Origin of the sequence: Acinetobacter nectaris CIP 110549, from assembly GCF_000488215.1 — a bacterium.
Taxonomy (GTDB): Bacteria; Pseudomonadota; Gammaproteobacteria; order Pseudomonadales; family Moraxellaceae; genus Acinetobacter; species Acinetobacter nectaris.
The window spans coordinates 115,344-230,686 of record NZ_KI530712.1; the positions used below are offsets into that span (position 1 = coordinate 115,344).

111 protein-coding genes, 1 tRNA gene and 3 pseudogenes (3 of these 115 running past the window's edge) are annotated in these 115,343 nt (G+C 36.2%); 55 read left to right on the forward strand and 60 right to left on the reverse strand.

Features of this window, described 5'->3' with window-relative positions; genetic code table 11:
• Positions 1-816, reverse strand: partial view of a LysR family transcriptional regulator gene (locus tag P256_RS00650; RefSeq protein WP_023271739.1) — the 5' portion only. The gene continues 174 nt to the left of window position 1, outside the view; 816 of the gene's 990 nt are visible here — the first part of the coding sequence; it begins with the start codon at positions 814-816; the stop codon falls past the left edge of the window.
• A gap of 218 nt (positions 817-1,034) precedes the next feature.
• Between P256_RS00650 and P256_RS00655 the strand changes: the two genes are divergently transcribed.
• On the forward strand, positions 1,035-1,820 hold the full coding sequence (locus P256_RS00655; RefSeq protein WP_023271740.1) for a sulfite exporter TauE/SafE family protein: 786 nt from the start codon (positions 1,035-1,037) through the stop codon (positions 1,818-1,820).
• Positions 1,821-1,932: 112 nt separating this feature from the next.
• Positions 1,933-3,009 carry an acyltransferase family protein gene (locus P256_RS00660; protein WP_023271741.1) on the forward strand — a complete coding sequence of 359 codons (1,077 nt, stop codon included), beginning with the start codon at positions 1,933-1,935 and terminating at the stop codon, positions 3,007-3,009.
• A 36-nt stretch (positions 3,010-3,045) separates the two neighbouring features.
• Here the strand turns inward: P256_RS00660 and P256_RS12910 are convergent.
• Both P256_RS12910 and map read right to left on the reverse strand, forming a co-directional pair.
• Positions 3,046-3,450 (reverse strand): annotated as a pseudogene (locus P256_RS12910) (chorismate mutase); the annotation flags it as partial.
• Positions 3,451-3,695: 245 nt separating this feature from the next.
• A complete protein-coding gene (gene map, locus P256_RS00670) occupies positions 3,696-4,523 on the reverse strand; it encodes a type I methionyl aminopeptidase (RefSeq protein WP_023271743.1) in 828 nt (275 codons plus the stop codon).
• Between the two features lie 215 nt (positions 4,524-4,738).
• On the opposite strand from map, the gene rpsB reads away from it, so the two are divergent.
• From rpsB to P256_RS00685, 3 genes are all read left to right on the forward strand, one after another.
• Complete coding sequence (gene rpsB, locus P256_RS00675; protein WP_023271744.1) at positions 4,739-5,491, forward strand: 30S ribosomal protein S2; 753 nt, start codon at positions 4,739-4,741, stop codon at positions 5,489-5,491.
• A 138-nt stretch (positions 5,492-5,629) separates the two neighbouring features.
• On the forward strand, positions 5,630-6,505 hold the full coding sequence (tsf, locus tag P256_RS00680; protein WP_023271745.1) for a translation elongation factor Ts: 876 nt from the start codon (positions 5,630-5,632) through the stop codon (positions 6,503-6,505).
• A 69-nt stretch (positions 6,506-6,574) separates the two neighbouring features.
• Positions 6,575-7,051 carry a DUF3465 domain-containing protein gene (locus P256_RS00685; RefSeq protein WP_023271746.1) on the forward strand — a complete coding sequence of 159 codons (477 nt, stop codon included), beginning with the start codon at positions 6,575-6,577 and terminating at the stop codon, positions 7,049-7,051.
• An 85-nt stretch (positions 7,052-7,136) separates the two neighbouring features.
• Here the strand turns inward: P256_RS00685 and P256_RS00690 are convergent, their stop codons facing one another.
• The 7 genes from P256_RS00690 to P256_RS00720 all read right to left on the reverse strand — a co-directional run bounded on the left by P256_RS00690 (position 7,137) and on the right by P256_RS00720 (position 13,522).
• Complete coding sequence (locus P256_RS00690) at positions 7,137-7,736, reverse strand: septal ring lytic transglycosylase RlpA family protein (protein WP_023271747.1); 600 nt, start codon at positions 7,734-7,736, stop codon at positions 7,137-7,139.
• 242 nt (positions 7,737-7,978) lie between these two features.
• Complete coding sequence (mltB, locus tag P256_RS00695; RefSeq protein ID WP_023271748.1) at positions 7,979-8,977, reverse strand: lytic murein transglycosylase B; 999 nt, start codon at positions 8,975-8,977, stop codon at positions 7,979-7,981.
• A gap of 15 nt (positions 8,978-8,992) precedes the next feature.
• Positions 8,993-10,135 (reverse strand): rod shape-determining protein RodA, encoded by a 1,143-nt coding sequence (gene rodA / locus P256_RS00700; protein WP_023271749.1) that lies wholly within the window; start codon positions 10,133-10,135, stop codon positions 8,993-8,995.
• Positions 10,136-10,227: 92 nt separating this feature from the next.
• The gene (locus P256_RS00705; protein WP_023271750.1) at positions 10,228-10,881 is read right to left on the reverse strand and encodes a hypothetical protein; all 654 of its coding nucleotides are present in this window, start codon (positions 10,879-10,881) and stop codon (positions 10,228-10,230) included.
• A 120-nt stretch (positions 10,882-11,001) separates the two neighbouring features.
• Positions 11,002-11,820 carry an NADPH-dependent 7-cyano-7-deazaguanine reductase QueF gene (queF, locus tag P256_RS00710; RefSeq protein WP_023271751.1) on the reverse strand — a complete coding sequence of 273 codons (819 nt, stop codon included), beginning with the start codon at positions 11,818-11,820 and terminating at the stop codon, positions 11,002-11,004.
• A complete protein-coding gene (locus P256_RS00715) occupies positions 11,817-12,590 on the reverse strand; it encodes an ABC transporter permease (protein ID WP_023271752.1) in 774 nt (257 codons plus the stop codon). The genes queF and P256_RS00715 overlap by 4 nt, the downstream gene beginning before the upstream one ends.
• Complete coding sequence (locus P256_RS00720) at positions 12,587-13,522, reverse strand: ABC transporter ATP-binding protein (RefSeq protein WP_023271753.1); 936 nt, start codon at positions 13,520-13,522, stop codon at positions 12,587-12,589. Before P256_RS00720 ends, P256_RS00715 begins: the two co-directional genes overlap by 4 nt.
• Before the next feature lie 187 nt (positions 13,523-13,709).
• Here P256_RS00720 and P256_RS00725 point away from each other — a divergent pair.
• A tRNA-Arg gene (locus tag P256_RS00725) sits at positions 13,710-13,785 on the forward strand.
• Between the two features lie 224 nt (positions 13,786-14,009).
• On the opposite strand, the gene P256_RS00730 is transcribed toward P256_RS00725, so the two are convergent.
• A complete protein-coding gene (locus tag P256_RS00730) occupies positions 14,010-14,699 on the reverse strand; it encodes a putative quorum-sensing-regulated virulence factor (protein WP_023271754.1) in 690 nt (229 codons plus the stop codon).
• 346 nt (positions 14,700-15,045) lie between these two features.
• Between P256_RS00730 and glyA the strand changes: the two genes are divergently transcribed.
• A complete protein-coding gene (gene glyA, locus P256_RS00735) occupies positions 15,046-16,299 on the forward strand; it encodes a serine hydroxymethyltransferase (RefSeq protein WP_023271755.1) in 1,254 nt (417 codons plus the stop codon).
• Between the two features lie 62 nt (positions 16,300-16,361).
• Here the strand turns inward: glyA and P256_RS00740 are convergent, their stop codons facing one another.
• Positions 16,362-16,721, reverse strand: a complete 360-nt coding sequence (locus tag P256_RS00740) for a hypothetical protein (protein ID WP_023271756.1) — start codon at positions 16,719-16,721, stop codon at positions 16,362-16,364.
• Between the two features lie 249 nt (positions 16,722-16,970).
• Between P256_RS00740 and mnmG the strand changes: the two genes are divergently transcribed.
• A complete protein-coding gene (mnmG, locus tag P256_RS00745; RefSeq protein WP_023271757.1) occupies positions 16,971-18,851 on the forward strand; it encodes a tRNA uridine-5-carboxymethylaminomethyl(34) synthesis enzyme MnmG in 1,881 nt (626 codons plus the stop codon).
• A gap of 18 nt (positions 18,852-18,869) precedes the next feature.
• Here the strand turns inward: mnmG and P256_RS00750 are convergent, their stop codons facing one another.
• The 12 genes from P256_RS00750 to ppsA form a co-directional block, all read right to left on the reverse strand.
• A complete protein-coding gene (locus P256_RS00750; protein WP_023271758.1) occupies positions 18,870-19,883 on the reverse strand; it encodes a helix-turn-helix transcriptional regulator in 1,014 nt (337 codons plus the stop codon).
• A gap of 138 nt (positions 19,884-20,021) precedes the next feature.
• Positions 20,022-21,467 (reverse strand): replicative DNA helicase, encoded by a 1,446-nt coding sequence (gene dnaB, locus P256_RS00755; RefSeq protein ID WP_023271759.1) that lies wholly within the window; start codon positions 21,465-21,467, stop codon positions 20,022-20,024.
• A gap of 132 nt (positions 21,468-21,599) precedes the next feature.
• Positions 21,600-22,046: a 50S ribosomal protein L9 gene (rplI, locus tag P256_RS00760; protein ID WP_023271760.1), complete on the reverse strand. Its 447-nt coding sequence runs from the start codon at positions 22,044-22,046 to the stop codon at positions 21,600-21,602.
• An 8-nt stretch (positions 22,047-22,054) separates the two neighbouring features.
• Entirely contained in the window at positions 22,055-22,282 is a 228-nt protein-coding gene (gene rpsR, locus P256_RS00765; RefSeq protein WP_023271761.1) for a 30S ribosomal protein S18, read from the reverse strand.
• An 11-nt stretch (positions 22,283-22,293) separates the two neighbouring features.
• Positions 22,294-22,683, reverse strand: a complete 390-nt coding sequence (gene rpsF / locus P256_RS00770; RefSeq protein WP_023271762.1) for a 30S ribosomal protein S6 — start codon at positions 22,681-22,683, stop codon at positions 22,294-22,296.
• Between the two features lie 171 nt (positions 22,684-22,854).
• Positions 22,855-23,742 carry a heme o synthase gene (cyoE, locus tag P256_RS00775; protein ID WP_023271763.1) on the reverse strand — a complete coding sequence of 296 codons (888 nt, stop codon included), beginning with the start codon at positions 23,740-23,742 and terminating at the stop codon, positions 22,855-22,857.
• A 10-nt stretch (positions 23,743-23,752) separates the two neighbouring features.
• A complete protein-coding gene (gene cyoD / locus P256_RS00780; RefSeq protein ID WP_023271764.1) occupies positions 23,753-24,079 on the reverse strand; it encodes a cytochrome o ubiquinol oxidase subunit IV in 327 nt (108 codons plus the stop codon).
• Entirely contained in the window at positions 24,076-24,696 is a 621-nt protein-coding gene (gene cyoC, locus P256_RS00785) for a cytochrome o ubiquinol oxidase subunit III (protein WP_023271765.1), read from the reverse strand. Before cyoC ends, cyoD begins: the two co-directional genes overlap by 4 nt.
• Positions 24,697-24,700: 4 nt before the next feature.
• A complete protein-coding gene (gene cyoB / locus P256_RS00790; protein WP_023271766.1) occupies positions 24,701-26,692 on the reverse strand; it encodes a cytochrome o ubiquinol oxidase subunit I in 1,992 nt (663 codons plus the stop codon).
• Positions 26,693-26,695: 3 nt separating this feature from the next.
• Complete coding sequence (gene cyoA / locus P256_RS00795) at positions 26,696-27,742, reverse strand: ubiquinol oxidase subunit II (protein ID WP_023271767.1); 1,047 nt, start codon at positions 27,740-27,742, stop codon at positions 26,696-26,698.
• 266 nt (positions 27,743-28,008) lie between these two features.
• A complete protein-coding gene (locus tag P256_RS00800; RefSeq protein ID WP_023271768.1) occupies positions 28,009-28,755 on the reverse strand; it encodes an RDD family protein in 747 nt (248 codons plus the stop codon).
• A gap of 71 nt (positions 28,756-28,826) precedes the next feature.
• On the reverse strand, positions 28,827-31,199 hold the full coding sequence (ppsA, locus tag P256_RS00805; protein WP_023271769.1) for a phosphoenolpyruvate synthase: 2,373 nt from the start codon (positions 31,197-31,199) through the stop codon (positions 28,827-28,829).
• A gap of 157 nt (positions 31,200-31,356) precedes the next feature.
• Between ppsA and ppsR the strand changes: the two genes are divergently transcribed.
• Complete coding sequence (gene ppsR / locus P256_RS00810; protein WP_023271770.1) at positions 31,357-32,193, forward strand: posphoenolpyruvate synthetase regulatory kinase/phosphorylase PpsR; 837 nt, start codon at positions 31,357-31,359, stop codon at positions 32,191-32,193.
• 32 nt (positions 32,194-32,225) lie between these two features.
• Here ppsR and folE2 read toward each other — a convergent pair whose 3' ends face one another.
• On the reverse strand, positions 32,226-33,098 hold the full coding sequence (folE2, locus tag P256_RS00815; RefSeq protein WP_023271771.1) for a GTP cyclohydrolase FolE2: 873 nt from the start codon (positions 33,096-33,098) through the stop codon (positions 32,226-32,228).
• A gap of 61 nt (positions 33,099-33,159) precedes the next feature.
• Positions 33,160-33,930, reverse strand: a complete 771-nt coding sequence (locus P256_RS00820; RefSeq protein ID WP_023271772.1) for a YcbK family protein — start codon at positions 33,928-33,930, stop codon at positions 33,160-33,162.
• A 332-nt stretch (positions 33,931-34,262) separates the two neighbouring features.
• Here P256_RS00820 and P256_RS00825 point away from each other — a divergent pair, with 332 nt between their 5' ends.
• The 5 genes from P256_RS00825 to P256_RS00845 all read left to right on the forward strand — a co-directional run bounded on the left by P256_RS00825 (position 34,263) and on the right by P256_RS00845 (position 40,232).
• A complete protein-coding gene (locus tag P256_RS00825; protein ID WP_023271773.1) occupies positions 34,263-35,468 on the forward strand; it encodes an MFS transporter in 1,206 nt (401 codons plus the stop codon).
• 156 nt (positions 35,469-35,624) lie between these two features.
• Positions 35,625-36,713, forward strand: a complete 1,089-nt coding sequence (gene prfA, locus P256_RS00830; protein ID WP_023271774.1) for a peptide chain release factor 1 — start codon at positions 35,625-35,627, stop codon at positions 36,711-36,713.
• A gap of 6 nt (positions 36,714-36,719) precedes the next feature.
• Complete coding sequence (gene prmC, locus P256_RS00835; RefSeq protein WP_023271775.1) at positions 36,720-37,541, forward strand: peptide chain release factor N(5)-glutamine methyltransferase; 822 nt, start codon at positions 36,720-36,722, stop codon at positions 37,539-37,541.
• 302 nt (positions 37,542-37,843) lie between these two features.
• Entirely contained in the window at positions 37,844-39,166 is a 1,323-nt protein-coding gene (locus P256_RS00840) for an NCS2 family permease (protein ID WP_023271776.1), read from the forward strand.
• Positions 39,167-39,233: 67 nt separating this feature from the next.
• Positions 39,234-40,232, forward strand: coding sequence for an adenosine deaminase (locus tag P256_RS00845; RefSeq protein WP_023271777.1), 999 nt, complete (start codon positions 39,234-39,236; stop codon positions 40,230-40,232).
• A gap of 40 nt (positions 40,233-40,272) precedes the next feature.
• Here P256_RS00845 and P256_RS00850 read toward each other — a convergent pair whose 3' ends face one another.
• Positions 40,273-40,830 carry a cytochrome b gene (locus P256_RS00850; protein ID WP_023271778.1) on the reverse strand — a complete coding sequence of 186 codons (558 nt, stop codon included), beginning with the start codon at positions 40,828-40,830 and terminating at the stop codon, positions 40,273-40,275.
• A 213-nt stretch (positions 40,831-41,043) separates the two neighbouring features.
• Between P256_RS00850 and P256_RS00855 the strand changes: the two genes are divergently transcribed.
• Positions 41,044-41,439, forward strand: a complete 396-nt coding sequence (locus P256_RS00855) for a hypothetical protein (RefSeq protein ID WP_023271779.1) — start codon at positions 41,044-41,046, stop codon at positions 41,437-41,439.
• Positions 41,436-42,002: a ribonuclease HII gene (gene rnhB, locus P256_RS00860; protein ID WP_023271780.1), complete on the forward strand. Its 567-nt coding sequence runs from the start codon at positions 41,436-41,438 to the stop codon at positions 42,000-42,002. Before P256_RS00855 ends, rnhB begins: the two co-directional genes overlap by 4 nt.
• Before the next feature lie 76 nt (positions 42,003-42,078).
• On the opposite strand, the gene csrA is transcribed toward rnhB, so the two are convergent.
• The 3 genes from csrA to alaS all read right to left on the reverse strand — a co-directional run bounded on the left by csrA (position 42,079) and on the right by alaS (position 46,547).
• Positions 42,079-42,330 (reverse strand): carbon storage regulator CsrA, encoded by a 252-nt coding sequence (gene csrA, locus P256_RS00865; RefSeq protein ID WP_023271781.1) that lies wholly within the window; start codon positions 42,328-42,330, stop codon positions 42,079-42,081.
• Positions 42,331-42,572: 242 nt separating this feature from the next.
• Entirely contained in the window at positions 42,573-43,853 is a 1,281-nt protein-coding gene (locus P256_RS00870) for an aspartate kinase (RefSeq protein ID WP_023271782.1), read from the reverse strand.
• Between the two features lie 63 nt (positions 43,854-43,916).
• A complete protein-coding gene (gene alaS / locus P256_RS00875) occupies positions 43,917-46,547 on the reverse strand; it encodes an alanine--tRNA ligase (RefSeq protein WP_023271783.1) in 2,631 nt (876 codons plus the stop codon).
• A 254-nt stretch (positions 46,548-46,801) separates the two neighbouring features.
• On the opposite strand from alaS, the gene P256_RS00880 reads away from it, so the two are divergent.
• A complete protein-coding gene (locus P256_RS00880; RefSeq protein WP_023271784.1) occupies positions 46,802-47,830 on the forward strand; it encodes a type I glyceraldehyde-3-phosphate dehydrogenase in 1,029 nt (342 codons plus the stop codon).
• 27 nt (positions 47,831-47,857) lie between these two features.
• Here the strand turns inward: P256_RS00880 and P256_RS00885 are convergent, their stop codons facing one another.
• Both P256_RS00885 and P256_RS00890 read right to left on the reverse strand, forming a co-directional pair.
• Positions 47,858-48,157 carry an AzlD family protein gene (locus P256_RS00885; protein ID WP_023271785.1) on the reverse strand — a complete coding sequence of 100 codons (300 nt, stop codon included), beginning with the start codon at positions 48,155-48,157 and terminating at the stop codon, positions 47,858-47,860.
• Positions 48,154-48,897 (reverse strand): AzlC family ABC transporter permease, encoded by a 744-nt coding sequence (locus tag P256_RS00890; RefSeq protein ID WP_040331589.1) that lies wholly within the window; start codon positions 48,895-48,897, stop codon positions 48,154-48,156. Before P256_RS00890 ends, P256_RS00885 begins: the two co-directional genes overlap by 4 nt.
• Before the next feature lie 153 nt (positions 48,898-49,050).
• On the opposite strand from P256_RS00890, the gene P256_RS00895 reads away from it, so the two are divergent.
• From P256_RS00895 to P256_RS00905, 3 genes are all read left to right on the forward strand, one after another.
• A complete protein-coding gene (locus P256_RS00895) occupies positions 49,051-49,503 on the forward strand; it encodes an Lrp/AsnC family transcriptional regulator (RefSeq protein WP_023271787.1) in 453 nt (150 codons plus the stop codon).
• A 128-nt stretch (positions 49,504-49,631) separates the two neighbouring features.
• On the forward strand, positions 49,632-50,813 hold the full coding sequence (locus P256_RS00900) for an ATP phosphoribosyltransferase regulatory subunit (protein WP_023271788.1): 1,182 nt from the start codon (positions 49,632-49,634) through the stop codon (positions 50,811-50,813).
• 37 nt (positions 50,814-50,850) lie between these two features.
• A complete protein-coding gene (locus tag P256_RS00905) occupies positions 50,851-52,170 on the forward strand; it encodes an adenylosuccinate synthase (RefSeq protein ID WP_023271789.1) in 1,320 nt (439 codons plus the stop codon).
• A gap of 59 nt (positions 52,171-52,229) precedes the next feature.
• Here the strand turns inward: P256_RS00905 and P256_RS00910 are convergent, their stop codons facing one another.
• The 3 genes from P256_RS00910 to P256_RS00920 form a co-directional block, all read right to left on the reverse strand.
• Entirely contained in the window at positions 52,230-52,943 is a 714-nt protein-coding gene (locus tag P256_RS00910) for an MgtC/SapB family protein (RefSeq protein WP_023271790.1), read from the reverse strand.
• 6 nt (positions 52,944-52,949) lie between these two features.
• A complete protein-coding gene (mgtA, locus tag P256_RS00915) occupies positions 52,950-55,703 on the reverse strand; it encodes a magnesium-translocating P-type ATPase (protein WP_023271791.1) in 2,754 nt (917 codons plus the stop codon).
• Between the two features lie 90 nt (positions 55,704-55,793).
• Positions 55,794-56,453 carry a hypothetical protein gene (locus P256_RS00920; RefSeq protein WP_023271792.1) on the reverse strand — a complete coding sequence of 220 codons (660 nt, stop codon included), beginning with the start codon at positions 56,451-56,453 and terminating at the stop codon, positions 55,794-55,796.
• A gap of 748 nt (positions 56,454-57,201) precedes the next feature.
• Here P256_RS00920 and P256_RS00925 point away from each other — a divergent pair.
• Positions 57,202-57,984, forward strand: coding sequence for a M48 family metallopeptidase (locus P256_RS00925; RefSeq protein ID WP_023271793.1), 783 nt, complete (start codon positions 57,202-57,204; stop codon positions 57,982-57,984).
• Positions 57,985-58,027: 43 nt separating this feature from the next.
• Here P256_RS00925 and P256_RS00930 read toward each other — a convergent pair whose 3' ends face one another.
• Entirely contained in the window at positions 58,028-59,077 is a 1,050-nt protein-coding gene (locus tag P256_RS00930; protein ID WP_023271794.1) for an NADP(H)-dependent aldo-keto reductase, read from the reverse strand.
• Positions 59,078-59,140: 63 nt separating this feature from the next.
• Positions 59,141-59,836, reverse strand: a complete 696-nt coding sequence (crp, locus tag P256_RS00935) for a cAMP-activated global transcriptional regulator CRP (RefSeq protein ID WP_023271795.1) — start codon at positions 59,834-59,836, stop codon at positions 59,141-59,143.
• Between the two features lie 142 nt (positions 59,837-59,978).
• Here crp and P256_RS00940 point away from each other — a divergent pair, with 142 nt between their 5' ends.
• Positions 59,979-60,401, forward strand: a complete 423-nt coding sequence (locus tag P256_RS00940) for an OsmC family protein (RefSeq protein WP_023271796.1) — start codon at positions 59,979-59,981, stop codon at positions 60,399-60,401.
• Positions 60,402-60,430: 29 nt separating this feature from the next.
• Here P256_RS00940 and P256_RS00945 read toward each other — a convergent pair whose 3' ends face one another.
• The 3 genes from P256_RS00945 to P256_RS12920 form a co-directional block, all read right to left on the reverse strand.
• Complete coding sequence (locus tag P256_RS00945) at positions 60,431-61,237, reverse strand: peptidoglycan DD-metalloendopeptidase family protein (RefSeq protein ID WP_023271797.1); 807 nt, start codon at positions 61,235-61,237, stop codon at positions 60,431-60,433.
• A gap of 143 nt (positions 61,238-61,380) precedes the next feature.
• On the reverse strand, positions 61,381-63,570 hold the full coding sequence (locus tag P256_RS00950) for a TonB-dependent receptor (protein ID WP_023271798.1): 2,190 nt from the start codon (positions 63,568-63,570) through the stop codon (positions 61,381-61,383).
• A gap of 86 nt (positions 63,571-63,656) precedes the next feature.
• Positions 63,657-64,166, reverse strand: a complete 510-nt coding sequence (locus P256_RS12920) for a nucleotidyltransferase family protein (RefSeq protein ID WP_265596951.1) — start codon at positions 64,164-64,166, stop codon at positions 63,657-63,659.
• A gap of 428 nt (positions 64,167-64,594) precedes the next feature.
• On the opposite strand from P256_RS12920, the gene clpB reads away from it, so the two are divergent.
• The 3 genes from clpB (at position 64,595) to P256_RS00970 (ending at position 70,103) form a co-directional block, all read left to right on the forward strand.
• Positions 64,595-67,174 carry an ATP-dependent chaperone ClpB gene (clpB, locus tag P256_RS00960; RefSeq protein ID WP_023271800.1) on the forward strand — a complete coding sequence of 860 codons (2,580 nt, stop codon included), beginning with the start codon at positions 64,595-64,597 and terminating at the stop codon, positions 67,172-67,174.
• 134 nt (positions 67,175-67,308) lie between these two features.
• Positions 67,309-69,369, forward strand: a complete 2,061-nt coding sequence (locus P256_RS00965) for a hypothetical protein (protein WP_023271801.1) — start codon at positions 67,309-67,311, stop codon at positions 69,367-69,369.
• Positions 69,370-69,443: 74 nt separating this feature from the next.
• Positions 69,444-70,103 (forward strand): DUF421 domain-containing protein, encoded by a 660-nt coding sequence (locus P256_RS00970; protein ID WP_023271802.1) that lies wholly within the window; start codon positions 69,444-69,446, stop codon positions 70,101-70,103.
• Between the two features lie 29 nt (positions 70,104-70,132).
• On the opposite strand, the gene P256_RS00975 is transcribed toward P256_RS00970, so the two are convergent.
• Both P256_RS00975 and rlmKL read right to left on the reverse strand, forming a co-directional pair.
• A complete protein-coding gene (locus tag P256_RS00975) occupies positions 70,133-70,963 on the reverse strand; it encodes an alpha/beta fold hydrolase (RefSeq protein WP_023271803.1) in 831 nt (276 codons plus the stop codon).
• A gap of 149 nt (positions 70,964-71,112) precedes the next feature.
• Positions 71,113-73,317, reverse strand: coding sequence for a bifunctional 23S rRNA (guanine(2069)-N(7))-methyltransferase RlmK/23S rRNA (guanine(2445)-N(2))-methyltransferase RlmL (gene rlmKL / locus P256_RS00980; protein ID WP_023271804.1), 2,205 nt, complete (start codon positions 73,315-73,317; stop codon positions 71,113-71,115).
• 157 nt (positions 73,318-73,474) lie between these two features.
• On the opposite strand from rlmKL, the gene P256_RS00985 reads away from it, so the two are divergent.
• The gene (locus P256_RS00985) at positions 73,475-74,491 is read left to right on the forward strand and encodes an aspartate carbamoyltransferase catalytic subunit (RefSeq protein WP_023271805.1); all 1,017 of its coding nucleotides are present in this window, start codon (positions 73,475-73,477) and stop codon (positions 74,489-74,491) included.
• A 10-nt stretch (positions 74,492-74,501) separates the two neighbouring features.
• Positions 74,502-75,743, forward strand: a complete 1,242-nt coding sequence (locus P256_RS00990; protein ID WP_023271806.1) for a dihydroorotase — start codon at positions 74,502-74,504, stop codon at positions 75,741-75,743.
• Positions 75,744-75,782: 39 nt separating this feature from the next.
• Here the strand turns inward: P256_RS00990 and P256_RS00995 are convergent, their stop codons facing one another.
• Positions 75,783-76,406 (reverse strand): LysE family translocator, encoded by a 624-nt coding sequence (locus P256_RS00995; protein WP_023271807.1) that lies wholly within the window; start codon positions 76,404-76,406, stop codon positions 75,783-75,785.
• A gap of 57 nt (positions 76,407-76,463) precedes the next feature.
• Entirely contained in the window at positions 76,464-79,058 is a 2,595-nt protein-coding gene (locus P256_RS01000; protein WP_023271808.1) for a Lon protease family protein, read from the reverse strand.
• A 192-nt stretch (positions 79,059-79,250) separates the two neighbouring features.
• On the opposite strand from P256_RS01000, the gene P256_RS01005 reads away from it, so the two are divergent.
• The 3 genes from P256_RS01005 (at position 79,251) to rpmE (ending at position 82,265) form a co-directional block, all read left to right on the forward strand.
• The gene (locus P256_RS01005; protein ID WP_023271809.1) at positions 79,251-81,407 is read left to right on the forward strand and encodes an AmpG family muropeptide MFS transporter; all 2,157 of its coding nucleotides are present in this window, start codon (positions 79,251-79,253) and stop codon (positions 81,405-81,407) included.
• Between the two features lie 6 nt (positions 81,408-81,413).
• Positions 81,414-81,815 (forward strand): lactoylglutathione lyase, encoded by a 402-nt coding sequence (gene gloA, locus P256_RS01010; RefSeq protein WP_023271810.1) that lies wholly within the window; start codon positions 81,414-81,416, stop codon positions 81,813-81,815.
• Between the two features lie 225 nt (positions 81,816-82,040).
• Positions 82,041-82,265 carry a 50S ribosomal protein L31 gene (rpmE, locus tag P256_RS01015; RefSeq protein WP_023271811.1) on the forward strand — a complete coding sequence of 75 codons (225 nt, stop codon included), beginning with the start codon at positions 82,041-82,043 and terminating at the stop codon, positions 82,263-82,265.
• Between the two features lie 48 nt (positions 82,266-82,313).
• Here rpmE and P256_RS01020 read toward each other — a convergent pair whose 3' ends face one another.
• From P256_RS01020 to epmB, 3 genes are all read right to left on the reverse strand, one after another.
• The gene (locus tag P256_RS01020) at positions 82,314-84,395 is read right to left on the reverse strand and encodes an EAL domain-containing protein (protein WP_023271812.1); all 2,082 of its coding nucleotides are present in this window, start codon (positions 84,393-84,395) and stop codon (positions 82,314-82,316) included.
• The gene (locus tag P256_RS01025) at positions 84,392-86,128 is read right to left on the reverse strand and encodes a GTPase (protein ID WP_228130220.1); all 1,737 of its coding nucleotides are present in this window, start codon (positions 86,126-86,128) and stop codon (positions 84,392-84,394) included. The genes P256_RS01020 and P256_RS01025 overlap by 4 nt, the downstream gene beginning before the upstream one ends.
• 95 nt (positions 86,129-86,223) lie before the next feature.
• Positions 86,224-87,240, reverse strand: a complete 1,017-nt coding sequence (gene epmB, locus P256_RS01030; protein ID WP_023271814.1) for an EF-P beta-lysylation protein EpmB — start codon at positions 87,238-87,240, stop codon at positions 86,224-86,226.
• 70 nt (positions 87,241-87,310) lie between these two features.
• On the opposite strand from epmB, the gene efp reads away from it, so the two are divergent.
• The 3 genes from efp (at position 87,311) to P256_RS13440 (ending at position 89,331) form a co-directional block, all read left to right on the forward strand.
• Complete coding sequence (gene efp / locus P256_RS01035) at positions 87,311-87,880, forward strand: elongation factor P (protein WP_023271815.1); 570 nt, start codon at positions 87,311-87,313, stop codon at positions 87,878-87,880.
• A 123-nt stretch (positions 87,881-88,003) separates the two neighbouring features.
• Positions 88,004-88,897 carry an amino acid ABC transporter substrate-binding protein gene (locus P256_RS01040; protein ID WP_023271816.1) on the forward strand — a complete coding sequence of 298 codons (894 nt, stop codon included), beginning with the start codon at positions 88,004-88,006 and terminating at the stop codon, positions 88,895-88,897.
• A 311-nt stretch (positions 88,898-89,208) separates the two neighbouring features.
• On the forward strand, positions 89,209-89,331 hold the full coding sequence (locus P256_RS13440) for a hypothetical protein (RefSeq protein ID WP_023271817.1): 123 nt from the start codon (positions 89,209-89,211) through the stop codon (positions 89,329-89,331).
• A gap of 421 nt (positions 89,332-89,752) precedes the next feature.
• Here the strand turns inward: P256_RS13440 and P256_RS13335 are convergent, their stop codons facing one another.
• The 4 genes from P256_RS13335 to P256_RS01065 all read right to left on the reverse strand — a co-directional run bounded on the left by P256_RS13335 (position 89,753) and on the right by P256_RS01065 (position 92,367).
• On the reverse strand, positions 89,753-90,388 hold the full coding sequence (locus tag P256_RS13335) for a lecithin retinol acyltransferase family protein (protein ID WP_023271818.1): 636 nt from the start codon (positions 90,386-90,388) through the stop codon (positions 89,753-89,755).
• Between the two features lie 64 nt (positions 90,389-90,452).
• Positions 90,453-90,737, reverse strand: a complete 285-nt coding sequence (locus P256_RS01050) for an HTH domain-containing protein (protein WP_023271819.1) — start codon at positions 90,735-90,737, stop codon at positions 90,453-90,455.
• A gap of 254 nt (positions 90,738-90,991) precedes the next feature.
• Positions 90,992-92,113, reverse strand: a complete 1,122-nt coding sequence (locus P256_RS01060) for an ATP-binding protein (RefSeq protein WP_023271821.1) — start codon at positions 92,111-92,113, stop codon at positions 90,992-90,994.
• Between the two features lie 2 nt (positions 92,114-92,115).
• The gene (locus P256_RS01065; protein ID WP_023271822.1) at positions 92,116-92,367 is read right to left on the reverse strand and encodes a hypothetical protein; all 252 of its coding nucleotides are present in this window, start codon (positions 92,365-92,367) and stop codon (positions 92,116-92,118) included.
• A 214-nt stretch (positions 92,368-92,581) separates the two neighbouring features.
• On the opposite strand from P256_RS01065, the gene P256_RS01070 reads away from it, so the two are divergent.
• Positions 92,582-92,779, forward strand: a complete 198-nt coding sequence (locus P256_RS01070; protein ID WP_023271823.1) for a hypothetical protein — start codon at positions 92,582-92,584, stop codon at positions 92,777-92,779.
• 80 nt (positions 92,780-92,859) lie between these two features.
• Here the strand turns inward: P256_RS01070 and P256_RS01075 are convergent, their stop codons facing one another.
• The 4 genes from P256_RS01075 to P256_RS01090 form a co-directional block, all read right to left on the reverse strand.
• Entirely contained in the window at positions 92,860-93,174 is a 315-nt protein-coding gene (locus P256_RS01075) for a hypothetical protein (protein ID WP_023271824.1), read from the reverse strand.
• Positions 93,155-93,772: a type II toxin-antitoxin system MqsA family antitoxin gene (locus P256_RS12925; protein ID WP_023271825.1), complete on the reverse strand. Its 618-nt coding sequence runs from the start codon at positions 93,770-93,772 to the stop codon at positions 93,155-93,157. Before P256_RS12925 ends, P256_RS01075 begins: the two co-directional genes overlap by 20 nt.
• A gap of 15 nt (positions 93,773-93,787) precedes the next feature.
• Positions 93,788-94,201 carry a hypothetical protein gene (locus P256_RS12930; RefSeq protein ID WP_023271826.1) on the reverse strand — a complete coding sequence of 138 codons (414 nt, stop codon included), beginning with the start codon at positions 94,199-94,201 and terminating at the stop codon, positions 93,788-93,790.
• A 140-nt stretch (positions 94,202-94,341) separates the two neighbouring features.
• Complete coding sequence (locus P256_RS01090; RefSeq protein ID WP_023271828.1) at positions 94,342-95,025, reverse strand: LexA family protein; 684 nt, start codon at positions 95,023-95,025, stop codon at positions 94,342-94,344.
• Between the two features lie 106 nt (positions 95,026-95,131).
• On the opposite strand from P256_RS01090, the gene P256_RS01095 reads away from it, so the two are divergent.
• From P256_RS01095 to P256_RS01105, 3 genes and pseudogenes are all read left to right on the forward strand, one after another.
• Positions 95,132-95,320: a Cro/CI family transcriptional regulator gene (locus P256_RS01095; protein WP_040331592.1), complete on the forward strand. Its 189-nt coding sequence runs from the start codon at positions 95,132-95,134 to the stop codon at positions 95,318-95,320.
• A 4-nt stretch (positions 95,321-95,324) separates the two neighbouring features.
• Positions 95,325-95,699: a cyclic nucleotide-binding domain-containing protein gene (locus P256_RS01100; RefSeq protein ID WP_023271829.1), complete on the forward strand. Its 375-nt coding sequence runs from the start codon at positions 95,325-95,327 to the stop codon at positions 95,697-95,699.
• 127 nt (positions 95,700-95,826) lie between these two features.
• Positions 95,827-96,195: pseudogene (locus P256_RS01105) on the forward strand (helix-turn-helix domain-containing protein); the annotation flags it as partial.
• Between the two features lie 512 nt (positions 96,196-96,707).
• Here P256_RS01105 and P256_RS01110 read toward each other — a convergent pair.
• The 5 genes from P256_RS01110 to P256_RS01130 form a co-directional block, all read right to left on the reverse strand.
• Positions 96,708-97,622, reverse strand: a complete 915-nt coding sequence (locus P256_RS01110) for a GIY-YIG nuclease family protein (protein ID WP_023271831.1) — start codon at positions 97,620-97,622, stop codon at positions 96,708-96,710.
• A gap of 3 nt (positions 97,623-97,625) precedes the next feature.
• Positions 97,626-97,913: a hypothetical protein gene (locus P256_RS01115; protein WP_023271832.1), complete on the reverse strand. Its 288-nt coding sequence runs from the start codon at positions 97,911-97,913 to the stop codon at positions 97,626-97,628.
• Positions 97,914-97,916: 3 nt separating this feature from the next.
• Positions 97,917-99,851: a DEAD/DEAH box helicase gene (locus P256_RS01120; RefSeq protein WP_023271833.1), complete on the reverse strand. Its 1,935-nt coding sequence runs from the start codon at positions 99,849-99,851 to the stop codon at positions 97,917-97,919.
• 1 nt (position 99,852) lies between these two features.
• Positions 99,853-102,543: a DNA methyltransferase gene (locus tag P256_RS01125; protein ID WP_023271834.1), complete on the reverse strand. Its 2,691-nt coding sequence runs from the start codon at positions 102,541-102,543 to the stop codon at positions 99,853-99,855.
• Between the two features lie 99 nt (positions 102,544-102,642).
• Complete coding sequence (locus tag P256_RS01130) at positions 102,643-103,656, reverse strand: Arc family DNA-binding protein (RefSeq protein ID WP_023271835.1); 1,014 nt, start codon at positions 103,654-103,656, stop codon at positions 102,643-102,645.
• Between the two features lie 115 nt (positions 103,657-103,771).
• Here P256_RS01130 and P256_RS01135 point away from each other — a divergent pair, with 115 nt between their 5' ends.
• Positions 103,772-103,924: an Arc family DNA-binding protein gene (locus P256_RS01135; RefSeq protein ID WP_023271836.1), complete on the forward strand. Its 153-nt coding sequence runs from the start codon at positions 103,772-103,774 to the stop codon at positions 103,922-103,924.
• 179 nt (positions 103,925-104,103) lie between these two features.
• A complete protein-coding gene (gene istA / locus P256_RS01140) occupies positions 104,104-105,648 on the forward strand; it encodes an IS21 family transposase (protein ID WP_023271837.1) in 1,545 nt (514 codons plus the stop codon).
• Complete coding sequence (gene istB, locus P256_RS01145; RefSeq protein ID WP_023271838.1) at positions 105,645-106,391, forward strand: IS21-like element helper ATPase IstB; 747 nt, start codon at positions 105,645-105,647, stop codon at positions 106,389-106,391. The genes istA and istB overlap by 4 nt, the downstream gene beginning before the upstream one ends.
• Positions 106,392-106,529: 138 nt before the next feature.
• Positions 106,530-107,288, forward strand: a complete 759-nt coding sequence (locus tag P256_RS01150) for a hypothetical protein (protein WP_023271839.1) — start codon at positions 106,530-106,532, stop codon at positions 107,286-107,288.
• Complete coding sequence (locus P256_RS01155; RefSeq protein ID WP_023271840.1) at positions 107,285-107,752, forward strand: hypothetical protein; 468 nt, start codon at positions 107,285-107,287, stop codon at positions 107,750-107,752. Before P256_RS01150 ends, P256_RS01155 begins: the two co-directional genes overlap by 4 nt.
• Before the next feature lie 132 nt (positions 107,753-107,884).
• Positions 107,885-108,352, forward strand: coding sequence for a hypothetical protein (locus P256_RS01160; RefSeq protein WP_040331717.1), 468 nt, complete (start codon positions 107,885-107,887; stop codon positions 108,350-108,352).
• A gap of 200 nt (positions 108,353-108,552) precedes the next feature.
• Positions 108,553-108,990 (forward strand): hypothetical protein, encoded by a 438-nt coding sequence (locus P256_RS01165; protein ID WP_023271842.1) that lies wholly within the window; start codon positions 108,553-108,555, stop codon positions 108,988-108,990.
• Between the two features lie 256 nt (positions 108,991-109,246).
• On the forward strand, positions 109,247-109,825 hold the full coding sequence (locus P256_RS01170) for a hypothetical protein (RefSeq protein WP_171068495.1): 579 nt from the start codon (positions 109,247-109,249) through the stop codon (positions 109,823-109,825).
• 241 nt (positions 109,826-110,066) lie between these two features.
• Positions 110,067-110,540 (forward strand): hypothetical protein, encoded by a 474-nt coding sequence (locus tag P256_RS01175; protein ID WP_023271844.1) that lies wholly within the window; start codon positions 110,067-110,069, stop codon positions 110,538-110,540.
• A 47-nt stretch (positions 110,541-110,587) separates the two neighbouring features.
• A complete protein-coding gene (locus P256_RS01180) occupies positions 110,588-110,893 on the forward strand; it encodes a hypothetical protein (protein ID WP_023271845.1) in 306 nt (101 codons plus the stop codon).
• Positions 110,894-111,021: 128 nt separating this feature from the next.
• A complete protein-coding gene (locus tag P256_RS01185; protein WP_023271846.1) occupies positions 111,022-111,564 on the forward strand; it encodes a hypothetical protein in 543 nt (180 codons plus the stop codon).
• 87 nt (positions 111,565-111,651) lie between these two features.
• The gene (locus P256_RS01190) at positions 111,652-112,269 is read left to right on the forward strand and encodes a LysE family translocator (protein ID WP_023271847.1); all 618 of its coding nucleotides are present in this window, start codon (positions 111,652-111,654) and stop codon (positions 112,267-112,269) included.
• 90 nt (positions 112,270-112,359) lie between these two features.
• Positions 112,360-112,911: a lecithin retinol acyltransferase family protein gene (locus P256_RS01195; protein WP_023271848.1), complete on the forward strand. Its 552-nt coding sequence runs from the start codon at positions 112,360-112,362 to the stop codon at positions 112,909-112,911.
• A gap of 61 nt (positions 112,912-112,972) precedes the next feature.
• Positions 112,973-113,614 carry a putative metallopeptidase gene (locus P256_RS01200; protein WP_023271849.1) on the forward strand — a complete coding sequence of 214 codons (642 nt, stop codon included), beginning with the start codon at positions 112,973-112,975 and terminating at the stop codon, positions 113,612-113,614.
• A gap of 341 nt (positions 113,615-113,955) precedes the next feature.
• Positions 113,956-114,420 carry a DUF2280 domain-containing protein gene (locus tag P256_RS01210; protein ID WP_023271851.1) on the forward strand — a complete coding sequence of 155 codons (465 nt, stop codon included), beginning with the start codon at positions 113,956-113,958 and terminating at the stop codon, positions 114,418-114,420.
• Between the two features lie 2 nt (positions 114,421-114,422).
• A pseudogene (locus P256_RS13365) lies at positions 114,423-114,920 on the forward strand (DEAD/DEAH box helicase family protein); the annotation flags it as partial.
• Positions 114,900-115,343, forward strand: the 5' portion of a protein-coding gene (locus P256_RS13340) for a glycoside hydrolase family protein (protein ID WP_228130223.1). The gene runs 3 nt beyond the window's last position; only the first 444 of its 447 coding nucleotides appear in the window; the start codon lies at positions 114,900-114,902; its stop codon lies beyond the right edge, outside the window. The pseudogene P256_RS13365 and the gene P256_RS13340, both read left to right, overlap by 21 nt.
• On the forward strand, position 115,343 holds a 1-nt sliver of the coding sequence (locus P256_RS01225; RefSeq protein ID WP_023271853.1) for a hypothetical protein. 386 nt of this gene lie beyond the right edge of the window; a 1-nt sliver of its 387-nt coding sequence is all that appears in the window; only part of the start codon is in view: it crosses the right edge, with 1 base visible at position 115,343; its stop codon lies off the right edge, out of view. Before P256_RS13340 ends, P256_RS01225 begins: the two co-directional genes overlap by 4 nt.

Genomic DNA, 115,343 nt, shown 5'->3' on the forward strand with positions numbered 1-115,343 from the left:
TTTTAGAATTAATCCTTGATGTTTTGCCTGTTGTCTTGCAATGCGTGTTGGTAGTGTTGCGATTAGATCAACATTTTTTGTAAGCAGAGCAGGCATTTGATAGTGTCTTGTAAATATCGAAATTTTACGTTTTTGCCCAATCCGTTCTAAAGCTTGGTCAATCCAACCTAAGCCCGCTTGTTTATCTGGGTTTACACCGAAACCAATGCCCATTCCTGTTTTAGATACCCAGATATGATGTGCATCCAAATAATTTTTAAGGTTTAAATTATGGATGTTGGCATGATTTGGGTTAAGTAAACAAGAAAAGCTATCACGCCATACGAGCACTTGGTGGAAGCTTTGCGGTATTTCATTAAAGCGATTAATTGCAAGATCAACTTTACCTTGTTCCATGTCTCGATAAGAGACATCACTTGGCGTTAAAAAATCTAATACAACATTAGGCGCTTCTGACCGTAAAGCTTTAACGAGTCGAGGTACAAGCGTTGCTTCAGCATAATCAGAAGTCATAATTCTAAATACACGATTACTTTTGTACGGTCTAAACTCTGTACGTGGTTCTAAAATCATAGACAAATCTGAAAGTACATCTCGAACACGTGGTTGGAGTTCTAATGCTCTTTCAGTTGGCGTCATGCCTTCAGAGGAGCGAATGAGTAAAGGGTCATTAAACAATGTACGTAGACGACGAAGAATATTACTCATTGCAGGTTGGGTTACACCCAATTGTTCAGCGGCGCGAGTGACATTTTTCTCACGTAGTAATACGTCGAGATAAATAAGTAAATTTAAATCAACTCGCTCAAGATTCATAAAATAAATACCGCTGTTAAAGCCATAAAACGAATTGATATTATGCCATAAGAGAGGCTACTTGTGTGAAAAATAGAAAGTATGCAATCTAGTTAGAATGACTTATTGTATTTTATGGATTAGTAATTTTTATTTTAAATTAAACCTCAATTAATCATTGGTAACTATAGTGAACTATTAAAAGTTAAATATTTGAAAGTATATAATATTGGACAATTATGGATATAGTTATCATAGCCATTGCTGGTTTTTCTACCGGATTAACAACATACTTGTTTGGCTTCAGTGGAGGGTTTGTTGTAGTGCCATTTGTATATCAGGTATTATCTAATCAATTTCCATATGATCAAAATATAATGCACATTGCTGTTGCAACATCTACAGCTGTAATGGTGTTTAACGCTGCATTTGCAACATATAATAATCTAAAGAAAAAACTAATAGATAATAATGTAATATTTCCTTTAATTTACTATATTGCTATTGGATCTGTACTAGGGGCTTTATTATCTTATCAGGTCTCAGATCATTTAATAAAAAAATTATTTATTGTATATATGCTAGTAACAATAGCTGATTGTATTTTTAGGAAAGGTTTTTTCAATATAAAAAAGAGAAGCCCTCTTTTTTTGTTTGCGAAAAGATTTGGTGGAATACTTATTGGTAGTATAGCAACTTTACTTGGCGTTGGAGGTAGTGTTATGACTATTCCGCTGCTTAAAAGACATGGCTATGGTATGGCTAAAAGTGTTGCTGCAGCAAATCCACTGACATTACCTATTGCTATAATAGGTACATTTATCTATGCTTTTTTATCGCCAACGGTTTATAGTCAAGTTTATAATTATCAAGGTCTTATAAATATAAGTATTTTGGGGGTACTTGTGATTTTTGGAGCATTAGGTATTATTCTAGCTAGATTTTTACCTAAAATTAGAGATGATATTCACTCAAAAATATATGTATTTTTATTAATATTGGTGACTATATCTATAATATTATAGGTGGAGACTATACTTTACTATCTAGATATTTACAAGATATCTATATGCTTATTTCCTTTTAAATGTAATATGTTAATATTTTTTATATAACAAGAGACATATTAAATATAACATGAATAAAAATCATATATTTTCTGTAGATATTATTAGAGGTTTTTCAATTCTTCTTGTTCTTTTACATCATTTTAATATTCCATATAAATTACACCTAGCTTGGTTTAATATTTTATGCCGTAATGGAAATTATGGTGTAACAATGTTCTTTGTTGTTTCTGGATTTCTAATTACTCGCAATAGCCTCAATAGATATGGAAATATTTCAGGTATTGATTTTAAAGACTTTTATATTCGACGTGCAGCAAGAATTCTACCGTGTTTATTTTTATTGGTGGCATTAGTATCGTTACTTGTTTGGGCAAATTTCCCAGTTTTTGTAAATCATGAACCTAATGGCATGCATGTTTCTTATGCAGCTACTGTTTTAGCGGCTTTAACATTTTGTATGAATATTCTAGTTATTCATTATGGTTGGGTTAACTACGTATTGGGTGTTTTGTGGTCTTTATCTGTTGAAGAAGTATTTTATCTTGTATTTCCAATCTTATGTTTTTTTCTAAAGAAGCGTCGGTATATCGTTATATTATTAATTTTTACGACGTTGTACGCTATATATTATCGATCTAATTTTTATTTAAATGCTAACGAAGCATACTTGTATCACTATTTTTCAAGTTTTGATGCAATCGCAATAGGGTGCTTCTTAGGTTTATTTTTTGATAGAAGAAAATATAGCTATTTATTTTATAATTTTAGGTATCTTATTATTTTATTAATGATATTTTTGTACTGTTATGCACCAATAAAACTCGTGAGTACTTGGAGTATGACCGTCTTTGCTATTTTAACAGCCCTATTAATTTATGCATATCAAAATAAAATAAGCGAAGAAAAAATATTTTTCCCATTTATATGGCTAGGTCATCGGAGTTATGAAGTTTATCTATTTCACTTGGTTATACTTGGGCTAGTTAAAATGAATTATATTCCAAGTACAACTAATGATTTAACAAAATGGTTTATATGTATTATTTATTTGGGTTTAAGTATGATGTTGGGTTCTTTGATCGAAAAATATTATTCACGTCCAATGAATAAAAAAATTAGATCAAAATTTATAAAACTAGGTTGAGACCTTATAGAGGTATCAACCTTTATATTAAGAAAGTTAATTTTTTAATTTTATTTGCTGTAAGGTTGAAAGTAAGTACTTTTGATCAGATGGGGTTAAATGTTTGAATTTAACTTCATGCATGAAATCATTTTGGTTAAAAGTATAGCTAGGATTTCTTTTTAGTGTTGAAGCAATTTCTTTCATCATTTGTACTGTGAGGTCTGAAATGTGTGTTCTTATATGATCTAAGCTTTCAGGATGTAATTGAATATTTGGTTCTGAGAGCCAATCGGCAATATAACGATACTGGACTGCTTTTGCGACATTCATTTGAGCTACAATGAATGGTTTAACGCTTTCGGGATTTAATCCTTCTATATCTGCAATATTGAGTGTTTTTTCAAGAACCTTTTGTTCTTGATCTAAAACCTCTACAGGTTGATGTGTTTGATATTTATTTGCTGCTACATCTTGCTACATCTGGCATAAATGCTAAACGTTGGTTTATCAAATTGAATAAAGGTGAGGATGTTTGTGCAAAAGTATGTACTGAAAATAAAATAGAGCAGAGAAAAATAACTGATTTATACATAACAAAATACTGAAAGGTAAAATCTGAATATAGCAAAATTTATACTGTGCTGAAGTTCTTTTATTTATTAAAATAAAGGGGTCGAAATAATGATTTCGACCCCTAGCATCAATTACTGACCAAAACGGCTAAGGTCTTCTTCAGGGCGAGGTGTTAGAATTTCAACACCCGTATCTGTAACTAAAAGCGTATGTTCATATTGTGCAGATAACTTATGATCTTTTGTTACAACTGTCCATTTATCACCTAATGTTTTTGTTTGCCAAACACCTACATTTACCATTGGTTCGATGGTGAAAGTCATACCAGTTTCAAGACGCATACCCGTATCTTTCTGGCCGTAATGAAGAATCTGTGGTTCATCATGGAATGTTAGACCAATACCGTGACCACAATATTCACGAACGACACTAAATCTTTCAGATTCAACATACTTTTGAATGACTGCGCCAATATCGCCAACATAAGCGCCAGGTTTTACAGTTGCAATTCCACGATAAAGGGCTTCTTGTGCCACTTTACAAAGGCGATTTGCCAAAATTGAAGTTTCACCACCAACAACATACATCATGTTTGTATCCCCATGATATCCGTCTTTAATTACAGTGACATCAATGTTGAGAATATCTCCATTTTTTAATTTTTTATTTTCAGAGGGAATACCATGGCAAACAACATGGTTAACAGAGGTGCAAATAGAATGCTGGAATGCAGCACGACCCGGTGCGGCACCATAGCCTAAACATGCTGGAATTGCATTTTGAACATTCACAATATAATCGTGACAGATTTGATCTAATTCAAGCGTGCTTACCCCAGCCTTGATATGAGGTTTAATCATATCAAGCACCTCTGCTGCTAAACGTCCCGCCACACGCATTTTTTCAATTTCATCTGGTGTTTTGATTAGTCGACGCGGAGCTTCGTAAGTACTATTCATGATCTCTAAAAACTTTTGGTAATTTGTGTGTGACTATGGTATAAATACGCACCCGTTTTATCAAATGCTTTTCGTGAATAAATTGATATTCTCGTAAGTAAATGACAAGGCGTTAAGAAAAAATCCGCACATATGTCGACACATTGCTCTGGGTGCCCAAAGTTGGGTGGAGAATGAGGACATATGGAGGCCTAACCCAAATTAAAGGTATTAAAATGGCAGATTATAACGTAGGTATGCGCGACCTTCTTCAAGCAGGCGCACACTTCGGTCACCAAACACGTTTCTGGAACCCAAAAATGCGTCAATACATTTTTGGTGCACGTAATAAAATTCACATCATTAACCTTGAGCACACTGTTCCAGCGTTAAATGATGCTTTGAACTATGCAAACCAATTGGCTAGCAAAAAGAACAAAGTTTTATTCGTGGGTACAAAACGCGCTGCTGCAAGCATCATCCGTGAACAAGCTCAACGCGCTGGTCAACCATATGTAGATCACCGTTGGTTAGGTGGTATGTTGACGAACTGGAAAACACTTCGCCAATCTATCAACCGTTTAAAAGACCTTCAAGTTCAATCACAAGACGGTACTTTTGCTAAACTTACTAAACGTGAAGCATTAGAACGTACTCGTGAAATGGAAAAACTTGAGCGTGCTTTAGGCGGCGTTAAAAACATGGGTGGTTTACCTGACGCATTATTTGTAATCGACGTTGATCACGAAGCGATTGCAATTAAAGAAGCTAAGAACCTTGGTATTCCTGTAATTGGTATCGTTGATACAAACTCTAACCCAGACAATGTTGATTACATCATTCCTGGTAATGATGATGCGATCCGTGCAGTAACACTTTATGCTTCTGCAATGGCTGATGCGATTCTTGCTGGTAAAGAATACGCTCAAACTCAAGCGAATGCTCAAGCTAAAACTGAAGAAGCAAAAGAAGCTGCTTCTGAGGCTTAATGCGTTTTGACGCAAGCTTGTCATTTTTGCGACATGTAATGGTGGCAAATTAAGCGTCGAGAGAAAGCAAACGGCCCATATCTTTTTTGGGCCGTTTTTCTTAAAAGATTTACTTTCTACCTTATTTAGGAGAATAACATGACTGCAATTACTGCAAGCATGGTAAAAGAATTACGTGACCGTACTGGTCTTGCAATGATGGAATGCAAAAAAGCTTTAACAGAAGCGAATGGTGATGTCGAAGTTGCGATTGATAACCTTCGTAAATCTGGTCAAGCAAAAGCTGCTAAAAAAGCAGGTAACATTGCTGCTGACGGTGCAATTACAATTGTTCAAAATGGTAATAAAGCTGTACTAGTAGAAGTTAACTGCCAAACTGACTTTGTTGCAAAAGACGAAAACTTTGCAAAATTCTCTAACCAAGTCGCTGAAATTATTTTAGCAACTGGTGAAACTGATGCTGCAAAACTTGCTGAAGTTAAGTTTGATGAAACTCAAACTATTGAAGAAGCACGTATTGCATTAGTTCAAAAAATTGGTGAAAACATCCAAATTCGTCGTGCAATAATCATTGAAGGCGAAAACCTAGCTGTTTATAAGCATGGTCTAAAAATTGGTGTTGTTGTATCTTACACTGGTGATGCAGATACTGGTAAAGGTCTAGCAATGCACATTGCTGCATTTAACCCTGTTGCAGTAAATGCAGAATCTGTTCCTGCTGAGCTTGTTGCAAAAGAAAAAGAAATTGCTGAAGCAAAAGCAATTGAATCTGGTAAGCCTGCAAACATCGTTGAAAAAATGGTTACTGGTTCAGTTGAAAAATACTTGAATGAAGTTACGCTTGAGCGTCAAATGTATGTAATCGACAACGATAAGAAAGTTGCTGATATACTTAAGTCTACAGGTACAACTGTAGCACAATTCGTTCGCTTTGAAGTAGGTGAAGGAATTGAGAAAAAAGCAGAATTAAGCTTCGCTGAAGAAGTTGCTGCTGCACAAGCTGGCGCTAAATAATTTAGCCTAGTGAAAAAGCCCCTTTATTGGGGCTTTTTTTATACATCGGTGTATTTAGAGGTAATTGGAATGAATAAGAATAAAAATATTATTATATTTATTGTGGCAATTCTTATAGGTGTTTTCGCATATAAATCTTTTCAAAAGATACATCAACCACAGCCTAAAACAAATATTGTCTATCAGCAGCCACAAAATAAGCAGAATGTTTCTGAAAATCAAACAATTCAGCAAGCTTACAAAAATCATCAAAGTAATGTTATTGTTGAAGGTGAGGGTGTTGTTAAGAAAGTATTACGTACAGATAATGAAGGTTCTCGCCATCAAAAATTTATTCTAGATGTTGGGAATAAACTTACTATTCTTGTTGCACATAATATCGACCTTGCATCTGAAATTCCTAAATTAGCAGTTGGTGAGACCGTTAAGTTTAAGGGAGAGTATGAGTATAATGAAAAGGGTGGAGTTCTACACTGGACACATAAAGACCCTCGTCAGAAGCATGAAGATGGATGGCTAAATGTTGCTGGTACGATATATCAGTAATTTAGATAAAATTAAAGCCACAATTTTTGTGGCTTAAGTCAAATATATAGAAGAGATTATTATAAAGCTTCAGTGTAAAATATAATTATGAGTTTGGTCCATCTACGCGTTCGATACTTACTTTTGCTGTACCTTCATTTGTTAGACCAATACGTTTGGCTGCACCATAAGAAAGGTCTAAGACACGATTGCCATGGAATGGGCCTCTGTCATTAACTTTAACTACAACGCTACGACCATTATCTTTATTTGTCACACGGATATAACAGTTAAGAGGGAGGCTTCTATGGGCAGCAGTGAGTGCATTCATATCGAATGTTTCACCATTGGCAGTTTTGCGACCATGGAATTGGCGACCATACCAAGATGCAATACCTGTTTGTGTAAAGCGACGTACAGTATTTGATGCAACTGTATTTAAGCGATCAATCATTGATGGCTCATCTTTTGGTACAGTTACTTTTGATGCAAGTGTCTGATTACGGATACGGTCTTCTGAATTTGAAAAGTGATTAAAAGACGGAATATATCGGTTTGAATCATTGTCACGATTAACAACACGTGCGGCTAAGTTTTCACTTTCGTTATCAACATTGTTGAAAGATGATTGAACTAAGTCGGCTTGGGTTTGTGACAGTACTAACCCGAAGGTTACTGCCACAAGGGCTTTCACGGGGAAGCGCATGAATAATCTCCTAGAAGAGTTTTATTTTTCAATGTAAACTATTGAAAAATAATAACATCTGTCTATAAATAGACTTCGGCTACTGTATTTGACGTAGCATGAATAATATGCGTCAAATACAAGTAGTGTCTACCTTACCATATGGTATAGTTACAAAAAGTCCGCATTCAAAAGCTTTTTTGATTACTAATTAATCAAATATGTAATGAAATATTTCAAAAATGAAGTTTTAGATATTTTTTTTAATTTTCTATTTCATTACCGAGTTGCCATACTGCTGTTGCATACATACGGCTGCGGTTATAGGTGGTAATCACTTGAAAATTAGGATAGGTAATATAATAAATAGGTCCATATTCGCCTTGTAATTGTATTAAATTAACAAGCTCAAGATCATCTATGTTGACTAGAGGGTTGAGTGGTTGAACACCTTGTTGTCTTAATAATCCATAGGGTAAAGGGTTGCTTAAATTTTGTGAGATAACAGCATCTGGATTATTACCTTTATATTGTGCAGGAAATCCAATAGGCTGATCTTTCTGCCAACCTTGCTGTGCTAAATAGTTTGCAATTGAAGCAATTGCATCGGGTGCAGAGTTTCTTAAGTCAACATGACCATTCCCATCATAATCAACACCATATTTCGCAATGTTACTTGGCATAAATTGAGGGTAGCCAACTGCACCTGCATATGAGCCTGTGATGGAAGAAATTGGATCTCCATCTTTATATGCCCATGCGATGAGCGCACCGAGTTCATCACTAAAGTAATCTGCACGCTTAGGGTAGCCAAATGCAAGTGTAGCAAGTGCATCACGGGTAATAATAGAACCTTTATTGCTACCAAAGCCTGTTTCAACACCAAGTATTCCTAGGATAATAGACTGAGGTACACCAAACTGTTGCTCTGCACGTTGTAGAGCATCGGCATATTGGCTTTTAAATTGAATGCCTTTTTGAATTGTTCCTGAAGTTAGAAACATACTTTGGTATTGATACCACGGTTTACTTTCCCCCGGACGTTGCATAATGCTTAAAATATTCGGCCGTGCTTTTGCATCAGCCATGGCTTGGTCAATTTGGTCTGAACTCAAACCATATTTTTGCATTGCATTTTGTTTGAATGCATCATAATTGGGTGCATTTATAAAGTCATTTGCCTGACAAAAAGAGGTACATAAAAAAGCAGTACTTAAGATAGTAATGTGCTGACCAATCTTATTTAGTTTTTTTAGCCACATAGTTTTTCCAATATATTATCGATGTGTATGTATTGACATCACAATTCCAAACGTTGTCATGAGTGTAATAATTGCTGTCCCACCATAACTCATAAATGGTAGAGGTACACCTACAACTGGTAAAATACCACTGACCATTCCTGCATTGACAAATACATATACAAAAAATGACAAACCATAGGTACTTGCGAGTAAGCGTCCATAGTTGTGAAAAGAGTTCATCCCAATTTGAAAAGTTCGGCAAATAATTGCGAAATATAGAAGAATAAGTAAAGTGACTCCAATAAGTCCAAACTCTTCTGAATATGCAGCAATCACAAAGTCGGTATGTCCTTCAGGTAGGAAGTGCAAATGTGACTGTGTTCCATGTAAAAACCCTTTGCCTGAAAATCCACCTGATCCAATTGCTGTTTTAGATTGAATAATATTCCAACCTGTACCTAGTGCATCAGCTTCTGGATTTAAAAGAGTAAGTACGCGCTGTTTTTGGTAATCATGTAATAAAAACTCCCAAGCGATAGGAATAATAAGACCTGCTGCTGCAATTGCTGCTGCAATGAGTTTCCAAGATAAGCCACTTAAGAAAAGTACAAAAATACCACTTGCTAAAACAAGAAGAGATGTACCTAAGTCGGGTTGTTCTGCAATAAGAATAAAAGGAACAAAAATGAGAATAAGCGTAATAAAAACACTTTTAAAACTAGGTGGAAGAGGGTATCTGGTTAGAAACCATGCTGCCATCATTGGCATACCAATTTTCATAAATTCACTAGGCTGAACACTTCCTATACCAGGGACATCAAGCCATCGCTGCGCACCTAATCTAATTTCACCAACAGCTTTGACCGCGGCTAAACAAACAATGCCAAATATATAAAAATAGGGTGAAAATGTTTGGAATACTTTTGGTGGAATTTGTGCAATCACAACCATGACAATAAAGCCAATACCAAAGCTAATCGCTTGCTTGGTTACAAGTCCTGTATCTTGTGCCGATGCACTATAAAGGACAACAAGCCCTAAACATGCACAAAGAAGTAAGAATAAGAAGAGCCATGGATCAACATGAATTTTTTGCCAACGTGATGGTCGCATTGCTGTACTCAGACCATCACGAGGTGCTTGTCGTAAGAATTTATATTGTGAGCTTGGTGGCATGGTATTGTCTAAATTGGTGATGATCAGCAGAGCTGAATGCTAACATAATCAAGATATTTTCTTATCTGATGAATACAAAAAAATAGCACAAATTAGGGTGTATTAAAGAATAGTTGGTCATGATGGTGTGCAATGATTTTTAACTCTTCTTTATTTAAACGAGGAATAATTTTGTCTATTGCAATATGAACAGCTTTTGTAATGCCTGTACAGCCAATATCAGCCGCTTTTCTTTTAATCATGCCTAAATCAAGTGTTTGATAAAAGTCGTGCATATAATAACGAATGGTTTCATCTGCAAAGAGTTTGTAGTGTTCAGCCAATAGGAATAAGTCGACTTTTTCTCCTTTTTTAAGCTGAGAAAAGTTTTCTTTTAGGTTGATGGTAATATGGGACTCGAGTTGCTCACCAACATAGTCTTGTTCATCTACTTTAAATATACTTTTTTTTGAAAATTGGATAGATTGCTGAACTGTTTTATTAGAGGCTTTACCAAGCAATTGTTTAAGCAAGGCAGATACACTTGATTCGATAAATCGAGCTAGTTTTTCGGCAATGTCTCGTTTTTCATTTTTAGGGAAGTCTTCAACGACATTAATAAGAAGTGCCTGAATAATTTCTTTATTAATGAGTAAAGCAATATCATTTCTTAATGGGTAGAGTTCTTCTGAGTCATTTTTTTTTTGAATAATTTCTTGAATTTTTGTGAGTAAAGTCGGAGATGGAATAAAACCAAAATGTGCCATGAATTTTTCACTCTGTTGGTGGCATGAAACGAGTTGTATTATAAGAAGAAATTAGTAATGAAGTATATAAATATTAAGAGATATACCTTATATTTAAAGTATATCTCTATTAAGTTTGGGTTATTGTCTAGATAGGCGTAGGGGAGTTTGAGGAAGCCAAGATAGATGGGAAACACGACAAGGATTAATATCTAAACCACCTCTACGTGTATAAGCGGCATAAACCATTAATTTGTTTGGTTGAAGATTTTGCCAAATTTCTGCAAACATTTGCTCTACACATTGCTCGTGAAAGCCATTATGTTGTCTAAAAGAAATGATATAAGCTAAAAGGCTTTCATGAGAGATCTTTTTACCTTCATATCTAATAAAAACTGTTCCCCAATCGGGCTGTCCCGTAACAGGGCAGTTGCTACGCAATAAATTTGAATATAAATATTCTTCTGTTTCTTGACTTGATGTTGAATCTAATTCAAGTAAAGATGCATCTGGGTGCTGTGATAGTTTTTGCGGTGATAAGTGATCTAAACAAGAACCTTCAGGTTGATTGACTAATAAATCATTTGGATGAGTAAGTTCTAAAGTAATAGGTGCTTGTGCAGCTTGAGAAAGATCTTTTTCAACAGTTTGAACGAGTTCAGAGTGGTTTGCAAAGCAAGTGAAATTTAAGCTGTTGAAATAAAGTTTTAAAGACTTAGACTCAATTAAATATTTTGAGTTGGCAGGAATGTTTAAGCGTCCAATCGCAACCTGTGGAATGTGCTGTGAATTGAGCCATGACAATTCAAAAACATGCCACCAATCATTGCCCTGTTGCACCTCTGATATAGAAGCATATGCCTCGCGAGATGGCTCACGAGGAATTGGAAATAAAATATCAGGCTGATATTGGGTAGGGTATTGGGTTTCTTTACCTAATAAAGACTGTTCGACACTCATTCACGTATTCCTGAACCACGAGATAATAAATAGTAAGCAAATGCATAGAAAACTGCGCAAAATAGTGTAATCACAAGTAGTGATGTTGTCACGTTTACATCACTATGACCTAAAATGCCATAACGAAATGCATTGACCATGTATACGATAGGATTGATGAGAGAAAGCTTTTGCCAAAAAGGGCTAAGTGTACTAATTGCATAAAATACACCGCCAAGATAGGTGAGCGGTGTAAGTACAAATGTTGGTACGATTGAAATGTCATCAAAAGAGCGTGCATACACAGCGTTAATAAAGCCAGCAATAGAGAAAAGAAGGCTTGTAATAATGACAGTATAAACAGTGATGAAAATATTATGTATTTCAAGATGGGTGAAGAATAGACTGACTATAGTGACAATAAAACCAACCAGTACACCGCGACAAATTCCACCAATGACGTAGCCCCAAAGTACTAATGAGAGTGGTACTGGGCTTGTGATAAGTTCTTCAATGCTTTTTTGAAACTTGGCACTATAAAAACTTGAACATACATTCGAATAACTGTTGGTAATGACAGACATCATAATTAAGCCAGGTACAATGAACTGCATGTAACTAAAGCCACCCATTTCTCCAATGCGCGAACCGACTAAGTTGCCGAAAATGACAAAATATAAGCTCATTGTAATTGCAGGTGGTAGAAGTGTTTGTGGCCAAATACGCATAAAACGTCTGACTTCTTTTGTTACAAGTGTCCAAAGCGCAGTCCAGAGCTGATTCATATTCATGAAGATGCTCCTTGTAAGTTTTTCTCTACCATTTTAACAAATAGCTCTTCTAATCGGTTCGATTTATTGCGCATACTGCGGACTTTTATACCTAAAGCTTCAAAAAGTTGGAAAAGCTCATTGAGAGCATGTGCCTTGTCCATTGTCACTTCTAAAGTCATGCTATCTACTAAATTGAACTGAATACCAATAATTTCGATAGATACGGGTTCAATTGCTTCCTCTAAGTCAAAAATAAAAGTTTCTTCATTCAGTTGACTTAAAAAGCTTTTCATTGAGGTATCTTCTTTAATGACACCATGATCGATAATGGCAATGCGTCTGCACAGCATTTCTGCTTCTTCTAAATAGTGCGTGGTAAGAATAATCGCAGTACCATTTTCATTCATTTCACTTAGAAACTCCCACATAGAGCGTCTAAGCTCAATATCTACGCCTGCGGTTGGTTCATCTAAAATAAGTAATTTGGGTTCATGCATCATTGCACGTGCAATCATTAAGCGGCGTTTCATGCCACCAGAAAGCATCCTTGCTTGCATATTTCTTTTAGACCATAAACCTAGTTTTTCTAGGTAATGTTCTGCACGTTTCTCTGCGATTTTTTTGGGAATACCGTAATAGCCTGCTTGAGTCACTAGAATATCAAAGGTCTTTTCGAAGTGACCAAAGTTAAATTCTTGAGGGACGACACCTAAACATTGTTTTGCTTCTGATGGGTGTGTATCTAAGTCATGACCAAATATTTCTATATTGCCAGCAGTTTTTTTGGTTAATGAACTAATGATGCCTATTGTTGTCGATTTTCCTGCGCCGTTAGGACCAAGTAGCGCATAAAATTCACCCTCAGGTACATTTAAATTGACACCTTTGAGTGCCTCAAAACCATTTTTATAGGTTTTTGACAACTCGTGAAGCATTAAAGCATCAGTCATGAATTTCTCACGTATAATTAGATACGATATATTGTGATTGATTATTTTCAATAAACCAAGTGGTCATGTTGTAATTCAGTCTTTCTAAAAAAGAATGATTAAATGATAGACATAAGGATTCACTGGGAATTGAAGGGACTGTATTTTATATTTTTTTTTGTTATGATGTCGCTGCAATTATTATAATGCGCCTATAGCTTAACTGGATAGAGTACAGGTTTCCGAAGCCTGTGGAGTGGGTTCGAGTCCCGCTGGGCGTACCAATTGATCATGTCATATCTTCTCAACTCCTCTCAAAACCATTGAAATATAAAGAATCCAGCATATATTTGTTATCATGACCTCTCATCACTTTTCGTGGATTCTTGCAATTTTTGCGGTAAGTGGCTAATCATGAAAAACGGTTACCGTAAAAGAAAAAACATTAAGACTGTACTTTTAGAATTTTTTATAACTCACATCCATGTAAGTCTTAAATATCTAACAATTATAAGTGGCTAGCTTCTAAAGCTTGTCTTAAATATGGATCTAATTCGGTTTGCTTTAATAGCCATTGAACATAGTCTTTAGGTAAGTCTGAAATAGCTGTACCTTTATGTTTTCCAAAGTTAAGCATTTTAGGAATACGTGCATCTTCAGAGGCTTTATAAAGCTCTTCGATATTATTTACACCTGTATGTGCAATAATATGCATTAAAATATTTGCAGTTAAAATGATATCTGCATCTGCTCTATGTGCACCTTTTAATAGTTCTCTTGCTTTTGAACTGCCTTTACTAATTTGGTAAATCAGAGCTGAAATATTATGTGCCTCTGCATCTGGCCATACAGCACGTGCAAGAGCTAGAGTACAAATAGGCTTAATATTTTTGGTGTCTATTCCACAGTAAGAAATTGCTTTAATGTCATAATCGATATTATGCCCAATAATATATGTTGTTTCTTTGGGTAGCTGAAACTCAGTATAAAAAGGCTGTTGTTCAAGATCAGACTCTAAAATATGGTGAACAGCCATCGAAGCATATGAAATCGGTTCGCCAACTTGATAAAATTGATCAAAAATCTGGTCTTTATGTAGCGTTAGCTTTCCCGCATTGAGCTCAATAGGTGCATAAGCAATTTCTATTGGGAGGCCGTTTAAGTTGTGTGTTTCAGTATCTAATATAATGCTTTGCATACGTTTTAAAGGTCTAAAATTTTATCTTCTATATTAGCATTTTTATAATATTGAGACATGAGAGAAATATTTTGTATCGCTGTAAAAAAAATTTAAGCCAAAAGTGTTTATGTTATTTAATACAAAAAATTAAGAGTATTGATAGATTTATTTTAAATAATCATGTATTTAAACATACAATTAGAATTTATAAAATAAATAATTGAAAAAATTAATTAATGTATAAAGATGAGGTTTTTTTATTGCATCTTGATGAAACTTCATGCAAAAAATAATAAAAGTTCGTGTTAGAATAAACTTCGATTTTAGCACGGCTTAAAAGCCCTAATTAATAGGACCCTCGCTAATGTTTGACAACATCTCAATTTCTGAATTTGATCCAGAATTAGCAAAAGCAATTTCTTCTGAAGATGCTCGTCAAGAAGCTCATATTGAACTTATTGCATCTGAAAACTACTGTTCTCCTGCTGTTATGGAAGCACAAGGCAGTAAATTAACAAATAAATATGCAGAAGGTTATCCTGGCAAGCGTTATTACGGTGGTTGCGAATACGTAGATGTAATCGAACAAATGGCGATTGACCGTGCAAAAGAACTTTTTGGTGCTGATTATGCAAACGTTCAGCCACATGCAGGTTCACAAGCCAATGCAGCAGTATATTTAGCATTACTTAATCCAGGTGATACTGTACTTGGTATGAGTCTTGCGCATGGTGGGCATTTAACGCACGGTTCTAAAGTAAACTTTTCGGGTAAGACATATAACGCTGTTCAATATGGTTTAAACCCAGAAACTGGCGAAATTGATTATGAAGAAGTAGAGCGTTTAGCTTTAGAGCATAAGCCTCGTATGATTCTTGCAGGTTTTTCTGCATATAGCCGTATTGTAGATTGGCAACGTTTCCGTGATATTGCAGATAAAGTAGGTGCGTACTTATTTGTAGATATGGCTCATGTTGCTGGTTTAGTTGCTGCTGGTGTTTATCCAAACCCTGTGCAAATTGCAGATGTAACAACAACAACAACACATAAAACACTACGTGGCCCGCGTTCAGGTCTTATTCTTGCGAAAGCAAATGAAGAAATTGAAAAGAAACTACAGTCAGCAGTATTCCCTGGTAATCAAGGTGGTCCATTGGTTCACGCGATTGCAGGTAAAGCAGTTTGCTTTAAAGAAGCAATGACGCCTGAATATAAAGTTTACCAACAACAAGTTGTTAAAAATGCGAAGGCAATGGGCGAAGTTCTAATGGAACGTGGTTATGAAGTTGTATCTGGTGGTACAGATAACCATTTATTACTTGTTTCTTTAATTAAACAAGATATTACAGGTAAAGAAGCAGATGCATGGTTAGGTTCTGCACATATTACTGTAAATAAAAACTCTGTTCCAAATGACCCACGTTCTCCGTTTGTAACTTCAGGTATTCGTGTTGGTACGCCTGCTGTGACTACACGCGGTTTTGGTGAAGGCGAAGTAAGAGACCTTGCTCATTGGATTGCTGATATCCTTGATAGTAAAGGTGATGACGCTGTAATTGCTGCGGTAAAAGATAAAGTGTCAGAAGTATGTGCTAAATTTCCTGTATATGCTCAGTAATTATTAGTATAGATGCAAATAAAAAAACGGTCATTTTGACCGTTTTTTATTTTAATAGTGAATTATGGGTGTTGAGGGCTAGGAGGTGTAAATGCAAGGGCACATTTACCAGTAAAGTTTTGGCCAGCAATATTTACGCTTTTAGATGAAGGGTTTGTGCTACATACGCTTGATAATTCAGGTTCATCGCCTTTAAGTGCTTTACTTGGTTTTGCAGGGATAAATTGCGCTTGGCAAGTACCATTCCAAAGAATACCATTTGCTGCAAAAGAAACAGGTGCGCCAACAGTTTTGCCTCGACAAACTTGTGCAAAGCGCTGTGGATTATAGTTATTTTCATCATGTTCTCGTGCTTGAGCCATTGTTGCTAGACCAAGCCCAAGGCTTGCACATAATGCAGCGGTTAAAAATTTATTTTTCATTGCTCTTATTCCTTATGTGATCTGTTTGTAGTTGGATTTTAATGCGTACATTTAGTATAAAAAAACAGCATAGTTATGTCATGCCTTTTTAGTAAAATAAATATGCTCCTTTGTGAGTAAATGATATTAAATGCAAATACATGTTGTTTTGTGTGATTTGTATAAAATGTAAATGTATCTCTAAAAAGCATCTTTAAAATAATATTTCTGCTATAATATTGGGTCTTTTTTATTTCTGACGCTAATATTATGCATTATCCTAAAGTTTACGATGTTATCGTTATTGGTGGTGGTCACGCTGGTACGGAGGCCGCACTTGCAGCAGCTCGTATGGGCCGACAGACGTTGCTACTGACTCATAATATTGAGACTTTAGGGCAGATGAGCTGTAACCCTGCAATTGGTGGTATTGGAAAATCTCACTTAGTCCGTGAAATTGATGCACTAGGCGGGGCAATGGGGCTTGCAGCCGATAAGGCAGGTATCCAATTTCGTATTTTAAACTCTAGAAAGGGTGCGGCAGTAAGAGCAACACGTGCTCAAGCTGACAGAGTGTTGTATAAAGCTGCGATTAGAGATACCTTAGAAAACCAAAAAAACTTAGATATTTTTCAGCAAGCTGCAGACGACATTATTGTTGAAGGTGATACTGTTAAAGGTGTTGTCACTCAAATGGGAATCCATTTCGAGACTAAAACGGTTGTATTAACAACAGGCACATTCTTGGGCGGTGTTATCCATATTGGTTTACAAAAATCGAGTGGTGGCCGTGCGGGAGATCCTCCTTCAATCGCGTTAGCAGATCGCCTTAGAGAGTTACAGTTACCTGTCGGTCGTTTAAAAACAGGTACACCACCACGTATTGATGCGCGTTCTGTTGATTTTTCTGTAATGACAGCACAACCTGGAGATTTTCCATCACCAACAATGTCATTTATGGGTGATGCATCTATGCATCCAGAACAAGTGAATTGTTATATTACACATACTAATGAACAAACTCATGACATTATTCGCAGTGGCTTAGATCGTTCACCAATGTATACAGGTGTAATTGAAGGTGTAGGTCCTCGTTATTGTCCTTCTATTGAAGATAAGATTCATCGTTTTGCAGATAAAGATTCTCATCAGGTATTTATCGAACCTGAAGGTCTAACTACGCATGAGTTATATCCAAATGGTATTTCTACTTCGCTTCCATTTGATGTTCAGTTTAAATTGGTTCGTTCAATCCGTGGTATGGAAAATGCACATATTTTGCGTCCAGGTTATGCAATTGAATATGACTACTTTAACCCGCAAGCATTAAAATTTACGTTAGAAACGAAAGCCATTAATAGCTTATATTTTGCTGGTCAAATTAACGGTACAACGGGTTATGAAGAGGCTGGTGCTCAAGGTCTTCTTGCAGGATTAAATGCAGCACGCCGTGCTTGGGAACAAGAGGAATGGACACCAAAACGTGATGAAGCTTATATGGGTGTTCTCGTTGATGATTTAATTACGCTTGGTACAAAAGAACCGTATCGTATGTTCACTTCACGTGCTGAATATCGTTTAATGCTTCGTGAAGATAATGCGGATCAGCGTTTAACAGCCATCGGGCGTGAAATGGGGCTTGTAGATGATGCAAGATGGGCAACGTACTGCGAGAAAATGGAAGCAGTTGAAACCGAGACTGCAAGGTTACAGCACTTATGGGCAGCGCCAAATAACCCAATGGGTAAAAAATTCGTAGAGATGACTGGTGCAGACTTAAGCAAAGAATGTAGTGCAATTGATCTATTAAAGCGTCCTAAAGTGAGCTTTAAGCAAATTGCAGAACTTACAGGCTCTGAAGTAACAGAACAAGTGGGTGAGCAAATTGAGATTGCTGTAAAATATGCAGGATATATCAATCGTCAACAAGATGATGTTGCACAGTTAAAACGTTTGGAAGAAACAAAAATTCCTATTGATTTCGATTATGATATTGTTTCGGGTCTATCAAGAGAGATTACCCAGAAGTTAAAAGCTGTGCGACCAGAAACTTTAGCACAAGCAAATCGTATTCCTGGTGTAACGCCAGCAGCAGTACAATTAATTATGATTACGATTCGTAAAAATAATAGTTCGCGTAAAATTGCATAAAATTTTAAAAAACCTGCATTATTGTGCAGGTTTTTTTTCTTCTACTTCATATACTTGCTGTGCCACTATATATGGTTCTATATGAAGAATTTTTTTGCCAAAGCTTCTGAGCCACCATACCAGTTGAGAGGTGAAAGGTACTGTTGCAGAAACTTCAACAATATTTTCATCTATAGGCTCAATTTCTTGGTCTAGGCTTAATTTACTTTCGTAAAAAGTCTGAGCCGTATTTTCAGTCATTTTTAGTTTAAGCTGAATATTTTTTGTAGGTTGATCATAGTTAACTCTAAAACCAAGTGCACCCGATTCTATATATTCATCAATGTTAAAATTAGCAGGGTGTAATGCACGATGATCTAAGACGGTAGCAGATTTAAATCGATGGAGTGCAAAAGTGCGAACATCTGATTTATCATGCCGAGTACAAATAAGATAAATAATTGCTCCTTTTTGCACGAGAGCCAAAGGGTTGAGTATATAAGTTTTATTTTCCCCCTGATTTGTCCGTGCCTGATAAATACACTCTAGTTGTTTATCTTGCAGTAATCCCTCATAAATTACTTGTTGAGCAACCTTATTGACAATAGGTGGGATGAGCGGTTGTGATGCAGGCACTATGCGTACGCGGTTAATCCACTGTCTCACATTATTTTGTGTAGATAAGCTATGCCTTGCTAAATCAAACCAAGGGTTCATTTCTTCAATTAAGCTTTGTGGTAGTAGATGTCTTAGGTGTTCCTCAACCATCATAAAAGTAACAGCTTGGGAGCTTGTCATCTGTGGTAGGCTTTGAATAGGTGCATTTGCTTGCCAACGCCATCCTTGCGGTGTTTCTCCATTGTTTTCGATAGGGAATCGTTGAGCAAGTTGATTCAGATCACGTTGAATAGTACGTAAACTGATAGCAACACCTTCTCGCTCTAATATTTCTTGTAGTGTTCTAGTACCCGTCCATGTACCTGCTGTGAGCCGAGACAAAATCTGCCATTGTCGGTATAAGCTGTTGGAGGTGTCTTTTTCTTGTATAGACATAATTGATGAATAATTAAGTGAAAATGTTAGATTGTATTTTGAAATATTACGCTAAAAAGATGAGATGAGGCTAGTAGATTTTAATATGATATTTAAAGGAGAGGGTGACTTTATCAAATAATAAAGCCACCTAGCTAGTTATTCATCATCATCAAATTGATTGTAGTACTCAGGTGATAAATTGCTAAAACGAGTATATTGACCCTCAAAAGCAAGTCTAACGGTACCAATAGGGCCGTTACGTTGCTTACCAATAATAATTTCAGCAGTACCAGCTTCTTTCGATTCTTTATTATAGACTTCATCTCTATAAATAAACATAATCAAATCGGCATCTTGTTCGATCGCACCGGATTCACGTAAATCTGACATCACAGGACGCTTATTTGGTCGGTTTTCCAAACTACGGTTGAGCTGAGATAGTGCGACAACAGGGCAGTTCATTTCTTTTGCCAATGCTTTTAGACTTCGAGAAATTTCTGAAATTTCACCTACACGGTTGTCACCCATACCAGGTACTTTCATGAGCTGTAAGTAATCGACCATAATACAGCCAAGTTTTCCACCATGTTGTTTTGCAATTCTACGCGCACGGGCTCTTAGCTCTGTCGGTGGAAGAGCAGAAGAGTCATCTATATAGAGTGATTTTTCTTGCAGTTGTAAAATTGTTCCTGTTACTTTTGACCATTCATCACTGTCTAGTTTCCCTGAGCGAAGATGGCCTTGATGCACTTTGCCATAAGAAGAAATTAAACGCATTGCAATTGAGTCAGCTGGCATTTCCATAGAGTAGACCAATGCAGGCAAATCTGAGTTAAATAAAACACTTTCAATGAGGTTCATTGCAAATGTTGTTTTACCCATAGATGGACGTGCAGCAACAATAATGAGGTCTCCTGCCTGCATACCAGACGTTTTGTTATCTAGTTCTAAAAAACCTGTAGAAAGCCCTGTGATATTGCCTTCCATTTGAGAGAGTTCACTCAGTTTGTTAAATACGTCTGAAACAACAGAAGTAATTGGTTTTGGGCCTGCACTCTTTTTATTGTTGTTATGCTGTTCAGCAATTGAGAAAATATTTGTTTCAGCAAGGTCGAGTAAGTCTGAAACAGTACGACCTTTTGTATCATAAGCATTGAGTAAAATTTCATTACTTGCTTTGATCATGCTACGTAATGTCGCAAATTCTTTAATTTTATGGGCGTATGTTTCTAAGTTATAGAAGCTAGAAGGTGAGTCTGACATCAGTTGCATTAAATAGTCTTCTCCACCTATAGTATCAAGTAGGCTTTGCTTGGTTAGCCAGTCATGAACCAATACAGCATCATATGGAGAGTTATCTTTCGCAAGTCGATCTATTGCACGAAAGATATATTTATGGCGTGTTGCATAGAAATCTTCTTCAGTGAGTGTATCACCAACTTGCTCAAATGATTCGGCAACAGTCATTAATGCTGCAAGTACAGCCTGCTCAATAGCCAAATTATGTGGTGGTGTACGAAACTCTTTGAGTTGATTTGACTCAGATGAGTTTTTGTTATCATTTTTTAATGATGGTGCAAGTGGGGCATTCGCCTGAGACATAAATAACCTTAGCGTTCATATAGAAAAGCAGAGAGTTGGATGAGTTATTTTAACGAGAAATGATACAAAATTATAGAACTATAAAAACAAAAAAAGAGCATGCAAAGGCATGCTCTTTTTTATGCAGAGAAATTACTCAGAAACGATAGTAACGAGAACTTCTGCAACAACATCATGATGCAATTGGATTGCGATGTTGAATTCACCAGTGTGGCGAAGTGCACCATTTGGTAAACGAACTTCTGCACGGTCAACATTTAGACCAGCATTTGTTAAAGCATCAGCGATATCGCGAGTACCGATAGAACCGAATAGTTTACCTTCATCACCAGCTTTTGCAGTGATAACGATGTTTACTTCGTTTAATTGGTCAGCACGTGCTTGAGCAGCAGATAAAACTGCAGCTTCTTCTTTTTCAAGTTCAGCACGACGAGCTTCGAAAGCAGCTGTGTTTGCTTCAGTAGCAGCAACTGCTTTACCTTGAGGAATCAAGAAGTTACGACCATAACCAGCTTTAACAGCTACTTTGTCGCCTAATTTACCAAGGTTTTTAATGCGTTGTAATAAGATAACGTCCACAGCTCACCTCACTTATGGTTGTCAGTGTACGGAATCAAAGCCAAGAAACGAGCTTGTTTAACAGCAAGCGCTAATTGACGTTGATAACGTGCTTTTGTACCAGTGATACGGCTAGGAACGATCTTGCCGTTTTCAGTGATATACTGTTTTAAAGTATCGATATCTTTATAGTCGATGTATGCAACATTCTCAGCTGTAAAGCGGCAGAACTTGCGACGACGGTAAAAACGTGCCATTGATGTTCTCCTTAAGCTTCAGCAGATTCTTGAGTTGCTTGTTGTGCTTCTTCACGTTGAGCTTTACGCGCACGCTTTTCTTCAGCACTTTTAGCAAGCAAAGATTCTTCTGTAATTGCATTATCACGACGGATAACTAAATTACGAATAATTGCATCGTTGTAACGGAATAATTCGTTTAATTCGTCAAGCGTAGTTTGACCACATTCAACGTTCATTAGAATGTAGTGTGCTTTATGAATTTTGTTGATTGGGTAAGCCAATTGGCGACGGCCCCAATCTTCTAAACGGTGAATTTGACCTTCAGCTTCTTTGATGTGAGAGATATAGCGTTCAACCATACCTACCACTTGATCGCTTTGGTCTGGGTGTACCAGAATTACGATTTCGTAGTGACGCATTGTCAGCTCCTTACGGTTTATGCAGCTTTTAAAAAAATATTAATTAAAAGCAAGGAGTCATACTGTGATTACAGTATGTCGCAAAAGCGAGTTGAGGATTTTATATAGTTTTTTATGAAAATTCAAGATTAATTTGCTTTAAGATAGAGTGAAGCAGCACTCTATCTTAAATTAGAAAATAGGTAGGAATGGTGCAGGAGATTGGTAGCTAAAGCTAAAACTAATACTTAATGCTGTAATTAAAATGACAGAATAAAGAAAATAGCGTTTTGCCCAATTTTTCTCACACTCTTTATCCATTTTCTTGAAACCGATGATGGATAAATATAACCAATAAGCACAAAGTGCGTTAAAAGTAATTAAGAAAAAAATATTTGTATAGTGAAAACAATATAAGCCATTTAATACAGCTGTAAATAGGATCACATATATTAAACATTCTAACTTTGTTCGAGCAATCGAACGTGCAACAGGCAAAATAGGAATGCCTGCGCGCTTATAGTCATCGAAACGATAAATTGCAATTCCCCAAGAATGAGGCATTTGCCATAAACCATAGGCAAGGAATACAAGTAAAGCTGCGATATCAAATTGATGTGCAACTGCTGTATAGCCTATAACAGGTGGGCAAGCACCTGAAATACTGCCAATTACAGTCTGGTGAATTGAAGTTCGTTTAGACCATAAACTATAAAAGAATACATAAACAACAAAACCAAGTACGGCAAAACCAAAAGCATATATGTTCGTAAAGTACCATAAGATAGCTAAACCAAGACTACCTAGAACAAAAGCAAAACATAATGCGATAGATGGTTGAATGACTTTAGTGACCAATGCACGATTTTTTGTTCGTTGCATTTTAGGGTCAATATCTTGGTCAATAAAATTGTTTACAACACACCCAGATGCAACAACAAGTGTTGTACCTATGAGAGTGAGTAGAAGTAACAGGATATTCACAGAGCCTTGGGCGGCTAAGAAGAAGCCACCCAAAGTGGTAACGAAGTTACCAAATAGAATCCCTGGCTTTGTCAGGAATATATATTGTTTCAGCATGACAACCAGTTTAGATCATCATGTTGTAATGTAAGTAATTCATTACCCAAACAGAACCAATAAGCAAAATTGCAATAGTCAAGATGGTGTAAATAAAGGCAATTACATTCCAGCGCTGTTCTTCAGATGAGTTCATGTGTAAGAAGAAAATCAACTGTACAAGAACTTGAACAATACCTGTAATACCTACTACTGAAAGCAATAATGTATGGCTAAATCCACCTGTCATTACCATACCAAAAGGAATAATGGTAAGAATAATAGATAGAATAAAACCAATAGTGTATTGCTTTAAGCTACCGTGAGCGCTGTTTTCTGTGTGGTGATCATGACTCATGAGATAGCTCCCATCAAGTAAACAACACTGAATACGCAAATCCAAACGATATCAAGGAAGTGCCAGAATAAACTTAAGCATGCTAAACGACGCGTATTTGGTAATGTCAAACCATTCTTTTTAATTTGAAAAATTAATACGATCATCCATACAAGGCCAGATGTTACATGGATACCATGTGTTCCAACCAATGTAAAGAAAGCTGATAAGAATGCACTATGTGTTGGACCATGACCTGCCATAACTAAATGGTGGAATTCATTGAGTTCCATACCAATAAAGGTTGCACCAAATAGAAAGGTAATAATTAGCCAAGTAATTACACCATTTGCATTGTTTTTATGTCGAGCAAGAACCGCAAAACCAAAAGTTACAGAGGAAATCAGAAGGGCAAATGTTTCAATTAAAACATAGCTTAATGATTCGCCAAATAATTCGCTTGGACTTGGTGTTCCTGCAGGAACATGTGTATGTAAAACAATATAGGCAATGAAGAGTGTCCCGAATAATACGAGGTCACTCATTAAATATGTCCAAAAACCAAAGACAGTGATATCTGTATCATCGTGGTGATGATCATCATGCCCATGGCCTTGTTGATGAAGTACTTCAGCCATCCTTTTAGTCCTTCTTCAAGTGTTTTTCTAAAATGGCATAACGTTCATTCTCAATGCGCTCAACTTCTGCAGCAGGAACGTAGTAGTCAACTTTCTTGGTGTAAGAACTTCTAATCAAAGTAATAATAGTTGCAGCAAAGCTTACAAATACTAACCACCAAATATGCCAAATAAGTGCAAAGCCTAACACTGTAATGAGTATAGCCATCACAAAACCAGCCGAACGATTTGTTGGCATATGAATATCTTCATATTTTTCTGGTTTAATATAAGCAACGCCATCTTCTTTGTCTAACCAAAAACGATCGATATGTTCGCCATTTGGAATATAAGCAAAGTTATAAAATGGTGCAGGAGATGATGTAGACCATTCAAATGTACGGCCATCCCATGCATCGCCAGTGTAGTCGATGTTGTCGTTGCGTTGTAAATAACCAACAACGATTTGCATGATAAAGCAAAGGATACCAATTGCGACAAGAACTGCACCAACCATAGCAATTGCTAAATATGGTGTCCATTCTGGGTTGTCATATGTATTTAAGCGACGAGTCATACCCATGAAACCAAGGATATAAAGTGGCATAAATGCAAAGTAGAAACCAAAGAACCAGAACCAGAAAGATGCTTTACCCCATGCTTCATTTAACTTCCAGCCAAACATTTTTGGCCACCAGAAGACAATTGCAGCAAATAGACCGAATACAACACCACCAATAATTACGTTATGGAAGTGAGCGATAAGGAATAGTGAGTTATGTACCAAGAAGTCAGCTGGTGGAACAGCCATAAGTACACCTGTTAAACCGCCGATACCAAAAGTCACAAGGAAGCCAAGTGTCCAAAGCATTGGAGATGTAAAGGTAATACGACCTTTATACATGGTAAATAACCATGAGAAGATTTTAACACCTGTTGGGATTGCAATAACCATTGTCATAATACCGAAGAAGGCATTGACGTTTGCTCCTGCACCCATAGTGAAGAAGTGGTGTAACCATACAACTAATGAAAGTACAGCAATTGCAATTGTGGCATATACCATAGTTTTATAGCCAAAGAGTGCTTTACGTGAGAAAGTAGGAACAATCTCAGAGTAAACACCAAATGCTGGTAATACTAGGATATAAACTTCAGGGTGACCCCATGTCCAAATCAAGTTTACGTAGAGCATTGGACTACCGCCAAGGTCATTCGTAAAGAAGTGGAAATCAAAGTAGCGGTCAAGTGTAAGCATTGCAACAGTAGCAGTAAGCACTGGGAATGTTGCGACAATCAGCACACAAGTACATAAAGCAGTCCATGTGAAGATTGGCATATCCATAAGCTTCATGCCTGGTGCACGCATTTTAATAATCGTGACGAGGAAGTTAACACCAGTAAGCAGTGTACCTAAGCCCGATATTTGCAGTGCCCAAATCCAATAATCGACCCCGACACCAGGAGAATATTGAATACCAGAAAGAGGAGGGTATGCTAACCAACCTGTCGCAGCAAACTCACCAAGTACAAGTGATACCATGATGAGACCAGCAGCACCAGCAAAAGCCCAGAAGCTAAATTGGTTAAGTAAAGGGAAAGCAACGTCGCGTGCACCAATTTGTAATGGCACAATAACGTTCATTAAACCAACAACAAGACCCATTGCTACGAAGAAGATCATAATTACACCATGTGCGGTGAAGATCTGGTCATAGTGGTCAGGGTGTAAGTAACCAGGGTTACCATTACTTGCAAGGAATAACTGAAGTCGCATCATAAATGCATCTGCAAAGCCACGCAGTAGCATGATTACAGAGACAAGAATATACATGATACCAATTTTTTTATGGTCTACTGATGTTGCCCATTCTTTCCAAAGGTATCCCCACTTTTTGAAGTAGGTAATGCCTGAAAGAACGGCAATAGCACCAAGTGCCATAATAATTGCTGTAACAATGACAATTGGTTCTTTAGGGATGGCACCCCATCCAATTTTACCTAATAACATGTCCATATCTTATTCTCCTGCAGAAGCCATATGTTGCATGTTAGCGTGAGAAGAATCTGCTTGCTCTGCACCATGGTAATTGCTCATATACTGGTCAATGACTTTTCTGAACAATTGTGGTTCAACTGAAGAGTAATAAGTTACTGGATTCGGTTTTGTAGGGTATGGACCCATACGTTCAGCTTCTTCAGCAATTGCTTTTTCTTTAGGTGTTTTCGCATCAGCAAGCATACCTTCGATTTGGTGTGTAGAACGCTCACCATCACGTAGGCCTTGTAATGTTGCAAAGTCTAAAGAGCTTTTCTGAATCGCAGTAGTGTTATCTTCAGTGCCTTTACCAGCTTTCACATTGCTTACCCATTTATCAAAGTCTGATTGAGTAACACTATGTGCTTTAAAATGCATTTGAGAGAAGCCATAACCACTATAGTTTGCAGAGAAACCACGGAAAATACCTGTTTCACTTGCAAGAACATGTAGGTGGGTTTGCATACCTGCCATTGCATAAATCTGACCCGCTAACTGAGGAATGAAGAATGAGTTCATTGTAAAGTCAGAGGTAATGTGGAAGTGCACCGGAGTCTGTTCAGGGAAACGTATTTCATTAACAGTAGCAATTTGCTGCTCTGGATACACAAATACCCATTTATATGGTTCCGCGATCACTTGAATGTCTAAAGTCTTTTTATCTGACTCAGCACTTAGTGGGCGGTATGGGTCATATTGGTGAGAACCCCACCAAGCAATCCATGCTAAAATAGCGATAATAATGATAGGAACGCCCCAAACAACAATTTCAATTGCTGTTGAGTGAGCCCATGTAGGCTTATAGTCTGCATCTTTATTTGACGCGCGATATTTCCAACCAAACCAAAGTGCCATAATGATAGAGGGAATTACTACCAATAGCATAAGGTACATTGCTGTCATCATCAGGCCACTAAGACCTGCTGCAACTGGACCCTTTGAGTTTAGAAGTACTAAATCACCACCACACCCTGTAAGAAGTGTAGAAATCGCAGATAAAGACAATACAGCTAATATTGTTTGTCTCATTTTACAACCTCGGTGAAGAGTCCCATTTATGTTTTATAAGAATGGGATAGCGATTATAGTGACGGATGTCCTTAAAAGTCAGTGACACCGCTACTTTATAAGGCATTATGCCCTATATTCGGGAGGGGCGCTACATTTACAAGGCGTAAAAAAAGGCAATTTAAATCCAACATAAAAAGTTGGATTTAAATAGGTTTTGTTGAAAATTTTATAAAAAATAATATGTTATTGTATGTTTTTGTGTATTAGGGTCAGTTTCTTGTTGTTTATTTTTTATTCATTTTTATGACTTTTGTTTTTGCCAAACGGTCATGTAAGGTCTGTCTTTTATTACCAAAGCCTAGAACGTAATCTAAAATGGTAATAATAGGCATTGCAAATAGATTTAAGATAATAAAAACAATGCTTCGAATTAAAAAAATTCGAGTTAAATTCACACGTTGTTCTGTTTCTGCATCAACAATTTTAATTTTGGTAATGAGCTTGCCAATACTTTGTCCTTTACTGTTTAACAAAATCGCTTGAATAATCAGCATTGCAATAATATATATTCCCATTGCTTGCCAGCCTTGGGTTGGAATTGCATTTAGAAGCTGCTGCTGTAGTTCAGGGCTAAAACTACTTCCTTGGAATTTTTCGAGTTGACCTGCTGTTTCTTTAGTTAAAAAGAACGATGGCAACATAAATGCGGGTAACCATAGTAATAAATCTATAATTTTTGCCAATGCGCGACTATTAATTGTTGCAAGGGTTGTGCTTTGAACAATGCTTTGCTTAGCAAAAGTATGATTTTGGCTACTATTTGTAGTCTGGTGAATATCTATTGGTGTATAGCCTTCAGGCTCATATTTGAGCTTGCCACGGGTGAGTTCGCCCAAAGGATGCCATTCACTCATTCCACTATGCCATGCTAAGTCGGTAAGTAGTACTTGCTGTGTTGCTAGCATTTGATTGACTTGTTCTAATGTATAAGGTCCAGCTTGTTGATTGTTACGAGCTAAATAAATTTGCATAAAATGACCATCTCAAAATAAAAAAGACCCTATAAAGGGTCTTTTTAACATGTTTTTAAGCTAACTAAAAGTTATTTAACTTCTTCATTCGCTAGGAAGAACCATGTATCAAGTACAGAATCTGGGTTTAGAGATACAGACTCGATTCCTTGCTCCATTAACCAGCGCGCAAGGTCAGGGTGATCTGAAGGCCCTTGTCCACAGATACCAACATATTTTCCTGCTTTACGGCATGCTTGAATTGCCATTGAAAGAAGAGTTTTAACGGCTTCATCTCGTTCATCAAATAGTTGAGATACGATACCTGAATCACGATCTAGACCAAGTGTTAATTGTGTTAAGTCGTTAGATCCAATAGAGAAGCCATCAAAATGTTCTAAGAATTGGTCAGCCAATAATGCATTTGTTGGTAACTCACACATCATAATAACTTTTAGGCCATTTTCACCACGTTTTAGACCATTTTCTGCAAGTAATTCAATAACACGTGCAGCTTCTTTTACTGTACGTACAAATGGGATCATAATTTGAACATTAGTTAGACCCATTTCGTCACGAACTTTCTTCAGTGCACGGCATTCAAGCTCAAAGCAGTCACGGAAGTTATCAGAAACATAACGACTCGCACCACGGAAACCGAGCATTGGGTTTTCTTCTTCAGGCTCGTAAAGCTTACCACCAATAAGGTTGGCATATTCGTTTGACTTAAAGTCAGACATACGAACAATAACAGGTTTGTCACCAAATGCTGCTGCAAGTGTAGATACACCTTCTACAATTTTTTCCACGTAGAATTCTACAGGTGAGTTATATCCTGCTGTACGTGCAGCAACTGCGGCACGTGTTTCGCGAGGTAGACTGTCAATATTTAGCAGTGCTTTAGGGTGAACGCCAATCATACGGTTAATGATGAATTCAAGACGTGCTAGACCAATACCTTCATTTGGAATTTGAGCAAAGTCAAATGCACGATCAGGGTTACCAACATTCATCATAATCTTGAATGGAAGTTTCGGCATAGACTCAATTGAATTACGTTGAATCTCAAAGTCTAATAGACCTTCGTAAATGAAGCCTGTATCGCCTTCAGCACAAGAAACAGTAACAGCTTGACCATCTTTGAGAAGTTCAGTTGCATTACCACAACCTACAATTGCAGGAACGCCAAGTTCACGTGCAATAATCGCTGCGTGACATGTACGACCACCGCGGTTTGTAACGATTGCCGCAGCACGTTTCATTACAGGTTCCCAGTCAGGGTCTGTCATGTCTGAAACAAGAACATCACCTGGTTGTACTTTATCCATTTCATCAATTGATGTCACGATACGTACTTTACCTGAACCAATACGTTGTCCGATTGAGCGACCTTCTGCAATGACATTACCTTTTTGTTTGAGTAGGTAACGTTCCATTGTACTTGCATTTTGACGGCTTTTTACTGTTTCAGGACGTGCTTGTACGATGTATAAACGACTATCATCGCCATCTTTTGCCCACTCAATATCCATTGGTGAACCATAGTGCGCTTCGATAATCATTGCTTGTTTTGCAAGTTCGTGTAGTTCTTGATCTGTTAAAGAGAACTCTTGGCGGTCTTGTTTTTCAACATCTACAATAGAAACAGATTTACCAGCAGAGGCATCTGTACTATAAATCATTTTTTGGTGTTTAGAGCCAAGGTTACGACGAACAACCGCATGTTTTTCGTTTTGTAGTAATGGTTTAGATAAGTAGAACTCATCTGGGTTTACAGCACCTTGTACCACCATTTCGCCAAGACCGTATGATGATGTAATAAATACAACATCACGGAATCCAGATTCGGTATCTAATGTAAACATTACACCAGCCGCACCTGTTTCAGAGCGAACCATACGTTGAATACCTGCTGAAAGTGCAACAAGCTTATGGTCGAATCCTTGGTGTACACGATATGCGATTGCACGATCGTTAAATAAAGAAGCAAATACTTCTTTGATGGCAATTAAAATATTATCAATGCCACGAATATTTAGGAATGTTTCTTGTTGTCCTGCAAATGACGCATCAGGTAAATCTTCGGCAGTTGCAGAAGAGCGTACAGCAACAGCCATATCTGGGTTGCCACTAGAGAGTGTAGCAAATGCTTCGCGAACATCTTTTTCAAGTGACGCCGTTAATGGTGTGTCAATAATCCATTGACGGATTTTAGCGCCTGTTTCTGCAAGTGCGATAACATTGTCAACATCAAGTTGATCAAGTTCTGCTTGAATTTTTGCATTTAGGCCGCTTTGCTCAAGAAATTCACGATATGCTGCAGCAGTTGTGGCAAAACCACCTGGTACAGATACACCTGCATTAGAAAGGTGGCTGATCATTTCCCCTAAAGATGAGTTTTTCCCACCTACGAGTTCAACATCATGCTTTCCTAATTTTTCTAGACCAATTACGCGCGATTCCAAAGTAGTCTCTCCACTTCTGCAGTATGTGATTCGTTATCTGCTTATGTTAAAAACATAAAAGAGCTTAGCTTTTTGGTGTGAAGCAAGCCATTGTTATGTAAGATGGCTTACTATAAAGAATATAGCGGCTTAAAACAAATATTTGAGGAGTTTTTTGATGCCTGAAAGTAAACAAATCGAAAGAAGTGTATTTTTTATTTCCGATGGCACGGCAATTACAGCAGAAACTCTAGGACATTCTTTGTTAGCGCAGTTTCCAAATGTAAATTTTGATGTGCGTATTATTCCTTATATTTCTTCTGAAGAGGCTGCTTTAAGAGTCGTTGAAGAAATTAATGCTTGCCAGCAAGACGATGGTAAATTACCTCTCGTATTTGATACATTAATAGACCCTAATGTAAGGAATATTATTGGTACAGCAAATGCTGTCAATTTAGATGTCTTTGAGGGGTTGATTAGTAAGCTTGAGCAAGAGTTAGAGACATCACCAACAACATTGATTGGTCAAACCCATGCTGTCACTGATACTGAGTATTATAAAGCAAGGATAGATGCTGTTCACTTTGCACTTGATAATGATGATGGCGCACGTACAAGACATTATGACAAAGCAGATATTATTTTAATTGGTGTTTCTCGTTCGGGTAAAACGCCAACCTCAGTTTATTTGTCATTACAATTTGGTATTCGTGTTGCGAACTATCCGCTAACAGAAGAAGATTTGGATGATAATCGCTTGCCAAAAGTTTTAAGAGAGCATAAGCATAAGCTTTTTGGTTTAATGATAGATGCAGATCGTTTGGTTGCGATAAGAACAGAGCGTCGTGCAGGTAGTCGTTATGCGAGTTATAATCAGTGCCAAATGGAACTACGCGCTGTAGAAGGAATTTATATTTCTGAAGGTATTCCTTATTTGAATGTTTCAGAAATGTCTATTGAAGAAATATCGACGCGGATATTGCAAATTACAGGTTTGAAACGCCGTATTAGTTAATATGAAGAAAGGAGAGGAAACTCTCCTTTTCTTTAAGTGACTGTGGCATGGTCTAAGTAAGCAACAGCATTATGTGAATGTAAGCTTTCTTGATGAGTCACTTTAATGTGCCATGTCTTATAATGATTTTGCATGAGTACATTTCCAATACGTCGAGCAGCATCTTCTACAAACATTAAATTTCCCCCATTTCTTTTTGAAAAAGCTTGTTCGTCAGCCCGTTTTACAGCAGTTTGTGTGGCTGTTTGCAATGTGTTTTCAATGAGGTTAATGAAAGCCAAAAAATCGATATCTTGATGGCTTACAGTAATAGAGGCAATACTTCTTTGACTATGTGGTGTTGCAACGGAGGCATTTTTTTGTAGCCATATTGCGACTTGATCGAGTGAAACTTGAGGATGGCCTATAAAGTCTTGATGAAATTGGTCTGTAATAAGCTGCCGTGAAAGGGCTGCTGAACATGGACAAGTAGATGAGTAGTCGATATCTATAGTTGAATTGAATGAGATTTGATCTTTATTGAGCTGAATATCCATTTCAACTTTATAGTATTTCCATCCTGATATATTTCTAGTTATGAGTGCATTACGTTGAATAGGCAGATTAAATGTGAGCTTTAGGTGCACCTGTGTTGCATGACAGTCTTCATGTGTCTTGAGTATCTTTTCGAGTATTGTCTGAATTTTAGTATGCTGAATTTCTTTTAACTCTTGTAATTCTAAAAACAAACGCGACATATGAATACCTTTCGCATCTGCTTTAGGTAAGTTGATATGAATGTCAGCGAAGCATTCTACAGGGTAGCTCTTATAGGTGAGTGGTAGTGCAATTTTTTCCATACCTACCCATGTTAAGGGAAGAGTATGTTGAGCATGATTGTCTTTTGAGATATCAGGAAGAGGCATAAAATAAGAGACTGCTTAATGTTATGTTATAATATAACATTAAGCGAGTGATTTGAATATATTATTCGGGGATAATTTCTCCGCACAGCGAGCTGCGCCAAGAGTGACTATAGCCCCATGTACGATAGCCTAAAGTATCTATATGAATTTGCCCAGATTCATATACACCGAGCCCCATGTTAAATGCTTTACCATTTTGTTGCCAAAAACGACATAGTTTCATTTTAGTGTTATGAATGAGGATTTCATCTTCAGGCGTTGGCTGTTCAGGGCCTATTCTAAAGTCAATTGCAGCATTTTTTACATGGCTTGATGTTCGGGCACCACCTGCACATTTATTTAAGAAAGGAGATCTATAACTAGATGTCACTTCAACATTTGGAATAATTCCTTGTTGGCGTAAGTAATGCAATAGTTTGAGTGTTGGGACTGCATTTTGCCATACCTCTGCAGGAGGAACTTCATACTCTGTATAGTTACATTGCTGCCAATCTCTCGCAGAGCGGAGCATTTGATAATCAGGAACAATAAAATCAGCCTGATTTCGACTCAAGAAAGCTTTATATGAGTTTACAAGTTGTTGATGATCGACCTGACTTAGCCATGCAGTATATGTTTCAGGGGCAGGCTGTCGAATTGTTTTTTCTATTGTAAGTGTTGGTGGTTGTTCAATGATCTGAGGTGTTAATGGTGTAGCTGGTGTCGTCAGAGTAGATGTACTTTTAGGGATTGTTTTTGGTGTGGCAGGTTTGACCATCTGCTCTGAGGTACAACCATTGAGTGCTAAAAAGCTTAAAAAAATGCTAAAAGAGCCTAAGGATATAAATTTCATTGGACAATCGAGTCAATATATTCATCAATAATATAGTTGTTATACTATAACGAGTTAAAAAATGTCGTTTATTTATGTTTAATTAAGTGATTGTACGTTGCCTTTCAATAGATAATATCTGCAATATTTAGTTATTAAAGACCTTATTGAGTTAATCTGTTTGAATAAGTATTACCTTTTATAAAAGTGTTTATTAAGAATTTTAAAGTTTTACTGTTATCTAAATAATATAGTATAATCGTTAAAAACAAAAAAGATGTTCTAATTCATTGTCTTATTTAAAAGATATACCGTTTTTCTGCCAACTCGACTGCAAATAGGTTAATCAATTTATGCCATCATCTAAAACGTTGAATACTAAATTTTTATATAAAACCCATATACAGCGTCGAGCAACAAGACTTAGCTTCTTTAACCTTGGTTTTGCGATGGCATCGTGGGCACCACTTATTCCATTTGTGAAGCAACGTTTGGGACTTGACCATGAAGACTTAGGTATGCTCATTCTATGTATTGGTATTGGCTCTATGCTCGCAATGCCTTTGGCAGGAATGCTGATTCAGCGAGTTGGATGCCGCTTCATTATTTCGATTGCATCAATTATTTTTGTGTTGGCTTTGCCTTTAATTGGCGGTTTAAATAATACAATTGCTATGGCTGCTGTGCTCACGGTATTTGGTATGGCTTCTGGTGCAACTGGTGTAGCTATTAACTTACAAGCTGTACTTGTCGAAAAGAAAAGTGTTAAGCCTTTAATGTCGAACTTTCATGGCATGTGCAGTTTAGGCGGTTTAGTTTCTGCTTTAACGATGACAGGTCTACTCTCAATTCATTTGAGTGCTTTACATAGTGCTTATGTACTTAGTGCACTCGTTGCAATTATTGCCTTATGTTCTGCGCCTGCGGGCTTAACTCAAGTTGCAGATTCAAATACACAAACAGATGAAGCTACAGCCCCTAAGAAAAGAAAGGTGGGATTTCCACATCCTATTATTTTAGTGTTAGGTATGATGTGTTTTATCACCTTTTTAACGGAAGGTGCAGCACTCGATTGGAGTGGCGTGTATTTAACAACAAATTATCAAGTACCGCTTTCAATAGCAGGCTTAGCATATGGTTTCTTTGCTACAACAATGACTCTAGGGCGCTTCTCAGGTCATTATATGATGAGAGTTTTGGGTGAAAAAAATCTGATCTTATTTAGCTCAATTTGTGCTGCGTTGGGTATGGCAATAGTCGTTGTTGCTCCTGTGTGGCATTTAGTTTTACTTGGCTATGCTTTGGTTGGATTAGGGTCTTCAAATGTTGTACCTGTATTGTTTTCTCGAGTGGGTCGTCAAAACTTTACACCTAAAGCACAAGCCTTGTCGTACGTCTCTAGTATTGCCTATTCGGGGGTATTGTGTGGCCCTGCATTAATTGGTTTTGTGGGACAGCATGTTGGACTTACAGTAGTCTTTACGGGTATAGCTGTATGTTTATTGCTTATTGCCATTTGTAATAAGTTTACAATGGTGGGAGAAGGTGCATCTCATTAATTGTGAAATATTTCTTGAATTAAAGAGCGTAGTATTTTGTTTTTATTGCATAATCTGATAATTCTATGATTTTAGAGGAAGAATCGTTAAACTATGTGCAATAAATAATGTCTGTGCATGGTTTTCCATCACATTTTGATTTGAGATTGGTACACAATGAAAGAGTCGCTACGTCTACGATTAGAACAACTTTCTGATAGACACGAAGAGCTAACAGCACTATTGGCTGATGCTGAAGTGATTTCTGATAATAAACGCTTCCGTCAGTTATCACGTGAACACAGTGATTTAACAGAATTGACAGAAGTTTGGAATAGCTACTGTCAAGCTGAAGCAGATATTAAAACTGCTGAAGAGATGTTATCTGATCCTGATTTTAAGGAAATGGCACAAGAAGAGATCCGAGAAAATCAAGCGATTATTGCTGAATTAGAAGATCGTTTAAATATTCTTATGATTCCTAAAGACCCAAATGATGCCAATGCAGCTTATTTGGAAATTCGTGCAGGAACTGGTGGTGATGAAGCTGCTATTTTCTCAGGTGATTTGTACCGTATGTATAGCAAGTATGCCGAAACTCAGGGTTGGAGAGTAGAAGTACTTTCTGAAAATGAGGGTGAGCATGGTGGCTATAAAGAGGTAATTTGCCGTGTAAATGGTGAAGGTGTTTACGGTCGCTTGAAGTTTGAAAGTGGTGCGCACCGTGTTCAACGTGTTCCTGCGACTGAATCGCAAGGTCGTGTACATACTTCTGCGTGTACTGTTGCAATCTTACCTGAGGTAGATGTTGATACGACAGTAGACATTAACCCTTCAGATTTAAGAATTGATACATACCGTGCTTCAGGTGCAGGTGGGCAGCACATTAACAAAACTGACTCAGCAGTACGTATTACACATATTCCAACAGGCGTGGTTGTCGAATGTCAGGAAGAGCGTTCACAACATAAGAATAAGGCAAAGGCATTGGCTTTACTTGCATCTCGTTTAGAAAATGCAAAACGTCAAGAGCAAGAAAATGCAACTTCTGAAATGCGCCGTGATTTAGTTGGTTCAGGTGATCGTTCAGAGCGTATTCGTACTTATAATTATCCTCAAGGTCGTATGACAGATCATCGTATTAACTTGACGCTCTATAAATTAGAGGCAATTGTTGAGGGTGATTTAAATGAGCTACTTGATAGTTTGCATAGAGAGTATCAAGCAGATCAGCTTGCTTTACTTGCACAGCAAAATGGTGGCTAATTGATGATGAAGATTGCACAAGCACTGAACCTTTATGGAGAAGTAGATAGTTATGAGCGCCAAGAAGCAGTTTGGTTGCTTGAGCATATCTTAAAATTAAACGCATTTGAGTTAAAAATGCGCTTAGATAAATTTTTGACAGAATCTCAAATGCAAGAGTATCAAGCTGCATTAAAAAGATTATCTGAGGGTGAACCATTAGCTTATGTTATTGGTTCACAGCCTTTTTGGACACTTGATCTTAAAGTCACAAAAGATACTTTAGTTCCAAGACCTGATACCGAGATTGTTGTTGAAACAATTTTAAACGACTTAGTACTGCCAGATCACGCTTCGGTTATTGATTTGGGGACAGGGTCTGGGGCAATTGCACTGTCTTTAGCAAAAGAAAAGCCTGATTGGTCTGTATTGGCTACAGATATCTATATGCCTACACTTGAAGTTGCAAAAGAAAATGCGTACAAGCATGCACTTAAAAATGTGACATTTTTGTGCAGTGAGTGGTATACATCTATTCCAAAGCAGAAATTTGATTTAATTGTTTCAAACCCGCCTTATATTGCAGAAAGTGATAGCCATTTATTGGCGTTAGAAACAGAGCCATATCGTGCACTGGTCAGTGCTAATAATGGTCTAGCCGATTTAATAGAGCTTATTCATGGCGCTAAATCTTGGCTAAATCCTAATGGCTGGATTGTACTAGAGCATGGTTATGATCAAGCAGCCATCGTACAAACATATTGCAAAAATGCAAAACTTTCTCATGTGCATACTGTAAAAGATTATGGTGGTAATGATCGCGTAACGCTTGCTCAATATCTTGTTTAAGGCTGTTTGTAATTATATTTAAGCTTCTGTTTATAAATCAAATTACTTACAGGTTTTATTTTACAGATTTATGATATACTTACATAAGTAATACATTTGCCGTTGAATGACTATTGAGCATTATGTAGGAAGAATGAGCTGCGTTTTGCAGCTTTTTTTGATCTATGCCTCAATAATCATTTTGCCAAAACAGTGTTTATATTTTAGATGGCATCAATTTTGCTATGCAATAAGCAAATTCGTTTCGTAACTGAATGATATATTCACAGTGTGAAACAAGTAAAACTTAACAGAGGCTTTTTATGGCGACTCCTCAATCTTCCGCCGGTTTACTTGAACGTCTGTTTAAACTAACAGAGAACAATACTTCTGTAAAAACAGAAGCTGTTGCAGGTTTAACAACGTTCTTAACCATGTGTTATATCATTATTGTGAATCCTCTCATTCTTTCTGCAACGGGTATGGATCATGGTGCTGTATTTGTTGCAACGTGTATTGCAGCAGCAACGGGTTGTCTCGTTATGGGGTTACTTGCAAACTATCCAATTGCACTTGCACCGGGTATGGGATTGAATGCTTATTTTGCATATTCTGTTTGTCTAGGTATGCACATTCCATGGCAAACGGCTTTAGCAGCAGTATTTATGTCGGGTATTATATTTATTGCGATTAGCTTAGTTCGTGTTCGTGAAATTATTGTAAATGCAATTCCAATGTCATTAAAGTTTGCAATTGGTGGAGGAATAGGTTTATTTCTTGCACTTGTTGCACTTAAAAATGCAGGAATTATTGTTGCGAATCAAGCAACAACAGTCGGTTTAGGCGATGTAAAAGACCCTAAAGCATTGCTTGCAATGTTAGGGTTATTTTTAATTGTAGCTATGCACCATTTTCGCGTGCGTGGAGCAATTATTATTAGCATTCTTGTTGTGACTGCAATTTCAACATTTATGGGACTAAACCAATTTAAAGGTGTTGTTGGTGCAATACCATCTATTACACCAACCTTATTGCAAATGGATTTTTCAGGTTTATTCTCTGGAACATTGATTGGTGTTATCTTTGTCTTTTTCTTGGTTGATCTATTTGATTCGACAGGTACATTGGTTGGTGTAGCACATCGTGCAGGCATTATTAAAGACGATGGTAAGATTCCACGCTTGAAAAAAGTACTGATGGCAGACTCAACAGCAATTGTTGCGGGTGCTGCTTTGGGTACATCATCAACAACACCGTATATTGAGTCTGCATCAGGTGTTGCAGCAGGTGGCCGTACAGGATTAACTGCTGTTGTTGTGGCGATATTATTCTTAGGTTGTTTATTCCTTTCTCCGCTTGCTCAGTCTGTACCTAGTTTTGCTACAGCACCAGCATTACTGTTTGTTGCAGTGCTTATGGTGCAAGGTATTACTAAAATTGAGTGGAGTGATGTGACAGAGGCTGTACCTGCATTTCTAACAATAGTATTCATGCCTTTTGCATACTCAATTGCAGATGGTATTGCTGTTGGTTTTATTAGCTATGCAGTGATTAAGCTCTTGACAGGAAAAGCTGCGTCTGTACATTGGATGGCATGGATTATTGCTGGCTTATGGGTATTGAAGTTTGCACTTTTTGGCGGCTAATATATCTGTAAAATAGGTAGTAGGGTGTAATGATGATTACACCCTTTTTTTATTATGAGGGTTTTCAATGAATCAGCAAAATTTAATTCAAGCATTACCAAAAGCTGAGCTACATGTGCATATCGAAGGGACTTTTGAGCCTGAATTGATGTTCGAAATTGCACAAAGAAATGCGGTAGATATTCCTTATAAAACGGTCGATGAAGTTAAACAAGCATATAATTTTCATAACTTACAATCATTTTTAGATATTTATTATGCAGGTGCAAAAGCACTGATTCATGAAAAAGATTTTTATGATTTAACATGGGCTTATTTTAAAAAATGTAAAGAAGACCATGTGGTACATACAGAAATATTTTTTGACCCACAAACGCATACCGTGCGTGGAATTGCATTTGAAACAATTTTTAATGGTATTTTTAAAGCATGCCAAGATGCAAAAGAAAAATTAGATATTTCATCTGAGCTGATTATGTGTTTCTTGCGCCATTTAAGTGAGGAAGAAGCATTTGAGGTGCTAGAACAGGCATTGCCATTTAAAGCGCATATTATTGGTGTTGGTTTAGATTCTAGTGAGTTGGGACATCCACCTATAAAGTTTGAACTTGTATTTAGCAAAGCAAAAGAAGAAGGATTTCTCATTGTTGCACATGCAGGTGAGGAAGGGCCAGCCGAGTATATTTGGCAAGCTTTAGATTTGCTTCACGTCAACCGTATTGATCATGGTGTGCGTTCTGAGGAAGATCCAAAGTTACTTAAACGTCTTATTAAAGAAAGAATGCCTTTGACGGTGTGTCCACTAAGTAACTTGAAATTATGCGTTATTGAAGACATGAAAGAACATAATATCAAGCGATTACTTGATTTAGGTTTATGTGTCATGGTGAATTCAGATGATCCAGCATATTTTGGTGGGTATATGAATGAAAACTTTTATGCAATTGATCGTGCTTTAGATTTGGGCGAAGCTAGAATTAAACAATTAGCAATTAACTCTTTTGAAGCATCTTTCTTGCCTGAGCAAGAAAAGAAGAAATGGATTGAAAAAGTCCAAGCTATGTAATAAAAAAGGCACTTCTCGAAGTGCCTTTTTTATTTTAGTTTTAATCTTTTGCTTGGGAGGTCATACTTTTAAGCACGTTGTCACGATCAATAAAATGATGCTTTAATGCCGCAAAAACATGTCCGACAATGAGTAAACCTGCAAACCAAGAGAGGTATACATGAATTGGCTTTACGATAGCCATAATATGTGGATTAGGTGCGATTAGCGTAGGTAAGTTAAATAAGTAAAGTACAGGTGCAGGATGCCCAGCCGACCAACTAAAGAAACAGCCTGTAATTGGTAAAGCAACCAATATGATGTAAAGAACCCAATGGATAACATGTGCGATTTTTTTCATAGGTGCAGACATGCTTTCAGGGAGAGATGGCGCTGGATGTGTATAGCGCCAAAAAATGCGTATAACGATAAGAAAAAGAATAGGAGTGGCAATATTCTTATGTAGTGTAATAATATCTCCCTTAAAAGCACCATCTGTACCATAACTTAAAAAGTTACCACTATAAAAGCCAATGAGCCATGCGGTAATAAAAATTGCGGCCATAAGCCAATGTAAAATTTGCGCCGTACGTGTGTAATATTGCGGTCTGGCAGACATCTGAAATTCTCTAGAGAAAAAATAAATAATTGTTTTTATAAGATATAAACTGAAACATCGAATAGCAACATACAAATTTACAACGGTGTGTTGCAGAATTTGCAACGATAAAAGTAATCTATTTGGCTTAAATATGGACGGACTAAATTGAAACCTATATTTTATTGGGTTAGATTTCGTCAAAATATACAACTCAATTTAGGATAAGCAATAATGAAAAAGATATTATTATTTGTAGCGCCTATGGCATTACTGCTCAGTGCTTGTGTAACGGGTGGAGGAACATCTGTTGGAACGAATACAACAGCAGCAGAGGGAATGACGCAACAGCTAGGTATGACTGCATTAAAAATAGCAATTGATGCAAAATGTGTAAGTGAAATGAATAAAATGCCTGCTTGGCAAGTAGCAAGTAAAGTAATGAGTAGTTCACAACAGCAAAGTGTACAAAGTAGTACTTGTGGTTGTGTAAGTGATCAAGCACCTCAAAGTGTGACAGTAATGGATCTTGCAAATGCGGCTTTAGATCCAAATGCCCGTGTAACACTTGCACATCAAGTTATTCAAAAAACAGTAACCTCATGTATGGCACAAGCATTAAAATCATGAAAATTGCAGGTGTAGATGAAGCGGGAAGAGGGCCTTTGGTTGGATCAGTGGTTGCTGCTGCTGTGATATTAGATCCGAACAATCCGATTGTTGGTTTAAATGATTCTAAAAAGCTGAGTGAAAAGAAGAGAGAGAAACTCTTTATTGAAATTCAGGAAAAAGCACTTGCATGGTCAATTGCTGAAGCAACGTGTGATGAAATAGATCAGTTAAATATTTTACAAGCAACTTTTTTGGCAATGCGCCGTGCTGTAAATCACTTAAATACGATGCCAGACCAAGTGCTTGTAGATGGTAATCAGTGTATTAAAGGTTTAGATATTGAATGTCATGCTGTAGTTGGTGGCGATAGCCTACATGCTGAAATTAGTGCTGCAAGTATTCTTGCAAAAGTAACAAGAGATCGGCAAATGGTAGAGCTTGATGCTGAATATCCTCAATATGGGTTTGCAAAGCATAAAGGTTATCCGACGAAGGCACATTTATTAGCAATTGCTGAACACGGTATTATAGAGGGGCATCGAAAAAGCTATGGACCTATAAAAAGGATAATGGAACAGTAATAAATACAATATTAAAAGCGACTTTCTAAAGTCGCTTTTAATATTCACTCAACAATGAGTTTAAAAAAATTGAGCCTTAACGGTTAAATTTATCTTGATTATATTCGTCAAGATATGATGGTTGATAATCTTGATCTATGTGTTGCAGGTGTTCGTGCATTGCTCGTTCATGTTGAATTCGTTGATAGATTTCTTCACGATGAACTGACACTTCTTTTGGGGCATTTACACCTATACGTACTTGGTTTCCTTTTACACCAAGCACTGTCACACTGACTTGATCCCCAATCATTAAAGTTTCTCCGACACGTCGAGTCAGAATCAGCATGTTTATCTCCTTGCTAAGCGCTAAACCTGCAGCTATTTTTACCTACTTATGTTGATAGGAAAAGAAAACTACAACCTCTAGGACACATTTTGTCATTTAAATCTATAATGAAATATTATAATGTATGGCAAAATATTTCCGAAATATTTATCTAATATAACAGAGCCGCCCCACATAAAATAGAGCGGCTCTTAAGATTTATAAAAAATCTTATGATAAGAATATTGCTAAGTGTTTATAAATTATGCACGCGCGCTGCTTTCACCATGTTCACGGTCTAAACCAAAAGCAGTGTGTAAGCAACGAACAGCAAGTTCTAAGTAATTTTCTTCAATGAGAACAGATACTTTAATCTCTGATGTAGAAATCATGAGGATATTAATTTGCTCATCTGCAAGCGCTTTAAACATTTTACTTGCAACACCTGCATGCGAACGCATGCCTACACCAACGATAGAAACTTTTACGATATTATCACGACCAGAGACTTCACGTGCTTTAATATTTTTTGCAATAGTTTCTAAGATATTTTTTGCTTTAGCATAGTCAACACGGTTTACGGTGAAGGTAAAATCTGTTGTTCCATCTTCTTCGATGTTTTGAACAATCATATCTACTTCAATATTTGCATCACTAATTGGCGATAGAATTTTAGATGCAATACCCGGCTCATCAGGTACACCTAAAATTGTTAATTTTGCTTCATCACGATTAAATGCAATACCTGAAATAATAGGTTGTTCCATGTTGTCTTCTGCCTCAGTTGTTATTAATGTACCTACGTTTTGTTTGAACTCATCGTCAAAAGCACCATCATTGTCATTATCAAAGCTTGATAAAACACGTAAAGGAACTTGGTATTTTCCTGCAAATTCAACAGAGCGAATCTGTAAAACTTTTGAACCTAAAGATGCCATTTCAAGCATTTCTTCAAATGAAATGCGATCAATTTTTTTCGCTTTAGGTGCAACGCGTGGGTCTGTTGTATAAACACCATCTACATCGGTATAAATTTGACATTCATCTGCTTTTAAAGCAGCAGCAAGTGCAACACCTGTTGTATCTGAGCCACCACGACCAAGTGTTGTTGTATTACCTTCTGAGTCGATACCTTGGAAGCCAGCAACAACGATTACACGACCTAAATCTAAATCGGCAGCAGCAGCTTTTGTGTCGATAGATTCAATACGTGCCTTTGTAAAAGCATTATCTGTTTTAATGCCAACTTGGCGGCCTGTATATGATTTAGCTTCAACACCAATAGAGTTAAGTGCCATAGCTAACATGGAAATTGTCACCTGTTCACCGGTAGAGACCATCTGATCTATTTCACGCGGATCAGGTGTTTCGGTAATGGCTTTCGCGAGTGAGAGAAGGCGGTTTGTTTCACCACTCATTGCAGATACAACCACAACTACTTTGTGACCATGATCGTGCCAACGCTTCACACGACGAGCAACATTTAAAATGCGCTCGGGCGTACCCATCGAAGTTCCACCATATTTTTGAACGATTAATGCCATAATGATTCCATATAAGCCATGACCCTGATAGGCATTCAGGGTCAGTTACACAAAAGTAAAGTCTTAACGTTGGTCAAACCATGCAGGTAAATCTGCAACGACCTGATTAAACTTCTCGTTCAGTGGCGCGCCACCTTGTGCTAAGTCAGGTTTACCACCACCTTTACCACCAAGTTCTGATGCTAAATGTTTAATGATGTCACCTGCTTTTAAGTCAGCCGTATATTGTTTTGCAACAGATGCAAGTAAGCTTACTTTATCATCTTGTGTACCTGCTAAAACAATAACTGCATTGTCTAACTTAGATTTTACACTGTCATGTAAATGACGAAGTGATTTAGCATCTACATTATCAAGTGAGGCAATTAAAGTTGGGCGACCTTGAATTTCTTTCACTTGTTGTAGAAGCTCTACAGCTTGCAAGTTTGCAAGTTTTTGGTTGAGTTGTTCAATTTGTTTTTGCAAGCTTGTGGCATGCTCAACGGTTGTTTGAACTTTCTCAATAGTTTGATCTTTTTGTGCTTTGAGTAAGCCATTAATATGGTGAATGGTGCTATCGGCTTTTTGCATATTTACAATGGCTTTATTGCCTGTAACTGCTTCAATACGTCGAACGCCTGCTGCAACACCACCTTCAGACGTAATTTTGAATAGGCCAATTTGTCCTGTATAGCCAACGTGGATACCACCACATAGTTCAATAGAGAAAGGCTTTTCATCGTGTACTGTACCCATAGTAAGTACACGTACAGTTTCACCATATTTTTCACCGAAGAGCATCATTGCACCCTTCGTTTTAGCCGTTTCAATGTCTAAAACTTCAGTGACAACAGGAGTGTTGGCAATAATTTCTTGGTTTACAAGGCGTTCAATTTCTTGCAGTTGTTCAAATGTCACAGGTTGATCGTTTGAAAAGTCAAAACGTAAAACGTCAGATGCAACAAGAGAACCTTTTTGCTCTACATGTGTACCTAAAATTTTGCGTAGTGCTGCATGAAGTAGGTGTGTTGCAGAGTGGTTACGTGAAATTGCTTGACGTAGCTTTGCTTCTACATTTGCATTCACTTCTTGATTTACGCGTAAATGACCGACTGTAATCACACCTTGGTGTATGAAAGCTGTACCTGATTTTTGTGTATCTAAAATCTCAAAGATACCTGTATCATTTCTAAAGATCCCTGTATCACCAACCTGACCGCCACTTTCTGCATAAAATGGTGTGTGATCTAAAATGATAAGTGCTTCATCACCTTCTTGTACTTCATCAACTTGTTGGCCATCTTTATAAATTGCAAGAATTTTTCCTTGACCTTGCGTTGCTTGGTAGCCTTCAAACTGAGTAGGGGTGTCTACCTTAACGATGTTGTTATAGTCTACTTTGAATTTACCAGCATCACGTGCACGTTGGCGTTGTGCTGCCATCTCAGTTTCAAAGCCTGACTCATCAATCGTTAAGTCACGTTCACGTGCAATATCGGCAGTTAAGTCTGCTGGGAAGCCGTAAGTATCATAAAGTTTGAATACAACTTCACCCGGGATGATTGTTCCTTTTAATTGAGCAAGCTCACTTTCAAGAACTTTAAGACCTTGTTCGAGTGTTTTGGCAAATTGTTCTTCTTCTTTAATTAATGCATTTTGGATGCGGTCATGGTTTTCAACCAATTGAGGGTAGGCATCACCCATAACATCAATGAGAGGTTGCAGCATTTTATAGAAGAAAGTACCTGTTGCACCAAGTTTGTGACCATGGCGGATTGCACGACGTATAATACGACGCAATACATAGCCACGACCTTCATTGCCCGGTAAAACACCATCGGCAATTAGGAAGCTACAAGAGCGAGCATGATCTGCAATTACACGTAAAGATGGTTGTCCTTCATCTTTAATGCCAACAATTTCAGCAGCAGCTTGAAGTAGGTGTTGGAAAAGGTCAATTTCATAGTTTGAGTTAACATGCTGTAGTACAGCCGCAACACGCTCTAGTCCCATCCCTGTATCGACGGATGGAGCAGGAAGAGAGTGTAATTCGCCATCTGCAGTACGGTTGAACTGCATGAAAACGATGTTCCAAATTTCAATAAAACGGTCGCCATCTTCTTCAGGTGTGCCCGGTAGACCACCCCAGATATGGTCACCATGATCATAGAAAATTTCAGAACAAGGGCCGCATGGACCTGTATCACCCATTGTCCAAAAGTTATCAGATGCATATTTCGCACCTTTATTATCGCCAATGCGAATAATACGGCTGCTTTCTATGCCAACCTCTTTGTTCCAAATGTCAAATGCTTCATCATCTGTATGGTAGATGGTCACGTACAGTCGATCTTTTTCTAGTTTTAAAACTGACGTAAGGAATTCCCAAGCAAACTGAATGGCATCGCGCTTAAAGTAGTCGCCAAATGAGAAGTTTCCTAGCATTTCAAAGAATGTATGGTGACGTGCAGTATAACCGACATTGTCAAGGTCATTGTGCTTTCCGCCTGCGCGGACACATTTTTGTGCAGAAGTGGCGCGCGTGTAACCTCGATCTTCCAGCCCAAGTAAACAATCTTTAAATTGGTTCATTCCTGCATTATTAAACAGTAATGTTGGGTCATTGGCGGGAACGAGAGAGCTCGATGCGACACGTGTATGACCTTTGGTTTCAAAGAAATGCAAAAAGGCTTCACGAATTTCAGCTGACGTCATACGTGTACTCACAACAAGTCACTCCATTTAGTTCTGTAGTATGGCTATATAGTGCGAGCAGATGAGCGGGCTACTATATAGTCGTTAAATTTTTTAAAGGCTTAAAAGTATAACTAAAAATACTTATATGACCAATGATTTTGCGGTGAAAGGGTTATAAATATGACAATAAGTAAAATAACTTGATTCATTATTAGAAAAGTTGCATTAACATAGGCTTGTTTTTAGATGGCTGAGTAATAAAAGGGTAAATCATGCAACGAATCGCAATTAATGGGTTTGGACGAATTGGACGTAATGTTGTGAGAGCATGGTTTGAAAATCCCAAGCAATTTACATTTGATATTGTTGCGGTCAATGATATTGCTGATGTTGAAACATTGGCACATCTGTTTAAATACGATACGACGCATGGCACTTTCCAAGGCAGTATTACAGTTTTGCATGAGGCAGATGAAACCTTTTTAGAGTTAGCATATTTAGGGCAGTCACTTAAAATTCGCTGTTTAAATATGAAGAATCCACAAGATTTACCTTGGGATAGCCTAAGTATTGATGTTGTTTTGGAGTGCACAGGTTTATTCCGCTCACGAGAAGGGGCGGCAAAACATCTAAAAGCAGGGGCAAAACGTGTAATTATAGGTGCAGCACCGTTTGATCATGTCGATGCTGCAATTGTATATGGTATAAATCATCATGATGTAAAGTCCTCAGATCAGATTATTTCAAGTGTTTCATGTACGACGCAAGCACTTGTACCACTTGTGAAAATTTTAGATGATCAATTTGGTATAGAAAGTGCCCTGATGACAGAGATCCATGCCGTGACAACAGATCAGGCAGTATTAGATCAAGCTCATCGAGATTTACGCCGTGCGCGTGCATCAGGACATAATATTATTCCAACAACATCGAGTGCATTGGGTGCATTAAAAAGAGTTTTACCAAAAATGGAAGATAGAATTGAGGGTTATTCAATTCGTGTGCCGACCTTAAATGTTGCTGCCATTGATTTAACATTTATTGCTCAGTCAGCCATTTCTATTGAGTCTTTAAATAAAGCATTTAAAGATGCGGCATTAACGCAATATGCTGAAATTATGGCATGCACTGAAGAATATCTGGTATCTAGCGATTTTAATCATTTGCCTTATTCACTTGTTGTTGATTTAACACAAACGATGGTTGTGGGGCGACAAGCAAAAGTATATGCGTGGTATGACAATGAATGGGGTTATGCAAATCGGTTATTAGATTTATGTGATTCTTTTAATAAGCATTAAAGAAAGGGGGCAGGCTGCCCCTTTTCATTAAACGAGTAGTAGTCGAAGAAGTGCTGTTGAAACCATGCTAATAACTACTGTTGGTAGTAGTGAACAACGGGTTGCTGCAAATACTGTAATGACAATTGCAACCATATCTGAAACATGGCTACTTACAAAGTAAGGTGCAATGACAGAAATAAGAACACATCCGGGTACAATATCTAATACTTTTTTTTGCCTTGGCGATAACGTACGGTTTTTTAACAGTAAGTAACCGAGTACGCGTGTCGAATACGTCGTGAGTGCAATCAGGAGAATAGCAATAAGCGTTGTACTATGAATCACTTTTCATCCCCTGTCATGACGATCGCAGCAACAATGCCAGAAATTGCACCAACAGGCACGTACCAACCTTGTGGTAAGTAAAGATAGGCGATGATGGCACCAATTAAACTAACAAGCCATGGTATTGCATTTCGTACACCTGTCCACATGCCTCGAAGAAGGACTAAAAATACTGCTGGAAATGCCATATCGAAGCCCCACCGTGTAATGTCTCCAAGCACAGAGCCAATAACACCCCCTAAAGTCGTGAAAGCGACCCACATGATATATAGTGAAAAGCACAAGCCAGCATAAAAAGAAAAATTAAAAGCATCTTCAATAGAATGCCTGTGGTTTCTTTTTGCATCAGCGATGCCCATTGCCCAACTTTCATCACACATAAAAAATAATGCAGGTAAAACTTTCTTGTTCGGAAGATGCTTTAGATAAGGCACTAAGCTTGCACCCATTAAAAGATGGCGACTATTTACAAGAAATGTAATAAAAATGAGCATCATGATTTGAGGAGGGTTTGTCCATAATTCTAAAATGGCAAATTCTGAACCGCCTGCAAAGTTAAGACCAGTTAGTAGAGGAATTTCGAGCGTACTAAATCCTTTTTGAGTTGCTTGTGTGCCCAAAACAAGTGCAAATGGAATAATCCCCAATAGAACAGGGATAGACATTTTTATTCCTCGTTTAAAGGAAACAAAGTCAGAGGTTTCATAAAGCGTTTGACTTGTATTTCTAGATGTAAGCATGGTCTTTTAGCGTGCGTGAAAATGAGTTTTTAGCGCTCTATTCTATGTGGTCATTACAAGTATTTGTCGCTTAAATTAGCTTTTAAAAACCTTAAAATGGTATATTATTTTAAAATAAATATATTTTTTGGCATTTTATGCTTAGAGGTGGTTGTGGATAAGACGGACATAAGAATTTTACGTGTTTTGCAACAAGAAGGAAAACTACAAAATAATGAACTAGCGGTCAGAGTGGGGCTTTCTGCATCTCCTTGTTTACGCCGTGTAAAGCAGTTGGAAGATGATGGTGTAATACAACGTTATGTGGCATTGGTTGAGCCATTACGAGTGAATTTAGGTCTAACGGTATTTGCAAGAATTTGGTTGAAGGGGCAAGATGAGAAAACCGTAGATCAGTTTGTAGATGCAGTAAAAAATTTGCCTGAGGTGGTTGAGTGTCAGCTTATGTCTGGAGATTGTGATTTCTTTTTAAGAATTGTTGTTGCAGATTTAGATGCTTATCGTAAATTTCAGATTCAGCATTTGAATAAGATTTCAGGCATTCAAAATGTAAAAACTGAGATTCCATTACAAAAAATTAAGCATACAACTGCGCTACCACTTTAGTTTGGGTCAAATTTGTAAAATTCTCAGGTGCATGGTCAAAAGTATCATGTTACACTTGAAAAAATCGGGTGCGTCCCGGTTTTTTTATGTGGATTCGTTCCGCCCTGCACAGAATTTAGGTTTGAAGCATGTCAATTTCAGAGACTTGGTTGCTACCAGATGGGGTAGCAGATGTATTACCAGAACAAGCACAAGTAATTGAGTCACTTCGTCGACATTCATTAGATTTCCTCGCAAGTCGAGGTTATCAATTGGTTTATACGCCATTTATTGAATATATCGAGTCGCTTTCGTCTTTATCTGAAGCGAACCAAGACTTAGACCTTGTTAGTTTTAAAGTGATTGATCAACTCTCTGGACGCTTACTTGGTATACGTGCAGATATGACACCTCAAGTTGCACGAATAGATGCACATGTAAGACTTGTTGAAGGTATTGCTCGTTATTGCTATTCAGGAACAATTTTACATACAAAACCTCAGAATTTTAGTGCCTCACGTACACCGCTACAGCTTGGTGCAGAGCTCTATGGGCATCAAAGCATTGAAGCAGATGTCGAAATGATTGATGTGATGCTCGGTTTGTTAGAAACAACATGTGGCTTAGAAAAAAATCATTTAGATTTAGGGCATGTCGGGCTATTTAAAAGCTTAGTAAAATATGCCGAGCTTGATAAAAATAATGAACGTCTTTTACATGATTTGTATCAACGTAAGGCATTGCCTGAACTTGAGGAAGTCACACAAATATTACCATATGGTCAAGACTTTTATAACTTGGGTAGACACTCAGGAAATCTTACCTTACTTGAACAAAATTTAAGTAAAGATGTTTTGCAAGATGCTGATTTTAAAGAAGCATTTGAAGGACTAAAAACGACAGTTTTTGCAATACAACAGCGTTGGCCAAACCTATCTATTGGTTTAGATGTCGTTGAACTACGCAGTTACCATTATCATACGGGTTTAATGTACGCAGTATATGCACCTAACCATGCAGCGCCATTAGCACAAGGTGGTCGCTATGATGGGATTGGTGAGCATTTTGGTCGTGCTCGTCCTGCAACAGGATTTAGCTGTGACTTGTATGGACTCTGTGAAGGTCAATTTAAAGAAATAGAAACGATTGTTGCTCCAAAAGGGTTGCAACCAGATTTAGTAAGCGCAATTGCTCAAGCACGTCAACAAGGTTTATGTGTTGTGCAATTGTTAGGTAATGATGATCTAAGTTCTGTTCCATCTGCAACGCATCAATTTGTATTGCAAAATGGAGTATGGGCAATTGAAAAAATTGAGTCTATTTCAAAATAGATTTGTGATTTTAACAGCATGATGTAATGAGGCTATTATGGGCAAGAATGTTGTGGTACTTGGTACCCAATGGGGCGACGAAGGTAAAGGTAAAATCGTCGACCTGCTCACTGATCAGGCGGCTGCGGTTGTACGTTATCAAGGCGGTCACAACGCAGGACATACTCTTGTAGTAGGTGGTAAAAAAACTGTATTACATCTCATTCCATCAGGGATTTTACGTGAAAACGTGTTATGCCTTATTGGAAATGGTGTTGTACTTTCACCTGCAGCTTTAATTGAAGAAATGGCAATTTTAGAAAAAGAAGGGGTTCCTGTAAAAGAGCGTCTACGTGTTTCTCCAAATTGCCCATTAATTTTACCAAACCACATTGCATTAGATCAGGCGCGTGAACACAAGCGTGGTAATGCAAAAATTGGTACAACAGGTCGTGGTATCGGCCCTGCTTATGAAGACAAAGTTGCACGTCGTTCTGTACGTGTTGCTGATGTTGTTCGTGGTGGCGAAGCACTTGAGCAATTGCTTAAAGAGATGCTTGATTTACATAACTTTCAATTAACACAATACTACGGTGTAGAAGCTGTTAAATTTGAAGATGTATTGGCACTTTGCAACGAGTGGAAGAAAGTACTTGAACCACTTGTAATTGATGTTACTGAAACATTGCACCAATTCCGTAAAGCGGGCAAACCAATTATGTTTGAGGGTGCACAAGGTTCATTACTTGATATTGACCATGGTACATATCCGTATGTAACAAGCTCAAATACAACAGCAGGTGGTGTAAGTTCTGGTTCTGGTATGGGACCTTTACACTTAGACTACGTACTTGGTATTACAAAAGCATATACAACACGTGTAGGTAGTGGGCCATTCCCAACTGAACTTGTTTATGATGCTGCAAATGATACAGGTGATGCTGTAGGTAAACACCTTGGTGTTGTAGGGCATGAGTTTGGTGCTTCAACTGGTCGTCAACGTCGTTGTGGTTGGTTCGATGCAGAAATTTTACGTCGTTCAGTAGATGTAAACTCATTAACAGGTATTTGCCTAACTAAACTTGATGTTTTAGATGGTCTAAAAGAAATTAAGATTTGTGTAGGTTACGAAGCTGTTGATGGCGGTTGCATTGGCTCATCGGATGCGATTGCATTTGAACAACTTAAACCAATTTATGAAACTTTACATGGTTGGGAAGGTTCAACTGTTGGTTTAACAAGTGTAGATCAGTTACCAGAAAATGCGCTTGCTTATGTAAAACGTATTGAAGAGCTTGTAGGTTGTCCTGTTGATATTATCTCAACGGGTCCAGATCGTGATGAAACAATTATTTTACGTCATCCATTCTCTGCATAAATAGATTTATAAAAAAACCGTAGCATAAGCTACGGTTTTTTTTATATGTAGGACTCAAATTAGTTAATGGTATTTTTATCCCAATATGCATATCTGACTTGAGGCATATTGTTTAGTACCTCTAATATTTTAAACATATCTTGTTGTTCAATAGATGTAGAAATAAGTGTTGTTTCAATTTCAACATCTTGCTCACCAAAAGGTTCAATTTCTATATCTTTTGCAGGATAGTTATATTGTTTGAGCGCAACATTAATTTGCTCAATCACTTCTTTACTACGCAGTCGATCACAAACAACATAAATAACATTGAGCAGTTCAGTTTCAACATCAAGTGGACGTCGATCCATAAAGTGAACGATTGGTCTAAGTAATGTATTTGCTGCAAGAATAAATAAAGTCACAATAATTGACTCTAGAATAAGGTCTGAACCTGCTGCTGCACCAATTGCAGCAGAGCACCAGAGTGTTGCGGCAGTATTCAAACCTTGAATATTACCGCCTTCACGCATAATGACACCAGCACCTAAAAAACCAATTCCTGAAACAACATAAGAAATTACTCTTACAGCACCAGAACCATTATCTAATAGCATGGCGGTATCGACAAATGCCGCAGCACCAAGACAAACGAGTACGTTTGTTCTTAGTCCTGCTGTACGTTGACGATACTGTCGTTCAAATCCAATCAACCCACCTAACACAAATGCTGTTGTTAAACTAATAAGCGTACTAACTAAGTTTTCAGTGTGAAGGTAGTTTGAAGTCTGCATTTTAAATTACTGCCATCCATAACGTTTAACATATAGCTTTTTAAGAAGCTGAGTAAGTACCATGTATGCCAATAGAATTATTGGTAAATAGATAAAGTATGTTAAAGGTAAAGCTTGTAAAGAGAAGTAGCTTGCTAGAGGTCCCATTGGGAGGAAAATACCAATCATAACGATAACAGCTGTCATAGCAAGAAGGGGAAGAGCAGCACAACTTTCAATAAATGGTATTTTTTTCGTACGAATCATATGAACAATCAGTGTTTGAGTCAGCAATCCTTCAATAAACCAACCTGATTGGAATAAAGTTTGGTGATCAGGTGTATTGGCTTTAAACACGTACCACATGAGTAAGAAAGTTGCAACATCAAAAATAGAACTGATTGGTCCAAAGAAGATCATGAAACGACCAATACCATTTGCTTCCCAACGTTGAGGTTTTTCAAGAGACTCTTCATCAACATTATCGAAAGGCACAGCAATTTGTGATACATCATATAGTAAATTTTGTACTAATAGATGGATTGGTAACATTGGTAGGAATGGAATAAATGCACTTGCAATCATAACAGAGAAAACATTACCAAAGTTAGAGCTTGCTGTAATTTTGATATATTTTAGAATATTAGCAAATGTACGACGACCTTCAATCACACCTTGCTCAAGTACCATTAAGCTTTTTTCAAGTAAAATGAGATCGGCAGATTCTTTTGCAATATCTACGGCTGTATCTACTGAGATACCAATATCTGCCGTACGTAATGCAGCAGCATCATTAATACCATCACCTAAGAAGCCAACAACATGATCATTTTCTTTTAGCTGAGTAACAATACGCTCTTTATGCATAGGGTTTAACTTTGCAAAGATCTGATATTTTTCAACAGCTTCTTTGAAGTCAGCAGCTGACATACGATCAATATCTTCACCAAGTACAATGTGCTCACTTGGTAAACCAATTTCTTGGCAAACTTTTTGTGTAACAAACTCATTGTCACCTGTAAGCACTTTAACAGTCACACCATGCTTGTGTAATGCTTCAATTGCTTTGATAGAACTGTCTTTTGGTGGATCTAAGAAAGTAAGGAACCCAGATAAGATGAGGTCATGTTCATCTTTAATACTATAAGTTTTATCTTGCTCAACTTCACTATCACGATAACCAATTGCAATAACACGTAAACCATCTTTGTTATAGTTTTGGCTATTGGTAATAATTGTTTTTGAAAGTTCAGGCGTTAAAGGAACAATTTCATGGTTGATCTCAACATGGCTACAGATGTTGAGCATTTCTTCTACAGCACCTTTAGTAACAATACGTGCTTGTTTTTTTGGTGTTTTTACAACAACAGACATACGACGTCTATTAAAATCAAAAGGAATCTCATCAAGCTTGGTATAGCTGAGTTTATCCATTTTGATATCAGAACTTGCATGCTCTAAAATTGCAAGGTCGAGTAGGTTTTTAAGACCTGTTTGATGGTAGCTATTAATATATCCGAGCAAAAGAACAGGCTCAGATACTTTACCCATCACATCAGTATGTTTAGAAAGAATAATTTTATCTTGTGTTAATGTACCTGTTTTGTCTGTACATAAGACATCCATTGCGCCAAAGTTTTGAATTGCATCTAGACGTTTAACAATTACTTTTTTACGAGATAAAAATACAGCACCTTTCGCAAGTGTAGATGTTACGATCATTGGTAACATTTCTGGTGTTAAGCCAACTGCAATTGCAAGTGCAAATAGAAATGCATCGCTCCAGCTTCCTGCCATATAGCCATTTAGAAAAAATACAATAGGTGACATGATGAGCGTAAAGCGAATAAGCAACCAACTTACGCTATTTACACCTTTTTGAAATGATGTTGTAACTTGATCATTATCTGTGACACGTTTCGCTAAAGCACCAAAATAAGTCTGATTCCCTGTGGTAATTACAATCGCAGTTGCTGTACCAGAAATAACACTTGTACCCATGAAGGCAATATTATCAAGTGCCATGGTATCGTTGTTATTTTCAGATTGATGTGTCGCAAACTTTTCTACAGGCATCGATTCGCCAGTCATAGCAGATTGTGAAACAAATAAATCTTTTGTTTCGATCAATCTACAATCGGCTGGGATAAGATCACCTGCTGATAGTTTAATGATATCGCCAGGGACTAGATATTTTGTTGGGATATCAAATAAATTTTTACTTTGTTGAGAGGCATTAATTGCTTCTGCTTTTGTAAATTTTGAGCCAGTATTTCTTCTGAGAACAGAGGCGTCATTACTTACCATAGATTTAAGTGTATCGGCAGCTTTATTTGATTTTGCTTCTTGCCAAAATCTTAAGACAGTCGAAATTACAACCATTGATGAAATCACAATCGTGCCGCGAAGATCATCAGTAGATGCACAAATAATTGCTAAAAGGGTTAACAAGATATTGAATGGGTTTTTGTAGCAATACCAAAGGTGTTGCCACCATGCCAATGGTTTTTCAGATTGAAGCTCATTTAAACCATGTTGTTTTTGGCGTAGTTCAGCATCTTTTTCATCAAGACCATCAATATGAGAGTTTGTTTCATGAATAAGTTCTTCGACAGGTGCTTCTGATGCATGTCTCAAAGTCTTTGTAAGTTGTTCACTCACTTGTTGTGCGTAGCTAGATTGTTGCAACTCATCAAGTGAAGCAGATTTTGAGAAGTAACGTGTAAGGCGGTATTTTTTTAAAAAGCGTGAAAATAGCTGTTCCCAAAGATTACGAATCATGTGGGTTCTCCTTATTTTAGACAAAAACTGTCTGTAAGGCTTAGTTTTTACATTAAGCCCTAGGATAATGTGAAAAGTATTACGTCTTAATTAAATTGCGATGCTTAATCCTAAGCCAAACCAACGCGATGTTGATGATACAAGGCTTTGGCCATAGGATAGATATAAACTTGTTTTGTCAGGAATAATGTCAATGCCCCAAACAGCTTGCAGTTTAGCTTTTTCGGGAGGTTGCTTATAATATTCAAGCCCAATTTGCTGTCTTTCAGTGATAGGTTTGATTGCAGCAATAGCCCATGATAAATGACCTTGGTTATGTTCTTCTTGTACCCAACCAAGGTTTGCATTTACTTGCACATTGCCATAGAGGTTGTAAAAAGAGACTGGAAGATTTGCAACCCACTGACTATCTGCACCATTTTGAGATGGTTGATAAAGTCCACTTAAAGCAACACCAAATTTATCAGATGCATAAAAAGGATGTTTTAGCTGGGCTGCATACGTTGTTTGACCACTATCTTGTGTGATAGGTACAGTAAGTTCGAGATTTTTAAATGTACAGGCAGGACTTAAGTTGAGCTGCTGATCATCATTTGAAAAGGTTTGACCAATTTCTAATTGGCAAGATTTTTCGGGTGTAATTTGTGCATCATCAGTATTGTATAGAGGTGTGGCTTGCGCAAAGCGAGCCGCAACAGCAATGCTAATAATACTGATATATAGTGACAGTGTAAAAATATAGTGAAACATGCCTCGTTCCTCATAGCTGAGGCGGAATATAACCTGAGTGGCAAGTAGTAGTATTATTTAAAGCAGATATGAGAGCGCACAGAATCTATATCTATCGAATATAGCTGCTGTAAGTTCTATTTGATTTAAATAAAATTTGATTTAGTAATATTTTGATTATGCTATCTCATTGCAAGATAGCATTTGCCCAAAGAGGTGCTGTTGCTATGCTTACAAGATTAGTTCATCAATGTGTAATAATTACACCTAAACCTCGAACAACTTCCCACAGAGGGTCTCCGCATCTCTAAAAATTGCCTAAAGTATACATTGTAAAAAAAATTATACAATAGCCTTTTTTATATTTTTATAAATTAGTTTCAGATTATCTTTATTCTTTTATAAATATTTTAATTTATTTTTTTTGTATTTTTTATTTCATAAAAATTTAACTTTTAAATAATATCTTATTGTGTCTAATTATTTATTTTCTAGTATTTATTGAAATTTAATATATAAAATTACTATATAAAACAATACCTTATTTTTAATTAATTTTTTATTTTTATTTTTTAGCTATTAATAAAAATTGTCTACAATATATCTAATGTATTTTAGGAATAATTTATTATTTAGAATAAATTAATATTAATAATATTTTTTTAATATTGGAAATTAAATTGTTTTTTAAGCTTTATTTAAGAATATTTATTTTTATAAATTGATGTGGTTCGAAGTATAATAATGAAAATATTATGGAATGAGAGTTATGATCAAAAAAATAAAATGCAGCATTGCTTTTTCTCTTACTTTAGGGTGCGTGGGTTGTACAACCATTGCAGATATGTCTGGCGCAGACTCAGCAACATTAAATGCAAGTTCAGCACAAAGTTTTGTGAAGATGACACAAGAGGCGCAGCAAAAAGGTATTTTAGATACATCATCAAATACTTATCAGCGTATCTATACTGTACTGCAACGTATGGAGCCTTATGCAAATCAGCTTAATCAGACAGGTCAACCATTTAAATGGCAGTTAGCAGTTTTAAAATCTGATACGTTAAATGCTTATGTTGCACCGGGTGGCAAAGTTGTTTTTTACACAGGTATCGTAAATAAGCTTAATTTGACAGATGCAGAAATTGCCGCTGTTATGGGGCATGAAATGACACATGCTTTAGAAGAGCATTCTAAAAATAAAATTGGTGCAGATGCATTAACTAACCTTGCTGTCAATTTAGGTAAGAGTTATGCAGGGCAGGGTTTGGGACAATTTGGCTCGGCAGCTTTAGATTTAGGTAGTCAAGTAGGTGTGGGATTACCATATTCTAGAAGCTTGGAAACTAGAGCTGACTATGGTGGTTTAATGCTTATGGCAAAAGCAGGGTATAACCCACAGGCTGCAATTACGCTATGGGAAAAAATGAATAAACTAGAAGGACAAGGAGGGGCAAGCTTTCTTTCTACTCATCCATCGAATATGCAGCGTATAGAAGCAATGCAAAGAAACTTACCAATTGCTATGGCACTTTATAATCAAACTAAACATTAATCATAGAAAAAGCAGAAAGATAATTCTTTCTGCTTAGTAATTTTTATGGAGCAGGGTTTGGCTGTTGTTTATGAATAAGTTCAATACCTTCTAGGATTTCATCATTTAGGTTAATAGAGAACGCATCAATATTTTCTTTCAGTTGCGTTAAGTTTGTTGCACCAATAATAGTACTGGTTACAAAAAATTGTTGTTTTATAAATGCAAGAGCGAGTTGTGTAAGGCTTAAATCATGCTTTTCAGCAAGTTGAGCATATTGCTCTGTTGCCCATTCACATTGGGCATTTGTATAGCGTGTAAAACGAGAAAATAGGCTAATGCGCGCATTTTCTGGCTTTTGACCATGTCTATATTTCCCTGAAAGCATACCAAAAGCAAGTGGAGAATATGCAAGTAATCCAATGCCTTCATATTTTGCAATTTCGGACATACCAACTTCATAGGTGCGATTTAATAAATTATAAGGATTTTGTACACTAACAAATTTTTGTAGATTCAATTTTTCTGCAATCTGTAAAAACTTCATTACTCCCCATGGGGTTTCATTAGACAAACCAATTTGACGAATACGACCACTTTTAATTTCTTGCTGTAGTGCAGTTAAGGTTTCCTCAAAGGCAGTGAGTTCAGCATTTTGTTCTGCTAATGCATTGCCGTAGCCTAGCTTTCCAAAAAAGTTAGTAGAGCGCTCAGGCCAGTGTAGTTGGTATAAATCTATATAGTCTGTATTTAGCCGCTTTAAAGACCCATCAAGTGCTTCTTTAATGTATTTTTCATTAAAACGGGTTTGACCTTCACGAATGTGTGATCCCCCAAAACTAGGCCCTGCAATTTTAGAAGCTAGAAAAACTTTATCGCGATTTTTATTTTGTTTAAACCATTCACCAAGTATTTCTTCTGTACGTCCTTGAGTTTCAGGTTTTGGTGGCACGGGGTACATTTCTGCTGTATCCCAAAAGTAGACATTTTGAGTGAGTGCATAGTTTAGTTGTTCAAAGGCTTCTGCTTGTGTATTTTGCTCACCAAAAGTCATTGTACCTAAGCAGATTTCAGGAAGTTGTATATTTGTATTTGAAAGTGGGTTGAATTTCATTGCAAACCTCTAATATATTTTATTCGAAAAAAAAGCAAATCCTGAGATTTGCTTTTTTGTATTTTAGTTTTCTTTAATCTCATCGGCTGAGCTTTCTAAAGCACTATCATAGATTAAGATTGCTTTGCCTTCTGTTTCTATCATGCCTTGCTCTTCTAATGTTTTGAGCACTCGCCCAACCATTTCACGAGAGCATCCAACAATACGCCCGATTTCTTGGCGAGTAATGCGGATTTGACGTCCATTTGGTAAAAGCATTGCAGCAGGCTGATGTGCAAGGTCAATTAAACAACGTGCAATACGACCTGTAACATCAATAAATGCAAGGTCTGTCATTTTGCGAGTTGTATTTTTTAAGCGACGTGTTAGCTGTGCAAAAATCGCATAATTAAGGTCAGGGTATTCCCTACTTAAATTTGTAAAATGTTCGTAAGAGATTTCCGCAATCTCACACACTTCACGAGTACGTACTTCAGCAGTTCGATGTGGCTCATTATCAAATAGACCCATTTCACCGAAAAAGTCGCCTGCATTTAAGTATGCAATGACAATTTCGCGCTCGTCATCTTCACGTAAGACAACGGATACTGAACCTTTTAGAACAAGGTAAAGTGATTTGGATTCTTTGCCAGCTTCAATAATGGTTGTGCGTTTTGCATAACGATTAATATTCGCCAGTTTTAATAAGGCTTTGATCGATTCAGGGAGCTGGTTGGGAGAGAGTGCATCATTTGCAAAAGGGGAGAAATTAGCTACCATGATTCTTTGTTCCAATATTTAGTATAAGACATATACATGTCTCTCATTCATGACTGAATGTGTGGAAATTCCTTGTGGAAGAAAGTGTGTTAGTGTACTTTTAAACGAATATGTAATCTATAATTTTTTTTAGGTAGTTGCAATGCAGTCAACAGTTCAATGGCTTGGAAATGTTGCATTTGAAGCCAAATCAGATAGTGGTCATACAGTAATAATGGATGGTGCACCAAGCTATGGTGGTGAAAACCGTGGCGCGAGACCAATGGAACTAATCTTAATGGGATTAGGGGGATGCGCATCATTTGATATTGTGACCATATTAAAAAAAGCTCGCCAAGATGTGACAGATGTACAGTGTCGGTTGCAAGCAGACCGTGCAGAAACAGTTCCTGCTGTATTTACAAAAATACACTTACATTTTGTTGTGACTGGTCGTGCTGTTAAAGAAAAGCAAGTTGCAAAAGCAGTGGAGTTATCGGCTGAAAAATATTGTTCAGCCAGTAAAATGCTTTCCGATGGTGGTGTCGAAATTACACATGACTTTGAAGTTGTCGAGGCTGAATAAAAAAGCAGCGTAAGCTGCTTTTTTATGATTTATTTTAAGAATAACTGTGGGTCGACACGTGCATCATTTAAACTCATCCCCCAATGTAGGTGAGGTCCTGTAACACGTCCTGTTTTACCCACCTTACCAATTTCTTCACCCTGATGTACGATTTGTCCTTGGTGTACTTCTATTTTACTTAGATGGCAAAACATACTAATGAGTCCTTGCCCGTGGTCAATTAAGATCGTATTACCATTAAAAAAGTAATTTCCTATTCCTACTACTGTGCCATCTGCGGGCGCAATAACTTTCTGCCCAACAGGTGCGGGAATATCTAAACCTGAATGTGGTGCACGCTCTTCATTGTTAAAAAATCTTTTTCTACCAAAAGAGTTGCTAAACTTACCTTGTGTTGGTGCAATAAAGTTTGGAAAAGTGTGCCATGTGTTCTGAGTGAATGATGTATAAATATTATTTTGTGCTTCGGCTTCTTTTTTGTAACGCGCAAGCTGCTCACTAGATGGCTCTACAAAGCTTGTATTTTTGAGTTGAATATGTTGCTCGGCATACGGATACGACTGAATCTGTATGGGAATGTTTCCTTGATTCGTTTCAACATCGGAAGTACCCAATGGTGTAGAAAGTGGAATACCGACAACAGCATATTTTTGACCATTTTCTTCGGTTGTTAATACACGGTGCTTTTGGTAGTAGATATCTTGTACGTTATTTTGAATAGGCAAAATTGCAATACCACCAGGTCGTAGTGAGTTTTGTGGTAATGCTGCAAATAGGGCAGTACTTGGAAGTATTGCAAGCAATGTACATATTGTTTTTAAGTTTTTCTTATGCATTCGTTATAAGTATCCACAATGATAGATATTTATTATTTAACGATAATTTTTTTATTTTGTCTGATTGTTTTAGTTTTAAATTGTTATAGGGCTAAAAGCAAATATTACGATGAGTTGAACTCATCGTAATATTTATAGATTAATTAAAACTCATAATTCATTCGTACAAGAAAGTTACGAGGTGTTCCAGGCATGGAAATTGAGCGCCAATAAGACGTATTTGTTATGTTGTTTACTGCTGCAGTAATACCCCAATGCTCATTTTTATAACCAATCGCAGCATCTAAGCGGTTGAATCCCGGAATCTTAGTGGCGTTGGTAATACCTGTATATTGAGAACCCATATAAGTGACACCTGTTTCGAGATAAACATTGTCTGTAGGTAAATAACGAATAAACAGATTACCTGTATTTTTTGCAACTAATGGTAGCGTGTTTCCAACATTTGTTGGTGTTGCCTTATCTTTTTTCACTTTTGCATCGGTATAACCATAACCACCACGGACAAAGACATTATCTATTAAGCGTCCAATAAAGCTAAACTCCAGACCTTTCGATTCATGTTGACCTGCAACAGCCCAATAGTCAGGACGGTTTTGGGAATCGGGTTGATAGCGAATATTATTTTTACGAATATCATAAATAGAGAATTGGGTATTGAGGCGGTTATTTAACCATGTACTTTTTATACCTGTTTCGTATTGTTCATTATATTGTGGCGCAGCATTTAAGACAGCAGTTTGATCTGATGGTACAGCATTTACCGCCATTGAGCCACCAAAAGGGGCAAAACTTTTGCTATATGACGCATAGAAGCTGTGGTTTTCATTTGGCTGCCATACAAAACCAATATTTGGGCTAGTTGAGCCATTGGTTTGGGAGCGATGCTCTGAAATAGGAATAATTTTCCCACTTTTGTCTTTACCAATATATTTATCTGAGGCAAAGTCATAGTAGTCATAACGTAGGCCAAGCATGACTTTAAACTGGTCATTTAAAGAAATAAGGTCTTGTAAGAATACGCCGTATGTTGTGCCTGTACTATAATTGTGAGTGTTATATTGTAAGTTACCCGATCCACGAGAGCTTAGACGTTCACCTGTCAATGGGTTTACAAACCCATAGATGAGAGAGCCATCTTTATTGGTATTTGCTAAATAAGGCTCACGTTGTTCATAAGAAATATCTGAACCTATAAGTAAATTATGTTTGATACTTCCTGTATTGAACTCACCCGAAATATCAAATGTATTGGTTGTTGTTTTATTTGCAGTTTGTTGCCAGTAGTAAATTTGTTGAATATACCCTTGATAACAACCCGCATTTTTTGCGGTTGGTTTGACATTGGTTGTACACATTGAGCCTGCATAAAAATGGTCAAAGTTCTGTTTAGCTTCTCTATAACTCAATGCCCAGTGGAATTTCCAATTTGGTAAGAATTCATATTTTAGATCAGTTCTTACCATTTGTAATTCGTCATTTACATAGTCCCCATCTTGTGCATAGCCCATTTTGATAGATGTACCTAAAGGGAGAATTGTAAAGTCAGGCCCACGATCTGGAATGCGGTGCAGTTTGTCGTAAGTATATTGAGTTGTCCATTTAACAGTTTGATCATCGTTTCGATAAGTAATACTTGGAGAAACCATAGTTTGGCGATTGTGGATCCCTTTTCGGAAGCTATCAGTTTCTGAGTATTCACTTGTGAGACGGGTAGCCCAATTATCATTAATAATATGGTTTAAGTCTAAAGTTGTACCTCTATTGTTCCAAGAACCGCCATATATACCAACTGTGCTTTTAGACTTAAAGTTTGCTTCTTTACTCACCATGTTAACAACACCGCCACCAGCACTACGACCATAAAGTACAGATGCAGGGCCTTTTAAGATTTCAATGCGTTCAATATTGGCTGTACTGCGGCGTACTTGTCCACTTTCACGGATACCATCTCGATAAATATCACCAGTATCTGCATTAAAACCGCGAATAGTAATTCCATCACCACGCATATCGTAGTTAGTAGAAACACCGGGCGTGCCTTGTAGCATGACACTTAAATCATTTGTGCCATAGATTTTATATTTTTGTACGTCAATGGTATCTATGGTTTGAGGGATATCTTTTTTCTTTAGTCCATTGCGTGAAACATTGGCTTCGTCATAATCAATATAGCTTTTAACAGGATCTAACTCACTCATCGCTTCAATTTTTATTGTAGGAAGCGTTGAAATTGTATTTGACTCAACTTCAGTTGCCCATGTCATTTGAACTTGAGAGATAAGTAATGCAATCAGGCTCAATTTAAATAAAGGGGGATGTGTGGGTGACATGGTAACTCCTAGGACTAATATTAATGCTAATAATTATCATTAGCTATAATTTGTGTCGCAGATTATATTCATAATCTATCCATATTTCATGATTTTTTTAAGAAAAATTTAATATTAAATGATTTTTTTGAAAATGTTTTAAATATCTTTATACCAATTAAAGACTTAAAAAGAAACTCATCATGTTGGATTAGTTTATAAGTAGGTTTTTCTTCTAGAAATACACCTGCTTTGAAAGGCTTTTCTATCGTTAGATTAGGCCATCGAATTATAAAATTCTTACGGATTATTCTTTGATTAAATACACTTTCACTGACTAGATTTTTATTCCAACGTAGCTTTAAATCAAATAGATCGACGAGCCAAAAAGGTGCGATTACTTCGATTACTTCGATTTTATGATCTTGCGTTAATCTAATTGCAATCGCAGTTGCTGTTTCTGGCCATAAAGAAAGTGCATGCCAAATAGAGCATAATGGTTCTATACTCTCATTTGGGTCGGTTTTGTACCAACAATGTACTTTTGCTTGGTTAACAACATCCCATTCATAAAAAGGAAATTTTTTGTGTAATGCATATGCTATATGATGTTGCACTTTGTCATTCACATCACTTGAATCATAATAAATAACATCAATTTCAGTAATTTTTTCATGACATCACATGTAAATGTGACCAAATACTGTTTCGGATAATACCTGCACAGATATAGCAATCATGATTTATCTTTACCAATTCCTTTAAGATGCTCAATATTTCTTTATGACTTAAAATAAATTTTTTAAGTTGATTTTGATAGGCTCGTTCTAATTGATGATTCAATCTATGGTTCCTCGATTTCTCTAAATTATTCATTAAATTTTAGCATCAACTATTGAAAAATAGGACATCGTACCTATATCTATATAGTCCTTTATTTGTATTAAAGGTAAATCTATTTAATTGAAATATAAAAATATATTGTTGAAATTACGAACCAAGACCTTATATATAATTTAAATGAAAATTTGTGAGGATAAAAACAATGCAATTTGAGAAATTCACAAAAGGGCTAACCAATGCTTTAACGACAGCACAGTCGTTAGCAACAGGCAAAGATCATACAGCAATAGATGCCATACATATTCTGGCAGTATTACTTGAAGATTCTGCAAATATTAGTCTTTTACAACAGGCAGGTGCTCGACTACCTGAACTGAAAGAAAAACTCACTCATGCTTTAAATAATGCACCAACAACTGCAACGCCAACAGGTGATGTCAATTTAAACCCTGATGCAGTAAAAGTTCTTAACTTAGCAGATCGGCATGCACAAAAAGCAGGTGATGGTTTTCTATCTACAGATTGGGTTTTACTTGCGATGACAGAAACTGCTTCTACAAAAGCAATTTTGTCAGATGTTGGTGTAAAAACAGCACAGCTACGTAGTGTAATTGAACATATTCGAGGAAATGAAAAAGTCATGAGTGATAACTACGAAGAACAACGTGACTCATTAAATAAATATACGATTGATTTAACAGAACGTGCACTGGCAGGAAAACTTGACCCTGTCATTGGTCGCGATGAAGAAATTCGTCGTACTGTACAAGTCCTTTCACGCCGTACTAAAAATAATCCAGTGCTGATTGGTGAGCCAGGTGTGGGTAAAACTGCAATCGTTGAGGGCTTAGCACAACGTATTGTCAATGGTGAAGTACCCGAAGGACTCAAAGGTAAACGTGTTTTATCTTTAGACTTAGGTGCATTACTAGCAGGTGCAAAATACCGTGGCGAGTTTGAAGAGCGTTTAAAAGCCGTTTTAAATGATCTTGCTAAACAAGATGGTCAAGTCATTTTATTTATAGATGAACTTCATACATTAGTTGGTGCAGGTAAAACGGATGGTGCAATGGATGCGGGTAATATGCTTAAACCTGCGCTTGCACGTGGTGAGCTTCGCTGTGTGGGAGCAACAACGCTTGATGAATATCGTCAATTTATTGAAAAAGATGCAGCATTAGAGCGTCGTTTCCAAAAAGTGTTAGTCGATGAACCAAGTGTAGAAGATACGATTGCGATTTTACGTGGTCTAAAAGAGCGCTATGAAGTCCACCATGGTGTAAAAATTTTGGACTCTGCAATTATTTCAGCAGCGAAAATGTCACATCGCTATATCACAGATCGTCAGTTACCTGACAAGGCAATTGATTTGATTGATGAAGCTGCATCACGTATTAAAATGGAAATTGACTCTAAGCCTGAATCTTTAGATCGGTTAGATCGTCGTATTATTCAGTTGAAAATGCAGCTTGAAGCAGTGAAAAAAGATGAGGATTCAGGTAGTCAAGCCGAGGTAAGACTATTAACAGGGCAAATTGATGAGCTACAACGTGAATATGATGATTTAGAGGAAGTTTGGCGCAAAGAAAAAACACTCGTTGAAGGTACAAAACAAGCACAAGTGAAGCTTGATCAAGCACGTATTGCACTTGAAAAAGCACAACGTGAAGGTAATTGGGCTGAAGCAAGCCGTTTGCAATATGGCGAAATTCCTGAACTTGAAAAAGCACTAGAGCAAGATGAAGTTGTTGAAGAAAATGAAGAGCCAAAACTCATTCGAACTAAAGTAACGGAAAATGAAATTGCAGAGGTTGTGAGTGCAGCAACAGGGATTCCTGTGGCTAAAATGCTTCAAGGAGAGCGAGAAAAACTACTTCAAATGGAGTCATTCTTGCATAATCGTGTGGTTGGGCAAGATGAAGCTGTACATGCCGTTTCAAATGCAGTACGCCGTTCTCGTGCAGGACTATCAGACCCGAATAGACCAAGCGGTTCATTCTTGTTCTTAGGTCCAACGGGTGTAGGTAAAACAGAACTGACCAAAGCATTGGCAAACTTCTTATTTGACAGTGATGATGCAATGATTCGTATAGACATGAGTGAGTTTATGGAGAAACACTCTGTGAGTCGCTTAGTTGGTGCTCCTCCGGGTTATGTTGGCTATGAGGAAGGTGGTGTTTTAACTGAAGCTGTACGCCGTAAACCTTATAGCGTTATTTTGTTTGATGAAGTAGAAAAAGCACACCCTGATGTTTTTAATATACTCTTACAGGTATTAGACGACGGTCGCTTAACAGACTCACAAGGTCGTATTATCGACTTTAAAAATACGGTTATTGTGATGACATCTAATTTAGGCTCGCAAGATGTACGTGAGCTGGGTGATCATGCTTCTGAAGATGAAGTGCGAACAGTAGTGATGAATGCGGTAAGTCAGCATTTCCGTCCTGAGTTTATTAACCGTATTGATGAGCTTGTGATCTTCCATGCACTGAAAAAGTCACAAATTCGTGGTATTGCAGACATTCAACTCGCTCGTTTACGCTCACGTTTAGAAGAGCGCGAAATTGGTTTGACTATAGATGACAGTGCATTCGATGTATTGATTGAGGCAGGGTTTGATCCAATTTATGGCGCACGTCCATTGAAACGTGCGATTCAACAGCAAATAGAAAATACATTGGCGCAGAAAATATTGGGTGCAGACTTTCAAGCGGGTGACAATATTGTGATTCGTGGTGAGGATGACCACTTAATATTTGATAAAATAAAGTTGAGCTAAAATCTGTTAAAAATCCCATCAACATATTTGGTGGGATTTTTTTATGACCTCTTATCAGTTAAAGAAAAGAAAACGTCAATCTAGTGAATGTGTTACACTGAGTCATCAGGAAGCAGCAACAATATGAGATGGACATGCAAAATATTTCATCTGAGGTTGACCGTTTTATAAAAATAAAAAACTTATTAAGTACGTTTATAGAAAAGCATGATTTCCGTCGTGTGAATCAGTACTATCAAGTCATTTATCAGAATAATTTAAAGTATATTGAGAAATATGATCTTCCATTGTATGAAGATGCCGTCTTGCTGAGAAGTTTTGATATTTTATTTTCTAATTTTGATTTAGATCAAGAGTCTTATCTTCAGCTATTGAATACATGGGTAATGGCTGATGAAGGGTTTTTAATTTGTATTCTTTTAGGGGACTATTGGGTGGAAGCTGCAATACAGTATGATTATAATAACTCAGATTTTAGTGAGATAAGAAAACTTTTTGTTGGTGTAAGTACGTATTGGTATTTAAAGGCTTTAGAGCATAATATTTTTGCGCCTGATATTTATATTTCTTTAATGGACTTATATGAAAAAACATTAGAAGTTTGTGATTTAAGAAAAATATATAAGGATTATGCTTTTAATGTAGGTGAGTATTCAAATCAGGCATTAAATATTTTTTATCAACAATTGGGTGAGCTTCCTTCTAGAGTACCACTACGTTTAGCACTCAGAGAACCTGTAGATGAAGAGTACAATCAGCCTAGTCTTTATTGGTTTAATCTAAGTATTGAGCGTCAGGTGTCAGTGATGGCTTTTTCTCGTTACTGTTCTAATTTACTTCATAAATATAATGGTAATTATAGAGAGGTTGATCTTTTTTTATATCAAGATATTTGTCAAAAACAATCTCATTTGCTATTACAGCAAATTTATTATCTTCGTTATATTCACGAATTTAAGCAAATATTTTCCTCTTCAGAGGGATTATATCTAGAAAAAATAAAAAATGCTCAAGAATTAATCGGATATTTTAATACATTGGTTTTGTCGAAAAGACAAATGGTTGACTGTTATGTTCAACAAATTTTATTTTATCAAGCATATTTAGACAGTGAGTGTGTTGAAACATCAGAAAAAGCGCAAATAAAACAGAAAATATATCAACTCGCGCAAAGTATTGTATTGGATTACGCTCCAGAATTTCAAAGCGAGGTGTCTTTACACCATGCTTTTTTAAAACAGCTTATTTTATTATTTTCAGATAAAACTTTACCTTTCATAGATGATGCTCATCTTCGAGGGAAAGTATTGTCATTAATTTGTATATGGCAATATAACATTAGCTTTATGACGTTAAGCCTCGCACTATTGGATGTACCAGATTGGGGAGTAGATCAAGACCTTCAAATTAGTTTTGAAAAAATTTGGCAAAAGAGAGCGCACCATCAATTTAATGCGCAATTAGAAGAAGCATGGCAATATTTATTATTGAGTGGTGAGTATGACGCTTTAATAAAACAGCTTATACAGTTTGCAAATGCAGGACATACACCAAGTATGATGCATTTGTTTAGCCTTTATTCAGGAAAACTTTTTCATTTTAATGTACCCCAATATATTAATTTAAAGCATGCCCAAGATTGGTTGGAAAAAGCACTTTTATGTAAGGATACAAATGCTTTAATGATTCAAGGACAAAGACTTTTAGAAAAGAGTCTAGATGAACTAAATGAAGAGATGAGAATACACTTTGCAGAAGAGGCTTTTAAATACTTAGAAGAAGTAGTTCACCATAACTTAGTTCAAGCTGAAGTGAGTTATGGACATGCAAAATTTATATTGCAAGATGAACATGAAAAAACATTGCTGCTTCAATTTTACTTTCCTACATTGTTAGAAAAATATAAATTTAATAAAGCTATACTTGCGCAAATAGCATATATTTATGCTTACGCAGCATATTACGGGTTAGGAATAGAAAGAAATCTTTACTTAGCTTATTATTGGGGGGGTAATGCGGTTTCTTTAGACCCAGTGAATGAGCGTTATCAAATATTGTATGCAAATTTAATTCAACCCACAGGTTGGTTTATGAAAAAAATACAGTATAAGAAAAGAATAAAAGTCTCTAGAGGTAATCTACCACTATGGATGAAACAGACGATTCCTATTTTTGAGCGACATTTGGTATTTTAAAGCAATTTATGCTGTCAATTTACCGATGAAAATCAATTAAATTTTTAGATTATTTTGCATGGCATACGAGAAAAATGATTTTTTATTGTCTTGTTCTGATTAAGTTTATTATTGGATTTTTCATTGTTATTGTTCATTTGAATATCTCAGGAAAAACACAACTTTCTCAAATGACACCAGTCGACTTTATTGGAAACTTTGTATTGGGAGGAATTATTGGTGGTGTTATTTATACGCAGGCGATTCCTCTCTATGAATATATTTTGGTACTTTTAATCGGCGTTTGTTTGATTTCTGTTCTTAATTATATTTCTAAGCATGTATATTTACTGAGAAATTTTACTATTGGTGAGCCTATACCTATTATAAAAAATAGTAATTTTCTAATGAATAATATTTTAAAAAAGAAAAATAAGATTGATATTATTAATATTATTTCACAACTGCATTCGCAAGGAATATATTCTTTTGAAGAAGTATATTATGCACAAATTGAGCCGAATGGTCAGCTCACTGTCATCTGTGACCCTTCAAAAATGCCTTCAGTTATTCTTATTAAAGAAGGTACTTTAAGAACCAATGAACTAGAGCATATTAAAAAAAATGAATATTGGTTGATGATGCAAATTGCTCAGTTCAACTTAGATTTAGAAGATATATTTATTGCGGAATTTTGGAATAAGAAGTTACGTTTTATCTTAAATGATGGTTCTGTACATGAAAAGATGATCTAGTATTTCACTAGACCATCTTTTTATATGCATTATTGTTGAATAAAAGCCAATAAATCTTTATTAATTGTTTCAGCTTCTGTGGTTGGCATACCATGAGGAAATTCTGTATACATGATGAGTGAGCTATTCGGTAATAGGTCAGCAGATTTGAGACCAGATACTTCATATGGAACAATTTGATCATCTTTACTGTGCATGACAAGTACAGGGATTGTGAGTGACTTTAAGTGTGAGGTGAAGTCCGTCTGAGAGAAGGCAACAATACCATCATAATGTGCTTTTGCACCGCCCATCATACCTTGTCGCCACCAATTTAATATAATTGCTTCTGATGGTTTTGCACCTTCTTTGTTGTATCCATAAAATGGCCCAGAAGCGATGCTGTAGTAAAACTCAGAGCGATTGGTTGCTAGATTTTTTTGAAAGTCATCAAAAACCGCTTTTGGTACACCATTTGGGTTTTTATCTGTCTGTATAAGGAGTGGGGGAACTGCGGCAATCAGTACAGCTTTCGATGCTCTTTCCTGACCATATTTATTTAGATAATAAACAACTTCACCACCACCTGTAGAATGTCCAATGTGAGTCGCTTTATCAATTTTTAAACCGCTAATCACGGCATCTACATCATCTGCATAGTGTTCCATATCATGCCCATCGGATACTTGTGTAGAGCGTCCATGTCCTCTGCGGTCATGTGCAATAACACGGAAACCTTGACCTACAAAGAAAAGAAGCTGGTTGTCCCAGTCATCTGAACTTAATGGCCAACCATGATGAAAAAATAGCACAGGTGCATCGCGAGGTCCCCAGTCTTTATAAAAAATTTGTATGTTATCTTTAGTTGTTATATAGCTCATGTTGTACTCCTTCGTTATTTTAACTTTTAAATATTTTTATATAAGGAATAGGTTACAACAAACTTCTTTCAGTTCTCTTTACATCGCCATTATTATTTTGTGTAGAGGTTGTAAAAAGCCGAATCAGTTGATTCGGCTTTTTTTATTATTTATACAGAGAAATGTCTAATTTTCCATGAGCGATGGATTTTTTGGTTACGTTTGAAATCTTGCCCAATTGTTTCATTGGTAATTTCAACAACATCGAACATACCTTCGATTTCTTCATCCATCTCAAAGCCACGGTAGTTATTTGAGAAATATAACGTACCATCTGTCGTTAAACGATTCATCGCACGTTTAAGTAAAGACAAATGGTCACGTTGTATATCAAATGTGCCGTAGAACTTCTTAGAGTTAGAGAAGGTTGGTGGATCAATAAAGATGAGATCATATTGCTCATGACCTTCTTTGAGCCAATCGAAGCAATCGCTAGCAAAGAACATATGTTGTTCATCTGCATGGTCTACAGTCAAACCATTTAAAACAAAGTTCTCTTTAGACCAGTTTAAATACGTGTTTGAAAGGTCAACACTGGTTGTACTCGCAGCACCACCTAAAGCAGCATGTAAGCTAGCTGTGGATGTATAGCTATATAAGTTCAGGAAGTGTTTTCCTTTGGCTTCTTGTGCAATACGTAAACGCATTTGACGATGGTCTAAGAACAGACCTGTATCTAGATAGTCTGTTAAGTTGACTAAAAGGTTGGCACGACCTTCTTTAACTACAAAGCGTTTAGATGCAGTGCTTTGTTTTTCATATTGAGTTTTACCCGATTGGCGCGCACGTGTCTTAATGAATATGGCATCACGGTTAAGACCTGTGACAGCACGAATGGCAGCCAGTGCAAGGTTAAAACGTTTTTTTGCTTTTTCAGGGTCGATTTGTTTTGGTGGTGCATATTCTTGAACATGTAAACGGTCGCCGTATAGGTCAACTGCAACATTGAAGTCAGGCAAGTCTGCATCATATAAACGTAGACAATAGATGCCTTCATTCACAGCCCACTTTTTCAAAGCTGTCATATTCTTTTGCAAGCGGTTGGCAAAGTCCTGCGCACCTTCAATTTCAACAGGTTGACTAGACCATTTAGCAAGGAATGGCTGATTGTTTAGCAGTGGTTTGATTTGCCCAAAACGCGTATAAATTGGTAATTTACCATTCATTAAACGTAATGTTTGCGTTGCATCAAATGCCAGTACATCGGCCTGTTCAATTTGTGCAGCAATAACCGCAGCATGTTGGTTAGGGAAAGCCTTTTGAAGTAAAGCAGAAATACCTAAATATAATGCGCGATTTGATGCTTTGTCACCTAAACGCTCACCGTAAGGTGGGTTGGTCACAATAAATGCTTTTTCATCGGTTTCTAAATTAAAAGCAGGCCAGTCCGCTAGTGTACGTTCTTCAATTTTAATGTTATCTAAAATACCTTCAAAACCTGCTGCAATAAGGTTTTGTCGAGTTGCTTTTACAGCATCCCAATCGGCATCATATGCATAGAATTTCGGTAATGGTTTTTCGAGTGCATCATGATGTCTTTGTGTAGCTTCTGCTTTTAAACTCATCCAAAGCTCATGGTCATGACCATGCCAACCATTGAAACCAAATCGTCTTACTAAACCGGGTGCACGGTCGGTCAGAATCATGAGTGATTCAATAATAAATGTACCTGAGCCACACATTGGATCGAGTACAAGGTTCGGCTGAAGATCTTTTAATTTTGCTTTGTGTAGAATTGCAGCAGCTAAATTTTCTTTAATCGGTGCATCTGTCATGACCTGACGGTAGCCACGTTTATGTAGAGAGTCACCCGATAAATCTAAGCAGTAATAATGCTTTGTTTTTCCTGCAAGAATGTAGAGTGTAATTTCAGGTTGTTTAATGTCGATGCTTGGACGGCGTCCGACAGTTTCCATAAAACTATCGACCACACCATCTTTGACACGTAGGGTGGCAAATTGCGTATTTACTTTAATGTCACGCTCTACGTGAAGGCGAATCGCAAATGTACTTTGTGGTGCAAAAATTAAAGACCAGTCAAAGTTAACAGCACCTTCAAATAGCTCTTCTGCCACATCACGGACGTCATGTGAATGTTCAATTGCATGCTCATAAATTGGCATGACAACGCGAGATGCAAGGCGTGACCACATGCAAATACGATAAGCAGTCTCTAACGTTCCTTTGAAAATTAAACGACCAGCTTTACGTTCTACATCGGTCGCACCGAATTGAGCAATTTCTTCTTCTAATAACAGCTCTAAGCCATCGGCACAAGTAACCCAATAAGTAGATAAACGTTGCGGTGAATTCATGCAAACTTCCAAACCAAAACAAGCAAACGAGGATTTTAACGCATTTTGCCCTACTTTGGCTTGTGTTATTTGTGGCTTTTTTACATGGAGATGACTGCGAATTATTTTTATTTTCCGATACAATATGTCAACTTAGCGCAAGACAAAGGAATCATTGATGCATTTCGCAAAATTGCATACTCCAAGTCAGATTCAACTTAACCAATATGGTCATTTGAAACACTTTGTAACGATCGAAGGGCTATCGAAAGAAACCTTGACCAAAATATTGGATACAGCCGAAACTTTTATTAATGATAATAACCAATTAATTACATCTCCCGTTTTAGAAGGTAAAACGGTGATGAATCTTTTCTTTGAAAATTCTACGAGAACAAGAACAACTTTTGAAGCGGCTGCAAAGCGCCTTTCTGCCAATGTTTTAAATATTGATATTGCCCGATCAAGTACGTCTAAGGGGGAAACATTACGAGATACCCTCTGGAACTTACAAGCCATGGCAGCTGATATTTTTGTCGTGCGCCACTCCTCATCGGGAGCGGCGCATTTTATTGCCAAAGATGTTTGTCCGAATGTCGCAATTATTAATGCAGGGGATGGTCGTCATGCGCATCCAACACAAGCCATGCTTGATATGCTGACGATTCGTCGAGAAACAAAAAAACCTTTTGAAGAGTTAAGTGTCGCAATTATTGGTGACATTAAACACTCACGTGTCGCACGTTCGGATGTGGCTGCATTACAAACGCTTGGATGTCGTGACATTCGTGTGATTGCACCAAATACATTGCTGCCATATGGTTTTGAAGAATATGGGAGTGAAGTGCGTTTATTTAAAGATATGAACGAAGGTGTGAAAGACTGTGATGTGATTATGACTTTACGTATTCAAAATGAGCGTATTGACTCGCCCGCACTTGCTTCTCAACTTGAGTTTCACAAGATGTATGGTTTGAATGATGCACGATTGGCACTGGCAAAGCCTGATTGTATCGTGATGCATCCGGGGCCTATGAATAGAGGTGTAGAAATTACTTCTAAGATTGCGGATGGATCACAAGCAGTGATTTTAAATCAGGTAACCAACGGTATTGCTGTGCGTATGGCTGTACTTGCATTGTCTATGCAAGGACAGCTTCAAGAGCAAGGCCTAATCGATTCAATTGCACTTTAAGGAATAAAACATGACAACTGTAAAAATTGAAAATGTACGCATCCTTGATCCTGTTACACAGACAGATGCAATTGAAACGGTATATCTTAACAATGGTAAGCGCGTTTCTCACTTAAAAGAAGTTGCACATGTGGTTGATGGGCAGGGCAAATGGCTCATGCCAAGTATGGTCGATTTGTGTGCACGTTTAAGAGAACCGGGACAGCAGCAACATGGAACACTTGCTTCGGAAGGCAAAGCCGCACGTTCGGCAGGTATTTTACATATTTTAACACCACCAGATTCAAAACCAATCGTGCAAGACAACGGCGCGTTGATTCATGGCTTGGTTGAAAAAGCATGGAATGATGGCAAAATCCACCTTGCAATTATTGGGGCACAGACCCAAGGCTTACAAGGAAAGCAGCCTGCAAATATGGCAGGGCTTAAAAAAGGAGGGTGTCGTTTTGTATCGAATGCAAATGCACCTTTTGCTGATGATGATGTGGTTTTACGTACGCTTGAATATGCAGCAGGGTTAGATTTAACGGTTGTATTTTATGCAGAAGAGCCACAGATTGCGAAAGATGGCTGTGTGCATGAAAGCTTTGTTGCGTCGCGTCAGGGTTTGCCCATGATTTCGCCATTGGCTGAAATGGTTGCTGTTGCAAAATATCTATTAATGATTGAAGCAACTGGTGTAAAAGCACATTTTAGTTTGTTGTCTTGTGGTGCATCTGCAGATTTAATTCAAGCTGCAAAAGAAAAAGGGTTACCTGTGACCGCAGATGTGGCAATGCATCAATTGCATCTGACTGACGAGCTAATTGATGGATTTAACGCTTTGGCACATGTGAGACCACCTCTACGTGCATTAAATGATCGTGAGAAGCTAAGGGAAGCGGTGAAAACGGGTGTCATTGATGCCATTTGTACGCATCATGAACCCTTAAGTGGTTCAGCCAAGCTCGCACCTTTTGCCGAGACTGAAGCAGGTATCAGTGCTTTTGATAGTTATTTACCATTAGGCATTCAACTTGTTAAAGAAAATGTACTTACGCCGTTAGAGTGGGTAGAAAAAGTAACACTTGCACCTGCAATGGTTTCGAATATGGTTGAACAATGGCAGGCGACTGCTGGTTGGGTTTTGCTTGATCCAGAACAGTCTTGGGAGTTAACCGAAGATTCAATTCTTTCTCAAGGGAAGAATACGCCGTTACTTGGTCACACCATGACAGGTCGTGTGGTGGAAACTTTCTATCCGCAAGTATAAATTGCAAAAGCCCATAGATCTCATCAGGAATATGGGCTTTTATTTGTCTAATACTTGATAGCCTGCAAACAATGCAATCACTAAAAATAATAATGGTGGAATATATGAAAGATAAGGGCTTGAATGGCTAAAACGGCTAAAGTAATGCTGTGCAAGTATAGCCATACTTATATTGACACAGAGCCCACTTAAATTAAAAAGCATACCGTAGCCGAATAAGTATGGCCATACATGGGTTGCATGCTGTGGGACAAATTGAGGCAGTAAACTGAAGAAGAATAATCCAATTTTAGGGTTTAATAGTGTAATTAGCATGGCCTTTAGAAAAACATACTTTGGTTGTGTTCTTATATGATAGGTGTGAGAAGTATGTGCTACTTTTTTTCTAGGCCAAGATTTGAGGGCTAATATCATTAAGTACAAAATACCTACGATTTCTAGGCATGTATATATAATTGGAAAGGTCTGAAAGAAGAAAGAGAGACCAAATGCAGTCGCAGCAACATAAAATAAAACACCTAGCTCGATACCAAGAGCAGCTTTAATCGCAGATCTTCTACCATTGATAATGCTTTCATTCATAATAAACAGCATGGCAGGGCCAGGCGTTAAATTAATGACAAGCGCTGTCGCAAGAAAGTAGAAAAAGTTTAGTGTTATCATGGTGTCCTAAAAGAATAAGGGCATTGCTCTTGCACCAATGCCCTGATGAGGTAGTACTTATTTCTTTTTACGCTTTATGCGTTTAAAAACGGTTGAATTGTCAGTTACAGCAGCTTCTTTCGTCTTTGGACTCTTTTTAGATTCTTTTTTCTTCTTTTTCGGTTTTTCTTCCTCTTCTTCAATTTCACCATCTTCAATGGCTTGCCAATAGTTTAATTGATCCATTACTGCTGCATAAATTGAACCTTTGGTGTATTCACCTTTTTTATCCAATTGACCAACAGGTTGTGCCATTAAAATTTCAAGTGCTTGGTCAATGGTTTCTATCGCATGCACATGGAATTTACCTGCTTTCACATCATCAATAATATCTTGACGTAGCATGAGGTGTTGCATATTTTGCCAAGGAATAATGACACCTTGTTTTCCTGTAAATCCTTGTAGACGGCAGGCATCATAAAAACCTTCAATTTTTGCATTCACACCGCCAATTGGTTGAACTTGCCCAAGTTGGTTCATAGAGCCTGTAATTGCCCATGACTGGTCAATAGGTAATTGACTAATTGCAGAAATGAGAGCTGAAAGCTCCGCGACGGTAGCGCTGTCACCATCGACTTGTCCATAGCTTTGTTCAAATGCTAAAGCAGCAGAGAAGTGTAAAATTTGCTCACGTCCAAAATGTGCTTTTAAGAAGCTAGACATGAGTAGTACACCTTTAGCATGCAATGAGCCGCCCAGTTCGACACTGCGCTCGATATCTAGAATATCTCCACCACCTTGATATACAGATGCTGTTAATCTTGATGGTAGACCAAACTCAACATCTGCATAATGAATGACAGAAAGTGCATTAATCTGACCTAAGCGGTGTCCTTGAGTTTCTATAAGCTGTGTACCACGTGTTAAATCTTGCCAGTACAGTTCTCGTAAGTAGCCCAAACGATATTGGCGATGTTGCAATGCCATATTAATATGTTCACTGCTTACAGTTTTTTCATTGGCCTGTAAGGCATGATGATGTGATTCTCGAATAAGATCGCCCAAGGTGGATGCGTGTAGAGAAAGAGAGCTTTGATCTTCCGCTTGTCGACTCGAGTCTGTTAATAGTGCAGAGAGTGCAGAACGGTCAAAAGGAAGCAATTTGTCGACCTGTACGTAATCTGCGATGAGTTGCATATATGCTTTTTCATTTTCATCATTACGCTCAAGTGTATCTGTGAAGTCAGCACGTATTTTAAAGACGCTGCCTAACTCAGGTTCGGCTTCTAAAATTTCATAGTAAATTTCAGGTTCTGCAAGTAGAACAACTTTAAGCTGTAGTGGAACAGACTCTGGTTCAATAGATATGCTACCTGTTAGGGTAAGCATATGTTCTAGTGAAGAAAGTTTGAGTTGTCCTGATTTTAATGCACGTTTTAAACCTTGCCATGCATAAGGTTGTTCGAGCAAATGCTCTGCTTCTAAAATGAGAAAGCCACCATTTGCACGGTGTAGTGCACCCGGACGAATCAGTGTAAAGTCAGTGGTAATCGTTCCATTTTGTGTGAGCTGTTCTACATGACCGAGCAGATTGTAATGTGTCGGAAAGTCTTCAAAGATAACAGGCGCACCGCTATTTGGGGTGTTGCTTACAATCACATTGGCTTGATAGCGTGAAGGAATTCGGCTGAATTGAGCAGGTGAGAAGTCATCTTCATTCTGCTCTAAAATAAGTTCAACATGATCGATCACATCATTGGCATAATGTTCTAAATAGTGGTGTAGACCTTCGACATGTTTATGTTTCTTTAAAATTTGCTCAATTTTAGGAATAACAATTTCTTGGGCAACTTCTTTATTTAAGTCTGAAACGCGATCTCGTGCATCATCTTCAAGGTCACCTAAGTGTAAGCCTAATCGTTCTAGCTTTTTATCCATATAACGGAGGTTTGTTGAAATTTCTGCACGCTCTTCGTGGCTAAGTGCATCGATTTCTTCTTGTGTAATTTCATGAACTGCGTTGTCTTTAACATGAACAGGAACAAAGCAATTTTGTTCATTACGTGAAACAAGCTTTACGCCCATTGTTTCACCTTCTTTGGTGAGTTCTATGAGCGCTTCTTGCTGTTCTTTCCCAGTTTGCTGACGAATTTTTTCGATACATTCACGATAGTTTTCAGAGCTAAAACGGCGCTCTAAGTGTTTCAACATGGTTTGCCATGTTTCTTCAAGCTGTTTCTGAAACTTATTGGCTTGACCTGCAGGGAAGCGTAGAACAATAGGTTGTCTAGCATTTACAAAGTTATTTAAATATACCCAGTCATCAGGTGTAGGCATCGTTTTAGCATGTTGTTTGAGTAGGCGCTTAATCATTGTACGCTTACCTAGGCCTGCTGTACCTACAGCAAAGATATTATAGCCTGAATAAGGCAAAGCAATTCCTGCCTCAACAGAAGCACGTGCGCGGTCTTGCCCTAAAAAATTATTTAGAGGCTTAATACGTCGTGTAGAAGCAGGTATTTTATTTAATTTTGGTATATGTGTGAGTTGTTCTGGTTTTAAAGCCGTCTTTTTTAGTGTTTTTTGAATACTTGATTGATCAAAAGCGGATTTCAAAGGATGTTGGAGTTCTGAGTTTTTTGTCACGGTGTTTACTGGTAATACTGAATTCATCTGATCACATCTATGAGTAAGTAAGAAATCCAAAACTAAACATGAATTGGTTCCATTAAAGGTATACAGATTTTATATTAAAGATCAAGAAAACGAAGTGAAAAAAATAAATTTAACAATTGTACGGTTGCAACAGTTCAGAGAAAAGTTTTGAATATCAGTTTTATATATTAAATATTACTGACAGATAAGATGAAAACTTCTAGCCAAGACTGGGCTCAGGCCTTTCGGGCATTTTTAGATCGCCGTGCTTTGATTATGCTTTTTCTCGGATTTTCAGCAGGCGTTCCAATTTTACTTATTTTTTCGAGCTTATCGTTGTGGTTGGGAGAGGCAGGGGTAGATAAAAGTGCAGTCACTTTTTTTAGTTGGGCTGCATTAGGTTATTCATTTAAATTTGTTTGGGCACCATTGATTGATGAGCTTCCTGTACCAATTTTAACAAGAATACTCGGTAGACGTAGAGCATGGTTGCTTATTGCGCAACTATTAATTATTGCATCTATTGCAATTATGGCATGCTCAGATCCTTCTTTAGGGAGTAGCTATCTCGTTCAGATGGCCGTTGGTGCGGTTTTACTTGGATTTTCAGCAGCAACGCAAGACATCGTTATTGATGCATACCGAATAGAGCTTGGTGATGCACAAATGCAAACTGTGCTTGCATCAACCTATAATGCAGGTTATCGAATAGGAATGATTGTTGCAGGCGCAGGTGCTTTATTTCTTGCAGGATGGCTAGGTACATCAAAGGGTAATTATATTTATAGTGCTTGGAAATATACTTATTTGGTTATGGCAGGAGTCATGCTAATTGGTGTACTTACGACGCTATTTATTCGTGAGCCCAATGTGCAAAGAAATCATAAAAACTATCAAACTACCGATTATTTACGTCTAGTTGTGGTGTTTTTCATTGCAGTTTCTAGTTTTGTTGTGAGTTATATTTATTTTGGACAACTTGTCGAGTCATTAAATAAATTATGGGCTATTCATGATGGTGCATTATTATTTTTAATTGAAATGTTTCGGTTTCTTCTTTCTGTGGCAATTTCACTTTGCATAGGTGCATGCCTTGTTAAATTTGGTGTAGTAAAGAAGAAAATGGCGATAGATACATGGATTACGCCAGTACAAGACTTCTTTCAACGCTATGGCGTTAAGCTTGCGCTTTTCTTACTTTTACTTATCGGGTTTTATCGTATATCAGATATTATTGCTGGTGTAATTTCAAATGTATTTTATCAAGATTTAAACTTTACCAAAGAGCAAATTGCTGAAGCAGTGAAAGTTTATGGTGTTATTTTCTCGTTACTGGGTGGTTTTCTAGGTGGATTGCTTGCGCAACGTTTTAACATTATGAGATTGATGTTCATTGGTGCTATTTTTGCAAGCGCTACAAATTTAATGTTTATTGGTCTTGTAAAGTCGGGTCAACCTCTCAGTGATGTACATATTCAACTTGGACAGCAATCTTTTACAGCACAACCTGATGATGTTGGATATTGGCATGTAGATATTCCAAGCTCTGGCTTCAAAAATGAACATGCAATTTTGGTCGAGGCTGCTTATCAAACAAAGCCTGAAAGTGTTATAAAAGCATCACTTCCATTTTTATTGAGTGGAGATTCTCAAAAACAAATACAGCTATTGCCCCTTCCACATCAGAATGTTTTAAACCAAAACTCTATTGCTAAAGAGATTGTCATCAAAGGACAGTATTATATTGGCTCTTCAGATCGTAGTGATAGCCGTATTGTCATTCATATTGGTGAACGTAACTTTCCTGCAAAGTTAGACAATCATGGTAATTTTTCTGTGGCAGTTGATGGGCAATACTTAGCATCACAGAATAATCCTGTTATAGAGGCAGCTTTATACAACCAAGCAAATACCGAAATTGCAAAAACACAATTACAGTATGAAGTGTCTTCACGAACAAATTCTGATCTTGATGTAGATATTAAGCCACTGAGTGTAGTGAATGTAGACCAAGCGCAGTCTATTCGAGTTGAAGGGAAAGTTATAAAGTCATATAGCTCTACATGGCTTTACTTTGCAATTATGATTGATAATTTGGCTTCAGGACTTGCAGGTGCTGCTTTTATTGCATTTTTGTCAAGTTTAACCAGTGTATCTTTTACTGCTGTACAATATGCAATATTCAGCTCATTAATGACACTAACACCCAAAATTTTAGGTGGCTATTCAGGCACAATAGTGACTCATATCGGTTATCCTAAATTTTTCTTAATGACAGCAGTACTAGGAATTCCTATTCTTGTATTGGTCTTATGGGTTGCCAAATTGTTAAAAGAGCATGAAGCGATTAAAACTGAAAAAGGATAAGCAATTATGCGAATGTTACATACTATGTTACGTGTAGGCAATTTAGAGCGTTCATTGGCTTTCTATACTGAAGTACTTGGTATGAAACTACTGCGTCAGCGTGATTATGAAGAAGGACGCTTTACTTTGGCATTTGTGGGCTATGGTGATGAAGACTCACATACAGTATTAGAACTGACATATAACTGGGATCAGAGCGAGTACACCTTAGGTGATGCATATGGTCACATTGCTATTGGTGTAGATGATGCATATGTTGCATGTGATGAAATTAAAGCAAAAGGTGGCCGTGTTGTTCGTGAAGCAGGGCCAATGAAAGGTGGCGTAACAGTAATAGCTTTTGTTGAAGATCCTGATGGTTATAAAGTTGAATTGATTCAGCAAGATCATAATGCAAGAAATAATTAAATTTTGCACTTTAGAAACTTAGAAATAAAGTTAGCTAATGTAAATAAAAGCGCGTATAATAGTTGCACTTGTTGAGCCTAGCCCTAGCCAAATGTGTTTCGGTGGGCCCAAAAGAATGGTCTGTTATGGTGTTGGCCTGTATTCTTTGAATACCTTTCCTCTAATATTAGAGAGCGGTCAATTGCGATGACAGCGTAGCCTTTCTTAACCTAGGAGTAATCGACCATGCGCGCCGGTATTCACCCAAAATATGAAAAATTAGTTGCAACTTGTTCATGCGGTAACGTTATTGAAACTAAATCTTCAGTAGGTAAAGATACACTTTACTTAGACGTATGTTCAGCATGCCACCCATTCTACACTGGTAAGCAAAAGAGTGTTGACACTGGTGGTCGTATTGACAAATTCAAACAACGTTTCTCTGGTATGTCTCGCTCTATCAAGCGTTAATACTTTAGAAATAGAGTTTAAAAAACGGGCATATAGCCCGTTTTTTTATTAGTCTTGTTTATCGAGTAGTCTATCTAGTTTCTTTTGGAAATAGCTTCCTTGTAAGAAGCGAGCATCTACATTCCAAGCATTAGCAAAAGTACTCATGCTATTTAGCTGATTAAGAACAAAGTTTGTTCTTTCACTTCGTTCAGCGTAATAAGTGAGATGCTCTTGTAGTTTTTCTAAGTCTTCTTCATGATCAAGCGCAAGTGTAAGTTGATCATCTAAGTAACATAGGCTTGGTTGTAATTTTTCGAGTAATTGACTATGTGTCTGAATATTCGTCCCAAACTGACGAAGAGCAATTTCAATTCCCATACTTTGTAGTGTCTGCCATATTGAATGTGAGGCCAAATCTGTGGCAATAATATCTGGTGCACTAAATTTCAGAATGAGAGAATTACTGCTCGCATGGCTAAGCATAGAAAGTATTTTCTTCAATAGGGGAATAAGCTGATCACCACCAGATAAAATTTGTGTATTTAGGTTGATAATAAGCTTAGTTTCAGGGTGCTGAACAGAATAATTACTGAGTTGCTTACATGCTTCTACAATAACCCAACGGTCTAGAATAACAGACAGTGCTTGAGATTCACGTAGATCATCTAAAGCAATTAAATCTAACCATTCATTTTTATGAATAATTCCGCTAAATACTTCATAAGTATATAGTTGAGCATCAAGCTTATCATAGAGCTGTTGATATTTTAGATGAATATTTCCATCAGCCAACGACTGTTTAATATTATCAATAATTTTTTCTTCAACGACAAATGTTGACGATGCAGCTTGGCTAATTTCAGATATTTCGATATCCGCACTAAATTTAATCTCAGAGGTAATTTCTGTATTTTCTTTAAATGATAAAGGATTACTTAATGCTTGAATATAATGTTGATTGAACTGCTCTTGTGATTCAATGGGCTTCGTAAGCGTAGTTGCCCCAAGATAAAATGAAATAGTGTAATTGTTTTGATTAATTTCAATAAGATTTTCTTTACTAAGATGCTCAATACTCATTAGTTTAGAGTGAAGCTGACTTTCATTACTTGCTTGTACTAAGCCAATATAAGTAGAGGGTGTAAGCTTTACGACGGCATTCTGAATTTGTTCATGCAAAAAGGTATTGATTGCACTGATATATTTTTCAACTTCATTTGTTGGAAGCTGAGACAGATGTATTCTTTCATCAGAAGATATATTTAAAGAAAGAAGAATTAAGGTATTAAATGCTAAATTTTCATTTTTAATTTTATGGTTGATAGACTCATAGCTGATATTTGCTGAACTGCTTTCTTTTGTTGCATCTTGTTGGTTGATAATTAGACGTAAACCATCATTTTCATTATTAGGAATAAAATTTAGATGAAGTTCACGATTATTTAATGCAATATTTTTGGATTGAACAATAAAGCTTTCTGCAGAAGGTTGAGGTTGATTTACTTTCTTAAAGCTTTGTTTAAATGTCTGAATATCTTCAGGCTGTAGTAAGTCTAATAGTGGAAGACCAATAATTTCATCTTCATTATTTAGATGGAAAAGCTTCAAATACTCTTCATTTGCCTCCATATGAATACCTTCTTGTATGAGGGCAACGGCATTTGAGTTCTCTTTTGCAGTAGTTTTAATCTGAGCATCAAACCGTTCTAGTTCTTCTTCTAATTTATGTTGAGATTGAATGGTTTTACTAAAAGAAAAAGTACGTAGCAAGCCGACATAAAACCGATCAGGATAATCTAAATTAAATAGATCATAAACGCCTTTATTAATATATGAAATGTACTGTTCCGAGCTATAGTCTTCTGGATTTAATAGAAGAAGAGGAACTTGTGGTTGTTGAGAAGCCTGTATGAGTGTAATTGCTTGCTCAACTTTAAAGTCATATGCACGACCAAAGAGAATAATGTCCCAAGATAGATTCAGTTTTTTTTCAAAATTCTGAAGATCATCGAGTAATGTTGCTTCGACAGTATGTTTTTTATCTAAAAGTAATTGAGTAATTTGATTATACCGGATTTGGTTATCATCAATAATGAGCAATCGTATTTCAGAATGTTTTAGCTTGTTTGGTAAAAAAGAATTTCTCATTTAAGACTGTCCCATAAATCCAATTTCTTAATAGATTCAGCATGCCACTGAATAAAAGAGTTTAATTTAGTTGTATCAAGATCATCGAGTAAATCAAAGTCTAAAAGTGTGAAACTTTGATTAATTAGCTTTGCATTTGTTAAATAAATTTTAATTTCATCTGTCCCTAGACGTAAAGTAATACTTTGCTGTTCTTTAAAGAGTTGTGATCCAGGAACAATAATTGATAAAGAGGTTTCATTTAAAACATCTTTTTTTACGAGAAGTGCAGGATGGTAAGATGTAGATGATTTATTTACAAATAATTGAACAGCACATGGAGTAATGTCTTGTGAAAGGATTTCAATACCAAACTCAATGTGTTGACTATCCACCTGCTTTAACCAACGAATAACACCAGCACGCCAAGGGCTTTGTTTATTCTCTTGAACAAGTATAAGCTCTCCTGTTCGGAGCTGTTTAGGAATATCTCCTGACCATTTCATACGGTAACCATTGACACTAATATCAATGATGGTACAGCTATAAACCTGTCGTTTATTTTCATCATCTAAAATAGGTTTTCTAGATTTAGAGCTATGGCTTTTTGGGGATGTAACTTTATCTTCAGGCTTCGATTCAATTTCCCAAGTAGACTGTATATCTGTATGCCAAGAAGATAAGAATTGAGATTCAGAGGTTGCTTTAAAATCTTTTTCTTTTTGCAGCGTATCTTCAAATGGGGTTGCATTGGAAAGATAGTAATGTGCAGACTGTAGGCTAAAGGTAATTTGAATACTTGATGTAAAATTATAACGTTCAAAACGTCGTTCTGGTGAGTTATTTAATATATTAAGTATGTGGAATACAAGCGATGGTGTAAGGTTATCTTTTTCTAGCTTTGACAGAGACTTATGGCCCGGTAGATTGACTAGATTTATGTGTTCATAGAGTGCTTGAGTTTCTAAAAATAATCTTTGATGATCACTTTCATTTTGGAAGTTATTAATAATAGGAGGGAAGTCCTTATTCAAATTAATAACATATCTAGATAAAGAACTTTCTTTTGTTGTAACTTTAATAAGCTTAATCCACTGAAAACTACATTGATAGAGTTCATAGATTTCGACAGGACGGAGTTGATGTGTATTTAATAAATCAAGTAAATTGATCTGTTTATATAAATCGAGAATTGTATTTGTAGATGAAATACTCGATGTAAATTTACTTTTGTCTTTTATTTCTTGATCTTCAAAGTTATGTTGTCGGGCTAAGTCATATAGCTGGTGAGCACAGCGCCATTGACCAACTCTTGCACTTTTATAAAGTAATAGCTGCTGATATTTCAGTAGGTTTAATTGCTCAAGTGCTAAATAGAGACTAATTAGTCGAATTTGTTGTAAATTTTTCCTTTTAAGCATTGAGAAAATTGAGAAATTTGTATTTTCTAAGATATCACTAAGCTCAAAAGTAATATGATTATATATTCTTGCGAGGTAGCTTCTAAAGAGCTGTGTAAGGTCAGTAACACCTTCTTGATGGCCAGAGTTGACCATATAGCCAGAAATAAAATTTTTCTCTAAGAAGCTAATCGTTTGTTCTAATAATGGATGTAAAATTTGAATAAGCTGATATTTAATATCAGCTTGGCATTCTAGCTCAGAGATTTCAATAATTGCATTGAGTAGTGCTTTAGATGAATCTCCCAGTTGTGACGAATTAAGCTGTTCAGCCCATTGCTGTATGCTTTTCATATTTGTGTCACAAAAACTGAGTGTTTCACGAGTTATTTTGTTTGATATCGCAAAAAAATCCGGAGATAAATTTTGAGTATCCATACTTCACCAACTTATGCCATTGAATTCCCATATATAGGGGTCTTATTTCGTTCCCCTGCAATTTCACGAACCAGTTTAGGAACCAAGTAGCCTGGTAAATTTGCAAGTACTTCAGTATAGATACTTTCAATATACTCAGAATCTAAGTCGAAGTGATGAGCGCCTTTAACTTTATCTAGTACGTGAAGGTAATAGGGAATGATATGAGCGTCAAAAAGACGATAACTTAAATTTACCAGTGTTTGGGCTGAATCATTTACACCTTTTAATATGACAGATTGATTAAACATCATAATATTGGGATGTATGAGAGATTTTAATTGCGAAACTGTAAAGTCATCTAACTCATTTTCATGGTTACAGTGTAACACCAGTATAATACGTAGCCTACTATTTTTTAATAAATATGTGAACTCGTTGTCAATTCTTGAGGGAAGAACGATAGGGGTACGTGAGTGTATTCGTAATATTTTAATCTGCTCAATAGATTCAATACGCTTTAACCATATCGATAATTTTTGATTGGTCAGCGTTAGAGGGTCTCCACCACTTAAAATAATTTCATTTATTTCAGGACGAGCCTCAATATATTGTTTGATGTTTTCCCAATCTTGATTTTTAGGTAAGTTTTCTTGATAGGGAAAGTGTCGGCGAAAGCAGTATCGACAATGAACGGCACAAGCGCCAGTGAGGGTTAGAAGAAATCTAGATTTATACTTATGTAGAACACCTGGAAGTTGGTTTGCTTCTTCTTCACCGAGAGGGTCTACAACATAACCTGCATGTTCTTCTAACTCTAGATGGTGAGGTAAAATTTGGAGAAGTAACGGGTCATATGCATCGCCTTTTTTTATTTTTTGAACAAAAGAGCGAGGTACTCGAAGTTTAAATGCTTCTGAGGCGAGGATAGAACCTGATAATAATTGATCTTTTGAGAGCGACAACTCATCTAGTAACTCATTTGGGTCTGTAATTAAGTTACTTAGTTCAGTTTTCCAGTTTTGCTCTTGGTACAAATAGTTTATCATGCCACTTGCTGAAAAAAATGCTAGTCTAGCATTAATTTATTTAAGTTAGTAAGTTTGGAGTGAGCCAGTCATGGCCAATTATTCTACAAATGAATTCAAGCAAGGCTTAAAAGTCATGCTTGATGGTAATCCATGTTCAATTATGGAAAATGAATACGTTAAACCTGGTAAAGGTCAGGCATTTAACCGTGTGAAATTACGTAATTTGAAAACAGGAAAAGTATTAGAAAAAACATTTAAATCTAATGAGTCTTTAGAGTCTGCAGATATTGTAGAAGTAGAAATGGAATACTTATACAATGATGGTGAAATGTGGCACTTTATGGATCCTGCATCATTTGAGCAAATTGCCGCAGATAAAACTGCAATGGGCGATGCTGCAAAATGGTTGAAAGACGATTCAAATGAAAAATGCACCATTATGTTGTTTAATGGTGTTCCATTAACGGTCAATGCACCAAATTTTGTCATTTTACAAATCGTTGAAACTGATCCAGGTGTGAAAGGCGATACAGCAGGAACAGGTGGTAAGCCTGCGAAGCTAGAAACTGGTGCAGTTGTACGTGTACCATTATTTGTACAGCAAGAAGAAAAAATTCGTGTTGATACAAGAACAGGTGACTACTTAGAGCGTGCATAATTCACACTTCTATTAGAACTTGAGAAAAAAGGTGCTTAATGCACCTTTTTTTATTATATATATGATTTTGGTATATTTTTTGCTTCCTTTGGTTACTTTTATTTTAAGAACATAGGGGGAATTATGAATAAGCCAATTACATTTATATTATTATCTATCTTTTTAGGTAGCGTAACTGCTCAAGCAAATGCAGAGAGTACCTTAGAGCGTATAAAAAACTCTGGAAAAATTGTTGTTGGCTATAGAGATGCTGCGGAGCCGATATCTTATACAGTGAATGGCTCACCTAAGGGGTATGCAATTGATGTTTGTAATAATGTTATCAGTGACATTAAAAAAACATTAAATAAACCCAATTTAGGTGTTGAATACCGTACTGTGTATCCCATGACACGTGTTCCAGATATTCTTACAGGCCGTATAGATTTAGAATGTGGAACAACAACAAATACGACACAAAGACAAGAGGTTGTTGACTTTTCTACAAGTTATTTTATGACTGAAGTTAGAGTAGCAGTAAAAAATAGTGCTCATATAAATACAATTGATGGTTTAGCAGGGAAGGCTGTTGCAACAACAAAAGGAACGACTTCAGATCGATATATGGTGGCGTTGAAAAGAAATAACACATTAGATATTAAAAATATTTTTGGCTCTGATAATAATGAAACATTTGCATTGTTGGCTTCTGGTAGAGCTACGGGTTTGGCTATGGATGACAATACGCTTGCAGGATTAATTGCAAAATCTGAGCATGAAAGTGATTATAAAATGATAGGTCCTGTTTTGTCCAAAGAACCTTATGGTGTAATGATTGCAAAGAATAATCCTCAACTTAAAGCGATTGTTGATCATGCAATTACACAGATGTGGACTTCAGGAAATATGAGTAAACTGTATAAGAAGTGGTTTCAATCACCAATTCCACCTAATAATATGAACTTAAATATGTTACCAAGCTCATCATTTAAAGAGTTAGAGAAAAAACCAAATGATGATGGAGTAGATTTATCATAGTGCTAATATTAAGAATAGTAGTTAGTAACTACTATTCTTAATAAAACATTTTATAAAAATAGAATAATAAAAGCACCGAATATTATAAGTTCGGAAATATCAATTATTATGATTTAAATATCCCAATAGCCAAAATACAGAAGTAAGTGTTTAATACCTTCATAGTTTACTCCACATGATAAAAGATGATGAAATAGAGCTGCTAATTTTAAAATTTGGTGGCTTTTGTCTTTTATTTATCCCTCTATATTTTATTTGCCATGAATATCTACTAGAAAGTGATGATATTTGTGAGTAATAAAGGAATAAGTATGAAGTTTTTAAGTATTATCGCAATATTACTTTGTGTAACTGCCTGTACAACCACACAAAATGTATCGGATCCTACACATGGGAAAGGTGGTTTAATTCCACATGATAGAAATAGTCCATGATAGAAAAGTCTTTTCTATAGATTAGAAGGTATCCTAGATGGATACCTTTATATAAAATAATATAGCCTCATATTATGAGTATTTCATTGATTTAAAGGTTTTAATAGACTTAATTATAATAAATAATATTAAGCAAATCTTTATAGTATAGATAATAATGTATAGAAGAACATAAGCTTAATGCTTGACACAATCATAATACAAAATAGGTTTTTTGGGACTATGTAATGCAACATGGTAAAATTAAAAAATATCTTACAAGTCATTGAAATTGCTTGTAAAACCTTGTTTATATTGGTAGGCATATCCAGATTTGAACTGGAGACCTCTACGATGTCAACGTCTAAACAAATGTTTAAAAACAATTACTTATATCTAATTGGCGGAATATTGGCGTAAATTATGTTTTTTATTAAGAGTTTTAGCTTGATCTTTGCCAAACTAGCCACTCATTTGACTCTAAAATTTTCTCTGTTTGAATTTTCAAATCAGGAAACTGTGATGTTCTAAAACATTCAGTCTTTTCAATACCAGTTAAACAACTTGAAGAGAACTTATGACAATTATTTTCAAATAATTTGTAGTCTAACTTTTTGCCAACCATTTTTTTTGCTCTATCTGCTACAGCTTTACTACCAACTGGTTTTCCATTTAGACATGAAACATAAATATCTACAGAAAAATTTAGACCGTCTAATCGATTTAAAAACTCTTTAGCAGATACTTTTTCAATATATCCATCACCATTTAAATGAACAATTTGGTTATAACCAATATATATTCCCGAATGTTTAGCCATTCCAAAAAAGAGTCCACAAAGAACTACACTGCCAACTTTAGGCTGTTCAATTGTTTCATCAAATACTGTATCACATACCGCATCTGCTGCTGCTGTAAAAGGATCTTTAATACCAGTAATATTTTTTAGTCTTGTTATTGGATCGGTAGGAGGAGGAGTAGGAATAGTTGTAGACTTTAATATTAAATCAAAAAAACTCTTTTTTTTATGTGTGGACGGTGATGGTTCAGATCCAAATATAATATCAAAAAGTGACATTTTAATGTATATCCGTATTTATTATGGTCAAATTAGAATATCATAAGATAATAAAAAAGAGAGGTTAATTTCCTCTCTTTGGGCCTCTTCTAGATTTAGGTTTTTCCGTTAGAATCTTCTGAGCAGCAGCTAAATTGTATAATGCTTTTCCTGATGAGCCTTGGCTAATAACTTCTAACTTTCTTCTAATGGTATCTACAGACATTGAAAATCTTTGTGCTAGATACGCTGCAGATACTAATTCCTGATCCAACTTTTTCATTTCAGTGATAATCGCACCTCCAATAGTATCACCAAGCATAATTTTGGGAGGTATAGTACCTTCAACTGTAATCATGTATTTAGTCATGCATCTTGACCTCAATATCTAAGTACTCATCTATTTTCTTAGTTGATTTATATGTGTATGCTTTTGAAACTAAGTAGCCGTTAGCAACGAGATACTTAAGATCTCGTTGAATTGTTCTAACAGATATTTGCTCATTCATTATTCTTAAAATGGAGCTTGCACGAATCCAGCACTTCGCTTTTCTAATGATAGATAAGATTGTTAGCAGTCTTTCAAAAGTTGAAAAGTTTACCTTATTCATAGCAATTCCATATTTAAGCTGCTTCACTCAGAAGCTGTTGCTTTACATCGTTAAAACGTTCACTTGGAATTGCGATTAAGCTGTCTATGCCCATATTCTCGCAAAATGTCTGAACATCCATGTTTTTCTGATGCAAGATATCTTGAAGCTCATCACGCTGTTCATTTGAAATAGCAATAAACTCAGGTGGGTTCATCCATTTATTATGTTCTTTGTTGTATGAGCATTTAAGCTTATTTTTGGCGGTACTTAATAAGTACGTACGCATATTTTGGTAGTACATGTGACCTTCTTTTTCTTTACTTAAAGCTTCTAGAGAGGCTGTTAAGTCGTTAATATCACCGGCATGCTGTGCTTCATCACAGCTTTGTTGCCAGTTTTGCCAATCTGCAAAAGCTTTTTGAGCTGCAATCTGCTCAGGTGTAAGTGTATTAATATGATCTTTTGCCTGTTGAATAAGGTCTGCCAAGAATGTAGGAGATGATTTTAAATCAGGTATCCATACTTCACCTGTACCTTCACCCAATGCACCGCTATTTTTACCATGGTGAGATGGGCTAAAGTTAAGTAGGCGAGCATCTTTACCATCATTTGTCTTCACAGTCGTTAGGTAGCCCATAATATCGGCCATACGATATAGCTCATTACGGTTTTTACCACCTAAGTCTGGTCTATAGATAATCTGCTCGCCGTTAGTGTCTTCTGAAGCATGGGCAATAAAAACAATGTCTTTACCGAAAGAGATTAGATTTGCGATGAACTGCTTAAATAGATTGTTTGCTAAACCTTGAGCCTTTAGTTTCAATGTACCATCACTTTGACAGTTTTTACTATTTGCTTGTAAGTGCGATTTAATCGTTTCAAGCATTGCACCCACAGTATCAATAACGACAGTATTGAAAGAGGCGAGGTCTTGCGCCGTTAGATTGGATACGTCAGTCCATTTCTGCACTTGAACTACTGCGCCACGGCGTAATTCACCAGCACGATGAACACCTTTGTCAAAGTCAAAGGAAATGGCATTTTTTGCAGTGAAACCAATGGATGTTTTACCAAGACCGGGATCGGCATAGATATAAGCGATAATTGAGTTAACTTGCACAGCTTGGTCAGAAGTTACGATATTTAAAGCCATGATTAGTTATCTCCTTTGTACTGTACTTCTTGGACATTTAATTCGGCGAGTTGTGCTCGAGCGGTTGCAACGGCTAAGTCATGATTCATTTGCTCACGGTCTGATTGAACAAATGCAAAGTAAATGAATGACACGGCAAGAATAACTGAGCAGAGTAGGAGAGCGGCTTTACCTGTGCTTGGTTCTGTTGAAGCCATTTCGGCTTGTGTAGGCTCTCTATATAGCGATTGACTAGTAGAATATGTTTGTTTCATAATTACCTCGTTCCGATGGAAAGCCCGTGTTTGATTTGAGAGTCGTCGCGGGCTTTTTATTGTCTACGAGATATATATTAACTTTAGTTAGTGTTTTGGTCAATAGTTAAGTTAATTAAAGTTAGTTTTTAGTTAGTGTAATTATTTTTTAAGTTATAATACCCAAAAGAAAGCCCCGCATAGTGCAGGGCTCTTTCAATTATAAGGTGCGAATATGCTAGGAATTACACAAGATGGGAAAATAATCCCTATTACTAAAAAATCCTCATCCACAGGCATGCGTTTTATAGGGGTTGTAATTACAGATCCAAAATTATTATTAGAGCAGTTTCCTCAAATCGCATGCCACTTTATAAGTGGAGATGCTCAATCAAATCTAAAACTTTGCCGCGAGGTTCTACATATAGATTAACACCCTGCATAGAATTAGCTCAATGTATCACTAATAGAAAACCCCGCACAGGGTGAGGTTATTTAAAAATAGAGGTATATCTATTTTAGATTTTTAAATAAATTATCTCTATCAGCTTGAATTTTATTTTGTAAGTCAGGATTCTTTAATGTTTCTTCTAGAAAGTTATATAACTCAATCAGTGATTTAAGTGGAAGTATAACTGTTTGGCTTTCAACTAATTTCCCAGTATTATGCTCTTGTGTGCCGAATCCAATGCGAGCAGTATCAGAACCAATAGCAAAGCTCGACATTTTATCAAAATAATGAGTTTGGTAATTATCTCCTTTTGTTTTTTCGGTAATTGGACCAACTGGTTCAAGATTGATGACTTTTTTATGAGTATTGGTGGACATAAGTATTTACCTCAGAATCTCTAAAATTGTTTGTATTGAAAAATATAGAATCATTTGTTGTTGCTGTATTGTTTCTACTCATAGAAAGTATTGCTGCAGATGCTTTCACTGGAGTTGGAATCGTTTGATATTGCTCTAATGGCAAGAGGTCCGCAGTTGGATGTGAGAATGCTTTTAGATGAATATCTAATTTTTTAGCTTTGATTATATTACCAATAGATTCAGGTGTTGCTAGTCTTAAAGCTGTATCCATGGGTAAGCTTTGGATAAGGTCATTATTTTCATATTTAGAAAAAGCTACGGGACCGCCACCAAATAATTTACCGGCTTCTTCAATACTTAAGCCCAAGCCTTTGCGAATCTCACGAATCTCTTTGTGACTTAAGAGATTATCTACCTCTCTTTTAAACTTAATCATTTCTCTTTTATTCTTTTTTGCTTGCTCTTTGGTTACTGTTTCAGATCCACAGCATGCACATTCAGAATAGAAAAGCGGTATGCCTTTTTCTTTACCATTATATGTTTGCGATACTCGATCATATTTTTCAAAAAGCTGATTTTCTTCACAAATAGGGCATATACAAGGACTATTTTTCATTAAAAACTCCTAATATTAGTTGCTTAAGTGGCATGAAAAAGTACACACAATATCGCCTGATTTATGGATACAAAACTTTAAAAAGTAGTTCATTTCAAATTCTTTCTGCGCAGCATCAACATATTCATTCTTCTTTAATTCGTAGCTGTCACAAGCAAACCATGGACTTTCTGATTTGCTTTGACACCATTCGGAGTCTCTATATTTACCTTTCTCCAAAGCTTCTTTAATTAACCCTTTTAAATCTTCTAGGTCAAAAGAAAGGTGCTGTAGATCAACAATGCTTTTACGAGTCATTGTTTTTGGTAGACTTTTTTTCAATATAGATAAAACTTCATCTTTAGGATTAATTGGGGCAAGCGTTTTAATCTTTCGATTATCGCCTGATGGTGGAGTACCTCCGTACTTACTAAGTACTTTACTTACCATAATGGTAACTCTTGCATAGTAATACCGCTAGTAAAAAATAGTAATTTTTTTGTATGAGCTACATTCATAAGCCCAACCAAAACTATTACATCGACCTCTGAAGCTAAATTTTTCATAAACCCTCTGAGATTTAATTATTCTCAATAAGATATATTTCTGTGGTGTTCAACAATCACGCCAATGATAGATATATCTATCTGATTAGAGTTGTAGGTTGGATAGTCAGGATTTAGTGGGACTAACTCAATAATATCAAAACCATACTCGTTAACACCTCGTAGTCGATATTTTTTGAAAGTAGTGCTTGCCACACCATCTCGTATTTCTTGAGCTATAACAAGCGCTCCAGGTCTAGGAGACAAACTTGCATCAACAACAACAACATCACCGGGATTAAATTCTGGTGCCATGCTTTCACCGTTAATTTTTAGTGAGAAGACGGATTTTTCATCACCACCTTGATAGCTTGTATGTGACTCACCTCTAGGGTTAAATCCATCATAACAAGTTTCGTGAAATGCACCTGCCTGAACAAAATCTAATAAAGGTATTACTCTCAATTTATTTTCTGTAGGGCGAACATTAGCCCAGCTCTCTTGAGCTTCTATATTTTTAGTAGATGAGCCTTCTTTACCTGTTAGAAGCCATTCTTCAGAAACATCCAACAGACTTGCAATGGCTTTTAAGCTTTCAGTTTTAGGGATATTTTCACCACGCATCCACTTAGTAACAGCAACGCTCGATTTTCCTGTTGCTCTTGATATATCTGCTTGCTTTAAATTTCTTTCGTTAAGTTTCTGCTGTATGCGTTCATGTAGCAACATAGTGATTTTCCCTCAAAACACTAACTTATGTTAATACAAAGTATTGAAACTTAGGTTAGTTTATGCTAACTTTTATTAGTAAATTTTATTAACTTAGGTTAGTGTTGTGAATGTTGATGATTTAAAAAAGTTTTATAACTGTAGAAGCTACAGGCAAATGTCAAAAATCCTGCAAGTCTCAGATGCTGCTATCTGTAAATGGGGGAAAAATGGAATCCCTATTAGAAGACAAGCATTGCTGCAAATCCAAACTAATGGCGCATTAAAAGCCGATCTGAAACAAAACGTAGCTTAAACCCATGAACAAATTATCCACCGAAGTATCTGCAAGAGCGAGAAATGAAGTTGCAAGAGTATTGCAAGATCTTGCGTCATGTAATCAAGGGCAGATTGCAGAGCAGTTAGGACTTGATCCTAGCACTTTGTCTCGCATGAAAAATGATAAGAAAACCAATGGCTTGACGGAAATTGAAAACTGTTTAGTTCTATTGGACATTCTTGGATATAAAACCGTAAACAAAAAATATCGAATGATTCGTGAAGAAAAGCTGAATGCACTTTTTGTTATGGCTAAAGCTTGGATGGAGAGTAAGCAGTCAGTAGATGACTTCTTTCAAGATGATATTGAAGATTTTGGAATAGGTTTCGACCTTGGTTACAAAGAAAAAGCCTGATGTACAAGATCAGGCTTTTCAATTCAACTTCACGGTAAGAGAAATTAAATATGCGAAGTAATTTAGCACAAGAATCACTGAGTATTCAAGATACAGCAGAAATACATAAGTTTAAGGCGGTGCAAGCATGAGTTTAGATGCAACTATTTGGGCTTGGAAAACTCGCCAAAAGAAAACAATTGGCGGTGCAAGTAAGCCACTTAAAAAGCTAGTTTTGCTTGCTTTAGCAGATCGTGCTGCTGAAGATCATAGCTGTTTTCCTAGTGTAAGCCGTTTGGTTGATGATACGGAAATGGATCGTAAAACAATTCTAAAGATCATTGATGAGCTGATTTTTGATGGTCTAATTCAAGATACTGGAGAGCGAAAAGGGCGTACAAAACAGGTTAAAGTTTATCGTTTAATCGGTGTAAATGGTCGTGAAATTGTTCTAGAAATAGACAATTTTGAGGGTGAAAATATAGGTTTAAACAGTCCCAAATATGGAACAGTTCCAAATTAAGCAGCTTGAGCATCTAGAGGTGTATCAAAATGAATTCTGGACTTGGTGACACTTCTATTTTGAATTTTTAAGATATGCTTTTTATTGTATATCTCATTTTTATATTGTTCAAAATTCAATGGTCAGTCCTATTTAGCCGATCCGCAAGGGCTTGTGTCGCGTCTTACGTTACGCCCTTACGGAGTCTTTAAACTTTGATCTGAAAATGTTCTTACTTTCTCAAATCCAGCACTAATTTTACCGAAAAACAGCTTCGGAGAACGCATTAACTTAATATGCTATACTATTGGAGCTAGTATGATGAACAACTGTATAATGATACTATTGGAACAACTAACAACCTTGATGGTTCAGTTCTTTATTACAATATTTCTCAATAAACTGCTGGACAGTTCAAACTGCATTCCTCTGCGAGCTGGATAATCCACTCCAAAGGCATAGTAAATTTACACAAAAAAATTATTAAAATCAATACATAGTTTTATCAATATCTTCTGAGAATACCACTATCTTAACTCAATCTCTTTCTTAAACTTATTGTATTGATAACACATGATCTGCCCATTTACTAATAACTCAACGGCTTGCTGAATTACTTCTAAAGGCGCAATAAACCACTCTTTTGGTTGATGATTTTTGCCATCTTTATCTGCGACCAATAAATCAAGGCAAGATTCACCAAAAAAGGCATGTAGATAATATTCAAATTTTTGAGGATTAATATTGAAAGCTTGATATTCAGCAATGACTTCAACTTCAGCCATCAAATAGGTAGGCTCTTTTTTTGCATTCGCAATACGTTTATCAACAGTTGTTGTGGCGAAACCAATTTTATAAAGATGATCGTATGATTGGATACGTGGATCTGTACTTTTAGATTTTAAAATATAAATATAGCCTGTCGATGTATCATTATCAGTGATACCGCCAAAATTAGTGTAGAAATTGGAATTTGCTTGTTCATTAGTTTCTGAAACAATACGTCCATCTTTATACAATGCTTTAGCTAATGAACGGTACAGCATGGTTGATTCAGTACCATTCTCAAAGATAGTGCGTGTTCTACCATCTTTACGGAAACGTTTACCCTCAACTGTTTTAGCTTCAGAAGTAAAATTAATATCTGCGAGATAGACTAACAATCCGCTTAAAACATAATAACTCCCTTGAACTAGTTGATATCCCTTATCATTGAAAGGCAACAGGTTACGTTTACCTTCTCGAAGCTCTCTATGAACGTCTTTAAATAAATGCTCAAACTGATCAAAGTCCTTACAGCGTTTCCGTTTAGCAACTTCATCTGCTGCTGCACGTTGGACAGGCACATGCTTAATTTTAAAGATGTCACCATCTTTACCATCATCTAATAGACCAAGATCATCATCATTAAAAATATCTTCAAGTGACTTAATATCTGACATATTTTAGTCCTGATGCGGTGGGAGTAAATTATGTTCATCATAATCCGCCAAAGCCATGTATTGCTTAGGATTAGTCTTAATCGCTTCTAAACGGCTCGCAAGCATAAACTCCGAAATGTTTTTCATATCCTTAGCAGGTACACGCCCATGCTGTGCCACAAAATTATTAATTTCGTTAAATTTTGAGACTAGTTGTTCATCAGCAGTGAGGGCAGATGTCTTTTTCTTTACGTTTAAAAGCCCTAAATCATCATCAGTAATCATATCTTGAAGCCAGCTAAAATCTTCCATGTTTTACACTCCAGCTCGTCTACGTTGCTCACGGATATAGATTAGGCATTCAGCTAATCGTTTTTCAATTAAGTTATTTGATTCTAGACTAGGCTCACGACCAAACTGAACTTTGAAGGCTTTTAACTTAGGCCATAGCTCAATGGCTTCTTCTTGAGTCATACTAATCTTAGTTGCTTCAATTGCTTCCTTAATCAATTTGAGCACATTGACTGTGACTTCTTTTGATAGAATTTCAAACGCTTTTTGGAATGGATTCACAGATTGAATTAAATCAATATTCAGGTCTTCAATATTGATAAATTTATCTGCCATTCGAATAAACTTTTTATCACCGACTTCTTTGACTTCTGCTGTGCTAATCACTGAGTCAACGACTAAATATTGACTTACTTCTTCAAGTTCAGCTTTTGTTAAGTCAGGATATTTGGTTTGGATAATCTTAGGGATAAGGACTTTATTCACTACTTCAGGCTCAACCTTACCTGCTGAACCTGCAATCACCTTAGCATCTTGAAGAATCGCTGCTTTTAGATCCACAAGATCATTTTCAATAATTACCTTTGTTTTTACTGTGCTTGGTTCTTTAAACCCTTTGATTGTGAGTGTACCCGGTGGAACAATATCTTCATCATCACGTTTAGTTTTAAACTTGAAGTTTGGTGCTAGTATTTGTTCCATTAATAAAGATGCAGTAATAGCTTTCAGCATATTATTTACTGCAAATTTTACCTCTGTATCTTGTGCATCTGGTTGAGCAATAAGATTGGTAAATTGCGCATGTGATTTGTTCGAACTATCTCGTGTACAACGTCCCACAATCTGCACAATTTCAGTCAAAGATCCACGGTAACCAATTGTTAAAGCATGCTCACAGAATTGCCAGTCAAAGCCTTCTTTTGCCATACCAATTGCGATAATAAGATCAAGATCATCTACAGTTTTAATATTACGCAGATATTCAACAACTTTATCACGTCCATCTTCTTCAACTAGATCTGCAACTTTTAAAAGTTTTCCATCTGACCGTTTTATCGTAATAATTCCAGTTTGATCATCTTTAATAATGAACTCACCAATAATTTCAAGGATGGCGTCAACTTCATCATATTTATCTTTACTTGATTCACCTGAATTAGGATGGGGAATATGAATGATCGTCTTTTTGTCAGTATCAAGAACTTTTTTTAGAGCAATAATCCCTTCGTCATCTTCTTTAAAGTAACGTCCTTTATAAAAGTGGTAGCCAATACCTAATGACTTTAAATAGGTATAGCCATTGAGTTGTTCGTAATAGTTAAAAGAAACTTTATCAAATTTTGCTTCATCTTCAGGCGTAAGTACAGGAACACTATCACCACGGAAATATGATCCTGTCATCGCAACAATATGAGCCGAGGTATTGTTCATTAAGGATTTAAGAACATTACCTAAAATATTATCAGCATCTGCTGAAACATGGTGGAATTCATCAATTGCCACTAATGTATTATCAAATACATGATCTTCAAGCTCTTCAAAAGCAAATCTTAACGTGGCATGTGTACATACTAAAATTTGATCCGTGCCTTCCATAAAGCGTTTAAAGGCTTTTACTTTGCTTTTATCACCACCAGCAGTACATAAGTTATTTTCAGGTTTGATATCCCAATCTGCAAAAAAGCCACTTTCGCTCAGCTTGGTGCTGGCAAATGAACCACCAATAGAGCGTTCAGGTACGGCTACAATGACTTTACTCAACCCTTGGTTATGTATCTTATCTAAACCCAAAAACATTAATGCACGAGACTTACCTGATGCGGGTGGGGCTTTTAAGAGTAGATACTGACTATTACGAGATTGAAAGGCACGAGCTTGCATCGCTCTCATGCCCATATTATTTATTGAAGTGGATTTACCTGTTTGATTATACTCAATATTTATAATATCTATTGTCATATTAATCCCTTACTGCATGATCGTATAATTGAAATAAAACTTTTAATCTTTCACTATCGTCTTTAAATAGAGTTTTATTAAAGATAGAATCTACTGCAAGATCTAGTTGATTATGTTTTTCACGTAATTTGATTGGCATATCATCAGAGTACAAATCACCAAGTTTTTTGTTAAAATATTGCTCTCTTTCCTCAATAATCTCCAAACTTAATATTCTTATTCTATCCACTAAATCATTAGATATTTTATTCGGAAATGGAAATGTATTGTAACAAATCTTAGATGAATATCTGATTCCATTGCCGAAGCGGCCAGAAACAGCAGCAGCCCAAACCATATGTATTCGCGAGGACAATACTCCAAAGTAAAAAATATCTGAGCTAGAAACAACATTAAGTAAATCACTTGAAATAATTGATTTATCAAAATATGCTACAGGGAAATACTCTATATCAGCAGGAGAAACCTTAGGGATTACTATATAGTCACTATTTGGAAAGTTTTCCACGTGGAACTTTTTGGGTGTTTCAGCCAAACGTATGGTTGGTGTGCTTGAACTTGCTAGTCGAAAATTTCTGACTTTTTGGATACGCTCTAAAGTCTTTGGCAATTTGTTAAGCATATCTACAGGAATATCTTTTACAACTAAACAATATCTAGGATTTCCATTCTTTAATTCTTGTGTTCCATACCATAGTCTAAAAAAAGATTCAGATGCTGGTTCTTCTCTAATAAATTCATTTTTTTCTTCTAGAGAAAAAAGATAATTACCATCATCAATAGGTTTATTCCCTATTCCCATTGTAGGTAAATTTCCTGATAAAGGTTTTGATCTACTCTTCACAAAACTTATTGCAGAATCAGTTAAATATGGGCTTATTCGATTCACTGTCTGCCAGAGGTTTTCTCTTAATATTTTTTTCGTATTACTATAATCTTTTGAAATTCCAATAATTACACAATATACCCCAGCTTGTCTTTTTGCATTATTACTCCATTTAAAAGATGGAATAGTAAAGATTATTTCCGATTCTTCTAAAAGGGTTGGCCATAAGCTATTTATTTGCTCACCTTGACAAATTGAACTAGTAGAAACAAAGGAAAACCTCTGAGACCCTCTTATATATTCACATGCTTTATAGAACCATCCAGAAATATAGTCAACACTAGCATACGGTATATTCGTGTCGCTAAAAAGTTGCTTCAACTCGTTTTTTTGATTTTCTGTTTGCTTTCGAGCTCCATAATAAGGAGGATTCCCTAAAATATAGATTTCTTCGCCATTATTGCTTAGTACTTTATTCCAATCGTATGTCAAGGCATTAGCACATATGATAGTTCCAGAAGATTTCAATGGTAATAAAGGAATTACTTCTCCAAATTCATCTTTGAAAACTGAATTCATTTGATGTTCAGCTAACCAAAGCGAAAGAATGGCTACTTCGTGAGCAAAATCATCAATTTCTATCCCATAAAATTGAGAAACCTGAATCACTGAGAAAGGTTTTGAAAATTGACCTGTTTTTTCTAGTTCTAACTCTTGAATACGTTTTAATAGCTCCATTTCAAATTTACGAAGCTCTTTATACGCAATAATAAGAAAGTTTCCTGAACCACAAGCAGGATCAAAAATTTTAAGTTGTCCCAAGCGTTGCTGTAGTTTTAATAGTTTACTAACACTGTCTTGGTTTTTCTCTAATTCTTCATAAAGATCATTTAAGAATAAAGGTTCAATTACCTTCATTATATTTGGAACAGATGTATAGTGCTGTCCCATCTTGCTACGTTGCTCGGTATGAACAACCGCTTGGAACATAGAGCCAAAAATATCAGGGTTAATATCAGACCAATCTAATTCACCACCACACTCAATTAAAATCTGACGTGATTTACGTGTAAATGTTGGAACTTGAATATCGTCTTTAAACAAACCACCGTTTACATAGGGAAAATCTGATAAGTAATCAGGTAAATCTGTTTCACGATCTTCAGCAGATTGGTTTAACACTTTGAATAATCTACCAATCAAAGATGATAAATCTGATCCATCTTCATTGCTCTTAGATATTGCCGAAGTGAACTGTTTATCTTGAAAAATTTCAGTATCTTCAGCAAAATAACAAAATAAAAGTCTAGATAAGAAAATATTGAGTTGATGTAAGTTCTCTTTATTATTTAAGTCATCTTCATCGAAATTATCTGCTTTAATTTCATCAAATAGCTTTGCTAGTTTCTCAGCAGCCTTAACATCAGCAGGGTTTTCACCTTGATATACTGCTTTTTCCATGCCTGCCCATGGTAGGAAGAAATCAAATTTCTTTGCTAAATCATTAAATGGAACATCCAAAGTATCTTGTGTTTTAGTATCAACAGCCAAAAGAGTTTTAAAGTCCGTCACGATCAAGAAACGAACCTTATTACTCTTAGTGCGTTTTTCTTTCCTTATCTGATCTATGAGACTGTGTAGATCATGTTGTTCTGCAATTTTGAAGTATATTTGGCGCTTCCAAAAAACGGTGTTTTCCTTATCCTCAGCTAAATTACGCTCACCATTACGCACTCGTCCAATAGATTGGCTACGATGTCCATAAGCTAAAAGCAACTCATAGATAAAGTCTTGTTTATTTAGCTCATCTTGAGCAATTTTATAGATGAGCTGTTTAACATTTTCTTCGATTTGGACAATATTCATTTGTATAGATGACCGTATTAAAGCTAATAATTAGTTTATAGAAACACTAATTTAAATTAAATGAAATTTCTTATGTACACGACACATAATGACGTAGTGCTAATCAAAATCAATAGGGTGTTTAATGTGAAACTCTGAATCATTCAAAATATTTTGAATATATTTTTTTTCATTAAAATCCTGAATAAGTCGTGATCTAAGTGAATCAAACCCATCCCAGTAGTGGTCATCTAACAAACGATTTGGCAGTTTATCTGCTAAATCATCCATCCATGGTATAAAATGTAGCCGATCAATTAACGGCAAAGGATGAACCATTGAAGACTCAATTAATTTTGAAGATTCTGCTGATAATAAAAAACTATAAATATTGGGGTGATTGCTAGAACTATTATATTTCTCCAAAGTTTTAAACAGTAAGCATAAATAAAGTAATGAATTATAACCTCCAACCCCATTCACATCACTAATATGATATGGGGTATGAAAACACTCTAAATATCTATTAGAGTATAGCTTAGCTATAAATAGAGAGCCTTCAGTATTCATGCTACGAATAAACTTAACTTCGGTTACTGATTGATCTTTTAGAAAATCTTTTTCAGGGTTAGATGTTAACAACCTTTTTAGATCTTTATCTAAATACTCATCGAAACGAAAGCTTTCAATTTTAAATGGCTTTTCTTTCCCAAATAGTAACCAATTGGAATTTGCTGATAAAAAATTTGAAATTTTTTCTAGTTGATTAAAAGTTGGCTCCATTTCTGCTCTGAACCATGACTCCGCACTATCTGCCGAATCTTCACCGATTTTATATGCCAATTCTGCAATCGTAAGCTCAGAAAAAAATTTACTTTTTTTAATTTCACTGAATAAAAATTGAAGTCGTTCAGCTACATCTTTCTTTCGTTGTGTCGGTGTTCTTGATTGCAAAAAGTTTTCAATAACTTTAGCTGCTTCAAGATGGACATTATTATCCATCACAAACGAATCATATAGACGAGACATTGTCTCAGAATTGATGGATCTTTGATTTATCTTAGCGACTTCATCAATTTTTAACTTTAAATCTTCTGGAATTCGAAGATTAAACTGAATATCTTTTTTTTTCATGGATTCCACGGACAGTAGGAATTGGCAATAGTAGCATTATGATGCAAAAAAACTATTGCGCATATAGAATCATTTCACTACTATAGAATCAAAATACTACTATCGAGCAATAATCATGCAAGCAACTAAACAATTAAATTTAAGATTGCCTGAAGAGTTAGTAATTTGGGTAAGAAAAATGGCAAAGAAAAGACATCAATCAATGAATTCTTATATGTTGACTGAACTTGAACGAATGCAAAAGGAGGCTAGAAATGAGCTAAATTAATTTTAATTTTCACCTTGTGGAGAAAGATCAATGACCCATGCGGGAACATGAGCCATTGAAAGGTGTCTTTGACTATGGACACACCTAGCATTTTCTTTAATTACTTCTTGAAAGTCAATAAAGCAAAATGCTTACATCTTTCTTCCTTAATTCATTGATATGGTTTTGGGAGTTTTTAAATGAAAATACCTGTTGTTATACAAAGAAAAATTGTTGAATTTTTAGCACAAGGGCATACACATCGACAAATCGCTAAGCGAGTGAGGGTATCCCCGACAACCGTTGGTGTTGTTGCTAAAAAATTAAATGAAATTCAAATATCAGCTACTGAGGTATTAAATACATCTAATCAAGAATTTATAGACATCGTACAAACTGGTGTCGTGAAAAATGTCGAAAAGTGTAAACCCTTGCCAGATTTCACATATATTCATGATCAAATGAAGATCAGAGATATGACATTCAAGCAATTATGGCTTGAATTTAAAGAAGTGCAACCTGATGGCATTTCTTATTCTCGCTTTGCAAGATTATATAAAGAATGGGCTAAAAAATTACATCCGTCAATGCGGCAACATTTTACTGCTGGACAGACATTATTAGTAGATTTTTGTGGAAAAACTATGCCTGTCTACGATGCTAATTCAGGCAAGGTGAGAAATGTTCAGATCTTTGTAGGTGTGTTAGGGGCTTCAAGTTTAATCACTGTGATTGCAGTTGAAACTCAACAGACACATGATTGGTTGAAATGTTTTACAGCAACTTTTGATCGGATTAGTGGTGTTCCAAAAGAAGTGATCACTGATAACCTGAAAGCAGCAGTGATTAAAACAGGACGAAATGGCACAGAGTTTAATAAGACATTTGAGCAATTTGCTGAATATCATGATTTCGCAATATTAAATACTCGTCCTAGAACCCCACAGGACAAAGGCCTAGCTGAAGTATCTGTTCAAATTGTTCAGCGCTCAATTTTAGTCAAGCTGAGAGATCGAAATTTTTTCTCACTTGATGAATTACAAAAAGCTCTTGATGTTGAAGTTGATAAAATCAATCGAGCCATGACAAAACGTTTTCCTGAAAGTCGTTGGGATCGTTTTAATCGTTTTGAGAAAAGAGAATTATTAGCGCTGCCTGCACACCCATACCCATTTTCAAAATGGATATTTCAACAAACAGTCTCTGAATTTTATCAATTTACAGTTGATGGGAATATTTATTCTATTCCCTATACTCTAATTGGTAAGAAGTTGGATATTGGCATTACAAGCCGTGAAGTACAATTTTTTTATGAAAATGAAATAATTGCTTCACACGACTTACTGACAGGCTATGGTGAAGCAAGTATTCTAGAAGAGCATATGCCAGCTAACCACAGACTTTATAATACTTTAAGCCCAGCGAGCATTAAGCAATGGGCAAAATCTGTTGGAAATTATGTTTATAAGTTTGTTGAACAAGTTTTAAATAAGTCCAAACATCTCGCTCGAAATATTAAATCCTTGAATAAACTGAGAGATTATATTTTAGAAAATAAGCTTGATTCTGTAATCAATCAAGCCTGTGAATATGCATTAAAATATAATCTATTAGCAGTTACAGACCTATTGTATGTACTCAAAAATAGAAAATATATCCACTCCATGAGTGCCCATAAAACAATCAATCTTTCAGCTCATGCAAATCTTCGGGGTGCTGATTATTTTGGAGGTGATGCAAGATGACTACAAAAAGTATTGTTGCACAAAAAATGCAAGAGCTAAAGCTCCATGGTTGTCTAGACTGCTTTGTGGATCATTATGATGAAATGATCCATAGCAAAAAAACTTCTCTGGAGATCTTAAATGAGTTACTAATAGCTGAACAAAATGCTGTTAGTAATCGAAAGGTTTTGGCACTATTGACTAAGTCTAATATACGATATCCAACAAGCAGCCTAACTGAAATTGATTGTTCTAATAAACATGGACTTACAGATGATATTTTGCAAAGCCTTGCTGATTGCAATTGGATTAGATCCAAACATAATTTAGTTTTTACTGGTGCAACTGGCATTGGTAAAACTTGGTTGGCCTCAGCTTTTGGGACAAATGCATGTAAATCAGGCTTTAAAGTTTTATTTTATAATACTACAGAGCTGTTTGAAGAGTTTAATACTGCTGTACATCTAGGAACTATCACTACCTTAAAAAAGAAATTACTGTCTAGTAGGTTATTAATTTTAGATGACTTTGGTTTATCACAAATTAATAATGGTTGGATGGCTCATTTTATTACTGTGATTGACAAACATAGTGATAATGGTTCATTACTCATTACAAGCCAGTATGAGACGAATATGTGGCTAAACCACTTTGAAGATCAAACCATTGGAGAGGCATTATTAGATCGTATTGTGCATCGATCCCATATATTCAATCTAGAGGGTGAGTCTATGCGAAAAAAACGAGGTAAAAAAAACATTTAATTTAAAGAGCCATTCAAATTGTTTGATTGGCTCTTTTTTGATTATTGGGTAAATAACTTGTCCAAGTAAAATAATATTCTAATTTGTAAATACACTTATGACAGTGTCCAAGTTAGGTAAGAATAGGTGTTCAAGTGATTGTTGATTTTGCACATAGAGGGTAAGGATGTTGATCAGCTGGATGTAGAGTTGAAATTTAATGGAGCAATGAGAGTTTTGCAGGATTCCATAGATAAGAATTTACTAGATCTTGAATCATGCCAAAAAATAATACAAAGTGATAATTTTTCAAATATTATAAAAAATGCGGAAGAAAAAATTCAAAATTTAGAAGCTGCCAAAAGAGCATTTGAAGGTGAACATACTAGAACTGTTTATACAGAAGCATTTGAAAAATACTCAGATCTTGCCAAGAGGTACGAACGTGCTTTCTATGCATTAATCTATCTGTCTATAATGTCTACCTTTATTGCCTGTGCAATAGTCTATCGCCGTAGTGATTTGCTTTATGATGTTTTAATTGTCAAAGCTGTAATAGCTGTAGCAGTTATTACTTTACTCACGCTGTGGATACGCCGTGCTAGTCATTATCGAAAGCTAGCAGAACAAGCAGAACAGACGGCTTTAGAGTTAAGAGCAATTCCATCATTTTTAAAGGAAGTAAGGGAAGAAGATCAGCGTTTAATTTATAGAGATTTAGCTGGTAAATACTTTGGAAAGACTCTTGACCAAACCCAGCATGATAAAATTGGTGATCTTATGCAAGATCAAATTAAAAATACAATTGAACTGACCAAAGCAACAGTTGATGCTGCTAAAGGTTATAAGGATATTGTTAGTGCAAAAGATGAAGCTAAAGATAGTAACTCTAGTAATAATAAAGAAGATAAATCATGAAAATTAGAGAAGCATTTACGTATTTGATAAAAAATTATAAACACTTATCTGAAAATGAAGAAAGTATTATTGGCATGGAATATATTCCCAAAGCCAGTGATGGAGAGTTTCAAATATTTAGCTTAGGATTAGATGAGGATGGTTTAGAAGAAGGAAACTACTTTATTGCTATTCATTTTAGTGCGGGAAATATCGGAGCATTTGATGGTGTTGATGATAGCTTTTCTGGAGATTACGCAGAAATAGAAGATATTATTAATGAAATACCTGAAGTTGAGCAGATCAATTTTAATATTTATCCTTTAGAGTACGCACCATTTGGTGTGATTAGTGAATATGCACTGACAGAAATCTTCCCAGAACTCCCTAATCCTGATAATGAAACAGATTTCGATATACCAAAATTTAGAAAAGAGGCCATTGATTTAATCAAGCAGGTAAATAAGCCCCAGCTTTATCACTAATAACACCCAACAAACTTAATTAAACTATTTCGTATATTAGCCCTTATTCATTATGAGGGCTTTTTTGTGTCTGCAGAAAAGTATCCAGTAAGCCATGGAACATCAGAGGGTAAAGCCATTAAACAAAATATTATGCAAGCAACTCAGTGGAGTAAATACACTTTTGAAGAATGGTGTCGTCAACTTGGTGCATGGATTAACGGCGACAGTGAACGAATGATTAAAATTGTTAAATTTATGCCAACAAAGCGCATTACACAAAAGCAAAGGGAAAAACTCCTTGCGATGTATATGGGCGATAAAAATTTAATTGATATGATCTTTAATCATAAAAAAGGTACTTGTTGCAATATGGATTGTAATGAGGCTAGAGCAATACATCGTATATTCATAGATATTAGTGTAATTGATGATGAAATTTTAAATGATTGGATATCCTCCGTCTGGTCACATCATGTATTAGGTAACTCGTTTCGCCGTATAGCAGAGGCTAGTGATACAAGTGTTAATCAGATCCGTCAGGATGTGAAATGCGGTCTTGCTTATATTAAGAGTAGATATCCTAGTTTTAGTTTTGAAACTTTCCAAAAAAACACTTGAGTGTGCGCACGGGTTATGGCATATTTGTGTAAAAGTAGACAAGCTATATTTAGATGTTTACTGATCTTTATTAAAGCTCGCCGTATGGTGGGCTTTTTTATTTTTCAAAAATTAACGTCTCTTTAAAAATTTTATTATTAATAATGCAATGATATTCATTTAAGCTTAAACCTTAATTTTAAAAAAATTGGTTTAGTTTAATGATCATTTTAAAAGAAGGTTATGAGGCTTTTGATAAATTTCTTAAAACTACACTATCGCAGGTAGTTTTAAGTGGTACATGTTTATTATTTTTATATAAAGCAACGACTATGGGGTTTACTGTACAGGCCAGTACCGTATTTATAAGTGCAATATTATCTATTTTTATAGCAATATTTTGGATTATAGGAAATATTCAAAACTTCTGGAATAGTTTTTTCAATGTATGCTTATCTGAAAGAGTTGACTGTGTTAGTTATAACTCGAATGGAGAAAAATTCTTTGATATTAAGGACATTAGAAAGATTTGGAAGGTAAGCAAACGATTAGTATTAGAAATTATATTTGTTATAATAACTATTTATTTTATGCTTGTCATATTGTTTTTTCAGATATTTATTTATATTAATCAAATGAGTATAGCTCTGCATATTTAGATGAAAATAAAATTAGGGATAGGTATATCAGAAGATACGGGTAATAATGCTATCAGTTTTTGTAGAGCGGTTTTCTGATTGATGTATAATTGAGATAATGTATTTTTATCAATAAAAATAGATGAAAAATATACTTAAATTTTTTCGATCAAAAGCTTTATATCTAGTAATCTCATTCTACATAGCTTACTTAGTTATTATCTTTGCTTTACTAGCAAATAATTTATCTTCTCTTATTGGTCCGTTAATAGCTCCAATGACATTAGTAGTTGGTATTTTTATTTGGAAATGGCAAGAAGATCAAAAAAATAAAACTGCTCGTAATGAGGAGCATTTTAAGAAGTGTAGAGAAAGAGCTGAAAAACTATTTAATGCTTATATTAAGTATGAAAGCTCAATACAGAGATTACATAGGGTATATACAGATTTTTGCCGCTGCTCTGATGATGTGAAGAAGTTTAACTTTCTCTCCGATATTGGTACAGAAATAACATTGAATAAATCTTTGCAGGATGATGTCTACTTTGAAAGCGTTTTATATTATTTTCTCATAGAGAAAAAATCCAAATTAGAAGTTTATCAGGATGCTACAACACTAAATAATCATTTCACTGGATTTTGGTACTTTGTCGACAACCTAGAAAAATTGGTGGATGCTTATAACGATTGTAAAGGTAGTGAATCTGAAAAGAGAAATGCTTGTAAGTTAAAGTTATTTAATATCTCAGGTAATATTAAACATTTAGATTTTGGTTACTCTGAAGATAGAAACAAAGTAATTTACACAAAACCTAGAGAAAAGATAATAAATATTTGTGGAGAATATTTTATATAAATATTGAGATTTGATACTTACTTATTCTTAAACTTGTCATTAAGTTTCTTTAATCCAGCAGCTCAAGGATGAGCAACTATGCGAAGTAATCAATATGTAAACGCGCATCCTAGAATTCGTGTTATAGTGAACGAAGTTATAATTATAATTAATCCACTCGATTAATAAGCCTGATATTTAATTGTTGGGCTTTTTTATTGTTTTTGGTAAGATTTAAAATTAATCTTATGGTTAAACACTAATGAAAAATAAAGAGTTTCAAGAATTGATATACTTGATGCAAAGTTTAGCTAATAAAGCTCAAATATATTATAAAAATCACGAAAAAGAATTTGTGCTTATTGGAAGTAAAATACAAAATTTTTTAGAACACTCGCTTAAACAGAAAATTATAGCTTCTAATATGAGTAAAGAGGGTTGGTTCCCGTCATCATTTGTATTTCGTACAAGTATTAATGATGGAGAATCAAACGAGAGCTTTATGCGAAGAGTTATAAAAAACCATTATGAGCAGATACAAGAAACTCTCTATTCTGGATATCCTAATAGGGCAGAAATTTTCACTGAAATGTTTGAAAGCCTAGAATGTGGTAGATACCGCTATTTTATGATGGAGTGCTTTGCTCAAATTGATGGAATATGTACAGATAGTGGATACTCCCCATTTTTTTCTAAAGAGTATGATAAAAAAATGAACTTAAAGGAAATCCTGTAGTAGATAAAAGCCTTAAGTTTGAAAAGTTCACAGTATTTTTAGATGAAATGATTCAGAGTAAAAAGTACGACGCCATTTTTTTGAATTATTATAAAGAAATAATTTCATTTACTAAAGATTGCTTTATTGGTCAATCAACTCATAATCTGGATTATACAAATGAAAACTTTCTATTAAATCGTCATGGAATTTTACATGGAGATAGTACTCATCTAAAAGCTGGTACAGAGTTGAATGCATTAAAGATACTATCACTTTTATTATTTGTTGATTTTTTAATACGTGGAGTTGAAACATATAAAATTGAAGTAGCTAAACAGTCACTTATTGTAGGAAATGATAAAAATAATTAGCTTGATAGATATTATTCTAGTTTGTACATTTTTATGCACTATTCGATTTTTGAGTAAAATCTTAATTATTTAGAATTTTTCTGTTACCCTGATTTTAAATTAAACTTAAATAATCTGGTATGGTAATAATGATACAGCATTCAAATTGGATTATATTTTTTTCCAATGGTACTTTTGAAGCGACTTTCACTACTCCTATAGGAAGCAAGAATATATCTTATATGCTTGCGTGGTTATATTTAACGTTTAACCAAGGGAAAGTTATTAAAGATGGGTTTAATGTTTCTATTAGGCATAGTGATAAGGCCTTAAAAGTCGAAGTACTTGATGATATATCTCAAAATAAAATTAATGAGATTTGGAAGAATGCAGTAGGACAAGATGATAAATATCACTTTAGTCATCCTATCGTAAATATTAATAACAATGGAAAAATTTCAAACTCTTCAAATGATAATATAACTTCAGGATTTCAAGGTCTTATAGATCCATTTAATTCGAGAAATACGCCAAAAAATATGGTTGATGTAATTGAGGGTATGAAAATAAAGTATCAGGACCACACAAAATTTATGCAAAAAGTATTAGATGAAGTCTTTGAAGATAAAAATATTAAGAAAAAGTATAATAACTCTGATGGTATGATTGAAGATTATGATGAATATGAATAAAATAAACTGATATTGAACCACCTTTGGGTGGTTTTTCATCATAAAAGGTTCTATCTTATAAAAATTATTGTTGGAGGTCAGCCTCGTATGATTGAACTTTTAATTCCTTTTTTTATCGCTATTTGTGTTTTAACAATTACACCGGGCTTAGACACAACTTTAATTATTCGAACTGCTAGTTTAGAAACAAAATCAAAAGCAATAAAAACTGCTGCAGGAATTAGTTTTGGTTGTATCGTTTGGGGACTGATTGTTGCTTGCGGTCTTGGTGCATTACTTGCGACTTCTGAAATTGCATTTAGTATTCTAAAGTGGACAGGTGCTATTTACCTAGCTTGGCTAGGTATAAAAATGATCCTTAATCCAAGAAACTCTCTTGAATCCGCAAATGATGTAGCAGATAAAGGAAAACAAAATTGGTTTATAAAAGGATTTCTAACTAATATCTTGAACCCTAAGGTTGGAATATTTTATATTTCTTTCCTACCACAGTTCATTCCAAAAGGTGGACAAACTGAAGTTTGGGTAATGTCATTAGTTTTGATTCATGTTGTTATTGGATTCGCTTGGTCTTTTACACTTATTACTTTAATGAAACCTATTGCAAAATATTTAAAGCAACCTCGCGTTATTCAAAACCTAGATAGAATGACTGGATCCATATTCTTATTATTTGCAATTAAGTTAGCACTTACCAAACGCTAAGATATTAAATATTTTGGAGCCACCTTCGGGTGGTTTTTATGTCTGTAAAACTAATATAATGAGTCAATATAAATTTGAGAAAATCAAATAATGAATTATCCAATAGTAGCTGGTGACATTTTAAGAATTTACAGAGAAGAAGAATTTATTTCTTATTGGCATTGGGGAGTATACGTTGGTGACTCTCAAGTAATTCACTTCTCAAATGCAAAAAGTGATACATCATCTGATAATGAAATTATTAACACTCATTTAAAAAAATTTTTCCGTAATGCAAAAAAATTTCAAGTCGTAGATTTCTCACCAAAGGGTTATAAAGAAAAATATATTACAAAGGATATCAAAATTGATCCATGGAATAGATTTATATCTAATCCAAGCTTAGGACTTTCTGGAATAATGGATCTCTATGATAAAATATCAGGAAGGAATGTTTCGGATTATAAAATATATAGTCCTAAAGAGGTTGTAGAGCGAGCACGTAGCAGACTAGGTGAAAAAAACTATAGCTTATTAACAAACAACTGTGAGCATTTTGCAGTTTGGTGTAAGACTGGGGTTAAAGGATCTAAACAAGTTGAAGGTATTCTCGAAACAATATTTGGTGCAGATAGTAATAAAAAATCTATTTATATTGAGTAGCAGTCATAAATTGAGAAAATCAATATACCACCTTCGGGTGGTTTTTTAATGGGTGAAAAAGATGGAACAAATTAGACCATTCCCACCAACAGACTTTATAGACCAAGCCGAGCAAGAAGAAACCATACGCTTAATTCCTGCACCTGATTTAAAACAATGGGCTGTAAAGAACTATCTTACATCCGATGGTCAACTTTATAACCCTGACCATGATCATATTGCTGAAATTTTAGATAATGATGAAACCTTTTTAGCCTTTGCATGGGCATCATCTGCCGCCGTGTCTAAAAAGCGTATGGTGCTTGGCCAATGTGAAAAAGTCATGTTTAACGTTGGTGGTTGGAAAAAGGCAAGACAAGAACAACAAATGCGAGATTGGTTTGGATACATTCCTGTATATCTGATTACCATTGATGCAAGCTTCTGTGAACGTGCAAATGACAGAGAGTTTTGTGCCTTAATAGAACATGAGCTATATCACATCGCCGTAGAACGTGATGAGGACGGTGATCCAATTTGTAGCAATATGACTGGATTGCCTAAACATTACTTAGGTGGACACGATGTAGAGGAGTTTGTCGGCGTGGTAAAACGTTGGGGTGCAAACAAAGACATAAAACGATTGGTTGAGGTTGCAAATAATCCGCCGTTTGTTTCAGATTTAGATATATCAAAGTGCTGTGGAAACTGTGTGATTAATTGATGTTCAAAAAGGATCATATTTTTACTTTCATTTATTCGGCTAATCACATAACTTTGATTGTAGGAGAAATAAATATGGCAACTTATAAGCAAATTCAAGAATTCTTGAAAAATGAACATGGCCGAACTTTTAAGTCTTGTTGGATCGCTCATGTTAAGAGCGATCATGGCTTAACTAAAAGGCAGGCACCAAATAGGTATGAACCAGATAAAAGAGTACATCCATGTCCACATGAATATCGTCAACATGTAGAAAATGCATTGAAGCACTTTAAGATGATCCCCTAAATTGGGGATTTTTTTTACTTACTTTGTTTGACGTAGTATGACAAAGGGGGAGGTATGGCTACACTCAAGGAACCTGTTAAAATATTTATAGTTCAATCACTTGCATGTATGAAGACACCACAACAGGTCGCAGATGCTGTCAAACAAGAATTTGGACTAGGATTGGATCGCCGTCAGTGTGCGAGTTATGATCCAACAAAGCATGCAGGAAAAAACTTAAGTAAAAAGCTAAAGCTACTATTTGAAGAAACACGGCGCGATTTCCAAGACAATATTTTAGATATTCCGATTGCAAATAAGGCATTTAGACTCAGAGAGCTGCAAGAGATGTATGAATCTTGGGGTAAAAATAGAGTCATGAAACAGCAAGTACTTAAACAAGCTTTTCAAGAAACAGATGGCAGAGTCACACGACAAGAGATTACAGGCAAAGATGGCCAGCCGATGGAAACTAATGTGGTCTATGCAACTCAAAAACAAGTTGAGGAAGCCGTAGCAAAAGCACAAAGCGAGTATTAGAAATGTTGAGTCTTCAAGAGCATGTCGAAAAGCGGATGTGTGAAGACGATCATTTGTTTTTTACACGCCGTTTCTTTAAGCCCCGAATGGGCTTTAAATTTATGGTGAACTGGCATCATATTTATATTGCATACCTGATTGATGAAGTCATCAAAGGCCATATAGATAACCTCGTCATTAACGTACCACCGGGTGCTGGTAAAACTGAGATGACAACCAACCTGATACCAAGAGGAATTGCACGTAATCCACGTTCAAGATTTCTTTACTTATCATTTTCTCAGTCATTGGTTGAAGAAGTTGCCTCAACGGCGCGTAATATTGTGAAGTCAGAGGACTTTCAAAAACTATGGCCAGTAAATATCTCAAAAAGTAGTGATGCGAAGTCCAATTGGAAAACTACAGTAGACGGTTACGATGCTGGTCATGTATACGGCGCATCTATGGGTGGTCAGGTCACTGGTCGCCGTGCAGGGACATTGGCAGATGAGGGTTTTACCTCAAAACCTGTTCGTCCAACGCAGGGGGATGTCCCAACTATTGGTCACGGCACCACAGTCTATCCAAACGGCAAAGCAGTCACCATGCATGATAAACCAATTTCAAGACAGACTGCAGACTACTACTTAAAAGACCACATCTCAAAAGTAGAGAAGCAATTCAAGCACTCAATTCCGAACGTGAAACTCGCTCAAAGTGAGTATGACGCTTACATCGATTTTGTATATCAATTCGGTATTGGCACTTTCAATCAGTCATCGATCAGAATAAATCTGCTTCAGGGCAATTACGTCCAAGCCTGTAAAGCACTTCTGAAATATAAATATACGGCAGGGCGTGACTGTTCAATTCGATCTAACAACTGCTATGGCGTGTATGTACGTCAAAATAACCGCTATGAGAAATGCATGGAGGCAAACCAA

Excerpts from the sequence above, each read along its gene's own strand:
- istB (WP_023271838.1), top strand. The coding sequence starts at position 105,645 with ATGACTACAAAAAGTATTGTTGCACAAAAAATGCAAGAGCTAAAGCTC.
- P256_RS00925 (WP_023271793.1), top strand. The coding sequence starts at position 57,202 with ATGATCAAAAAAATAAAATGCAGCATTGCTTTTTCTCTTACTTTAGGG.
- P256_RS00995 (WP_023271807.1), bottom strand. The coding sequence starts at position 76,406 with ATGATAACACTAAACTTTTTCTACTTTCTTGCGACAGCGCTTGTCATT.
- P256_RS00845 (WP_023271777.1), top strand. The coding sequence starts at position 39,234 with ATGAATCAGCAAAATTTAATTCAAGCATTACCAAAAGCTGAGCTACAT.
- ppsR (WP_023271770.1), top strand. The coding sequence starts at position 31,357 with ATGCCTGAAAGTAAACAAATCGAAAGAAGTGTATTTTTTATTTCCGAT.
- P256_RS00945 (WP_023271797.1), bottom strand. The coding sequence starts at position 61,237 with ATGCATAAGAAAAACTTAAAAACAATATGTACATTGCTTGCAATACTT.
- P256_RS00940 (WP_023271796.1), top strand. The coding sequence starts at position 59,979 with ATGCAGTCAACAGTTCAATGGCTTGGAAATGTTGCATTTGAAGCCAAA.
- P256_RS00685 (WP_023271746.1), top strand. The coding sequence starts at position 6,575 with ATGAATAAGAATAAAAATATTATTATATTTATTGTGGCAATTCTTATA.
- P256_RS00690 (WP_023271747.1), bottom strand. The coding sequence starts at position 7,736 with ATGCGCTTCCCCGTGAAAGCCCTTGTGGCAGTAACCTTCGGGTTAGTA.
- P256_RS00870 (WP_023271782.1), bottom strand. The coding sequence starts at position 43,853 with ATGGCATTAATCGTTCAAAAATATGGTGGAACTTCGATGGGTACGCCC.
- P256_RS01180 (WP_023271845.1), top strand. The coding sequence starts at position 110,588 with ATGATTCAGAGTAAAAAGTACGACGCCATTTTTTTGAATTATTATAAA.
- P256_RS01070 (WP_023271823.1), top strand. The coding sequence starts at position 92,582 with ATGCTAGGAATTACACAAGATGGGAAAATAATCCCTATTACTAAAAAA.
- rpsR (WP_023271761.1), bottom strand. The coding sequence starts at position 22,282 with ATGGCACGTTTTTACCGTCGTCGCAAGTTCTGCCGCTTTACAGCTGAG.
- rpsB (WP_023271744.1), top strand. The coding sequence starts at position 4,739 with ATGGCAGATTATAACGTAGGTATGCGCGACCTTCTTCAAGCAGGCGCA.
- efp (WP_023271815.1), top strand. The coding sequence starts at position 87,311 with ATGGCCAATTATTCTACAAATGAATTCAAGCAAGGCTTAAAAGTCATG.
- P256_RS00920 (WP_023271792.1), bottom strand. The coding sequence starts at position 56,453 with ATGTTTCACTATATTTTTACACTGTCACTATATATCAGTATTATTAGC.
- mltB (WP_023271748.1), bottom strand. The coding sequence starts at position 8,977 with ATGTGGCTAAAAAAACTAAATAAGATTGGTCAGCACATTACTATCTTA.
- P256_RS00820 (WP_023271772.1), bottom strand. The coding sequence starts at position 33,930 with ATGAAATTTATATCCTTAGGCTCTTTTAGCATTTTTTTAAGCTTTTTA.
- P256_RS00965 (WP_023271801.1), top strand. The coding sequence starts at position 67,309 with ATGCAAAATATTTCATCTGAGGTTGACCGTTTTATAAAAATAAAAAAC.
- P256_RS01005 (WP_023271809.1), top strand. The coding sequence starts at position 79,251 with ATGAAAACTTCTAGCCAAGACTGGGCTCAGGCCTTTCGGGCATTTTTA.
- rnhB (WP_023271780.1), top strand. The coding sequence starts at position 41,436 with ATGAAAATTGCAGGTGTAGATGAAGCGGGAAGAGGGCCTTTGGTTGGA.
- P256_RS01190 (WP_023271847.1), top strand. The coding sequence starts at position 111,652 with ATGATTGAACTTTTAATTCCTTTTTTTATCGCTATTTGTGTTTTAACA.
- cyoB (WP_023271766.1), bottom strand. The coding sequence starts at position 26,692 with ATGGACATGTTATTAGGTAAAATTGGATGGGGTGCCATCCCTAAAGAA.
- map (WP_023271743.1), bottom strand. The coding sequence starts at position 4,523 with ATGAATAGTACTTACGAAGCTCCGCGTCGACTAATCAAAACACCAGAT.
- P256_RS00990 (WP_023271806.1), top strand. The coding sequence starts at position 74,502 with ATGACAACTGTAAAAATTGAAAATGTACGCATCCTTGATCCTGTTACA.
- P256_RS01040 (WP_023271816.1), top strand. The coding sequence starts at position 88,004 with ATGAATAAGCCAATTACATTTATATTATTATCTATCTTTTTAGGTAGC.
- folE2 (WP_023271771.1), bottom strand. The coding sequence starts at position 33,098 with ATGCCTCTTCCTGATATCTCAAAAGACAATCATGCTCAACATACTCTT.
- rodA (WP_023271749.1), bottom strand. The coding sequence starts at position 10,135 with ATGCCACCAAGCTCACAATATAAATTCTTACGACAAGCACCTCGTGAT.
- P256_RS01050 (WP_023271819.1), bottom strand. The coding sequence starts at position 90,737 with ATGACTAAATACATGATTACAGTTGAAGGTACTATACCTCCCAAAATT.
- P256_RS01175 (WP_023271844.1), top strand. The coding sequence starts at position 110,067 with ATGAAAAATAAAGAGTTTCAAGAATTGATATACTTGATGCAAAGTTTA.
- P256_RS00970 (WP_023271802.1), top strand. The coding sequence starts at position 69,444 with ATGATTTTTTATTGTCTTGTTCTGATTAAGTTTATTATTGGATTTTTC.
- P256_RS01185 (WP_023271846.1), top strand. The coding sequence starts at position 111,022 with ATGATACAGCATTCAAATTGGATTATATTTTTTTCCAATGGTACTTTT.
- P256_RS00740 (WP_023271756.1), bottom strand. The coding sequence starts at position 16,721 with ATGAAAAATAAATTTTTAACCGCTGCATTATGTGCAAGCCTTGGGCTT.
- rpsF (WP_023271762.1), bottom strand. The coding sequence starts at position 22,683 with ATGCGTCACTACGAAATCGTAATTCTGGTACACCCAGACCAAAGCGAT.
- tsf (WP_023271745.1), top strand. The coding sequence starts at position 5,630 with ATGACTGCAATTACTGCAAGCATGGTAAAAGAATTACGTGACCGTACT.
- P256_RS13440 (WP_023271817.1), top strand. The coding sequence starts at position 89,209 with ATGAAGTTTTTAAGTATTATCGCAATATTACTTTGTGTAACTGCCTGT.
- P256_RS01125 (WP_023271834.1), bottom strand. The coding sequence starts at position 102,543 with ATGAATATTGTCCAAATCGAAGAAAATGTTAAACAGCTCATCTATAAA.
- prfA (WP_023271774.1), top strand. The coding sequence starts at position 35,625 with ATGAAAGAGTCGCTACGTCTACGATTAGAACAACTTTCTGATAGACAC.
- P256_RS00975 (WP_023271803.1), bottom strand. The coding sequence starts at position 70,963 with ATGAGCTATATAACAACTAAAGATAACATACAAATTTTTTATAAAGAC.
- gloA (WP_023271810.1), top strand. The coding sequence starts at position 81,414 with ATGCGAATGTTACATACTATGTTACGTGTAGGCAATTTAGAGCGTTCA.
- cyoE (WP_023271763.1), bottom strand. The coding sequence starts at position 23,742 with ATGCTGAAACAATATATATTCCTGACAAAGCCAGGGATTCTATTTGGT.
- P256_RS00750 (WP_023271758.1), bottom strand. The coding sequence starts at position 19,883 with ATGTCTATACAAGAAAAAGACACCTCCAACAGCTTATACCGACAATGG.
- P256_RS00855 (WP_023271779.1), top strand. The coding sequence starts at position 41,044 with ATGAAAAAGATATTATTATTTGTAGCGCCTATGGCATTACTGCTCAGT.
- cyoD (WP_023271764.1), bottom strand. The coding sequence starts at position 24,079 with ATGAGTCATGATCACCACACAGAAAACAGCGCTCACGGTAGCTTAAAG.
- P256_RS01075 (WP_023271824.1), bottom strand. The coding sequence starts at position 93,174 with ATGTCCACCAATACTCATAAAAAAGTCATCAATCTTGAACCAGTTGGT.
- glyA (WP_023271755.1), top strand. The coding sequence starts at position 15,046 with ATGTTTGACAACATCTCAATTTCTGAATTTGATCCAGAATTAGCAAAA.
- P256_RS01160 (WP_040331717.1), top strand. The coding sequence starts at position 107,885 with ATGCAAGCAACTCAGTGGAGTAAATACACTTTTGAAGAATGGTGTCGT.
- P256_RS00930 (WP_023271794.1), bottom strand. The coding sequence starts at position 59,077 with ATGAAATTCAACCCACTTTCAAATACAAATATACAACTTCCTGAAATC.
- P256_RS01110 (WP_023271831.1), bottom strand. The coding sequence starts at position 97,622 with ATGTCAGATATTAAGTCACTTGAAGATATTTTTAATGATGATGATCTT.
- P256_RS01120 (WP_023271833.1), bottom strand. The coding sequence starts at position 99,851 with ATGACAATAGATATTATAAATATTGAGTATAATCAAACAGGTAAATCC.
- P256_RS01130 (WP_023271835.1), bottom strand. The coding sequence starts at position 103,656 with ATGAAAAAAAAAGATATTCAGTTTAATCTTCGAATTCCAGAAGATTTA.
- csrA (WP_023271781.1), bottom strand. The coding sequence starts at position 42,330 with ATGCTGATTCTGACTCGACGTGTCGGAGAAACTTTAATGATTGGGGAT.
- P256_RS00910 (WP_023271790.1), bottom strand. The coding sequence starts at position 52,943 with ATGCAGACTTCAAACTACCTTCACACTGAAAACTTAGTTAGTACGCTT.
- P256_RS00880 (WP_023271784.1), top strand. The coding sequence starts at position 46,802 with ATGCAACGAATCGCAATTAATGGGTTTGGACGAATTGGACGTAATGTT.
- P256_RS01210 (WP_023271851.1), top strand. The coding sequence starts at position 113,956 with ATGGCTACACTCAAGGAACCTGTTAAAATATTTATAGTTCAATCACTT.
- P256_RS01195 (WP_023271848.1), top strand. The coding sequence starts at position 112,360 with ATGAATTATCCAATAGTAGCTGGTGACATTTTAAGAATTTACAGAGAA.
- alaS (WP_023271783.1), bottom strand. The coding sequence starts at position 46,547 with ATGACGTCAGCTGAAATTCGTGAAGCCTTTTTGCATTTCTTTGAAACC.
- queF (WP_023271751.1), bottom strand. The coding sequence starts at position 11,820 with ATGAGTGTCGAACAGTCTTTATTAGGTAAAGAAACCCAATACCCTACC.
- P256_RS01000 (WP_023271808.1), bottom strand. The coding sequence starts at position 79,058 with ATGAATTCAGTATTACCAGTAAACACCGTGACAAAAAACTCAGAACTC.
- P256_RS00660 (WP_023271741.1), top strand. The coding sequence starts at position 1,933 with ATGAATAAAAATCATATATTTTCTGTAGATATTATTAGAGGTTTTTCA.
- P256_RS00950 (WP_023271798.1), bottom strand. The coding sequence starts at position 63,570 with ATGTCACCCACACATCCCCCTTTATTTAAATTGAGCCTGATTGCATTA.
- istA (WP_023271837.1), top strand. The coding sequence starts at position 104,104 with ATGAAAATACCTGTTGTTATACAAAGAAAAATTGTTGAATTTTTAGCA.
- P256_RS01135 (WP_023271836.1), top strand. The coding sequence starts at position 103,772 with ATGCAAGCAACTAAACAATTAAATTTAAGATTGCCTGAAGAGTTAGTA.
- P256_RS01165 (WP_023271842.1), top strand. The coding sequence starts at position 108,553 with ATGATCATTTTAAAAGAAGGTTATGAGGCTTTTGATAAATTTCTTAAA.
- cyoA (WP_023271767.1), bottom strand. The coding sequence starts at position 27,742 with ATGAGACAAACAATATTAGCTGTATTGTCTTTATCTGCGATTTCTACA.
- P256_RS01020 (WP_023271812.1), bottom strand. The coding sequence starts at position 84,395 with ATGAGAAATTCTTTTTTACCAAACAAGCTAAAACATTCTGAAATACGA.
- P256_RS01155 (WP_023271840.1), top strand. The coding sequence starts at position 107,285 with ATGAAAATTAGAGAAGCATTTACGTATTTGATAAAAAATTATAAACAC.
- P256_RS01065 (WP_023271822.1), bottom strand. The coding sequence starts at position 92,367 with ATGAAACAAACATATTCTACTAGTCAATCGCTATATAGAGAGCCTACA.
- P256_RS12925 (WP_023271825.1), bottom strand. The coding sequence starts at position 93,772 with ATGAAAAATAGTCCTTGTATATGCCCTATTTGTGAAGAAAATCAGCTT.
- epmB (WP_023271814.1), bottom strand. The coding sequence starts at position 87,240 with ATGATAAACTATTTGTACCAAGAGCAAAACTGGAAAACTGAACTAAGT.
- P256_RS00715 (WP_023271752.1), bottom strand. The coding sequence starts at position 12,590 with ATGAATATGAATCAGCTCTGGACTGCGCTTTGGACACTTGTAACAAAA.
- P256_RS01115 (WP_023271832.1), bottom strand. The coding sequence starts at position 97,913 with ATGGAAGATTTTAGCTGGCTTCAAGATATGATTACTGATGATGATTTA.
- P256_RS00840 (WP_023271776.1), top strand. The coding sequence starts at position 37,844 with ATGGCGACTCCTCAATCTTCCGCCGGTTTACTTGAACGTCTGTTTAAA.
- P256_RS00825 (WP_023271773.1), top strand. The coding sequence starts at position 34,263 with ATGCCATCATCTAAAACGTTGAATACTAAATTTTTATATAAAACCCAT.
- prmC (WP_023271775.1), top strand. The coding sequence starts at position 36,720 with ATGAAGATTGCACAAGCACTGAACCTTTATGGAGAAGTAGATAGTTAT.
- P256_RS01060 (WP_023271821.1), bottom strand. The coding sequence starts at position 92,113 with ATGGCTTTAAATATCGTAACTTCTGACCAAGCTGTGCAAGTTAACTCA.
- P256_RS00800 (WP_023271768.1), bottom strand. The coding sequence starts at position 28,755 with ATGCAAATTTATTTAGCTCGTAACAATCAACAAGCTGGACCTTATACA.
- P256_RS00720 (WP_023271753.1), bottom strand. The coding sequence starts at position 13,522 with ATGACTGATGCTTTAATGCTTCACGAGTTGTCAAAAACCTATAAAAAT.
- P256_RS01100 (WP_023271829.1), top strand. The coding sequence starts at position 95,325 with ATGAACAAATTATCCACCGAAGTATCTGCAAGAGCGAGAAATGAAGTT.
- P256_RS00850 (WP_023271778.1), bottom strand. The coding sequence starts at position 40,830 with ATGTCTGCCAGACCGCAATATTACACACGTACGGCGCAAATTTTACAT.
- P256_RS13335 (WP_023271818.1), bottom strand. The coding sequence starts at position 90,388 with ATGTCACTTTTTGATATTATATTTGGATCTGAACCATCACCGTCCACA.
- P256_RS12930 (WP_023271826.1), bottom strand. The coding sequence starts at position 94,201 with ATGGTAAGTAAAGTACTTAGTAAGTACGGAGGTACTCCACCATCAGGC.
- mgtA (WP_023271791.1), bottom strand. The coding sequence starts at position 55,703 with ATGATTCGTAATCTTTGGGAACAGCTATTTTCACGCTTTTTAAAAAAA.
- P256_RS00890 (WP_040331589.1), bottom strand. The coding sequence starts at position 48,897 with ATGCTTACATCTAGAAATACAAGTCAAACGCTTTATGAAACCTCTGAC.
- P256_RS01200 (WP_023271849.1), top strand. The coding sequence starts at position 112,973 with ATGGAACAAATTAGACCATTCCCACCAACAGACTTTATAGACCAAGCC.
- rpmE (WP_023271811.1), top strand. The coding sequence starts at position 82,041 with ATGCGCGCCGGTATTCACCCAAAATATGAAAAATTAGTTGCAACTTGT.
- rlmKL (WP_023271804.1), bottom strand. The coding sequence starts at position 73,317 with ATGAATTCACCGCAACGTTTATCTACTTATTGGGTTACTTGTGCCGAT.
- cyoC (WP_023271765.1), bottom strand. The coding sequence starts at position 24,696 with ATGGCTGAAGTACTTCATCAACAAGGCCATGGGCATGATGATCATCAC.
- P256_RS00900 (WP_023271788.1), top strand. The coding sequence starts at position 49,632 with ATGTCAATTTCAGAGACTTGGTTGCTACCAGATGGGGTAGCAGATGTA.
- clpB (WP_023271800.1), top strand. The coding sequence starts at position 64,595 with ATGCAATTTGAGAAATTCACAAAAGGGCTAACCAATGCTTTAACGACA.
- P256_RS00705 (WP_023271750.1), bottom strand. The coding sequence starts at position 10,881 with ATGGCACATTTTGGTTTTATTCCATCTCCGACTTTACTCACAAAAATT.
- P256_RS00985 (WP_023271805.1), top strand. The coding sequence starts at position 73,475 with ATGCATTTCGCAAAATTGCATACTCCAAGTCAGATTCAACTTAACCAA.
- P256_RS00905 (WP_023271789.1), top strand. The coding sequence starts at position 50,851 with ATGGGCAAGAATGTTGTGGTACTTGGTACCCAATGGGGCGACGAAGGT.
- dnaB (WP_023271759.1), bottom strand. The coding sequence starts at position 21,467 with ATGTCTCAGGCGAATGCCCCACTTGCACCATCATTAAAAAATGATAAC.
- mnmG (WP_023271757.1), top strand. The coding sequence starts at position 16,971 with ATGCATTATCCTAAAGTTTACGATGTTATCGTTATTGGTGGTGGTCAC.
- crp (WP_023271795.1), bottom strand. The coding sequence starts at position 59,836 with ATGGTAGCTAATTTCTCCCCTTTTGCAAATGATGCACTCTCTCCCAAC.
- P256_RS00655 (WP_023271740.1), top strand. The coding sequence starts at position 1,035 with ATGGATATAGTTATCATAGCCATTGCTGGTTTTTCTACCGGATTAACA.
- P256_RS00730 (WP_023271754.1), bottom strand. The coding sequence starts at position 14,699 with ATGCAAAGCATTATATTAGATACTGAAACACACAACTTAAACGGCCTC.
- P256_RS01025 (WP_228130220.1), bottom strand. The coding sequence starts at position 86,128 with ATGAAAAGCATACAGCAATGGGCTGAACAGCTTAATTCGTCACAACTG.
- P256_RS01170 (WP_171068495.1), top strand. The coding sequence starts at position 109,247 with ATGACATTAGTAGTTGGTATTTTTATTTGGAAATGGCAAGAAGATCAA.
- P256_RS01090 (WP_023271828.1), bottom strand. The coding sequence starts at position 95,025 with ATGTTGCTACATGAACGCATACAGCAGAAACTTAACGAAAGAAATTTA.